Origin of the sequence: Acidovorax sp. 100 (assembly GCF_003688355.1) — a bacterium.
Taxonomy (GTDB): Bacteria; Pseudomonadota; Gammaproteobacteria; order Burkholderiales; family Burkholderiaceae_C; genus Acidovorax; species Acidovorax delafieldii.
Genome location: NZ_REFD01000001.1, coordinates 177,552 through 286,642, shown reverse-complemented (window position 1 = coordinate 286,642; position 109,091 = coordinate 177,552). Strand labels below are relative to the sequence as shown.

Here is a 109,091-nt window from a genome sequence, read left to right as displayed (position 1 = left end):
TGAAAAGTCCAAGAAGCAAAATCGCGTGGTGGAAGCCCTGCAACTGGCAGCTCAAGTGGGCATGCCCGCATGGGTGGAAGTGAATGCCGATAAGGCAGAAGGCATCTTCAAGAAGGTGCCAGACCGCGATGAGTTTGGCGCCGACATCAACGAATCGCTGATCGTTGAGTTGTACTCGCGCTAATCGGTCGAGTACGTAATTCAAGAAAACCGTCCCTGAACCGCGAGGCATCGCGGTTTAGGCGCTTCACCAGCCTTACCGGTGTAACGAGCTGGGGGTATTGAGAGGAAGTCTGAATGCAAACCAATTTGCTGAAACCCAAGGCGATCAATGTCGAGCAGCTTGGCCACAACCGTGCCAAGGTCGCACTGGAGCCGTTCGAGCGTGGGTACGGCCACACGCTGGGCAACGCCATTCGGCGCGTCCTGCTCTCGTCCATGGTGGGTTACGCAGCGACGGAAGTCACCATTGCAGGCGTTCTGCACGAGTATTCGTCTATTGACGGTGTTCAAGAGGATGTCGTCAATATCCTGCTGAACCTCAAGGGTGTGGTGTTCAAGCTCCATAACCGTGATGAAGTGACGTTGAGCCTGCGCAAAGATGGCGAAGGTGTGGTCACTGCCCGTGACATCCAGACCCCTCACGACGTGGAAATCGTCAACCCTGATCACGTGATCGCCAACCTGTCTGCTGGCGGGAAGCTGGACATGCAGATCAAGGTAGAGAAGGGTCGCGGCTATGTGCCCGGCAATCTGCGCCGCTATGCCGACGAATCGACCAAATCGATTGGCCGCATCGTGCTGGACGCGTCGTTCTCCCCTGTGAAGCGTGTGAGCTACACCGTGGAAAGCGCCCGTGTGGAGCAGCGTACCGACTTGGACAAGCTGGTGGTCGAGATCGAGACCAACGGCGCGATCACTGCCGAAGATGCCGTGCGGGCATCTGCCAAGATCCTGGTGGAACAGCTGGCGGTATTCGCGCAGCTGGAAGGCGGCGAGCTGGCTGCGTTCGACGCACCCGCAGGCCCACGTGGCAATGCGACGTTCGATCCGATCCTGCTGCGTCCTGTGGACGAGCTGGAACTGACCGTGCGTTCTGCCAACTGCCTGAAGGCGGAGAACATCTACTACATCGGTGATCTGATTCAGCGCACCGAGAACGAGCTGCTCAAGACGCCTAACCTCGGCCGCAAGTCGCTCAACGAAATCAAGGAAGTGTTGGCATCGCGTGGCCTCACCTTGGGCATGAAGCTTGAGAACTGGCCGCCAGCAGGTCTGGACAAGCGGTAAGCCAAAGCTATAATCAAAGGCTGCTCAAATTTTGGGCGCCCGGTTTGATGTCCCCCGCAAGGGGGACTTTTCGTTCCCTCAAGGGAACAGTGCCTCGGACAGTACCTGATACGGCTGCCTGATTTAATTACATAGACAGTAGAAAGAAAGCACCATGCGCCACGGACACGGCCTTCGCAAACTCAACCGCACCAGCTCGCACCGCCTCGCGATGCTGCAGAACATGATGAACTCGCTCATCGAGCACGAAGTCATCAAGACCACCGTCCCCAAGGCCAAGGAACTGCGCCGCGTGATCGAGCCCATGATCACCCTGGCCAAAGAAGATTCTGTCGCCAACCGCCGCCTGGCATTCAACCGTCTGCGTGACCGTGACAGCGTGACCAAGCTGTTCAATGACCTGGGCCCACGTTTCAAGGTGCGTCCTGGCGGTTACACCCGCATTCTGAAGATGGGCTTCCGCGTGGGCGACAATGCGCCTATGGCCCTGGTCGAATTGGTCGATCGTGCTGCAGAAACCGAAAATAATTCGGCAGCAGCTGAATAATAGGGTATAATTTATTTCTTACCGCGCGATGGAGCAGTCTGGTAGCTCGTTGGGCTCATAACCCAAAGGTCGGAGGTTCAAATCCTTCTCGCGCAACCAAAACATAGCAAGCATTGCTAAAAGAAAACGCCCACTCCACAGTGGGCGTTTTTGTTTGTGCTCTCACTCGTTGCTTGTGCTCCTCTATGAGGGCGCGAGCTGGCGTGTTGATGGCAACTTGTTCCTCCTGCGCAGAGCGCCATCGCGCTCCTGCCGGCTCAGTGAGCGAACAGATCTGCCTTGGCGGCCTTGGTGATGGCCACCACACAGGGGTGCGTAATGCGCCTTTCAATGGAGATGGCAAAGAATTCCTCCACCAAGTCTGAGGAGCGGCCGATAACCTCCACGCCAAACTGAGCAGTGGTCTCCTCTTCCAGCACGGAGGGGGATGTGAAGATGCCTCGGCCTTCCCGCCCAAACGCATTCATCAACGCGCTGTCGTCAAACTCGCCGACGAGACGGGGTTGCAGGTGGTGCTTGTTCAGCCAGTGGTCGAGTTGCTGGCGAACGGACGACATGGGACCTTGGATGAGCATGGGCGCACCGTGCAGGCACTGGGGGAACGGCCCCTCCAACTGCGCCCGCAGGGCGGGAGCGCACAGAAAACTCATGCTGCTGGTGCCCAGTGGGTGGTTGAAGGCTTTGACGCCGATCTTGTTGGAAACAGGCTCGTCTGCCAGCACGAGGTCCAGCCGGTGCAGGCTCAACTGCGCAATCAATTCGGGGAACTTGCCCTCATGGCAGGTCATGTGCACGCGCTGCGGCATGCCCAGTGCGGGCTCCAGCAGGTGGTAGGCCACCGACTTGGCGATCGAGTCGGCCACCCCCACGCGGAATTCCAGCGGCTTCTCTTGTCCACGCGCCAGCCGGATGGATTTTTCCAGCTCGTCGCCCAGCGCGAAGATCTGTTCGGCATACCCCAGGGCCACACGCCCCTCACTGGTCAGCTCCAGTCCCCGTCCCCTTTTCCGGAACAGGTCGTGGCCAAGCCATTCTTCCAGCTGCTTGATCTGGCCGGACAGTGTTTGCGGAGTGGTGTTGAGCTGCTCACCGGCCCGCATCACACCGCCAGCCTTGGCAACCGTCCAGAAATAGCGCAGGTGCTTGAAGTTCATACTGTCAATGCTTCGTATAAATCGAAGAATAAAACTCAATAAAACGAATATACGCGAAGTATGAAATTCTCTACATTGACGTTTGGCAGCTTCCGTGGCGATCTGCGCTGCGGCCTGGAGCTGCCTGTGTTCACAAGGAGTAGCAACGATGCGTATCACGACCCGAGGACAGCTGGCGGTGTCCGCCATGACCGACCTGGCCCTGCGCCAGAAGATGCGGCCCGTGCCCTTGTCCACCATCAGCGCACGGCAGGGGATTTCTCTGTCTTACCTTGAACAGCTGTTCAGCGCACTGCGCCGCGCCGGCTTGGTAGACAGTACCCGAGGGCCCGGTGGCGGCTATACCCTGGCGCGGCAAGCGGAGCAGGTATCGGTGGCTGAAATCATCCTGGCGGTAGAAAACCTCAAGACCGACGAGCTGCAGAACCTGGGGCCCAGTCAGGCCGCCCAGGTCAAATCCATGACGGGAGAACTGTGGACCAGCTTCAACTCCCGGGTGATGGAGTACCTGCAGTCGGTGACGCTTCAGGACCTTGTCACCCAGGCGCTGGAGCAGGGCACGGTCGTGGAAGAGAAGGCTCCTGCTGCGCGGGCCAAGCTGCCGCTGGCACCCAAGCCCCGCCCTTTGATGGCGCGGGTCAACGTGCCCAACTCGGTGTTTGCCCTGGGGACCATGCCGATCCTGCAGCGTCGCTGAAGGAAGCGGCCGCCATATGGTGCTGCGGGGCGCTGTGAACGGCGCCACGCACACACGAGGGCGGTGGCCAGCGGCTCCTGGCGCGGGCTACAGCTGGTGCGCCAGCTGCTTGATTCCCCGGATCAGCATCTCCACCGAGATCGCGACCAGGATCAGGCCCATCAGGCGTTCAAACGCCATCACCACGCGTTCGCCCACCAGGCGCTGGATGCGTTCGGCCAGCAGCAACACCACGGCACATACGGCCATGGTGACGCACAGTGCGCCCACCCATTCCCATCGCCGCTCGGGGGCCTGGGCCACCAGCAGCATCACCGTGGCCAGCGCCGAAGGGCCTGCCAGCGCGGGGATGGCCAGCGGCACGATCAGCGGCTCGCCCGGTAGCTCCGCCTGTGGTCCGTCCGCCGACGGAAAGATCATGCGCAGTGCGATCAGAAACAACACCACGGCACCGGCAATCTGCAGCGACAAGTCGCTCAAATTCATGACCCGCAGGAACTCCGCTCCGAAGAACAGGAACACCAGCAGCAGTGCAAACGCAATCAGCACCTCCCGCAGGATCACCCGCGCCCGGCGCTCGGGCGCCACGCCCCGCAGGGCATTGGCAAAGATGGGGATGTTGCCCAGCGGATCGGTGATCAGCAGGAGCAGGATGGTGGCCGACGCGAAGGTGTAGCTCACGTTGCGTACACCGCGTCCAGCGAGCGAAAGCCCTTGATCTCGATCGGGTTGCCGCTGGGGTCGTGGAAGAACATCGTCCACTGTTCGCCCGGCTGGCCTTCAAAGCGCACCTGCGGCTCCAGCACGAAAGCGGTGTCGGCGGCCTTCAGTCGTGCGGCCAGCGCATGCCAGTCGGGCAACTCCAGGATGGCGCCGAAGTGCGGCATGGGCACCAGATGGTCTCCCACGTGCCCGGTGCGGGCGCTGGCAAAAGGCGTGCCCAGATGCAACGAGATCTGGTGGCCGAAGAAGTCGAAGTCCACCCAGGTGTCGGTGCTTCGGCCCTCCAGGCAGCCCAGCACGCCGCCGTAAAAGCGCCGGGCGGCATCCAGGTCGGTGACGTGAAAGGCGAGGTGAAAGAGGCTGCGCATCCCACAGAGGATAGCAGCCAGTGCCACGCCTTGGCATGGCCTGCAGGTCGGTCAGGCGACCGACGGATCGGCGGCCATGTTGTCAAACTTCTTGAAGTACTGGCGCGCCATGGCCACCAGCTGGGCGTCGGTTGGGTGGTCTGCGGCCACCGAGTCCACCACCACGCCGGCCACGGCCGCATGGTGTTTGGCGGCCCAGTCGCGGAACTGGTTGCGCACCAGGCCCGGGCCGGCCAGCAGCACCTCGCGGGTGTGGGTCAGTGTCTGGGCGATATCGGCGAAAAACGGCGCGAGGTCGTCGGCCTTGCCCTGGTGCTTGTGGTGGCTGCGGGACTTGATGCGCTGGGCTTCCGCGTGTTCGCGATCGAACATCACCACATGGGCTTCGGATTGGTCCATCCAGACAACGGCGTGAAAAGTGCTCATGAATCGGCTTTCTTAAAGGAGTGACAAAAAACGGGAAAGAAGCAGCCTGAGTGCGTGCATTCGCTCATGCCGCCCGCCGGTGTTGCTCGGCCTTTTCCTGGCAATGCACACAGCGTGCGGCCTCGGGCGTGGCGTGCAGGCGGGCGGCGGTGATGTGGGTGCCGCAATCCGTGCACTCGCCGTAGGTGCCGGCTTCGATGCGGGCCAGGGCGGCCTCGACAGCCGCCAGGTGTGCGGTCTCGCGTTCGTCCAGGGCAAATTCCAGCTCGCGTTCGGTGGCAACCTGGGCACGCGGGTCTTCCGGTTGTCCGAAGTGGTCGGCGGCGGCCTCGGCGCGGCCGATGACACCACCGCGCTGCGCGGCCAGCTGGGCCAGCAACTCGGATTGCTGGGCCAGTAACTGCTGGCGGAATGGTGCGGCTTGGGTCTTGTCCATGCGGGGTCTCCTCGAGGTGATCGGATACCTGCATGGTGCGCCCGTGCGCGGCGCGCTGGGTTGACCAAGGTCAAGGGATGGCGCGCGGTGTGTCCCCACCCTGGTGACACCGCTGCGTGGCGGGCTCAGCGCTTGGGCGGACGCGCCAGCATCTCGGCGGTGTTGGTCTTGCGGTCCGCATTCACGCGCTGCACATGAGGGCGTTCGGCCATGCGGGCGAGGTAGTCGCGCACAGGCAGGTCGGCCAGGTAGTCCTTGCCGTAGATGATCTTGGTGGCGGAGCTGACCAGCGGCAGGTGAACGACGGCCGCGCAGTCGGCCATCGTGAAGGTGTCGCCGCCCACGTAGGGGCTGAACTTTGCCAACTGGCCGAAGGCGGCAATGTTCTTCTGCAGCTGTGCGCCCACCTTTTCCTTGGCGGTGTCGCTCACGGTGCCGCCAAAGAACGCCTGCGGATACAGGTTGCGAGCCACCAGCTCCAGGTGCAACTCCAGAAAGGTGATCAGCTCGCGCACCTTGGCGGCCTGGAAGGGGTCGGCCGGGATCAGTGGGTGATCGGGGTGGGCGGCTTCGATGTAGTCGGCGATCACCGCCGATTCACACAGCGCTCCCTGCGGCGTGCGCAGGTAGGGCACCTTGCCCAGCGGGCTGGCGCTGCGATCGGTCTCGCCCACCCAGGCCAGTTCTTCGGTGAACGGCAGGCCCTTTTCGAGCAGCGCAAGCTTGACCTTGTTGTAGTAGTTGCTGGCCGAAAAGCCGCAGAGTGTGAGCATGGTGTGTCTCCGATGTGTTGTAGGGGCAAGCGCACATCCTAGGCCCGCACCTGGTGCGGGGCGGTCACGCAGATGACCCGTACGGTGGCTGGCGCGGACTGCGCACCTACAATGGCGCTTCCATGTCGTTGCCGTCCCTCCAAACCATCCGCAGCCTTCGCTGGCTCGCCCGCTGTGTGCTGGCGTGGTTTGTGTTGTCGATCGGCGTGGCCGTTGCGTCGCCGCTGGTGCACCCGCAGGCCATGGAGCTGATCTGCTCAGGCTCAGGGGCGATCAAGGTGCTGGTCAAGACCGACGAGGGCGCCAAGGAGCTGCCCAGCCACACGCTGGACTGCCCGCTGTGCGCGCATGTGGGCGCTCCCCCTCCCGCATCGCAGGCCCAGCTGCCTGTGGTCCACCCGCTGGCGCATGCCCTGCGCCCCATCCCTGCCGCGCACATTGCAGCGCGCACCGCTGCGCCCCTGCCGCCGCGCGGGCCCCCATCGCTCTCCTGAAATCGCTATTGATTCGATAGCTGCTGGCGCATGATTCACTTGCGCTTGCGGCCTATTTGGTTTGATTTTCAGGAGTTTCCATGCGCAAAAGCCGCATGGCGCTGGCCGTGGCCAGTGCCTTTCCCCTCGCCCTTGGCATCGCGTCCGCTGGGGCTTCATCCGCTTTCGCCCAGACCGCTGACAGCACCAGCACCACCAGCCATGCCCCGGCCAAGGAACTGGGCGTGGTCACCATCACCGGCGGCCAGCCCACCTCGCTGCCCACGCAGATCCCCACCACCATCGAGGTCGTGACGCGCGAGCAGATCGAGCATGCGATCAACGCCACCGACAGCGAAGACGCCCTCAAGTACCTGCCCAGTCTGCTGGTGCGCAAGCGCTATATCGGCGACTACAACCACGCCGTGCTGTCCACCCGCGCCTCGGGCACGGGCAACCCGGCGCGGTCCATGGTGTTTGCCGATGGCATTTTGCTGAGCAACTACCTGGGCAACGGCCCCACCAACGCGCCGCGCTGGATGCTGGTCACGCCAGAAGAGATCGAGCGCGTGGACGTGCTCTACGGCCCGTTTTCGGCCGCCTACGCAGGCAACTCGGTGGGCGCGGTGGTGGACTACGTCACGCGCATGCCGACAAAGTTCGAGGCGCACGGGCAGGTCAGCTATCAACACCAGCCCTTTGACCTGTACAACACCAACGGCACCTACGGCGGCAAGCAGGTCAGCGCCTCGGTGGGCAACAAAAATGGCGACTGGTCGTGGTTCCTGAACTTCAACAAGACCGACAGCGAAGGCCAGCCGCTCACCTTCCCCACACGCCTGGTGTCTGCAGGCACCGTGGGCAGCGCAGGCACACCCGTGACGGGCGCAGTGCTGGGCAACAACCGCAGCAACCAGCCCTGGTACCTGCTGGGCACGGCCACCCAGTACCACACGCAGCAAGACCACATCAAGGCCAAGATCGCCTACGACTTTTCGCCCACCGTGCGCGCCGCCTACACCTTTGGCTGGTGGCACAACGCATCCGAAGGGCGGCCCACCAGCTACCTGCGCGATGCCAACGGCAATGCGGTCTACAGCGGCACGGTCAACATCAACGGCCGCTCGTTTGCGCTCGCGCCCACGGACTTCAACGTGTCCAACGAAGACCTCACACATTTCATGCACGGCCTGTCGGTCAAGAGCCGCACACAGGGCGTGTTTGACTGGGAGGTGGCAGCCAGCCTGTACGACTACCAGACCGATACCCTGCGCGCTGCTACCGTGGCGCTGCCTGCCGCGCTGAACGGCGGGGCAGGGCGCATCGTCAACAGCAAGGGCACGGGCTGGAACACGCTGGCCGCCAAGGGCACCTGGAGGCCCGATGGGCTGCAGGGCACGCACATCGTGGACTTTGGCTTGCAGCGCGACAGCTACCAACTGCGCACTATCGAAAACGCGACGACGAACTGGATCAGCGGTGATGCAGGCGCCCGCAACCAGGCCTTCAACGGCGACACCCAACTGCTGGGCCTGTGGGCGCAAGACACCTGGAAAATCGCGCCACGGTGGAAGGCCGTGCTGGGCGCCCGCGCCGAGCGCTGGAGCGCCAGCAATGGCCAGACCGGCAACGCCACCACCACGCTGAGCCACCCCGAGCGCAACGAGACCTATGTGTCGCCCAAGGCTGCCGTGGCCTACCAGGCCAGCGACCTGTGGGTGCTCAAGGCCTCCACTGGCCGCGCCGTGCGCATGCCCACCGTGGCCGAGCTGTACCAGGGCGGCATCAACGGCAATGGCACGCTCATCAACAACGACCCCAATCTTAAACCCGAGAAGAGCTGGACCACCGAGCTGACCGCCGAGCGGGACATGGGCAATGGCCTGCTGCGCCTGACCGCGTTTTTTGAGCGCACCAAGGACGCGCTGTACTCGCAAACCAATGTGCTCGTCACACCCAACGTGACCAACGTGCAGAACGTGGATGCCATCCGTACCAAGGGCATTGAGCTGTCGTACCAGGCCGCCAACGTCTTTGTGCGCGGGCTGGAGCTGGGCAGCAGCCTGACCTGGACGGATTCCAAGATCACGCGCAACGACAAGTTCCCGGCCAGCGTCGGCCAATGGCAGCCCCGCATCCCCGAGTGGCGCGCCACTGCGGTGGCCACCTACCGGCCCGATGACAAGTGGTCGTACACCCTGGGCGCGCGCTACAGCGGCAAGCAGTACAGCACGCTCGACAACAGTGACCCCAACGGCTTTGCCTACCAGGGCGCGAGCCGCTACTTCACCACCGATGTGCGCGTGCGCTACCAGATCACCAAAGCGGTCAGCGCCGCCGTGGGCATCGACAACCTCAACAACTACCAGTTCTGGAACTTCCACCCCTACCCGCAGCGCAGCTACATGGCCGAGCTGAAGGTAAGCCTCTGAAAGGAAAATATCCCATGTCTCTGAATACTATGAAAAAGATAGCTGCTGCCGCATGTTTGACTAGCGCTACAGCCCTGTTTGGCACTGCATCGGCCCATGTGGTGCTCGAATACCAGGTGGCCCCGGCCGGCGCCAGCTACAAGGCCGCGTTCAAGGTCGGCCACGGCTGCGGCGCGTCGCCCACGCGGCAGGTCGTGGTGGACATCCCTGCAGGCATGCGCGGTGCACGCCCCATGCCCAAGCCGGGCTGGACGCTGGATGTGCAGCGCGACAAGCTGGCCCAGCCCTACACCAGCCACGGCCGCAGCATCACCGAAGACGTGGTGCGCATCACCTGGACGGCCAAGACGCCGGACGACATGTTGCAAAGCGCGCACTACGACGAGTTTGTGCTCGTGGCCCAGGCGCCGGAGCAGGCGGGCACCGTGTACTGGCCGGTGCGCCAGGTCTGCACCGAGGGCCGAAACGATTGGACCGAGGTGCCCAAGGCGGGCCAGCAGCTGTCGGACCTGAAGTCCCCTGCGGCAGCGCTGGAGATTCTGCCCACCGGTGGCGCCGCTGCCCACAATCATTGACAGTCGGGCCCAGAGCCTGTTGCCGCTTCCTTTTCTTCTCTCGCAAACCGAAAGACATTCACCATGAAAAAACTGCTTCACACCGCTGCCGTCTTTGCCGCACTGCTGAGTGCCCCTGCATGGGCCCAGACCGCCGCCGTCAAGGTCGAAGGCGCCTGGGCGCGTGCCAGCGTGCAGGGCCAGAAGGCCACGGGCGCATTCATGCGCCTGACCGCCAAGGACGGTGCTCGCCTGGTGCGTGCCGAGTCGCCCGCTGCCGGCCTTGCCGAGGTGCACGAGATGAAGATGGAAGGCGACATCATGAAGATGCGTGCGGTGCCTACGCTGGACCTGCCCGCAGGCAAGACGGTGGAACTCAAGCCCGGGGGCTACCACATCATGCTGCTGGACCTGAAGGCACCCCTGGCCAAGGACAGCGCGGTGCCCATCACCCTGGTGTTCCAGGACGCCAAGGGCGTGGAAAGCAAGCTCAACCTCACGCTGCCGGTGGGCACCGCTGCACCCGGTGGCGCCACGGCGGGCAGCATGATGGATGGGCATAAACACTGAGGTGACAGCCGCCGCAGCGCCTTCGCGGGCGCAACGCATTGGAGTAAGCTGTGACTCCTCAGAACCTTCAGCAGGTTCTCACGACCCACCTCTTGCGGAGCGGCCATGAGCGACACATCCAACTTCGGTTTCGGCAAATTCGTCCCCGGTTTTGATTTTCTGCAAAGCCTTGCCAAGGGGGCGTCCAGCAGCATTCCGCAGTTGCCCAACCTCAGCAATTGGGTGGCGCCCACCATCAGCGTCGAAGAGCTGGAAAAGCGCATCGACGAGCTCAAGGCCGTGCAGTTCTGGCTGGAGCAGAACTCGCGCGCGCTGGCCGCCACCATCCAGGCGCTGGAGGTGCAGAAGATGACCCTGGCCACGCTCAAGGGCATGAACTTCAGCATGGGCGATGTGGCAAACGCCTTCAAGCTCAAGACCGCCGACACGGTGATGAGCGGCGTGCAAAAAGCCGCTGACACGGTGACCGGCGCCGCCGAGGCCGTGGCGGGTGCTGCCGCCCGCGTGACCGGCCGCGCCAGCGCTGCCGACGAGCCCGAGGAGGAGCCCGCTGACACCGAGCCCGCCCCTCAACCCGCCAAAGGCAAAGCCAAGGGCAAGACAGCGGCGGCCGCCGAGCCTGCCGTGGTGGACCCGATGCAGTGGTGGGGCGCGCTCACGAGCCAGTTCCAGCAGATTGCCACCAATGCCATGAAGGACGCGGCCAAGCAGACTGCCATCGACACCACCAAAAACATGGCCACCGGCCTGGCCAAGGAAGCCCTCAAGACGGCGACCGGCATGGCCAGCCAGTTTGCCGCCAAGGGCATGCAGACCATGCAGGGCGGCGCCAAGCGCGCCGCCGCGTCATCAGCGGGCACTGCCAAAAAGGCCGCTGCCGCCAAGAAGCCCGCAGCCCGCAAAACCACCACGAAACCCGCCGCCACAAAGGCCGGCAGCACCCGCAGCCCTGCGGCACGCAAGCGAGCGGGCTGACGCCAAAGCGGGCCGGTGTGGCAGCCCGCAGATGGCGCAGCACTGCCCCACCCCCGCCCAGGCCTGGAGACCATCACCATGAAACTCTTCCCCACCGGCCATGCCACCCACCCGCAGTGGCGCATGGCCGCTGCGCTGGTACTGGCGCAGTTGCGCGCCCAGATGGCACTGCCTGACTACGCGTCGGCGCCCACCCTGGGCCTGCTGTACATCACCGACCACTATGCCAACGAGGCCCAGGCGCTGCTCGACTACCTGAGCAGCGAACTGCCCGAGGTGACCGACTGGAGCGGTACCGTGGGCGTGGGCGTGTCGGCCAACAATGCCGAATACTTTGACGAGCCCGCGCTGTCGGTCATGCTGCTCGATGTGCCGGCCGACCAGTACCGCGTGTTTTCTGGCGTGGCGCCGCTGCCCGCCCACGCGCCGCATGCCGGCGCAGGTTTTGTGGCCCACACAGCGCTGGTGCATGCCGACGGCCACACGCCGGAATTGGCCGAACTGCTGACCGAGATGGCCGCGCGCACTGACACCGGCTACCTGTTTGGCGGCCTCAGCGCCAGCCGCACCGCCAGCGTGCAGTTTGCCGTGGGCGGCGACGGCAACATGGCCGGGCAAGGCGGTGCCAGCGGCGTGTTTGACGGGGGCCTCTCGGGCGTGGCGTTTAGTGCGGGCGTGTCGCTGGTGTCGCGCGTCACGCAGGGCTGCCAGCCCGTGGGCGCGCTGCACACCATCACGGCCGCGCAGGAGAACGTGGTGCTTGCGCTGGATGGCGAGCCTGCGCTGGATGTGCTGCTCGATACGCTGCAGGTGTCGCTCGACGGTGGCGACCCGCAGCCTGCCCTGCGCAAGGTGCGCGCCACGCTGGCCGGGCTGGTCAGTGCGGGTGAGCAGCCACAGGGCCAGCGCCGCACGGGCCACTTTGGCACCGACACGCGTGTGCGCCATATCCTGGGGTTGGACGGCTCCCGCCGGGGTGTGGCCCTGGCCGACCATGTGGAGCCCGGCATGCACCTGGCGTTCTGCCAGCGCAACGTGGCGGCCGCGCGGGCGGACCTCATGCGCATCTGCGCCGAGATCCGCGAGGAACTATCGCCGGAGGAGCTGGAGCCCGCGCCCATGGTGGCGTCCGGCGCGCCAGGGGAACTGGCCGCTGCGCCGGGCGTTGCTGGACATGCTGGAGCGCAACCCCAGACGGGGCGGCGCATTTGCGGCGCGATCTATGTGAGCTGCTCGGGCCGGGGCGGGCCGCATTTTGGCGGGCCCAGCGCCGAGCTGCAGATCGTGCGCCATGCGCTGGGCGATGTGCCACTGGCCGGCTTTTTTGCGGGCGGCGAGATCGCCCACCACCATCTGTACGGCTACACCGGCGTGTTGACCGTGTTTGTGGACGGCGAGCCCTCGCCGCCCTGAGGTAGACGAGGGGAGGGGGCTGGCTGGCGCAGCAGCCCCTGCCATCGTCAACGCCGGTCAGCCCGCGCCGTTCTCGTCGGACTCGGCTTTTTCTTCGGGCGTCAGCCGCGTGGCCAGGATCTTGTCGATGGTCTTGCCATCCATGTCCACCACTTCCAGCTTCCAGTCTTCCCACTGCACCGTGTCGGTCACCTTGGGCAGACGGCCGGTCAGCAGCATGATCATGCCGCTGAGTGTGTGGTAGCGGCCGCGCTCTTCCTCGGGCACGGCGTCCAGGTTCAGGCGGTCCTTCAGCTCGGGCACGGGAATGTGGCCGTCCAGCAGCCAGCTGCCGTCCTCGCGCTGCAGCGCCCATGAGGTCTCGGGGTCCCGCGGCTGGAACTCGCCGGTGATGGCCTCGATGAGGTCCTGCAGCGTCACGATGCCCTGCACCTCGCCGTATTCGTCGATGACAAAGGCCATGTGCACGTCCGACAGGCGGAAGTTGTCCAGCAGCTCCATACCCGTGATGGTTTCGGGCACATACAGCGCCGTTTGCAGCGGCTGGTCGGCCAGGCCCCCACGCGCCTTGTCGCGCAGGGTGCGGGACAGCCACTGGCGCGCGTTGATCACCCCCAGGATGTTGTCCATGCCGCCGCGCACCACCGGGAAGCGCGCATGGTCGGACTCTTCAATGCACTGGAGGTTGTCTTCAAACGGGGCATCGATGTCCAGACACACCACATCCCCGCGCGGCACCATCAGCGAGCCGATCTGGCGGTCGTCCAGGCGGAACACGTTGCGCACCATGGTGTGCTCGTGCGACTCGATCACGCCGGCGGTGGTGCCTTCGACCAGCATGGCGTGGATCTCTTCTTCGGTCACCGGGCTGCCACTGGTTTCCTTCACACCCAACAGGCGCAGCAGCGTGCGTGTGGATGTGGACAGCAGCAGCACAAACGGCTTGGTGGCCAGCGCCAGAAAGTTGATGGGCCGTGCCACCAGGCGGGCAAAGGTCTCGGGGTACGACTGGCCGATGCGCTTGGGCACCAGTTCGCCCACCACGATGGAGAAGTACGTGATCAGCACCACCACCAGGCCCGTGGCCGCGTAGCCGCCGTAGGGCAGTGGCACCCCCAGACGCTCCAGCCACGAGGCCAGCGGCGCGGCCAGCGCGGCTTCGCCCACGATACCGTTGAGCACGCCGATCGACGTGATGCCGATCTGGATGGTGGAGAGGAAGCGCGTGGGGTCTTCGCCCAGCTTCACGGCCGCGGCGGCACCGCTATCGCCCTCATCAATCAGCTTTTGCAACCGGACTTTGCGGGCCGTGACCAGAGCGATCTCTGACATGGCAAACAGGCCGTTGAGACAGATGAGGGCGAACAGTATTGCTATTTCCATACAAAGGGCGCCTTGCGCGCCCTTGGGAGTTGAGAAGCGACCAATTGTAAGGACAGGGGCCAGAGGCCTTGCGCAGACTCCTAGCCACCTTCGGTTGGCAGGCCGGTTTCGTCCCATTCGGGCAACCCGCCGCGCAGCCAGTACACCGACTGGAAGCCCTTGGCGGAGGCTACCTTGGCGGCCTTGTAGGACTTCCAGCATTCGGCGCCATTGCACGCAAAAATCACCGGCTTGGCTCTGTCCAGCCCTTGGAGCTTGTCCAGCGCCTGAAAGTCATCCTGCGCGGCATTGAAGGCCACGTCCTTGAGGCTCTTTTCCACATATGCAGCGAACACGGCCCCGCGGATGCGCTTGGTCTTGAATTCCTTTTCGGTGCGGGTGTCCACCAGCGTGGCGCCCTGCGCCAGCAGGGTCTGGGCCTCGCGCGCGGTGACACGGTTGACCCCAGGCAGGCTGGTGGGCGTGAACAGCCCCAGCTCGGCCACGCGGCGGTATTCCACCGCCTCCGGGCGCACGGAGACTGGCGGCAGGCCGCTGGCGGAGGACGACGCGTTGAACCACTGGGCCAGCTTGTTGCGCGCATCCGCCGGCAGGTCTTTTTTCACCACGATGGAGAACCCCCCCGGAACGGGCTGCGACGTGGCCAGCACCCGCGCGATGCCGGGGTGCGCCGCAGACCATTCGGCCCAGTCGTCCTCGCGCACCACGGTGGCATCGGCCGTGCCCAGGGTCAGGGCGGTGAGGCCCGCCTGGGGAAATTTTTCGTATTGCACGGCGCGCAGGTCCTGGAACGACAGCCCTGCCTCGTTCAGCATGCCGCGCGCCATGTAGGTATAGACCGAGTCCTGCTGGGGCAGGTAGAGCCTGCGGCCCTTCATCGCAGGCATTGCCGCCAACTGCTGCAGCCCGACCAGCAGGTATCTGTCTGATTTTTGCGTTGCGCCCACCAGTTCGTAGCCGCGTTGCAACGCAGACGCTGCCACCTGGGCAGGGCCAATGAAGATGTCATAGCCCGCGCTGCGGGTGGCGCGCATCACGTCGGCCATATCGTCGCTGGTCGTCAGTGCCACCGACTGGCCCGCGGCTTTCGATAAGCCCGATTCGGCAGCGGTGCGCAGGATGGAATGCGCCGCCTTGCGGGCGGTGGGTTCCACGGCCACGATGGCCGTCAGCTGGGCCTGTGCTGCGCTGCAACCCAGCCATAGGACAAGTAGCAGTCCCAGCGGGCCTCGGGTCGGTTTTCTGGTGGTGTTCATTGCGCTGCTCCTCTCCCCAAAACAAAGCGCGAATATGCCCACGCCCCCCGCACCTGCGTACGAATGTTTCCGATCTTTTGTTCTTGTTACTTCTGCTAACGACGCCGTGCGTGCGGCAGGAGGAGCGGCCGCACAGAATGCGGGCTGACCCGATCCCCCGTCCCCGCCCAATGGCGAGGGGCCACAAGGTTTTGTCCACCCCACTATTTGGAGACGTTTCCATGAAAGACTCGATGACCCTGCCGCGCCGCCACATGTTGGCCGGAAGTGCTGCTGCCCTGAGCGCGCTGGGCCTGGCCGGATGGACGGGCAGTGCGCGGGCCCAGCAGGCCGCAGCCTCTGCGGCCAAGCCGCTGCCCGCTTATGCGGGTTGGAAGTCGCCGGATGCGTTGATCGTGCACAGCAGCAGCACGCTGGAGACGCGCCGCTCCGCGTTCGGCACCAGCGTCATCACGCCGTCCAACCAGCTGTACGTGCGCAACAACCTGCCTGCGCCTGACGCGGCCATCCTGGACAACCGCGACGCGTGGACGGTGTCCGTCGAAGGGGTCAAGAGCCCGCGCAGCCTGACGCTGGCGGAGCTCAAGACGCTGGGCGTGGAGACCGTGGCCACCGTGCTGCAGTGCTCGGGCAATGGCCGGGGCTTTTTCCCCAGCAAGCCCAGCGGCACCCCCTGGTCGGTGGGCGCTGCCGGTTGTGTGGTCTGGAGCGGTGTGCCGCTGCGCAACGTGGTGGCCGCCCTGGGCGGGCTGGCCGATGGTGCCGCCTACCTGACCGGCACGGGGGGCGAGAAGCTGCCCGAAGGTGTGGACCCGCTGTCGGTACTGGTGGAGCGCTCGGTGCCCGTGAAGGCGATGGACGACGCCCTGCTGGCCTGGGAGATGAATGGCGAGCCGCTGTCGCTGGCGCATGGTGGCCCGCTGCGGCTGGTGGTGCCCGGCTACCAGGGCGTGAACAACATCAAGTACGTCAAGCGCGTTGCGTTTACCAGCGCACAGTCGCAGGCGCGCATCATGTCGCACGGCTACCGCATGTCGCCGCCCGGCAGCAAGGCCAGCCCCGACCAGCCTTCGGTGTGGGAGATGGGCGTGAAGTCGTGGATCAACGGCCCCTTGCCCGACAAGGGGGCACTCAAGCCCGGACAGGTGCAGGTGCATGGCGTGGCCTTTGGCGGCACGCGCGGCATCAAGGGCGTGGAGGTGTCGGCCGATGGCGGCAAGACCTGGTTGGCGGCCAAGCTCATCGGCCCCGACCTGGGCCCCTTTGCCTGGCGGCAGTTTGCGCTGCCCCTGCGCCTGGAGGCGGGCACCCATGTGCTGGCCAGCCGCGCCACCGACACGGCAGGCAATGTGCAGGCCGAGCAGCGCGAGGAAAACCTGGGTGGCTACAACAACGCCAGCTGGCGCGACCACGCTGTCACCGTGACCGTGGCCTGACATGGGTGGATTGAACCGAGCGCGCCGCCTTGCCGTGGTGGTGTGGGCCGCTGGCGCCTGTGCGTCAGCCTGGGCTGCCGACCCGGCCGAACTGGCGCGCGGCAAGGAGCTGTTCACCAAGATCCAGCCCGCCTGCGCCGTATGCCACACGCTGCAGGCCGCCGGTGCCGAGGGCCAGGTAGGCCCGGTGCTGGATGAGCTGAAACCCGACGCGGGCCGTGTGCTGCGCGCGCTCAAGGCGGGCATTGGTGTGATGCCGTCCTATGCAGAACGCATGAGCGAGAAGGACATGCAGGCCGTGGCGCAGTTCGTGGCACACGCCACAGGCGCCGCCAAGTAGGCGCAGCCTCTCGCGGCGGTTGCAGCAGCCTTGCCTCGCTGCAACCGCGCGCTGCTTCAGGCTGCCGTGCGCGACGGCACCAGCGCCGCCCCGGCTGCGCGCCCCTTCAAGCCCTGGAACGCAAAGTCCACCTCGGGCACGCGGCCGCTCACGATGTCGGCCAACGCCTTGCCCGAGCCGCAGGCGTGCGTCCAGCCCAGCGTGCCGTGGCCGGTGTTGAGGAACAGGTTGCCCACTTTCGTCTTGCCGATCAGTGGCACATTGCTGGGCGTGGCGGGGCGCAGGCCGCTCCAGAACTGCGCCTGGGTGGTGTCGCCCGCGCCGGGGAAGAGCTGCTCCACACGCCGCACGATGGCCTCGCAGCGCACCTGGTTCAGGTGGCGGTCGTAGCCGTTCAGCTCGGCCGTGCCTGCAATGCGCAGGCGATCACCGCCGCGTTCGCTGGTGTAGCGCGAGAACACGAGCTTGAACTCGTCGTCTGTCAGGCTCACCTGGTGCGCCTTGCTGGCGTCCTTGACCGGCATGGTCACCGAGTAGCCCTTGGCCGGGTAGATGGGCAGCTGGATGCCCAGCGGCTGCGCCATCAGCGGGCTGAACGAGCCCATGGCCAGCACAAACGCATCGCCGCGCACGCGCTCGAAGCGGCCTTCGGCATTGGTCACTTCCACGTGGTCGATGCGGCCGCCTGCCTCGCGCAGCGCGGTGATGTGGTGGCCCATGCGGAACTGCACGCCCGCCGCTTCACACAGCTTGGCCAGCTCGCGTGTGAACTGGTTGGCGTCGCCGGATTCGTCCTCGGCCGTGTAGGTGGCGCCGGCGAGCTGCGGGCGGATGTGGGCCAGGGCGGGCTCGATGCGCACGGCCTCGTCGGCGCTGATGACTTGGCGCTCGCAGCCGAGTTGGCGCATTTGCTCGGCAGGGGCCAGCGCGCCGTCGAATTCTTTTTGGTTGGTATAGAAGTGCAGGATGCCCTGCGTGCGCTGGTCATACTGGATGCCGGTGGCCGCGCGCAGCTGCTGCAGTGTGTCGCGGCTGTAGGTGCCCAGGCGCACGATCTGTTCGATGTTGTGGCGCGTGCGCGCGGGGGTGCAGTTGCGCAGGAACGACAGGCCCCACAGCCATTGCCGCATGTCGGCGCGCAGGCGGAACAGCAGGGGGGCGTCTTCTTTGCCCAGCCACTGCAGCACCTTGAGCGGCGCACTGGGGTTGGCCCAGGGTTCGGCGTGGCTCACCGAGATCTGGCCGCCGTTGGCAAAGCTGGTCTCGGCACCGGGCGCACCCTGGCGGTCGATGACGGTCACCTCGTGGCCGAGTTGCGAAAGGAAATAAGCCGAAGTCACGCCGAGCAAGCCGGCACCCAAAACGATCACGCGCATGATTTTCAAAGCCTTTCTGGGCTCTGGCGCTAGAACAACATGCGCTGGCAGCTATGAATTCAATAGCGTGCAGCTGGCGCATGAATGCCCTAGCTGCCGCTCCCCCTGTCCTTGGTACCTGAGAGATTCACCGCCACCCACCCGGGCTGCGGCTTGCTCCTTCGGTGCGCTTCGCGTTGCGCGAGGCGGCTCTCCAGACGGCTTTGATGAATGGTGCAGTACGGGACCTGAGCGTGTATGGGAGTTTGCGCCTTCGGTGCAGCGGCGGCCTGTGGCTGCCGTGCTCTCCTGCGAGGCCGATTCTAGGGGCCAAGCCTGCGCGCAAGATCGACTCCGGCTGCTAATGGGTCGCAATCGTTGCTGATGCAGCGGGGCGGGGCCGCTGGTGAAGGTGCCGATAATCCGCCGACCCCTTGTCCCACTGAGAGTTTTGCCATGCCCCCCGCCACTTTGGACCCTGTCGCCAGCGCCGCCGTCATCACCCAGGCCCGGGAGGGGCGCACCCCCCGCCCGCTGGACTTTCCCGCAGGGCTTCGCCCACGCGATGCCGCCGAGGCCTACGCGGTGCAGGACGCCGTGGTGCGTGCGCGCGGGGAGATCGCAGGCTGGAAGGTCGGCGCCGCGTCGCCCCAGGCGCAACCCGCGCGGGCCGCTCTCACGCGCGATTCGGTGTGGGCGGCTGCAGCGGGTGAGGCGGTTGCTCTGTCTGCAGCGGGTTTTGCCGTGATGGGCGTGGAGGCGGAGCTGGTGTACGAACTGGGGGCCGACCTGCCCGCCCGCGCCACCCCCTACAGCGCCGCCGAGGTGCTGGCGGCGGTGGTGTCGGTGCGCGCCGCCATTGAGGTGTGCGACACGCGCTTTGCTGCCTGGGCGCAACAGGGCGAGTGGAGCCGTCTGGCCGACCAGGCCTGCCATGGGGCACTGATCGTGGGGGCTGGGGTGACCGATGTCGCTGCCGTGCAGCCCCTGGCGCAAGCGGTGACCTTGTCGGTGAACGGGGCAGTGGCCGTGCAGCATGCCACCTGGGGCAATCCGGCGGGCGACCCGCTGCGGCTGCTGGTGTGGCTGGCCAACGAAGGCGCGCGCAGCCTGGGCGGGCTGCGCGCGGGGCAGTGGGTCACCACGGGGTCGTGCACTGGCACCGTGCTGGTGGCGCCAGGTACTGAAGTGGTGGCGGACTTTCCGGGGCTCGGTCAGGCTGTGTTGTTGCTGCGGTAGCAGTGTTCGCTGCTACCGCGGGGATGGGGCCCGCTCAGCGCCCTGGTCGCGGCGGGAGTTGCTCCCTCAATTGCGGCGCGGGTTGTCCGGCTGGCTGTCACGGCGGTTGGGCACACCGTCGCCATCGCGGTCCCGGTCGTTGCGGTTGGAGATGCCGTCACCGTCGCGGTCCCAGCCACCGCGTTGCATCTCCCACCGGCCTTCGCGTTCGATCCACTGGGGCTGGCGATATTGGTAACCGTTGCGCGCCTGAACCCAGTGGCCGCGCACCCAGTGGTGGCGGTTGCCACGCCATTCCCAGTGGCCTTCTTCCCATACCTGGCCTCGGCGAGGGCGGGGCATCGCTTCATTGCGCGGAGGTGGCGGCGCAGGAATCACCTGGTAGGTGGGCGCAGTCTGGTAGCCGCGCTCGGGCTGGCCGGACTGAATGATGACGGTGCCCTGGGTGGCGGCCTGCGCAGGAGCGAAGGCCAAAAACGCCATAAGCGCGAGGGATGCTGTGGTGAGCGGGTGGCGGGCCATGAGTGTCTCCTGTGGGTGGTTCGATGCGGAACCGGGTGTGTCGATGGTGCACGGGTACCTTGCACCGCGCTGTAGGCGCGAGGCCGCCCCTGGCGTAGGCGCAGGGGGGCGCTCTGGGGCTGGCCTGCGCGCTACCGCAGGCGGCCGCCCCTCGGCTTAACGGCGGTACGGGTTGTCCGGGCGATGGTCGTAGCGGTTGGGCACGCCATCACCATCGCGATCCCTGTCATGGCGGTTGGGCACACCATCGCCATCACGGTCCCAGCCCCCGGGCTGCATGTTCCACCGGCCGCCGTGTTCGACCCAGCGGGGCTCGCGGTAGTGGTAGCCGGGGCGGGCCTTCACCCAGTAGCCCTGCATCCACACATGGCGGTGGCCGCGCCACTCCCAGTGGCCGGGCACCCACACCATGCCGCGGCGCGGGTGGGGTGCCACCTCGTAGCGGGGTGGGGGAGGTGCCTGGTACTGCACGAGTACCGGGGCGGGTTGCCGGTAGACGGGTGTACCAGCCTGGATGACAACGGTGGCGCTGGTCTGCGCCTGCGCCGCGCTCGCGGCGCCCAGCGACAGCAGGGCGATGGACACAGCGGCAAGTGCTTTGCGGGCCATAAGGTTCTCCTCAGATGTGATTCCTTGCGGAACCGGAGACTTCATGGTGCGCACGCTGCGTCAAGCCGGTGTAGGCCAATTGCGAAGCTTTGTGAAGTTGTGTTGCCGACTTCGGAGGCAAACGGTTGCCGTGTGATTTTTGTCACGCCTGCTCAGGCATTCGGCGTCGGCGTCTCCATTCACCCGCCCGCGATGGCTTGCTTCAGCGCCACCACACCAGCGTCGCAATCACCAGCAACGCGCACCACGCCGGGTGTCTGCCATGCGTGGCAAAGAACACCAGCACGCCACTGGCCAGGGTGGCAATGCCCACCGCGTCGGCGGCCCAGGCGCCCAGGGCCGCGTCCCAAGGTGCGGTGCCCAGGCGCCAGAGCAGGGCGCTCAGTGCCCAGCACAGCACCGAGGCCACATGCCAGGTGCCCCACAGGATGCGCAGGTGCGGGGTGTGCAGCAACTGCTGCGCCGTGCCAACCTCCGCGCGCCCCGCCGTCTGGCGGACCTGCGTGCGCAGCCTGCGAAACAGCAGAAGTTCTCCCAGCACCGAATGTGCCACCCCCACCAGGGTCAGCCCGGCGGCTGCCAGGGTCAGCGCGGTGTTCGCGGTGTTTGTCATGGGTGAACGGCCAGTGCCTTGTGGGCGCGGGTGTGCACCCGGGCACCCAGCTGCGTCAGCAGGTGCATCAGCCCCATCCACATGCGCTCGAACGCGGGCATCTCGCCGGGGATCTGGGCGAGGTGCTGCCCCAGCACGCGCTGGTGCTGGCTGGGGGTGATGGGCGGCGGTGTCTTGGTGCCAAAGTCAAACACCGGCTGGGTGAAGGGCTCGATCTGCCAGGCCTGCATCTCGGCCAGCGCGGGGGCGAGTTCGGTGGTGTAGGCCTGCACGGTCAGGTCCTTGCGCAAGAGCCCCAGCGCCTGGTAGGCCTGCAGCACCTGCGCGTTGCGCGCGGGGTCGGCGGGAGCGCGCAGCAGGGCCGACCACGCCTGCACCACCTGCGCCCGGAATGCGCTGGGCAGGGCACGCGTGCAGCCAAAGTCGAGCACGCCGACCGTGCCATCGGGCGCGAACAGAAAGTTGCCCGGGTGCGGGTCGGCATGTACCCGCCCCAGCACAAAAATGCAGTGCATGAACCAGTCCCACAGGTGCTGCCCAGCCTGGTCGCGCAGCGCCTGCGATGGCTGTGTGGTCAGCCAGGCCTGCAGCGGCTGGCCGGGCAGAAATTGCTGAGTGAGCACCTGGGCCCGCGTGTGCGAGAGCAGGGGCTGCGCCATCACCACGCCTGGCCTGGCCGCGTGCTGGGCGAACCACTGCATTTGTTCAGCCTCCTGCAGGTAGTCCACCTCGCGCAGCAGCGTGGCCTCGATCTCGGTCATCACGCTGTCCAGTACGGCATCCGCAGGCAAAGGCATGTCGGTGTGGGCCAGCGCGCGCAGCGCGGCGCGCATCAGTTGCATGTCGCTCGCAATGGTGGCGGCAATGCCGGGGTACTGCACCTTGACAGCCACCGTGCCGTGGCCGGCCAGCTGTGCGCGGTGCACCTGGCCCAGGCTGGCGGCGGCAAACGCAGTGGGTTCAAAGTGGTCGAACAGCGCCTCTGGCTCCTGCCCGAACGCCTGGCGGAACACGCGGCCCACCAGGGCTCGGTTGAGCGGCGGGGCCTGGTGGTGGGCGCGAGCCAGTTCGCTGCGCACGCCGTCGGGCAGCAGGCCCGGGTGCATGCTGAGCAGCTGTGACACCTTGAGCGCCGAGCCGCGCAGCTGCCCCAGCGCACCAAACAGGATGCGGCCCAGTGCTGCCTCGTGCTCGGTCTGCGCCTGGGCCGAGCGCTTGCGCGTGCGGTGCGAGAGCTCGGCCATGCCGATGCGCGCTGCCGCCAGCCCCGTGATGGCACTGCGGGCCAGCTTGCCGGTGCGGGGCGCTTCCGCCTCAGTTTTGGCCATGGTCTGCCAGGCGCTGCGCCGTGCCGCGCGCTATGACACGGTGGATCGGCGTGATCACCGCCATGTAGGCATGGCCGAGTGTGTTGTGGATGTGCACCACCGTGCTCAGCACCACGCGGGGCGTGGCGCCAGGGGCGGCGGGCTGTTTGCAGATGGACACCTGCACGTCCAGGTGTTTGTCGTCCTGGCCCATCACCACCTCGGTGTCGCTCAGATGCCGGATGCGGAAGATGCCGACGCGGTCGCCGACGCGGTAACTGCGCGCGTCGCGCAGAGGCCGGCCACTGGCGGGTGGATGGTCATCGTGCAGCTGGCCCAGGTCCTTCAGCCCCACCAGGCGCACGGCCTTGTTGCGCACGAACATGAGGGCGCGGGTCCATGCCGGGGTGCGGGCCGCCACGTCCAGCCACGACTGCAGGGCAGAGCGTGTGGGGTGCCGGTCGGCCACCTCGTAGGCATCAAAAAAATCTGCGCCCGGCAGTGTGGCGTGGATGGCGGTGCCGGGCGGCACTTGTGTGGCGCGCGCGGTGGTGGGCGCGGCGAGGGCAGGGATCGCATTCATGGAGCGCTCTTTTTCTTGCGGGGCGTGGCTTTGGGCTGGGCGGCCGGTGCCTCGGTGGGGGGCGTGGCAGCGCGGGGCTTGCGCTGCGTGCGAGGGGGCTGCGAAGGCGTGGTGGCCGGGCTTGCGGCGGCGGCTGCCATGGGAGCAGGTGCCCGGGCCGTGGGGGCGCTGGCCATGGCCTGCTGGGCCATGTGCAGCATGCCCATCAAGCCGCTGCCGTGTTGCATCATGCGGGCCATCTGGCTGCGCAGCACAAAGCCGCCCAGTTGCAGCACGCGGTTGACCAGCCCGCCGCGCAGCGCCTGCACCAGCACGCCCAGCGACAGGTCCACCAGCTGCGTGGTGTCGGCAAATTCGTCGGAGGTGTCCGCCAGCCAGTAGCTCACCACACCCGCCAGGTAGTCGGTGTAGAGGCTGCCCGCCAGGCCCTTGAAGTCGCAGGGCTCGATCTCGCCGCTGGCCTCGGCGGCTTCCAGAAAGCTGGCCACCGCATCGCGCAGGCTTTGGCGCGCTGCCAGCGGCTCGGCCAGCATCGACAGCGGCGAGCGCCGGGCCAGGCCGCGCACCTGGGCCACGAACTCGCGGTCGGCCAGCAGGCGCTCCAGCACGGCATCGGTCAGGCGCTGCAGCTTTTCTTGCAGGCCGTAGCCCGCAAAGCCCGGCGTCTGCAGCGTGTCGGCCAGCGCCTGGTGGGCCACGTCGTCCAGGTAGCCCAGCACTATGCGGTCCTTGGTCGGAAAGTATTTGTAGATCGTGGCGTCGCCGATGCCGGCGGCCCGCGCGATGTCTTTCATCGTCGTGCCGTCAAAGCCCTGGCGGGTCATGAGATCCACCGCGCTGGCCACGATCTGGCGGCGCGTGGCGTCTTGCTGCTGGCGTGTGGTTTTCATTTGACTATTATTAAATTGGTTGAATTTGCAATTTAAAGAATAGTTATTTCTGTTTGTGGCGTCAAGCTACCTCTTGCCGGGCGCAAGGAGGGTTTTTGAGGCGTTTTTAACCTCAGGCGCAGGTATTTCATGCGCTGATAGCTATCAAAAGGATAGTGATTGGAGGCTGGTTCATAGCACTGCGGCCAGTCCCCGCACCTGTGAGGCGGCCGCTGCGCTCAACCAGGGGCAGAAGTGGGCTGGCAGCGACGGCTGCCGCTTGCAGGGGCCCGCGAAATCGACGACAGGCTTACCGCCGCATGCTGGCAAACGCCTCGAACTCCCAGCTGCGCATCGCCAGCAGCAGGGTGTAGCCCTCGCGCTCGCGGTCGGGCAGCTTCTGGTCGGCCAGGTGCTGCTGGGCAAAGTCCTGCGCCACGCGCTGCATGCGCTCCATGAAGGCGGGCGCCAGACTGCGGCTGATGTTGCCGTGCACCAGCAGCACGCCTTCGCCCAGTCCGTCAAAGCCGCCCGCAAAGTAGTCCAGCAGCGCATGGTCGCGGAAGTAGTTCATCACCGGGCCATGTGGGCGCCAGCGGAAGGTCTTGGCCAGCTTGAGGCGGTAGCGGTTGAGCGGCCGCAGCTCGATGATGCCGATGCGGTCCAGCTGCGCCAGGTACTTGATGCCTTCGGCCTCGGTCAGGCGGTAGTAGCCGGTCACCTGCTCCAGCGTCCACTGGCTCAGCACACAGATCGCCATCAGCAGCAGCTTCTTGTCCGCCACCACGGCCTTTTCCTGCTCGTGGGTCAGCTCTTTCAGCAAGGGCTGCTCGTCGGCCACGCGCCGCGCCAGGTCGGCAAAGTCCAGCGCCAGCGCGCGGCAGATGGCGTCGATGCGCGACAGCGGCATGTCGCCCTTGGCCAGCATGCGCTTGACGCTGGACTCGGCCATGCCCAGCGCCTGCGCCAGGTCGGCGTAGGTCATCTGCGCGGTCTTGAGTTCTTTTTTGAGGGCGGTGACGAGGTCGGCGGTCGTGCTCATGGTGTGGGGGCTCCTGGGTATCGATTATCAATACCCGAAGGTGCGTGGGTGGCCCCTTGCGCGACTTTTTGGGGCGACCGGTGGCGCCGCTGCCCACACTGCGCGGCATCGTTCACTTTCTACGGTGTGTGTAATGTCTTCTTCCCCTATGACTCCCCCTCGTGCGCGCGGCCTGGCAGCGCTGTCGCGACTGTCGGATGCCGAAACCGGCCTGGTGCTGGGCGCGGCTGCGCTGCCCGCCAGTGCGCACCAGCGTGACTTTGCCGACCTGCGCACGCTGTGGGGCATCCCTTGTGCGCTGGATGTGTTGAGCAACTTGGCCTTTGCCTTGGCAGGTGCATGGGGTTGGTGGGAGCTGCGCCGTGTGCCGCCGGGCGCGCTGGACGCCACCTCCCGTGCGCTGGCAGCGCTGTTCTTTGGTGGGCTGCTATGCACTGCCGCAGGCTCGGCGCTGTACCACTGGCAACCGCAGGACGCAGGCTTGCTGTGGGACCGTCTGGGCATGGTCCTGCCCTTTGCGGGGCTGCTGGGTCTGGCGGCTGCCACCCGGGTGAGCGCGCGGGCGGGCGTGGCCGCCGCTGGCACCGTGCTGCTGGCCGGGCCGATGGCGGTTTGGGTCTGGGTGCACACAGGCAACCTGTTGCCCTGGGCCGTGGTGCAACTGGGCGGTCTGCTGGTGGTGCTGGTGCTGGCATGCCTTCCACGCCGGGTCGATGGCCTGGCGCTGCACCTGGGCGTGGTGGTGCTGTTGTACGCCCTGGCCAAGCTGCTGGAGACGGCAGACCACTCGGTGTTCGAGGCCACGGGCGGATGGGTGTCAGGCCACAGCCTCAAACATGTGCTGGCGGCGGGCGCGGCCTGGCCGGTGCTGGCGGCACTGGGGTCGCTGGTGGCTTTGCGCCACAGTGACGCGGCGGCGATGCCGCTGGTCATGCCGTCCGGGCAGAATGGCGCCCACGCCGTGGGTGTCGCCCGCAGATCCGGCGCATGAAGCGCAGGTCCGGAAAATTCCAACAAGCCAACCCATCGGAAACGAGGAGAAACGCATGAGCCCCGACACCGCCTCCACCAGCGTGGCCCCAGCGCCCACGCACGAGGACCCGAACCAGTTTGCCTTGCTGCGCCAGCGGCGGTTTGCGCCATTCTTCTGGACCCAGTTCTCTGGGGCGGCCAACGACAACCTTTTCAAGTTCGCCTTCACGGTGATGGTGACCTACCAGCTCAGTGTGGACTGGCTGCCGCCGGCCATGGCGGGGCTGGTGATCGGCGCCCTGTTCATCCTGCCGTTCTTGCTGTTCTCGGCCACTTCGGGCCAGCTGACCGACAAGTACGACAAGACGAAGATGATCCGCTTCGTGAAGAACCTGGAGATCGCCATCATGCTGGTGGCGGCCGTGGGTTTCATCGCGGGCAATATCCCCATCCTGCTGCTGTGCACCTTCTTGATGGGCGTGCACTCCACGCTGTTCGGGCCGGTCAAGTTTGCCTACATGCCCCAGGTGCTCAACGAGCGTGAGCTGACGGGCGGCAACGGCATGGTCGAGATGGGCACGTTTGTGGCCATCCTGCTGGGCAATGTGGCGGGTGGACTGCTGGTGGCCATCCCGGGCATCGGCCACACCACGGTGGCCGTGGCCTGTGTGGTGGCTGCACTGGTCGGGCGTGCGGTGGCGCAGTTCATCCCCTCGGTGCCGGCCACCGATCCGGGCCTGACCATCAACTGGAATCCCTTCACCGAAACCTGGCGCAACCTCAAGCTGGCGCACGAGAACATTGTGGTGTTCCGCTCGCTGCTGGGCATCAGCTGGATGTGGTTCTTCGGCGCGGTGTTCCTGAGCCAGTTCCCCAGCCTGGCCAAGAACGTGCTGCATGGCAACGAGCAGGTGGCGTCGCTGCTGCTGGTGGTGTTCTCCATCGGCATTGGTGTGGGCTCGCTGCTGTGCGAGGTGCTCTCGCGCCGACACGTCGAGATCGGCCTGGTGCCGCTTGGCGCCATCGGCATGAGCGTGTTCTCCATCGACCTGTACTTCGCGTCGCGCAGCCTGCCGGCGTCCGAGATCATGGGCCTGGCCGCCTTCATGGCCCAGGGCGCGCACTGGCGCGTGATGCTCGACCTGGCGCTGCTCAGCCTGTTTGCGGGCCTGTACAGCGTGCCCATGTATGCACTGATCCAGATGCGCAGCCAGCCCACGCACCGTGCGCGCATCATCGCGGCCAACAACATCCTGAACGCACTGTTCATGATCGGCAGCTCGCTCATCGCCGGCGCTTTGCTGGGCGCGGGTTTCACGGTGCCGCAGATTTTCCTGTTCACCGGCCTGGCCAACGCCGTGGTGGCGTTCTATATCTTCATGCTGGTGCCCGAGTACCTGCTGCGCTTCGTCGCCTGGGTGTCTTCGCGGTTCGTGTACCGCTTCAAGGTGCAAGGCGACGAGAACCTGCCGTCCACCGGTGCGGCCATCCTGGCGTGCAACCACGTGAGCTTTGTGGATGCGGTGCTGCTCATGGCGGCCAGCCCGCGCCCCATCTACTTTGTCATGGACCACCGCATCTTCCGCGTGCCCGTGCTGGGTTGGCTGTTCCGCCTGGCCAAGGCCATCCCGATTGCGCCTTACAAGGAAGACCCGAAGACCTACGAAGCGGCTTTCGACCGCGCGGCCCAGGTGTTGCGCGAAGGCGACCTGCTGGCCATCTTTCCTGAAGGTGGAATAACCAAGGACGGGCAGTTGCAGGAGTTCAAGGGCGGCATCATGAAGATCATCGAGCGGGCGACGGCCGAGGGCGTCGAGGCCCCGGTGATCCCCATGGCGCTGACCAACCTGTGGGGCTCGTACTTCAGCCGCATTGAAAAGGGTGGCGCCATGGTGCGGCCGTTTCGCCGGGGGTTCTACAGCCGGGTGGGGCTGAATGTGGGCCGTCCTGTAGCATCTCAGGCCGTGCAGCCCGCGCTGCTGCGCAGCCAGGTGGCAGACCTGTTGCAGACATGAGCACGGCAGACGTTGCCATCGCGGCTGTGCCGGCAGCGGACCCCGGCGGATTGACAGATCGCATCCTGGATTTTCTGCGCAGCATCGGCCTTGCGGTCTGCGAGGCCGAGGTGCCAGACGACAGCTTTCTGCCTGGCCTCCGCATCGAGCGGGGCGGGCTGCGCGTGGACCGGGCGCGGTTGCGCTGGCCCGGTGACCTGCTGCACGAGGCTGGCCACCTGGCGGTGGTGCCTGCCGCACAGCGCCCCACCCTGGACGATGCACTGCAGGACCTGCCCGCAGTGCCCCATGGTGGTGAGATCGAGGCCACCGCCTGGGCGTGGGCCGCGCTGTGCCACCTGGGGATGGATTCCGCGGTGCTGTTTCACGACGGCGGATACCACGGACGGTCCGCCGGGCTGCGCACCGCTTTCGAGCTGGGGGTGTACCTGGGGGCTTCGGGGCTGGCTGCTGCGGGGCTCACCCTGCTGCCTGCGCAGCAGGTGCCTGGCGGTCCAGATGCCTATCCCCACATGCTGACCTGGCTGCGGGACTGAGGCGCCGGAAGAGCGCTGCGTTCACTCCGCACGAATTTGCGCCCGTTGCGCAATCGCCCGCATGCGTGGCAGCTCGTCCTCGATCTGCGCCAGCACGGCATCGCCCGTGGCGTAAGACGGCTCCAGCCCTGCGGCGATGAGCTTGCTGCGGATTTCGGCGTCCGCCAGGGTCTCGGCCAGGGCCTTGTGCAATTTGGCCTTCGCCTCGGCGGGCAGTCCGCGCGGCGCGACCACGGCCAGCCAGGAATCGGCCGAGAACCCCGGGAAGCCACTTTCTGCCACCGTGGGCACGTCGGGCAGCTGCGTGGCCCGCGTGGCGCCCGTGACGGCGATGGCCTTGATCTTGCCCGCCTTGAGCTGTGGCAGCGCTGCCGCCACGGTGTCGATGGTGAAGGGGAGCTGCCCGCCCATCAGGTCTGCCATGGCGGGGGCGCTGCCCCGGTAAGGCACGTGCATCAGCTTGATGCCCGCGGCCGACCAGGTCAGCTCGGCTGCGAAATGCCCCGTGGTTCCGTTGCCAAACGAGCCGTAGGAGAACTTGTCGGGCGTGCGCTGAACGGCAGCGATCAGCTGCCGGAGGTTGTTGACCGGCACATCGCGGTGTGCCAGCAGAATCAGGGGCACACGGGCGACGAGGCCGACGGGCTCGTAGCTTTTGACGGGGTCGTAGGGCAGCTTGGCGTTCAGCGCGGGGTTTACGGTGAAGGTGGAGCCGGAGCTGATCAGCAGCGTGTAGCCATCGGCAGGCGCATTGGCCACATACGCCGCGCCCACCACGGTGCCCGCGCCCGCCTTGTTCTCCACCACGATGGGCTGGCCCAGGCGGTCGCCCAGCTTCTTGCTGATGGTGCGGCCCACGATGTCCACGGCGCCCCCCGGCGGAAAGGGCACGACCAACTGCACCGGCTTGGCGGGATAGCCGTCGGCATGGGCGAGCCGCCACGTGCCGAGTCCCAGCCCCGCGGCGGCTGCCGCCACGAGGATCACGCTACGCCGACTGACAAGCTGCAAGCACTTCATGGGGACTCCTTGGGACGGGGAAGCGGGTGGGCCCGGCCTAGCGGCCAGGGCACTTTCGAACAGGCGCTCAGATCAACGACAGCCCGGCCAGCTGCTCCAGCCGTTGCTGCTCCGTGGACGCATCAGCCGTTGCGAAAAAGAAAGCTGTAGGCGTTCAACGCCGGCACCCCTCCCAGGTGCGCATAGAGCACGCGGGAGCCTTCGGGGAATTCGCCCTTGCGCACCATGTCGATCATTCCGTGCATGGACTTGCCTTCGTACACCGGGTCGGTCAGCATGCCCTCCTGGCGCGCACACAGGCGAATCGCTTCGAGCGTGCCCTCGTTGGGCAGGCCGTACTCGGGGCCGCCGTAGCGGGTATCCAGGACCACGTCCTCGGCCGTGATCTCCTGGCCCAGCTCCACCAGCTTGGCGGTGTTCTGCGCGATGCGCAGCACCTGGGCATGGGTCTTTTCGGGCTTGGCCGAGGCGTCGATGCCGATCACCTTGCGCGCCCGGCCGTCGGCCGCAAAGCCCACCACCATGCCCGCCTGCGTGCTGCCCGTGACCGAGCACACGACGATGTAGTCGAACTGAAAGCCCAGCTCCTTCTCTTGCTGGCGCACCTCCTCGGCAAAGCCCACAAAGCCCAGGCCACCGTACGGATGCTCGGAGCAGCCTGCGGGGATGGGGAAGGGCTTGCCACCGGCCTTCTTCACGTCTTCCATGGCCTGCTCCCAGCTGGGGCGGATGCCGATGTCAAAGCCCGCTGCGTCCAGGCGTACGTCGGCGCCCATGATGCGGCTCATCTCGATGTTGCCCACGCGGTCGTACACAGCGTCGGAGTAGTTGACCCAGTTCTCTTGCACCAACACACACTTCATGCCCAGGTGTGCAGCCACGGCGGCCACCTGGCGCGTCTGGTTGGACTGGATGCCGCCGATGGAGACCAGCGTGTCGTAGCCGCCTGCGATGGCCTCGGGGATCAGGTATTCGAGCTTGCGCGTCTTGTTGCCGCCGAAGGCGAGGCCCGAGTTGCAGTCCTCGCGCTTGGCGTACAGGTGCACCTTGCCGCCGAGGTGGGCCGACAGGCGCGGCAGCGCCGTGATGGGAGAGGGGCCGAAGGTGAGCGGGTGGCGGGCAAATTTTTGCAGGTTCATGGCGGTGTTCCGGTCGATGAAGAGGAGGCGCAAGCGGGGGGGCTTGCAGTGCCTTCATCGTAGAAAAACACGCGCGTCAAGTGGTTGCAAAATTTTCCAAAATTTCAGTGTTTAAGGTTAATGGATCAGAATATGAGCGGTAAATATTTCTCTGGGTGACCTATGAGCGCAACAAAAGTTCGTACCAAGAATGCGCCGCTGGCTGATGTCTCGGCCGAGCTGGACCGCACCGACAAAGCCATCCTGCGTCAGCTGCAGCGTGATGCGTCGTTGTCCAACGTCGCGCTGGCCGAGAAGGTGCATCTGAGCCCGCCCGCCTGCCTGCGCAGGGTGGAGCGCCTCAGGCGCCTGGGACTCATCGACAAGGTGGTGGCGCTGCTCAACCCCCAGGCGGTGGGTGCGGGCATGCTGGTGATGATTGGGGTGGTGCTGGACCGCTCCACGCCCGAGTCGTTTGCCGAGTTTGAAAAGGCGGCTGCCAAGGTATCCGGCTGCATGGAATGCCATGTGGTCACCGGCGAGTTCGACTACTTCATGCTGGTGCGCACGCGCGACAACGACAGTTTCAACCGCCTGCATGCCGAGCAGCTGCTTTACCTGCCGGGGGTGCGGCAGGTCCGCTCGTTCATGGTGCTGCGCAACGTGCTCTCGACCACCGAGTTGCCGCTGGCGGTGTAGCGGCCTGCGTCCGACCGACCGTTTACTGGGCGCCGCGCAGCCGTCCCATCATGGCCGCCCAGGCCGGGCCGCCAAACACGTTGACCACCAAGCCCGCCATCAAGAGCCCGGCGCCTGCAAAGTGCACAGGCAGCAACTGCTCGCCAAACGCCACCCAGCCCGTGGTCAGGCCCACCACGGGCACCAGCAGCGTGAAGGGCGCCACGCGGTTCACGGGGTAGCGCGACATGAGGTAGGTCCACAGCCCGAAGCCCAGCAGCGTCGAAATCCACGCGATATAGGCCACGGCGGCCATCGATTGGAAGGACAGGTGCTGCACGGCCGCCCACACCGTGGCGGGCCCGTCCAGCCACAGCGACAGCGCCACAAAAGGCAGCGGCGCCACTACGCTGGACCAGACGATGAAGGCAAACTGGTTCATTGGCCCATACCGCCCCACGGCACGCGTGACGATATTGCCGCAGCCCCACATCGCCGCCGCCGCCACGGTCAGCGCAAAACCTGCCAGGGGCATGGAGGCCCCATGCGCACTCCCGATCAGCACCAGCCCGCAGCCTGCCAGCGCCAGGCCCGCCACCTGGTTGCCATGCCATTTTTCGCGCAGCCACCACGCCGCCAGCAGCAGGGTGAAGAACGACTGTGACTGCAACACCAGCGACGCCAGGCCCGAGGGCATGCCGATGTGGATGGCGGTGAACAGCAGCGCAAACTGCCCCACCGCCATGGTCATGCCGTACAGCAGGTACAGCCGCAGGGGCACCTTGGGAGGCTTGACGAATAGCAGTGCGGGGAAGGCTGCGAGCAGGTAGCGCAGCGCGCCCAGCAGCAGGGGCGGCACACCGGCCACGCCCACCTTGATGACGGCGAAATTGAGGCCCCAGACCACGATGACGAGCAGGGCCAGGGCGAGGTCGCGGGGGCGCAGGGAAGAGGGCATGGTGTTGCGGAAGTGGCCGTGAAAGGGTCCCGATTGTGGCTTGCGCACCTCGGCTATGGCGGCGGTGTTCGGCCAGGTTTCCGATCAAAACGGGACATTTTGCGCACCCCACAGCACCGTACTGCAGCGCAGCGGCATGGGTGGGCTAGATGCGGGCGGCCACGGCCATGGCCCGCTCGCGCAGCCACTCCAGCCCAGGGTCCTTGTCGCGGTGCCGGTGCCACTGCAGCTTCTGGCGCATGGGCGGAATCTCCAGGGGCGGCTCCCAGATGCGCACGGGCAGGCCGAGCTGAACGGCACGCAGGGCGATGCGTTTGTGCACCGTGGCCACACGGTGGGTGCCAATCACCAGGCTGGGCAGGGCGGCCATGGTGGGCGCCGAGATCTCGATGCGGCGCTTCACGCCAAAGCGTTCGAGAAACCAGCCGTCGAACGCCGGGATGTGCCGCGCGCCCGAATAGTCGGCCACCACATGGCCGGCGGCCAGGTAGTCGTCAAAGCTCAGCGCTTCGGAGATGTGGGGGTTCCCCTCCCAGGTGATGCACAGGTAGGTTTCCTCGAACAGCGTGACGCTCGGGTGCCTGGGCGAGGCGTATTGCTCGGGAATGATGAGGACGTCGGCCCCGTATTCCTCCAACTGCTCGACAGGCCGGTTGTTCTGCGCACGCAGGTGCAGTTGCACCCCGGGCGCTTCCTGAAACAGCTGCTCGATCAGCGGTTGCATGAGCACCGTGGTCGTGAAATCGGACACCAGCAGGGTGAAGCTGCGGGTGGAGGTGGCGGGGTCGAACCGGGGCTTTTCTGCGATGGTGCTGTCGATGCGCATCAGGACCTCGCGCACGGGGTCCAGCAGCCCCTCGGCACGCGGCGTCAGCACCATGGTGCGGCCTTGCTGCACCAGCAGCTCATCGTCGAAATAGGTGCGCAGGCGCGCCAGCGCGTTGCTGGTGGCGGGCTGGCTCAGGTGCAGGCGCTCCCCGGCGCGGCTGATGCTGCGTTCGGTGAGCAGGGCGTCCAGTGCCACGAGCAGGTTCAGGTCCAGTTTGTTAAAGCGCATGGTCGGCAGGCATCGATGAAGGCGTCTGGTTTCTTGTTCGGACCCTGCCAGGCGCAACAGGGGACCGCAGAGTCCCTGAGCTATTCATGAAATCAATACTGTGAATGGAATCAATCCATTTGATCTAAGTTAAGGCCGATCTTAATCTCGCTCCCGTCCTGCCACCTGGCAGACCCGATGAGGGGCCCACCCGTGCTACCGAGGCCCTGTCGAGCAAAGCGAAAACACGCCCAGCCTGGCTGGATGCGTAGAAAAAGGAGACAACGATGAAGACGGTACTTTCCCGCGCCGGGCAGGCGGCGGGCTGCATGTTGCTGAGCCTGCTGGGCGCACCCCAGGCCCAGGCTTTCGAAGGGGGCGTGTCGCCCTTCCCGGTCGGATCGACCGGCGAATACGTGGCCGGCCTGCCGCCCATTCCCGGGTTGTTTGTGCTGGAGCAGGTGCACCACACCACCTCCAGCGGTCTGTATGACAACCACGGCGACAAGCGACCCATCCCGTTCAAGCTGAGCGCAACCTCGGCCACCACGCGGCTGCTGGCGTCCTACGACATGACGGTGCTGGGCGCACGGCTGTATTCGCAGCTGGTGATTCCTGCCGTCTCCTTGCGCACTGACGTCGCCGGCCACAGTGAGCGGCACAGCGGGGTGGCCAACATCACCGTCTCGCCCGCCGTGCTGCGCTGGAGCCTGACAGACAAGACCTATGCCGTGGCGGGCCTGGACATCGCGCTGCCCAATGGCTCCTACGACCCGCACCGGCCCAGCGTGTCCACCGGCTACACCTCGGTCCAGCCGGTGCTCGGGATTCGCCACACCGATCCGAGTGGCCTGGATATTGGCCTCATCAACCGCCTGATGGTGAACCGTGAAAACAGCACCACCCATTACCGCTCGGGCAGCGGCTATGTGGGCGAATTCACCGCTGGCTGGAACGTCGGCCCCTGGAAGATGGGCATGGTGGGTTCGTACCTTCACCAGTTCACGGACGACAAGCAAGGCGGCGCCACCATCCAGGACAACCGCGCACGCAGCTTTGCGCTGGGGCCCTCGCTCAACTACAACGCCGGCCCCTTCAGCGTGAGCCTGAGCTACCAGCGGGGCATCTACGCCGCCAATACCACCAAGAACAACGTGCTGGGCATCGGGATCGCCATTCCGCTGCGGATCAAGCACTGACCTCGCACATTCGCATTGCACACCATGACCCACAAATCTCTGATGGCGTTACCCCTGCTTGCTGCCTGCGCGCTGGCCCGTGCCGCCGCGCCCGCTGAGCCGCAGGCGGTTTTCGACCGCTATGTGCAGGCCGTGCACGCGGCAGACATGGGTACGGTGCGTGCGCTGATCGCCCCGGATGTCGAGCGATCGGACTACCCGGCTTGCACTGCGCCGATGGACAACCCGACCTGCCTGGCGCTCTACATCGACCAGACCGTGGTGCAGCCGCGCGCACGGCTCACCGTGCTTTCGGTGGAAGTGCGCGCCAGTGAGTTGACCGCCCGGCTGGAGGTGCGCAGCCCGCTGTACGAGAAGGCGGGCGTGGAGCGCATCGTTGGCAGCGATGTGCTGCGCATCGAGGGCGGCCAGATCCGGGCCTTCCGCTTTGTGCCGGACTTCGCAGACCCCGCCACGGCCCGCTTCTTCGCCAGCATTGGCATCACGCCGCGCCCCCGCAGTTCCCAACCCTGAGTCTGAAATAGATGTTCAAGTATTTCCCCACCAACTACGTCTGGAACCTGTCCGTCGATCTCGCCATTGAAATGGGCGCGCGCATCGGCGAGATCGAGGAGATGTGCGCCCCCCTGCAAGAGGCCGCCAAGGCCCCGGATGCTGCTGGCACGCAGGCCTTTCGCGAGACCTGGGTGCGCATGGCCGACAAGCTCTGCGGACTGGCCGAAGAAGACGAAGCCCGGGGTCGCATGCTTTCGGCCGGTGAGAAGTACCGGCGCGCTGCGAGCTATCTGATCACCGCTGAGCGGCTGCAGGCTCACAACGCACCAGGCCGCCTGGCCATCTACCGCCGCGAACTGGAGCTGTTCCTCAAAGGCTCGGCCCTGATGGGCGATCCGGTGGAGCGCGTCGAAATTCCGTACGAGGGAACCCACCTCTCTGCCCTCTATTACCCCGCCAAGGGGCTCCGGCCGGGCCAGCGGGCGCCGATTCTGGTGCAGCTCAACGGCCTGGACTCGACCAAGGAAATGAAGCACCTGGTCGGACTGCCTGCTTGGCTGGCCCACCGTGGCGTGTCCTCCCTGGTGGTGGATCATCCAGGGACCGGCGAAGCCCTGCGTCTGCACGGACTGACCGCGCGGTACGACACCGAGCACTGGGCCAGCCGCGTGGTGGACTGGCTGGAGCAACACCCCGCCGTGGACCCGAAGCGCATCGGCTGCGAAGGCGTGTCCCTGGGGGGCTACTACTGCCCGCGCAGCGTGGCGATGGAGCCGCGCTTTGCCTGCGGCGTGGCCTGGGGCGCGAACCACGACTGGCGGGACGTGCAAGCACGCCGCTTGCAGAAAGAAGGCGACTTCCCGGTGCCGCACTACTGGGCCCACGTGTGCTGGGTATGGGGTGCCAAGGACATCGACGACTTCATGCGGATCGCGCAGAACGTGCACCTGGACGGCGTGGTCGAGAAGATCCGCGTGCCTTTCCTGGTCACGCACGGCGAGCGTGATTCGCAAATCCCGCTGAAGTGGGCGCACCGCACCTACGAGCAGCTGGTCAACAGCCCCCGGCGAGAACTCAAGGTGTTTACCGACCGTGAAGGCGGCTCGCAGCACGCGAGCTTTGACAACAGTATCAATGCGGGCCATTACATCGCGGATTGGGTGGCAGAAGTCCTGGGTGGACACACCGCCTGCAGGGCTTGAAGCCCCACCGCACCACCGACACCACAAAGGATCAAGAGATGAACATCATTGGACCCGACGCGCTGGTTTTTGGCGTGGACGATATCGCCGCCTGCGCGCAGTACCTGATGGACTACGGGCTGACCCCGGTCGGGGTGACGGCACAGGGCGGGCGCTTCGAGGCACTGGACGGGACAGCGGTGGAGATACGCGCTCAGGACGACCCGGCGTTGCCGCCTTCGCTGGGCACAGCCAGCCTGCTGCGCGAAACCATCTACGGCGTAGCCGACGCGGCCACGCTCGATGCCATCGAGGCCGAACTGACCCGCGACCGCGTGGTGGTGCGCCAGGGCGGCGTGCTGCGCACCACGGACGACCTGGGCTTTGCCCTCGCGTTCCAGGTCACCGTGCGCAAGCCGCTGTCGTTGCCTGCCGAATCCGTCAACGCCCCCGGGGCCGCGCCGCAGCGGGCTCCCAACGCGCTGGGTCTGCCGCCAGACCTGGTGGCGCGACCCCGCTCGCTGTCGCATGTCGTGTACTTCGTTCCGGACGCGGCCAAGGCCGAGGCGTTTTATGCCCGCCTGGGTTTTGTCTGCACAGACCGGTTCACAGGGGTCGGCCCCTTCCTGCGCCCTGCGGGCACGCAAGACCACCACACGCTGTTCATGATCCAGACGCCCCCGTTCATGAAAGGTTGCGAGCACTTCACCTTCCACATGGGCGGCCCCACCGAGTTGCTGCTGGCCGGCACCCGCTTTGTGGAGAAGGGCTACCAGAGCTTCTGGGGCCCCGGGCGCCACCGGTTCGGCAGCAACTGGTTCTGGTACTTCAACTCGCCCCTGGGCTGCCATGTCGAATACGACGCAGACATGGACCAGCACGACAACACCTGGGCGCCGCGGGAGGTGCCGATGAGCGCCGATGCCTCGCAGCTGTTCCTGTTTCAGCACCGCGAGAAGTGGGCGCCCTCGGGCCCGCCGCCAGCGCAGGCGCACCATTGAGCTGGCACCATGAAGCTGTGCCACTGGAGCGACCTGCCCGACGGCGCATCGCGGGGCTTTGACCCCGCAGGCCACGGCCAGGACACGGTCATCGTCGTGCGGCAGGGCCTGCGTTTGCATGCCTATGCCAACGTCTGCCCCCACGATGGCGTCCCGATGGCATGGCGCAAGGACCGGTATCTGAACGCGGCCGGTGACCGCATCGTCTGTGCGGCCCATGGCGCACTGTTTGACATCGCCACCGGGGTGTGCACTCTGGGGCCGTGCCTGGGCGATGCGCTCACCCCCGTACCCCTGGTCCTGCAAGCTAATGGCGACGTCCATCTGGCGAACCCAAAAAAATGAACAAGGAGACAAACCCATGAGCCTATCTTCCCAACGCATCCTGGTTATTGGCGGCGGATTTTCCGGCATGGCAGCGGCCATTGAGCTGCGCAAGCAGGGCGCCCAGGTGGATCTGGTCGAGATCGACCCCGGCTGGCGCAGCTATGGCGCCGGCATCAGCCTGGGTGGCGCCACGCTGCGCGCGCTGCGGCGCCTGGGTGTTCTGGAGGCCTTTCTGGCCCAGGGCAACGCCTCGGACGGCGTGAACCTGCACCTCCCCCATGGCCCCCTGGTGGCCACGCTGCCCACGCCCCGCATTGCGGGCGACGATGTGCCGGGTGGCGGCGCCATCCTGCGCCCGGTGCTGGCCCGCATCCTGGCCGAGGCCACCCGCGCAGCGGGCGCCAATGTCCGTCTGGGCTGCACCTTCGCTGCCATCGACCAAGAGGCCGATGGCGTGCTGGTGACTTTCACCGACGGCCAGCGCCAGCGTTATGACCTGGTGATCGGCGCGGACGGGCTCTACTCCAAGGTGCGCGAAGCCGTGTTTGAGAACGCCCCCCGGCCGCGCTACAGCGGCCAGGCGGTGTGGCGCGCCGTGCTGCCCCGGCCGCCAGAGATCGAGACGGCCACAATGTGGATGGGGCCCCAGATCAAGCCCGGCGTGAACCCTGTCTCCAAGACCGAGATGTACCTCTTCGTCACCGAGCCGCGACCCACCAATGAGCATGTCGATCCAGCGACGTTTGTGGACACCCTGCGCGCGCTGCTGGAGGGCTTTACTGCCCCCACGCTGCAGGCTATCTGCAGCCAGATCGGCCCGGACTCGCAGATCGTGTACCGCCCGCTGGAAGGACTGCTCATGCCCCGACCCTGGTCCCGTGGGCGCGTGGTGCTGATCGGCGACACGGTGCACGCCACCACGCCGCACCTGGCATCGGGCGCCTGCATTGGCATCGAGGACGCGCTGGTGCTGGCCGATGAGCTGGCGCAGGCGGCGGGCGACGTGTCGGCCGCGTTGGCGGCCTTTGAAAGCCGCCGCTGGGAGCGCTGCCGCATGGTGGTGGAGAACTCGGCACGCCTGGGCGAGATCGAGATCGACGGCGGCGACAAGGAAGAGCACTTGCGCATCATGCGGGAGTCCCTCATGGCGTTGGCTGAGCCCATCTGAAGCGAGGTCGCCATGATCACAACCAATTCGCTGCGGGGCCGCGTGGCCCTGATGGTGGGCCATTGCGCGGGCATGGTCGATCTGGTCGCGTTGCCGGTGTGGGTGGGCACGCTGATCTCGGTGTACCGCTTTGACCCGCAGCAGGCGGGCCTGCTGGCTACCTTGTTTCTGGCCGGGGCGGTCGCGGCCAGCCTGCTGCTGGCGCCGTTCTTCCAGCTGCTGCGTGGGCGCAGCGTGGCTACCGCAGGGTTTGCTGGCGCCGCCGTGGCATTTGCCGCAGCCTCCACCACGCAACAGTTTGCCTTGCTGGCCCTGTTGCACGGCGTTGCCGGGGTGGCTGCGGGCGCGGCCCTGAGCGTGACGCATGGCACCATCGCCCGCAGCCAGAACCCCCACCGCCTGTTCGCTCTGGTGGGCATGGCGCTGGGGGTGTTTGCCATCGTGTTCCTTGGCGGCACGCCGGTGCTGGTGGCGCAGCAGGGCGGGCCGGCGCTGTTCCAGGTGTTTGCCGGTGTCATGGCGGTGGGGGCGGTGACTGCGGCAGTGGCGTTTCCCGCACCTGACACCGCTGGTGCAGAGCTTTCCCGGGCCCGTGCAGCGCCGCTGCCCGCAGCCGTCTGGTGGGGCGTGGCAGGCATCGCGGCCCTGGGATTGGTGCAGTCCATGACCTTCAGCTTTCTGGAGCGCGTGGGCAGCGACCGTGGCTATGGCCTGCAGGCGGTCACCGGGGTGCTCATTGCCCTGGGGGTGGTCAACCTCTTCCCTGCGGCCCTGGCTGCGGTGCTGGAAAAGCACTGGGCAGCTCGCAACGTGCTGCTGGCGGGACCTGCGCTGCAGGCTTTTCTGGTGGTGGTGATCATGAACTCGCCCGTGTTTGCACCCTATGCGGCGGCGGCCGCCGTGTTTGCGGCCGTAATGATCTTCACGCACACCTTTGCCTTTGGGGTGCTGGCGCGGCTGGACCCCAGTGGCCGTGCGCTGGCCGCGACTCCTGCCATGCTGATGTTTGGTGCGGCCATTGGGCCCATCCTCGGTGGCACGCTGGTCAAGGCCTGGGGCTATGGCAGCTTGGGGGTGGCTGCCTTGGTGATCGATGCAGTGGCGGTCTATGCGTTTGCACGCATTCATCGTGCTCCGGGTACTGCAGTCGCAGTGAAAGGCATGGCATGAGCACGCCTTTTTCCTCAGTGCAGACCCAGCAGACTCGGCTCAGCCGCCGCGCCTGTCTGGTGGCGGCGGCAGCAGGCATGGCTGCGCCGTGGGTCCGCGCGCAGTCGGGGCGGCACATCACCTTCATCGTTCCCCAGCCTGCGGGCAACCCCAGCGACGTGTTCGCCCGAAAGCTCCAGACAGTGATGCAGCGCGAACTGGGCCAGACCATCGTCATCGAGAACCTGCCGGGCGCTGGGGGCTCCATCGGTGTGCAGCGCATGCTGAACGCGCCAGCCGATGGTGCAACGCTGGTCGTTGCGTCGCAGACCGAGCCCATCCTCACCCCCTTGTCACTGGCCAGCGCGCGCTACAAGCCCGAGCAGATGCGCACCATTGGCACACTGGGGCGGACCAGCTACGTGCTGGCAGGCCGGGCCGACATGCCCGCCACCACCCATGCGCAGTTGCTGGATATGGCGCGGCAAGCGGCGGCCGCAGGCAAGCCGCTGACCTTTGGGCACATCGGTCAAGGTTCGATGATCCACCTGATGGGGACGCAGTGGGCGCGCCTGTGTGGCGTGCCGCTGGTGCATGTGCCGTACCGGGGTGTGCCACCGGTCGTGCAAGACCTCATGGGCAATCAGATCGATCTGTCCTTTGTGCCGCTGGGCGGCGCAGCGCTGAACATGCTGGAGACGGGCAAGCTGCGCGCCTTCGGCAGCACCGCCGCCAAAGCGCCTGCGCTGCTGCCGCACGTCGCGCCCTTGAGCCAGCAGTCTGCAGCACTCAAAGGCTTTGAATACACCGCCTGGGGCGCGCTGCTGGTGGCGCGTCATACCCCCGATGCGGCGGTGCATCGCCTGCACCAGGCCTTTGGTGTGGCCCTGCGCGACACCGAGGTCCAGAGCTTTCTGCGCGCCAATGGGACCGAGCCCCAGGAACCGCTGTCGCTGGCCGCCCTGGACCACTTTTACCAATCCGAAATCCAGATCCACCAGGCCCTCGCCCGCACCGTGGGCGTGGTGCCTGAGTGAGCTTTGTACCCCCTGCCATGACCAAACCCCAACGCCGCTTTGTGGACCTTTCCATCTATCTGGAAAACGATGTCCTCTCCGACCCGCCTCCCCTGGCGCCCAAGATCACGTACCAGAAGCACGCCGACACGCTGCCCGAGTTCATGGCCATGATCCCGGGCACCCAGCCTGAGGACTACCCCGATGGCGAAGCAGCAGCGGCCGAGTGGGTGACGCTCACCACGCACAATGGAACGCACCTGGATGCGCCGTGGCACTTCCACTCCACGCAGGACGCGAAGAACGGCGGAGCCCGTCCCTCCATCACCATTGACGAGGTGCCGCTGGAATGGTGCTTTCAGCCGGGTGTGAAGCTGGACTTTCGCCACCTGCCCGATGGCTACGTCGCCACCGCCGCCGATGTGCAGGCCGAGCTGGCCCGCATCGGCCACACGCTGCAGCCGCTCGACATCGTGGTGGTCAACACCCGCGCTGGGTCGCGCTACGGGCACAAGGACTACCTGGGCGCGGGGTGTGGCATGGGCTACGAAGCGACGATGTACCTGCTGGAGCGCGGTGTGCGCCTCACGGGCACCGACGCCTGGAGCTGGGATGCGCCGTTTTTGTACACCGCCCAGCGCGTGGCCGAAACCGGCAACAAGGCCCTGATCTGGGAGGGCCACAAGGCGGGCCGCGACATCGGCTACTGCCACCTGGAAAAGCTGCACAACCTGGAGGCGCTGCCGCCGACGGGTTTCACCATCAGCTGCTTCCCCCACAAGATCCGCGGTGCCTCGGCAGGCTGGACGCGCGCGGTCGCCATTTTTGAAGACTGAGGAGTCCGTTCATGGGTTTTCCATCCATCCACCGCGTGGTCACGGGCCACAACATTCAAGGCCGGGCCGTGGTCGCCAGCCAGGGGCCGCTGCCCACCGTGGTCGAGATTGCGGCCATTCCCGGTACGGTGTTCCATGAGGTCTGGAGCACATTGCAATCGCCCGCCGTCGTGGACAACGGCCCGGACCCTACGCTCGGTCCGCTGGTGCTGCCGCCCCCGCAGGGTGGCACGCGCATCCGGTTCGTGGACATTCCGCCCGATACGCCCGAGTTCCTCGCACGGGGTGCCGAGCGCATGCATGACGCCTTCAGCCAGATTGGCGATGCGGCCGCCTCCACGGTGAAAACCGACTCTCCCCACCCGCTGATGCACCGTACCGAATCGGTGGACTACGGCGTGGTGATTGAAGGCGAACTGACGCTGGTGCTGGACGAAGGCGAAGTGCCATTGCGCCCCGGCAGCGTGGTGGTGCAGCGGGGTACCAACCACGCATGGGCCAACCGTTCGGGCGCGCCGTGCCGCATGCTGTTTGTGCTGGTGGACGGGCGCTTTGATGCGTCAGTGGCCGCACCTGCCAAGGAGCAGCCATGAGCACGCGCCGTCAATGGCTGGGCGCTGCAGCGTCCGCAGCGGTGGTCCCCCGGGCGTGGGCGCAGGCCCCGTATCCCGCGCGCCCTTTGAGCTGGGTGGTACCTTACCCGGCCGGGGGCTTTGGCGACGCGATGTCGCGCCTGCTGGTGCAGAAGCTGGGAGAGCGCATGCAGCAAGCCGTGGTGGTGGAAAACAAGCCCGGAGGTGCCGCGCAACTGGCGGCTCAGTACGTCAAGCAGCAGCCCGCCGATGGCCACACCTTGCTGTACGCAGACATCGGCCCGCTGGCCATGTACCCAGCGCTGTACGCCAAGCTGAGCTTCAGCCCTCTCAAGGACTTTGCCCCCCTGACGCGCTTGTTCAAGTCGCCGCTGGTCGTGGTCGTGCCTGCGGGCAGTCCGTTCCAGACTCTGGCCGACCTGCTGCGCGCGGCGGCTGCGGGTGATGGGCTCAACTATGGCTCGTACGGGCAGGGCAGCCAGCCCCATGTGTGGACCGAGCAGCTGCGCATCAAGACGCGTTCGCGCATGACCCATGTGCCCTATCAGGGCGCAGCGCCCGCGCTGCAGGATCTGATGGCCGGGCGCCTGGATTTCATGTGCGATGTGGTGGCATCCAGCTTGCCGCTGGTGCGCGAAGGCAAGCTGCGCGCGCTGGTCAGCGTGGGCAGCGAGCTGCGCCTGCAGGTGCTGCCCCAGGTGCCCACGCTGACCGAAGCCGGGCATGCGGACCTCGACACTCCGGGCTGGAACGGTGTGATGGTGCGCGCGGGCACGCCTGCGCCGGTGGTCGAAGTGCTGCACAAGGCGGTGGTGGCGGCGCTGGAGTCGCCTGAGGTGCTGGGCCGCTACCGGCCGCTGGGCCTGGAGCCTGCACCGCTGGCGCCCGCTGCATTTGGCGAGTTCATCCAGAGCGAATCGCAGCGATGGGGCTTGGCCATTCGCCAAGCCGGGATCAAGGTCGAATGAGTCTCTTTGATCTGCAGGGTCGCACCGCCCTGGTTACGGGGGCCACCCAGGGCCTGGGTCTGGCGATTGCGCGCACCCTGGCCGAGCAGGGCGCCCGGGTGGTGGTCTCTGACCGCGATGCGCTGGCCTGTGAGCAGGTCGCTGCGTCGTTGCCCAACGCCATCGGTATCGCTGCCGACATGGCGGTGCCTGCGGCCATCGCTGCGCTGGTGGAGCGCGCCGGGCCGCTGGACATCCTTGTCTGCAATGCCGGTATCCAGGGGCCTGCGGGGCCTTTGGCCAATGCCAGCGATGCAGACTGGCAGCAGGTGTTTGACATCAACCTGTGCGCCGCAGCGCGGCTGTGTGCCTTGGTGCTGCCTGGCATGGCAGCGCGGGGCGGCGGCAGCGCGGTGCTCATCTCCAGCATCGCGGGCCTGCGCGGCAACCGGTCGATGGGCCTGTACGGGCTGACCAAGGCGGCGCTGGCCCAGTTGGCGCGCAACCTGGCTGTGGAATGGGGGCCCATGGGCGTACGGGTCAACGCCGTATCGCCCGGCCTCATCCGCACGCCGCTGGCTGAGCGGCTCATGGCCGACGACGCCTTCATGGCGCGGCGCATCCAGGCCACGCCGCTGCGGCGCGCCGGAGAACCCGAGGAAGTGGCTGGCGTGGTCGCCATGCTGGCCAGCCCCGCCGGGGCCTTTGTGACCGGACACAACCTGGTGGTCGACGGCGGCACCACCATCAGCGATGGGAGTTGAAACCATGCACGGCATGCTGAACCGAAGAACCCTGCTGGCCAGTGCCTTGGCGCTGCCCATGAGCACCTGGGCAGCCACCTGGCCCTCACGGCCGTTGCGCATCGTCCTGCCGTTCGCGGCCGGAGGCAGTTCGGACCTGGTGGCCCGCCTGCTGGCCGACAAGCTGGGCCTGGCCCTGGGCAGCCCGGTGGTGGTGGAGTCGCGCGCGGGTGCCAACGGCATCATTGCCTCGGAGTCCGTAGCCCGCAGCTCCGACGGGCATTCGCTGCTGTGGGTCAGCGCCGCTCACGCCATCAACGGCAGCCTTTACCCCCGGCTGCCGTATGACACGCAGCGCGACTTTGCCCCCGTAGCCCTGGTGGCCAGCCCCGGGCCCATGGTAATTGCCGTGCCTGCAGCCCTGCCGGTGCGCAGTCTTTCCGACCTGATGGACCTTGCCCGGCGAAAGCCTGGGCAGGTCAGCTACGCATCGGCCGGGGTCGGCAATGTGCTGCACCTGGCGGGCGAGATGCTGGCGCAGCAGGCCGGAGTGCAGTTGCTGCACGTGCCCTACAAAGGCGCTGCGCCCGCCCTCAATGATCTGGCGGCCGGGCAGGTGAACCTCATGTTCAACAGCGCCCTGGCCGTGGCCCCCATGGTCAAGGACGGGCGCATTCGCCTGCTGGCGCAGACCGGCGCGCAGCGCTCGCCTGCCTTGCCCTCCGATCTGCCCACCGTGGCCGAAACGCCGGGCCTGGCGGGCTTTCAGGTCACGGGCTGGTTTGGCTTGTTGGCGCCTGCAGCCCTTCCCACCGAGGCCATCGCGCGGCTCAATGCCGAATGCGTTCGCATCCTGGCCCAGCCCGAGCTGCGCGAAAAGCTGGCCCTGCTGGGCAGTGCCGATGCCCCCACCCAGAGTGCACGCGAGTTCGGCGCATTTCTGACGGCAGAGACCGACCGCTATGCCCGCGTGATCCGGGCGGCAGGGCTGCGATTGGAAACCCCTTCTTCTTGATTCTTCCTGATGGGACTGGCGATGCGATTTGCAACTCTGAAAGACGGCAGCCTGGACGGCCGCCTGGTACTGGTTTCTTCCACTGGCTTGCAGGCCGTCGAAACCGCCCCGATAGCGACCAGCTTGCTGGCAGCCTTGCAGAACTGGGATGCTGTAGAGCCCGCCCTGCGCGAGCGCGCTTCTGCGCTGGAGGCGGGCACGGCAACCGGCAGCTTTGCGTTCGATCCCGCCGCATGCAGCGCCCCTTTGCCGCGCAGCCCGCAGTGGCTGGATGCGTCGGCGTTCCTCAACCATGGACGCTTGATGGAGCGCGCCTTCAACACGCCGCCCATCCCGCATTTCGACACGATCCCGGTCATGTACCAGGGCGCGAGTGACGACTTTCTGGGCCCGCACGATGACGTACCGATGCCCAGCGAGGCCGACGGCATCGATTTCGAAGGCGAGTTCGGCGTCGTCTGTGGCCCGGTACCCATGGGCGTGACGCCTGAAGCGGCATTGAGCTGCGTGCGTCTGGTCGTGCAGATCAACGACTGGAGCCTGCGCGCGCTGGGCCCGCACGAAATGAAGACGGGCTTTGGTTTCTTGCAAGCCAAGCCTTCCACCAGCTTTGCACCTCTGGCAGTCACCCCCGACGAGCTGGGCGATGCCTGGCAGGACGGGCGGGTGCATCTGCGGCTGCATGTAGATTCCAACGGCCAATGGTTTGGTCACCCCCATGGCGGCGAAATGAATTTCAGCTTTGGCCAGCTCATTGCCCACTCCGTCCGCACACGGCGGCTCACGGCAGGCACCATCATCGGTTCGGGCACGGTGTCCAACCAGTCGCGCGATGCGGGCTCTGCCTGCTTGGCCGAGCGGCGTGTGATCGAAATCCTGGACGAGGGCGCCGCCAAGACGCCTTTCATGCGCTACGGCGACACCGTGCGCATGCAGGCGCGCTGGCCCGATGGCCGTGAGGGGCCTTTTGGGGTGGTGCACCAGCGCGTGGTGGCTGCAGGTACGGGGGCACGCTGATGCATGTGGTCGTCACCGGTGCCGGCGGGTTCATTGGTTCCGCCCTGGCCGAGCGGTTGCAGTCCGCCCCGCTCGTGCCCGGCACGCCCTTGCGCCTGACGCTGGTGGACCGCGTTGGGCCTGTTGCATCTCGCGCACCGGGCGTGCACTGGTATATCGGTGGTTTTGCCGACCGCGCACTGTTCGAAGCCTTGGAGGACCATCCGCCCGACTGCGTGTTCCACCTTGCCAGTGTCCCGGGATCCCTGGCCGAGCGTGAACCTGGGCTGGGTGTGCAGGCCAATTTGCTGGACACCGTGGCCTTGTGCGAAGGGCTTGCGCGCCCAGTGCGCGCAGGGCGGGCACCCGTCCCGCGGCTGGTGTTTGCCAGCTCGGTGGCGGTGTATGGCGCGCTGGGCGCCCAGGCGGTCGATGAACGCCAGTGGCCGCAGCCCACGCTCAGCTACGGGGTGCACAAGTGGATGGCGGAATTGCTGGTGGCGGACTACAGCCGGCGTGGCGAAATCGACGGCCGCAGCCTGCGGCTGCCCGGCATCGTGGCGCGGCCCCCGGCGGAGACGGGCCACGGCTCCGCATTCATGAGCCAGATCTTCCATGCCCTGCGGGCGCGGCAGGCATACACCTGCCCCGTGTCGGAGCGGGCCACCGCCTGGTGGATGTCGCTGGCGTGCTGTCTGGACAACCTGGTGCATGCCGCGCGCCTGCCCCCGCAGGGCATGCCGGCCGAACGGTGCTGGCAACCCCCGGTGCTGCGCGCGTCGGTGGAGGAGGTCGTGCAGGCCATTGGCCATGCGGTGGGTGCCGATCCCGCCGAGTGGATTCGCTACGCGCCCGACACCCCCATCGAAACGCTGTTCGGCCGCCTGCCCGCCTTGCACACGCCCCGCGCGGAGGCTGCGGGTTTTCAGAACGACGGCTCACTGCAGTCCCTGGTCACACGCGTGCTGGGCGAGCTGCAGGGCGGTGGGGGCGTGAAGTAGGGGGCGACAAAAAGGGCGTGCCACGGGACGCGCTGCGGGGCAGGCGCCGGACTGGTGGGCGGCGCCGCGTGCTGCAGCGCTCCCGTGACGCGCCGAGCCCTCAGCCGATGCGGGCTTCGGCCTGGGGTGCGTTCAAGGCGTCTCCACCGCGAAGTCCAGCCCTGCATTCGCTTGCAGCCGCGCGATGAGCCGGTCGCCCATCGCCGGAGCGGTGGTCCAGATGCCGCCAGGCGTTTCCGTGGCTTCCTGCAGCAGGCACACCGCCGCTTCGGTGATCATCTTGGAGGTGGAGCCGTAGCCCGGGTCGCGGTCGCCCTTCACGCCCACGCGCAGGGTGTGGCCTGCGTCGTCGGTGCCCAAAAACAGCACGTCGTAGAAGCCGTTCTCGCGCTCCTCGCGCGAAGGGCCTTCGCCGGGCTTGGGGCCTTTGTCGGAGCCCAGCGACTTGTCGCCCGCCACCGCATTGGCGATGGCCTCGCCTTTTTCGCCGGGGCCGGTGATGAGCATTTCGTCGTAGACAAAGTCGGTGCCGTAGGCGTGCTGCAGCAGGAAGTTGGAGCGGTGTACGTTGCGCGTGTTGATGGCGGCCATCACGAAAGGTGCCACCCACACGCCTTCGCCCAATGCTTCGTCCACCATGGGCTTGTTGCCCGAGGGCTGGCGTGGGCCTTCAAAACCGGGGGTCAGCGAGAAGGGGTTTTTCAGCAGGTCCAGCACGCCGGGCTGGCTGGCGGCTGCGGCCATGGTGGCCTTGAGGCTCGCGGCCGTGCCGCCCGAGAAGGTGCCCTTCATCTTGCGCACCCGGCCGCGCACGCGCGGGGCGGGGTGGCCGAAGCGGTGGCGGAACTCCTTTTGCAGCAGGAACACGCCCAGGTCGAACGGAATGGAGTCAAACCCGCACGAGAACACGATGCGCGCGCCGCTGGCTTTGGCGGCGGCTTCGTGCGCGTCGATCATCTGGCGCATCCAGGCAGGCTCGCCGCACAGGTCCACATAGTCCACGCCGGCCTTGGCGCAGGCGGCCACCAGTTCGTTGCCATACAACTGGTAGGGGCCCACGGTGGTCAGCACCAGGCGCGTGGTGTCCATCAGCGCCTGCAGGCTGGTGGGGTCGCTGGTGTCGGTCACGACCAGCGGGGTGTCGGCCGGGGCGCCCACTTCGTCGCGCACGGCGGCGAGTTTGTCGGCATTGCGGCCTCCCATGGCCCAGCGCAGGCCGCTGCCTGCGGGGTAGCGTTGCAGCAGGTACTCGACCACCAGGCGGCCAGTGAAGCCGGTGGCGCCGTGGACGACGAGGTCAAAAGGTTTGGTCATGGTGGGGGTTCCGTCCGTCAAAAGTGCAAGGTCCGGGGGCAGGCGGAAGCTGCCTTGCCCGAAGAGGCCGCCATTCTCTGTGGCCCTGCCTGCTGCCTCTGTCGCGCAGGTGCATGGCGAGGGCCGCGTAGGGCCTGAACAACGGCTTACACCCCGTTTACTGAGAAAAAGTATCGCAAAACGATACCAGATGGCCTGCGGGTGGCCACTGTTACGGTTCAATGCAGACACGCAAGTTACGTCTGGGCACCATTCGTTCCGTGTTCAACCAACGCCCTCCGGGCACCACAGCAATGTCTTCTTCTCCCATCGTTGTTCAGCGTGACACCAAGGCCTGGCAGCTGCAGGTGTGGGTCTCGTTCGGCATCGCGGTTTTTCTGTGCGCCGTGGGCCTGGCATGGCTGCCGGGCGAGCAACTGGAGCAGGCGTTCATGGTGATGGGCTATGTGTTCTGCCTCTCGGCCGCGTTTGTGCTGGCCAAGTTTGTGCGGGACAACGAAAGCGCCTCGCGCCGTGGCGGTGGTGACACCCCCATGTGGAAACTGGTGGTGTGGGGTGGCTTTGCGGTGGCCATGGGCCTGACGGGCTGGGGCCTGCTGAGCATGGACATCAACGTGACCTACAAGGCGTTTCTGGGCGTGAGCTGGCTGTACCTGATCACCACCGCCTTCACGCTGGCCAAGATGCTGCGCGACCGCCACGAGGCCGACCTGCTCGAAGCCCGCCTGCAAGGACGCCGCGAAGCGGCCCAGGCCGCTGCCCAGAACAGCAGCGTGAACTGATCGCACCCGGTGTGCGCAGGCGGTAACCCGCTGCCCTTCTGGACGAGTTTCTTTCTGGTTCTTTCTGGTCTTTCGACCCGGTCTGTCCCGCACCTGAGGTGTGTGGGCGGGCCGTACCCTGAGGAGTGAATGATGATGAATGCCGTGTTTTCTTCGTGGGGCTCTGCGGCGCGCCTGCCCCGCGCCCTGCTGGCGGCCGGTGTGGTGTGTGTGGCCCTGGTGGCCGCTGCACCGGCCCGTGCGCAGAGCGAGGCTTCTGCCGCGCTGTCGATGTTGCCGGTGGCCTCGGTGGTGGGCACGGCGTCGGTGGCCTCGGCGGCCGCCGGTGCGGTGGTGACAGTGCCGGCGGCGCTGTCGGTGGGCGGCGCGGTGCTGACGGTGCGGGCGGTGGAGGCCTCGGCCGTGGGTACGGTGTATTTGCTGGAGCGCGCCTCGGACGGCGCCCAGGTCAGTGTGGAGGTGGTCGGCCGTGGTGTGGCGGGCTCGGCCTATGCCGTGGGCACGGTGGTCACCTGCAGCGTGATCGGCACGGGCGTGATCTTGTCGGCGGCGGGCGAGGCCATTGCCTTCGTGCCCAATGCCATCGGCCGTGCGCTGCTGCACAACGAGCGCCTGTGAATATGAAGTACAACCCCCTGAGCCGCTACGCGGCTTCCCCCTTCTCTCTTCGCGCTGCGCGCTACGGGAAGGGGGACGATGCCCTCGCTGCGGGGCGGCCCTTGCTTGGCATCCCTCGCTTAGGTCGCGCCAGTTTCATGGGCCATGGGCTCGCGGTACTGACAGCTGTTGTCGCGATTACGGCAACCTTTCCTGCCCACGCTGGCCGCTCCTGCGAATCGCGCAAGCCCGTTCCGCCGCAGGTGATCGAGCGCGGCATGAAGCTGGCCGAGCAGACGTTGGCCGCGCTCGATGCCGAGCACGCCAAGTCGGGCGTGCAGGTGGTGGCCCTGGCCCGTGCGGGGCAGGACCTCTCCAAATACGGCCTGCGCTATTCGCACTTTGGCTGGGCCTACAAGACGGCCGAAGGCCCCTGGCGCGTGGCGCACAAGCTCAACGAATGTGGCACAGCCGTGGGCCACCTGTATCGCCAGGGCCTGGGCGAGTTCTTTCTGGACGACCTGTGGCGCTACGAGGCCGTGTACGCAGTGCCCACGCCCGAGGTGCAGCAGCGCCTGCTGGCGGTGCTGCAGGACAAGGGCCGCACCAAGACGCTGCAGCACCTGCCCTACAGCATGGTCAGCTACGCGTGGGGGCGCAAATACCAGCAGTCCAACCAGTGGGCGCTGGAGACCCTGGCGATGGCCATGGAGCCCGCCACCGTGCGCTCGCGCGACCAGGCGCAGGCTTGGCTGCAGTTCAAGGGCTACGAGCCCACGACTCTCAGGCTGGGGCCGCTCACGCGCATGGGCGGGCGGGTCGGGTCGGCCAACATTGCGTTTGACGACCATCCGAACGAAAAGCGGTTCTCGGACCGCATCGAGACCGTGACCGTTGACTCGGTGCTGGCCTGGATGCAGCGCACCCAGCTGGCAGCCGCACCGGTGGTGCTGGCGATCAAAAATTGAATCAAAATGCCAGCAGGCGCAATCAATATATGCGCTAGCAGCTATAAAAAGAAGAGCATTTGCCGGTGCGCTACCGCGCGCACCCAACCCGGCGCACAGCGCCACCGAGGAGAAGAACATGAGCAAGTCCCTGAGACTGTCCGAAAAATGGTTCCGTCGTGGCCTGTGGCTGGTAGCGCTGGTGTTTGCCAGCTTCCTCATCGGGCTGGGCGGCACCATCGTGGGCGATCTGCCCAAGGTCGAGACCCCGCTGCGGGTGGACGACTTTCTGGACAAGGCCGCTGCCGACAAGCTGCGCGCCGAGGTCAAAACGGCGCGCCAGGCCGAGCAGGACGCGCAGACCGCGCTGGAGCAGGCCCAGCTGCAGCGCAGCAAGGTGCGCAGCGAGGTGCAGGCTGAGCGGGAGAGCTTCAACAACTGGCTGTCCACGCGCAGCGCCACGCAGCGCGCCGACCAGGACCCCGAGGTGATCGCGCGCACCCAGGCGCTCGATGCCCTCAAGCTGGTGGAGCGCAAGGCCCAGCAGGCGGTGGAGACGCAGCAGCAGGCCGCACTCGATGCCCGGCAGGCGGCAGCCGCCCGGCAGGAGCAGCTCAACCAGATGGAGTCTGACGGCTATGTGAAGCTCGCGGCCGAGCGCCGCAAGGTCGAGCTGCGCGTGTTCCTGTACCGCCTGGCCCTCACGCTGCCGCTGCTGGCCGCCGCCGGCTGGCTGTTCGTCAAGAAGCGCAAGAGCACCTACTGGCCGTTTGTGTGGGGCTTCATCTTCTTTGCGCTGTTTGCCTTCTTTGTGGAGCTGGTGCCCTACCTGCCCAGCTACGGCGGCTACGTGCGCTACGTGGTGGGCATTGCCGTGACGGCCGTGGTGGGGCGCTACGCCATCCAGGCGCTCAACCGCTACCTGGAGCGCCAGAAGCTGGCCGAGGCCCTGCCCGACCAGGAGCGCCGCAAGGAGCTGAGCTATGACGTGGCCCTGGCCCGCCTGGCCAAGAGCGTGTGCCCCGGCTGCGAGCGGCCCGTGGACCTGAAGAACGAGAAGATCGACTTTTGCCCGCACTGCGGCATCGGCCTGTTCGACCACTGCGGCCACTGCAACACCCGCAAGAGCGCGTTTGCACGGTTTTGCCACGCCTGCGGCACCGGGGCGGGTGTGAAGCTGGCGCAGGAGTGAGGCAGGCCGCGGTGCGGCCAATGCGGGGCTTGGCCTAGCCCACCATCACCCGGTTGCGCCCCTCGGCCTTCGCGCGGTACAGCGCCGTGTCGGCGGCCAGCAGCAGGGTGTCCATATCGGCCTCTGCGCCCAGTGTGGCGCTGTGCACCAGGCCGATGCTGACGGTGGCCCGCTGGGGGCCGCCCAGCGTCGCGTCCAGCGCCTGCCGTTCCACGGCGCTGCGCACCCGTTCGGCAATGGCCTGGGCCTCGGTGGGGGACACGCCGGGCAGCACGGCGGCAAACTCTTCGCCCCCCATGCGGCCCAGCACGTCGTCGGCGCGCAGTGCGCGCGCCATGGTCTGCGCAATGCTGACCAGCAGCCGGTCGCCTGCGCCGTGTCCATGCTGGTCGTTCACCTGTTTGAAGTGGTCCACGTCCACCATCATCACCGCCAGCCCGGTGGATTCGCGCTGGTAGCGCTCCAGCAGGCGATCGCCTTGTTTGAGCAGTGCGCGGCGTGCCAGCACGCCTGTCAGGTCGTCATGGCGCACGGCATGGTGCAGGCGGCGCAGGGCCTCGGCGCGTGCCGCGCTGGCGCAGGCCACGGCCAGGGGCCCCAGGGCCAGCAGCGTGACGCCCACACGCAGCGAGAACACATCGCCCGCATGGGCCGGCGTGAAATTGAGCACACCCGTGGCCACGCCCGCCATGGTCCACAGGCACACCACCAGCGACAGCAGGCTGGAGGTGAAGGCGCTGTAGCTCAGCGCACACCACAGCAGCCCGGGCACGACAAAAGCCAGCATGCCGGGCCCGCCGATGAGCGTGCGGATGCCCTCGGCCAGCACCAGCGAACTGACGGGTGCGACGCGCCAGAACAGGGGGGTGTCCTGGGTGTGCGAGGGGGGATCTGCCGCGCGCGGCGCAGCCAGCACAACGGGCACGATGAGCATGTAGTTCATCAGCTCGGTGCTGAACCACAGCGACAGCAGGTCCGTCCACGGAGAGTCGAAATACACCGGTGCCGCGCCGCAGCCTGCCAGCGCACCCACCGCGCTGGCCGCCAGGGCTGCCAGCAGCAGGTACAGCGCCGCCACGGTGCGCTGCAGCCGCAGGATACGCTCGTCCAGCCCCCGCAGCACCAGCCAACCGGCGGTGGCGCCCAGCAGGTTGGCGGCATTGAGCCACAGGGCCATGCCCCAGGCACTGCCGGTGACCAGGTCGGCTGCCACATAGCCCACTGCGGCCGCCACCCAGGCGGGCGGCCGCGCCAGATGCGGGTAGCGCACCAGCAGCCCCAGCAGCAGTGCATTGGCCGGCCAGAACGCCGACAAAAAGCCGATGGGCCTCGCAAAGATGCCCACCAGGCAGGCGGCAAAGATCAGCAGCGCCAGGCCTGCCCAGGCCACGGGCGGTGGGACGGTCCGGGCAGGGGCAAAAAGGCGGGGCAGGGTGGGCGGCATGTCGGCAGCGAAGGCGTGCGGGCCCCGATTGTCCCCGGTGTCAGGGCATGCCCAACAGCAGGGCCACCAATTCGCCCGTGCTGGTGGCGCCCAGCTTGCGCATGATCCGCCCCCGGTGGGCCTCCACCGTGCGGTGGCTGATGTTCAGGTGGCGGGCAATCTGCTTGCTGGTGGCACCGGTGACGATGTGCTGCGCCACCTCGCGCTCGCGCACCGTGAGCGGGGTGCTGACCACGCGGCGGTGCGAGATGTCTTCAAACATCCACACCGCTCGCGCAAACGGTTGGGCGCGGTCCAGCGCCCGGCCCACCACATGGCACCAGAACAGCGTGCCGTCCCGGCGGCGCATCACTCGCTCGTCGCTGTAGCTGCCGGTGTCCATCATGGCGGGCAGGCCCAGGTTGCCGGTGTGGGTGAATTCGTCCAGCGACGGATACAGCGGCGCCAGCGGCTGGTCCAGCAGCTCGGCCTGTTCATAGCCAAACATGCGGGCAAAGGCTTCGTTGCAGATCTCGATGTGGCGCTCGCGCGTGACGCACATGCCCACGGGGGCGAGGTTGAACGCCAGTTCCAGCGCTTCATTCAACGGGGCTTGGTGGGCGGCAGGCATGGGGCGGGATTGTGCGGCAGGTGGGGCTCAGGTCTTGCGCCCAGCGGCCACCACCACGCGGTTGCGGCCTGCATGTTTGGCGTCGTACAGCGCCTGGTCGGCCGCGGCCAGCCATTCGGCCCAGCTCCCGCCGCCCGAGGTCACGCAGACCATGCCGATGCTCATGGTCACAGAGATGCCTTCCCCGGCTTAGGTGAGGCGGATGTTCTGCACCGCGCGGCACAGGCGCTGGGCCACGGCGGCTGCGTGCTCGGCCGTGGCGTCGGGCAAGTACACCAGAAACTCTTCACCGCCCCAGCGGGCCAGCAGGTCCGATCCTCTCAACTCGCCGCCCAGGGCCTCGGCCGCCGCGCGCAGCACGCGGTCGCCCGCTGCATGGCCAAAGCGGTCGTTGATGTGCTTGAAATGGTCCAGGTCCAGCTGCGCAATGGCGCTGCCCACCGGCAGCTGCGCCGGCAGCATGGACATGAGCCAGCGGCGGTTGCCGATGCCGGTGAGCGTGTCGGTCTGGGCCACCTTGTGCAGCCGCACCTCGGCCCGCTCATTGGACAGGGACGACACCATGAGTGCAACGCCGAAGTGGCAGAACATCTGTGCGTAGAACGCCCGGGCAAAACCGACCGGGCTGGTGGCGTGCGTGGCGATGAGAAACAGCTGCAGTGCAAACAGACAGGCGCTGGTCAGCAGCAGCCCGGCCAGCAAGCCGCGCGAGGGCAGGGGCTCGGTGTGGCGGTCGCGCCAGACCTCGTGGGCGGCCGCCGCCAGCGCCAGCGCGGCCGTCAGGTGGAAGGCGCCCGCACGCAGCAGGTTGTCGAGCGGAAACTGCGTGGCAATGCCCAGCGCCAGCCAGCCGCCCGGTACTGCCACCAGCAGCGGCAGGGGCACCCGCCGGCGCCCGCTCAGGGTCCTCACACTGGCCCAGAACAGCGCATAGCCCAGCGTGCCCAGCAGCAGGCTGGTGTGTGTCCACAGCCACTGGGGCAGCACTTTGTATTCGCCCTGGCCCGCCAGCTCGGCGCCCACGGCCAGAAGCAGGTAGGCCGCCGCCAGCGGCCGGAGCCCTTGCGGACGGCAGGAATGCGGGCTGACATGGAAGATGCTCAGCGCGCCGGCGACCAGAGCGGTCTTGTAGAGCAGGAGGACGGTGGGGAGGTCAAGCTGTAAACCCATGGCGCTGCGTGGCGGTCGTGTGATGGCAGTTGTTGGAGCGGATCAGATCGGGTGGTCTCCGTCCCCCCGTATGGTGGCCGAAAGAAGTGACAGGTGACAGATGCCAGCGCGGCGCAGGGTGGATTCCGGGGGGGGGGCTCCTCAGCGCTGGCGCCACCGCTTCTTCCACTGCCGCTGGATCACCCGCGCCACGCGCCAGGCCCACGACGCGCGGGCACGCTCCAGCACGGCGTGCTTAAGCTGCATCCAGTGCGCGTGGGTCCAGGCAAACCAGCGCAGTTGCATCAGCGCAGGTTGCGTGAGGGTGAACAGCCGCGCCACCACCGCCGTGCCCACCACCTTGGCCAGCACGATGACGAGCATGCCCAGCACCACATGCCCGCGCCCGATGGCCCAGAGCGCCAGCAGCTTGATCGGCAGCAGCAGCGCGGTGGGCAGCGCAAACAGGGCCACCGCCGCCCAGGGCGGGAGGGAGCGCACCCAGCCCTCGATCCAGCGCAGGCCCGGCCAGCGGCCGATGCGCGCCAGCAGGCGCTGCAATGGCTCCCACCCCCATTCCTCGAACAGGATCAGCAGGGCGAGCAGGCCGCTGCCCAGGCCCGTGAGGGCCCGCAGGGGCCAGTGCAGCAGATGGCGCAGGATTTTTGGAATGATTTGGCCCGATGCGCTAGTGGATCATGCCTGGTGTGCTATTTAAAACATAGCAAGCTGGTGGGGAGCGAATCTGCCGCTCATACGCCGCGCGCCCGGTCGGCCTTGAACTGCGCGCGGAACTGGGCAAAGGTGCCGGCCTCCAGCGACTCGCGCACCTCGCGCATCAGGTTCAGGTAGTAGTGAAGGTTGTGCACGGTGGTGAGCATGGGGCCCAGCATCTCGCCGCAGCGGTCCAGGTGGTGCAGGTAGGCACGACTGAAGCCTTCGCGCCCGCCGTCGTCCCACGACACACCCGAGCTGCCTGCGCAGGCGTAGCAGGTGCAGCTGGTGTCCATGGGCTTGTGGTCGGCCTTGTGGCGGGCGTTGCGGATCTTCAGGTCGCCAAAGCGCGTGAACATCGTGCCGTTGCGTGCGTTGCGGGTGGGCATCACGCAGTCGAACATGTCCACACCGTCGGCCACGCCCTGCACCAGGTCTTCGGGCGTGCCCACGCCCATCAGGTAGCGGGGCTTGTGCGCGGGCAGGCGGTGGGGCGTGTGGGCCATGATGTCCAGCATCTCGTCCTTGGGCTCGCCCACGCTCACACCACCCACGGCGTAGCCGGGGAAGTCCATCTCGACCAGGCGCTCCAGAGACTCCTGGCGCAGGTTCTTGAACATGCCACCCTGCACGATGCCAAAGAGCGCGTTCGGGTTGTTCAGGCGGTGGAATTCGTCCTGGCTGCGTTTTGCCCAGCGCAGGCTCATTTCCATGCTCTTGCGGGCCTCGGCCTCGGTGGTCTTGTGGCCCTTGGTTTCGTACGGCGTGCACTCGTCGAGCTGCATCACGATGTCGGAGTTGAGCGTGGTCTGGATCTGCATGCTCACCTCGGGCGACATGAAGAGCTTGTCGCCATTCACGGGGCTGGCAAAGGTCACGCCCTCTTCGGTGATCTTGCGCATGGCGCCCAGGCTCCAGACCTGGAAACCGCCGGAGTCGGTGAGGATGGGCTTGTCCCACTTTTCAAAGCCGTGCAGGCCGCCAAAGCTCTGCATCACGTCCAGGCCCGGGCGCATCCACAGGTGGAAGGTGTTGCCCAGGATGATTTGCGCGCCCATGTCGTGCAGGCTGCGCGGCATGACGCCCTTGACGGTGCCATAGGTGCCCACGGGCATGAAGATGGGGGTCTGCACCACGCCGTGGTTGAGCGTGAGCTGGCCACGGCGTGCGTGGCTAGAGGGGTCGGTTTTGAGGAGGTCGAACTGCAGCATGATGGGGCGCATTGTCCCAGACGGGCCGGGCTGACCTGCCGCAAGGGATTGGACTGGCGCTGGTCGATGGCGTCGCTACACTGGTCTGTACTCACTCAAGGAGAACCCCATGCTCAAGATCCTCATCGCCGTGGACGGCTCCGAACTCTCCCTGGATGGCGTGCACCACGCGCTGGCGCTGGTGCGCCAGGGGCTCCAGGCCACGATGGTGCTGGCCAACGTGCAGGAGCCCGCCACGCTGTACGAACTGGTGACCACCCGTGACCCCGACCTGATCGCCGCCGCCAGCCTGGAGGCGGGCCAGCATTTGATGGCGCCAGCGCGCGCGCTGCTCGATGCCGCCGGGGTGGCCTACGAAACCGATGTGGGGGTGGGTGATGTGGCGCACACGCTGGTGGACATGATCGAGCGCTCGGGCTGCGACATGGTCATCATCGGCGCCAAGGGGCAGGGCGCCATCACCAGCGCGCTGCTCGGGTCGGTGTCGCAGGAGGTGGCGCATGCCAGCCCCGTGCCGGTGACCATCGTCAAACACGCCGAGGTGCTGGAGGGCGCAGACAGCGACGTGGCCGAGGACGCCGAGGTCTGAGGCCCTGAAGCGTTTCGGCCCCCCAAAACGACCGGGGCCGCTGTGCGCGGCCCTGAGGGGGAACGGGATGAAGAGGCGTCGGGCTCAGGCCGCCTTGCGGAACGGCTCGGCCGCCGGGCGCTGCAGCTTGCCATGGGGCAGGGTGGCCAGGCGCGAGAACATGCGGCGCACATAGCCGCGCACCCACAGGCACTTGTTGAGTTCATCCACGGGCAGTGGGCCCGACACCACCACGATGTCGTTGGCCACGTCCTGCGCCCCGGCGGCGCGCAGGCGGCGGCGGGTGTTGTTGGCCCACGACTGGATGCGCGTGGGGCTGCCATGCTGGTGCACCTCGCCCGTGTGCTTGTCGAACGCGATGGCCACGGTGTCGGTCTTGAGCTTGAAGCGGCGTTCACCCGTGACGGCGCTGGGCGCCTCGCGCATGTCATACAGGTAATAGCTGCCTGCCTTGAGCTGGTATTGCATGTCCATGGGTGTGTTCCTCTTTGTCGGCATTGTCGAGGGGCACGCTGCAGGCAATGGCAGGTAAAACGGTGGGAAAGGGGCTCTTTTTGAACGCCTCTCACTGGGGGCCACGCCGGTTTCTGTGCGCGTGACATTGTGGCCGCACGTCGGTGCCATCCAGGGAAACTTGAGGAGGATGTCGTAACGAGTTGTGAGCGCGGCATTTGGCCCGTCTGGCTCCAGGCTGCGCTCGGCATTTCTACCGGAGGAGGTGTACGCAACTGGCGCTGCCTAAGCCAGTGCAGCCAAGCAAGGGCCGCCCCGCCGCGAGGGCTGCGTCCCCCTTCCCGAACGGCGCAGCCGTTCGAGTGAAGAGGTGAAGGCGCTCAGCGCCTCAGGGGGATGGCCTCTAGAAATCCACCAGACTCAACCCCACGCTGAACACCGTGCGCTTGCGGTTGTAATCGATCATGCTGTCGCCATAGCCGCTGAACAGCGAGGTGTGCAGGCGCAGGTTGCTCTTGCTGCCAAACAGGCCGGAACCCAGGGCCTGCAGCCACTCCACGCGCACCGAGCCCCGGTCGCTGCTGGCCAGCGTGTGGCGCACGGTGGCGCCCAGGGTGTTGTCCTTGTTCACGTTCCACAGCAGCGACAGTTCGCCCCGGCCGATGTAGTCGCTGATGCCCGGGTTGTCGTCGCTGCCCGCGCTTTCGGGGATGCGCTTCCAGATGCGAGCGTTCACGCTGAAGCGGTTGTCCAGCTCGATGCCGGTCATCAGGTACGCGCGGTTCCAGCTGCGCGACAGGGGTTTGCTCTGGCCGTTGGACTGGTGCACCAGGCCGATGCCGCTGTAGCGCCACTTCCAGCCAAACGGCAGTTGCGCCGTGGTGGGGTACACGTACATCAGCTCGGGCTCGTGGTCGGTGGCGCGGAAGGGGCGCGAGATCTCGGGCGTGAACAGCTGCCAGTACGACTGCTGCGTGTAGCCAAACCACAGCGAGTCCTTGAGCGTGGGGTGGCCCTGGGTCAGCATGCCCTGGGCGATCTTGGTACGCACGGACAGCTGGATGCGGTTTTCAGTGCGGCGGTACGGCGTGGAGTCGGTGGCCGAGTTGCCGTCGGCATCCGACGTGGGCTGGCGGTTCACGCTGCTCGATGCCACCACCGACACCGTGATCGGGCGGTAGCCGCGGAAGCTGAACGTGCCGCAGTCCGTGCCCGTCTCCAGCTCCCAGAAGCGGGAGAGGTCGCTGTACTGCGGGTCGCGGCAGCCTTCGGTGCGGGCCACGTCGATGATGCGCGTGGCGGGCAGCGTGGCGTCCACCGGTGGTGGCACGGCCGACGAGGACGTTGCACCGCTGGCGTTGGCTGATGCCGCCGGGGCTTGCCAGGCCTGCCCACCCGCAGGAGCTGCCTGCGCCTGGTCGGCCGCCCAGGCATCAAAGCAGGCCAGGCGCGCCTGGTTGTCGCTGGACAGGGCGGTGCAGCGGCGCAGGGCGGCGTCGGTCCCTGTTGCGGCGCCAGTGGCTGTGGCTGGGGCTGATTGCGCCAGCGCCGCGCCGGCCGGGGCCAGGGCGGCCAGCAGCAGCAGGGCCAGCGAGCGGTGCCGATGGGGCGCAGCGGGCACGCGCGTTGCAGCGCTCATTGCCAGACCGCCTGTTTGCGCAGCACAAACGGTGCCGACGGCGTGGTGGGGGTGGGGTGGGCGTTGTTCCATGTTCCGCGTATTTCCTTGCCGCAACTTCCATCGACCACCTGGCCTGTCCAGGTGGCGCTGATGTTGGTGCCGTTGATCGATTCTTCCAGGGTCAGGTCGCCGCCATCGACGTCACCACTGACCTGGGCCGTGGTGCCGCCGCGCACCACGGTGCCACGCACGCTCTGTGCCAGCTCGGGGTGCGGGCCCAGTTGCAGCGTGGCTGAGGTGGGCTGGTCCCCCGGCGCAGGGGCCTGCAGCTCGGCGCGCCATTGGCCCTGCAGGTGTTGGTGGTCCATGTCTGCCGCCGTTGGGCATGCCGCGGTGGATTGTGGACCTTTTTGGCCGATGGCGCTTGTAGGACAAGCGCTGATAGCTATCAAAAGCGCAGCAATGCCCCAGGCGCTGCGGCCACGGGGCAGGGCGGGGCGTAGGGTGGTATCGGTGGCGGGGTGTTGTGCCATGTGCGTACGCCCTCTCAAGCAGTGGGCGCCGGGTTGGCGGCCGCAGCCGCGTTGGCCGCAGTGGTGGCCTGGGCCTTGGCAGCAAATTCGGCGCGCAGGGCCTTGAGCTTTTCGCGCGGGTCTTCGCGGGCGGTGGTCTTGTCCAGGCCCATTTCGGCGATGAAGCGGCTGGGCTGTGCGGCCACCATTTCGCGGCCCTTCTTGCGGCGCTTGGTCCAGCTCACGGCCAAGGTGCGCTGGGCGCGGGTGATGCCCACGTACATCAGGCGGCGCTCTTCCTGCAGGCGCTGCAGCACGTCGTCGGTCACCTTCTGCTGGCGGCCTTCGTCGTCGTCCAGCTTGAAGGGCAGCATGCCCTCGGTCACACCTACCAGCACCACATGCGGCCACTCCAGCCCCTTGCTGGCGTGCAGAGTCGAGAGCGTGACCATGTCCTGCTCCTGCTCGCGCTCGCTGATGGTGGAGAGCAGTGCAATGGTCTGCGACACCTCCAGCAGGCTCTTGGTCTCCTTGGCCACCACGGCACCGGCCGTATCGTCGATCTGCCCGCCCGCGCGCTGGGCCATCCAGTCGCAGAACTCCATCACGTTGCTCCAGCGGGCGGCCGCCACTTTTTCGCTGTCTTCGTTGTCGTACAGGTGCTGCTCGTAGCCGATTTCCTTGAGCCATTCGTTCAAAAAGGCGCGGGCCTCTTCGGCGCCATGGGTGCGGCGGGCGCTGTACTCCAGGTAATTGATGTAGCGGCCAAACTCGTGCAGGCCGTCCATGGCGCGCTTGGGCACAGCGGCAGGCAGCATGCCGTTGAACAGCGCGCCGAACATGCTTTGCTTGTGCTGGGTGGCAAAGGCCCCCAGCGATGCCAGTGTGGTGTGGCCGATGCCACGCTTGGGCGTGGTGATGGCGCGCAAAAACGCCGGGTCATCGTCGTTGTTGATCCAGAGGCGAAACCAGGCGCACAGATCCTTGATTTCGGCGCGGTCAAAAAAGCTCGTGCCGCCCGAGACCTTGTAGGGAATGTTGGCCTTGCGCAGTGCCTTCTCGAACGGCTTGGCCTGGTGGTTGGCGCGGTACAGGATGGCGAAGCTCTTCCAGTCCGGCGGCGGGTTGCTGGCCGCGCGCAGGCTCTGGATGCGGGCCACGGCGCGCTCGGCTTCGTGCTCCTCGTTGTCGGCATCGACCACACGCACCGGCTCGCCCTCGCCCAGTTCGCTGAACAGGGTTTTGGGGAACAGCTTGGGGTTGGGCCCGATCACGTTGTTGGCCGCACGCAGGATGGCGCTGGTGGAGCGGTAGTTTTGCTCCAGCTTGATGACCTTGAGGTGGGGGTAGTCCACCGGCAACTTCTTGAGGTTGTCCAGCGTGGCGCCGCGCCAGCCGTAGATGGACTGGTCGTCGTCGCCCACAGCGGTGAAATGTCCCTTTTCGCCCACCAGCAGCTTGAGCAGCTCGTACTGCGTGGCGTTGGTGTCCTGGTACTCGTCCACCAGCACATGGCCCAGGGCCGCCTGCCACTTGGCACGCACCTCCGGGAAGTCGCGCAGCAGCCGCAGCGGCATGCCGATCAGGTCGTCAAAGTCCACGCTCTGGTAGGCCGCCAGGCGCTCTTCATAACGGGCCATCAGCGTGGCGATGATGCGTTCGTTGTCGTCCGCCGCCTGGGCCAGGGCCTGTTCGGAGGTCAGACCCATGTTCTTCCACTTGCTGATCACCCACTGCCACTGGCGCGCCGTGGCCATGTCGGTGGTGCCGCCCGAGGCTTCTTTCAGGATACCCGTCACGTCATCGGCATCGAGGATGCTGAATTGGGGCTTCAGGCCCAGCACATGGCCGTCCTCGCGCACCATACGCACCCCCAGCGCGTGGAAGGTGCACACCAGCACATCCTTGGCGCGCCGGCCGATGAGGCCCTTGGCGCGCTCGCGCATCTCGGCGGCGGCTTTGTTGGTGAAGGTGATGGCCGCGATGCGTTTGGGGTCCATGCCCTTTTCGATCATGTGGGCGATCTTCATCGTGATCACCCGTGTCTTGCCCGAGCCCGCGCCTGCCAGCACGAGGCAGGCCCCGTCGGTGTAGTGGACAGCCTGGAGCTGGGCGAGATTGAGACCGGCAGACATGGAGAGGGTGAGGGCAGGAAGGGGCGGAGGGCGGAAACCGGGCAGGGCGCGGGGCGGTGGGCGCCACGGGCGCGGGGTGCAAACCGAGGGGTGTGCCGCGCAAGGGCGCAATGATACCGGCGCGCCCCTGGCAGCTGCGGTGCGAGGGTATCGGCCGCCGCCCCATGCGCGACGAGCGCCTGACAGGCTGCTGACGGGGCCGCTGCCGGACCCGTGCGCGGGCCCTGTGCTCCGGGAAACCCCGCTAGGGGCTTTGTTTTCACAATTTGATACTGGTTGGCGAGTCCTTCCCTTTGCCGGGAGGGGAGTGTTGTGAACCGAGCACCGCCATGAACCCTGCCACCCCGCCTTCCATCGCTCTGACTGCCGCCGCGCCCCGGGCGGGCCGCCGTCGGTTGCCACTGCCTGCATGGACCGCCTGGTCCGCCCTGGCGGCTGCCGGTGTGCTGGCGGGTGCGGCGTTGCTGCCACGGGTGGCGCATGCGCAGGTGGGGGGCAACGCCCCCGCGCGCATCGGCGTGGTGGGGCCGTTCACGGGGCCGTCGGCCGACTTTGGCGTGCCCATGCTCAATGGCATCAAGCTGGCGGTGGACGAGATCAATGCCGTGGGTGGCTACCTGGGCCGCCCGCTGGAGCTGGTCATCAAGGACGACAGGGCCGACCCCGATCAAGGCCGCAAGGTGTCGCAGGAACTGCTCAATGAGAAAGTGGTCGCCACCATTGGCTTTTGCAACACCGGCGTGGCGCTCAAGGCCATCGACCTGTTCCAGGACGCCAAAAGCCCGCTCATCGTGCCCTGCGCCACAGGCACGGCCGTGACGGCCAAATATCCCGCGCCCGACAGCTACATCTTCCGCGTGCAGGCGCGCGACGCGATCCAGGCGCCCTTCCTGGTGGACGACATCGTCAAACGCGGCTGGGACAAGGTCGCCATCTTTGCCGACAAGACCGGCTATGGCGAAGGCGGCTACAACGATGTGGTGGCCGCACTGGCCGCCAAGAACCTCAAGCCCGTGCATGTGGCGCGCTTTGACCTGGGGGTGAAGGACCTGACGGCCGAGCTGACTGCGGCGCGCAACGCGGGTGCCAACGTGGTCTACAGCTACACCGTGGGGCCGGAGAACGCCACCATTGCCAACGGCAAGAAGGCGCTGGGCTGGAAGGTGCCGCAGGTGGGGCCGTGGCCGCTGTCCTTCCCCTTCTTCCTCGAAGGCGCCAAGGACGCGGCCGAGGGCGCGCTGATGGTGCAGACCTTCATCGCCGAGCCCAGCAATGAGCGCCGTGCATCGTTCCTGTCGAGCTACACCCGCAAGTACCAAGGCAAGGTGGCTGTGCCCATGGCGGCAGCCAACGCCTACGACGCCACCTATCTTTTGATGTACTCGTTCCTCGGCATCCGCGACGGCAACCTGAACGGCAAGGCCATCAAGGAATCGCTGGAGGGCAAGATGAAGACCTACTACGGCGTGGTCACCACCTACGACAAGCCCTTCAGCGCGCAGGACAAGGACGCGATCACGCGCAACATGCTGGTCATGGGCATGGTCAAGAACGGCGCCATCACCTTTGCCTACCCGGAAGATGCCAAGCGCAACCTGATCATCCAGCGCAAGCAATAACAAAAAGCGGATGCCTGCGCTCGCCACCCGCGAGCCCACCCACCTGACTTTGCGCTGACCACCCCGGGCGCCGCAGACCCTGGCTGCTGGCGCAACAAGGACAATCGGGCTGTGCTGTCCGTCCTGCTCGTCACCTTCCCCTTCTTTGCGCTCGTGCTTTGTGGCTACCTCGCCGCACGGCGCGGCGTGCTGCCGCAACCTGCCATCCCGGGCCTTAACGCCTTCGTGCTGTACTTTGCGCTACCGTGCATGTTGTACCGCTTTGGCGCCAGCACACCCATCCACCAACTGCTGGACCCGGCCGTGGCCGGCGTGTATGTGCTGTGTGCGCTGGTCATGGTGGGCGCCACGGTGGCGCTTACGCGCAACGCGCGCATCGGCTGGAACGACGCGGCCTTTGGTGCGCTGGTGGCGGCTTTCCCGAACACGGGCTTCATGGGTGTGCCGCTGCTGGTGGCCCTCTTGGGTGCCCAGAGCGCGGGCCCTGCCATCGTCACCATCGTGGTGGACATGGTCATCACCAGTTCACTGTGTATTGCGCTGTCGCGCCTCGATGGGGCGGGCACCCACGGCGTGGGCGTGGCGCTGAAAAGTGCTTTCAGGGGCATGGCCACCAACCCCATGCCCTGGTCGATTGCGCTGGGCGCGCTCGCATCGGCGCTGCAGTTCAAGTTGCCGGGTCCGGTGGACAAGACCATCGCCATGCTGGCCGACGCGGCCTCGCCCGTCGCGCTGTTCACCATTGGGGCCGTGCTGGCCCGCTCGCAGATGAACCAGCACGAGCAGGTCCCTGCACGGGACTACGTGCCGGTGGCGCTGGCCAAGCTGCTGGTGCACCCGCTGCTGGTGTGGGGCGCAGGCACGGCGGCCATGGCGCTGGGGGTGCCGCTCACGCCCTTTGCGCTCACGGTGATGGTGCTGCTGGCGGCGCTGCCCAGCGCCAGCAACGTGTCGCTGCTGGCCGAGAAATTCGGCGCCAACAACGGGCGGGTGGCGCGCATCATCTTGGTGTCCACCGCGCTGGCGTTCCTGAGCTTCTCCGCCGCAGTAGCGCTGCTCACCTGACAGCATAAGGGGAGTGGCTCGTAACGTATGGGGCTGGCTTGTGGAGTCTCCAGCAGGGGCTTTGCCTCAAATCAGTAGGGAGTCTACTTGCGGGCCATGTGGCTGCGGTACCGCCACATGGCGGTAGCGAACAAAGCGAGTGCGAGAGTCATCAAAGCCCAGGAGGCGTTGACAGGGACTGCCGTCACCTCCTCAAGCACAAGGTCATCGTGGTAGCCAGCTGCATCGAGGGTGAAAAAGCTGCCAGTCTTCAGTGCAATGGTTACTTGGTTAGACGAGGCTGTGAAAGTGCCGCTAAAAGGTTCCCACTGAAACTGAAAGACGCCATTGAGCGCAAGATTTGATACCTCGCGACGGGCTATCAACACATCCATGGGACCGGGAGCTGCGTCGATGGTCGCCGCCCCCACAGCGCCGTTGTAAGCCACAACTTCCCACCAGCTGGCGTTGCCAGCCGCGTTACCGGTCACGCCCCCCGACCACATCCCCCGAAGTCTGTACACACGACCCGGGGTAACAGCGAGAGTTTGGAAAAGGCCCCCGTGTGCATTGCCAGCACCGCTACCCTTCTTCTGGGAATGGGACGTACCGCCACTACCGAAAGGACACACGGTTGGGACCCAGATATCGCAGTCGTTGCTGTGTATCCAGGCCCCGTCCCAGAAGCCGGGCGGCGCCGTCCATGTATTCCAGCCTGCCAGCCCCGATTCAAAATTGCCATTGGCAAGGAGGTTCTGGGCGCTTGCAGAGACGCCCACCGCCATAAGAGACAACACAATGAGTGCACGAACAATTGTTGCTGTCATGACTTGGGCTTTCTCAATAAGGAGCGACGCAAGGCGAGAAGCAACCTCCTTGCTACAACGGAAGGCCCTCGGGTTTGCACTCGGGCGCCAACGAGTGCCGTTTGAAGGCCGCAGTATTGAGGCTAGGCCCGTTGAACGCAAGTTTTTAGCGGTAGCGCGCTCGGTGCAGGCGTCTGAGGGGCCAGCCCCACTGTGGCAAAGCGCTCAGATGCCGACCTTACGGCCCGCCAGATAGCACACGCCGGTCGGTCCGTAGAACTCCGAGTGAGGTTCATGGGCCTTCAGATGAAACACGTCGCCCTTGCGGAAGGTGTGCTCTGACCCGTTCGCGGTGCAGATGCGGATTTCCCCCGAAAGAATGAGTGCCTTGGCCTCGAGAGGATGGGAGTGCTCGTCCCAGGATCCATTGGCTTCACGCTCGACAAGGACGGGCTCAGCGAAACCTTCCTGGGCGAGAAGTTCGGTGAAGTGATCAGGGGTCATCGTTGTCTCCTGTGGACGAAAGCAATGCGCAAATGATGGCGTGCGCGAATGGCAATAACTTGCTTGCTGAGCCAATAAACCCTTGTAACAATTGTGGATTTACATTGAGGGAATTCAGAATGACGCGAGTTTTGTTGGGTGCAAGGTCTGTTGCTGCGATGGTCCTGGGATTGCTGGTGGCGCAGAGGGCAGCAGCCCAATCCATGGGGAGTGTCTCCTATGCACCCTTTGCGGCCTCGAATGTGCCAACGATGTCCGAGTGGGCCCTGATCGGCATGGCGGTTGTATTGGCTGCCGTGGCCCTTTACGCGATCCGCGCGCAGAACCGGCGGGTGCTGAAGATGTGGGCTTTGGGTCTTGTAGCTTGTGGAGCCTTGTCTGCGGCCTTCTGGAATCGTCCTGCGGTTGCAGAGCCGGCGCCCGTAGAGATCGCACTGGATCAGCCGCCAGGCGGTGTTGCCAACATTCCTCACAGCACGGAGCTGTTCTTCGGGGATTATTTCCACATCTACACCGCTCAGAATCTGACAGATCGCCCGCAGCGGGTGACGGGAGTCAGTGTGATCACCGGGTTGACATTGCTTCCACCTACAGGCTTTACGCCGGAATGTACCGTGGGTCTCGTGCTTCAGCCCAACGGTATCTGCTATATCAAGGTGTACAACGACGGTTTGCCAGGCTGACGTAGGTCAGATCGCCAGCGGGTCCACATCCACCAGCCAGCGGATCAGCCCCTTGTGCTCCGGCTGGCTGCGTGTGGCTTGCAATATCGGCTGCCATGCGGCCAGAAAGCGCTGCAAGGTGGCGCGGCTGCTGCTTTCCATCAGCATTTGGGCGCGCTCGACATTGGCGACGCGCTGGATCGTGAGCGGCACAGGCGGGAACAGGATCACCGTGCCATCGGGCAAACCCGGCAACTGCGCGGCGTGGGCGGCGGCGGTGGCCGCAGTCAGAAAGCCCTGCGCCACCTCCTGCGTGCGCGCATCGGCCCGCACCAGCGCCTGGTACGAGAACGGGGGCATGGCGGCCTCTTCGCGCTCCTTGAGCTGCTGGGCGGCAAAAGCTTCGTAGTCGTGCTTGCGCAGCGCCTCGAACACGGCGTGCTGGGGGTGAAAGCTCTGCACCCACATCTCGGGCTGCGTGCCATGCACCGCTTGTGCGGCCATGTAGGCGGCGTCGCGCCCGGCGCGGCCCGCTGCCTGCATCAGCAGTGCAAACAGCCGCTCGGCGGCGCGGAAGTCGCTGCTGAACAGTGCGCCGTCGGGCTGCACCGCAGCCACCAGCGTGATGCGCCGAAAGTCGTGCCCCTTGGCAATCATCTGCGTGCCCACCAGCACATCCACCTCGCCAGAATGCACCTGTGCCAACTGCGCCTCCAGCGCGCCCTTGGCCTTGGTGGTGTCGGCGTCGATGCGGGCGATGCGGGCGGGCGTGCGGTCGGGTCGCAGCACCTCCCGCAGCAGCGTGCCGAGCTGTTCTTCGAGCTGCTCGGTGCCCTTGCCCATGGGGTGGATGTCGGGGCTGCCGCAGGTCGGGCAGTGAAACGGCACGCGCACCGTGTGGCCGCAGTGGTGGCAGCGCAGGGTACGGTCAGTCTTGTGGAACACCTGGTGCGCGCTGCAGTGCGGGCAGTCGCTCTTCCAGCCGCAGTCCACACAGTGCAGCACGGGCGCGTAGCCCCGGCGGTTCAGCAAGATCATGCTCTGCTCGCCACGCGCCACGCGTTCGGTAATGGCCTGCAGCAGCGGCGCGCTGAACACGGTGCGGCGGGGCTGCTGGTTCATGTCCACCCGGCGCACACGGGCCAGGGCACCGGCGCCAATGCGGCTGGGCATGTGTAGCCGCACGTAGCGGCCACCTTCTGGGTCTTCGGCCGTGGCCGGGCGGCTGGCGTACCAGCTCTCCAGCGACGGCGTGGCGGAGCCCAGGATCACCTTCGCGCCCTGCTCGCGTCCGCGCCAGATGGCCAGGTCGCGCGCGGAGTAGCGCGCGCCCTCCTGCTGCTTGTAGCTGGGGTCGTGCTCTTCATCCACCACGATGAGCTTCAGGCCGGGCAGGCTGGCGAACACCGCCATGCGCGTGCCCAGCACGATGCGTGCGCTGCCGCTGTGCGCGGCCAGCCAGCTGGCCAGGCGTTGCGGGTTGGTCATGCCGCTGTGCAGCGAAGCCACGGCACCGGGTCCGAAGCGCGGAGCGAAGCGGCCTGCAAAGCGCTCTTCCAGCTGGGGGGTGAGGTTGATCTCGGGCACCATGACCAGCGCCTGGGCGGTGGGGTCGGTCTCCAGCATCTCTTGCACGCAACGCAGATACACCTCGGTCTTGCCACTGCCGGTGCTGCCAAACAGCAGGAAAGGCCCTTTTTCTGAGGAAATTCGGGCCCTGGCGCTTTCTTGTTCTGCGCTGAGTGCTATGTTTTCAATAGTGCGTGAGGTGTCTCCTGCGCCCTTGGCCGGGCGCCGCAGCCGCCGTGCCAACTGCTCGGGGCGCAGGTCGCGCAGTTGAGGGGGCAGGGCCGCCAGGGCCACCTCGCCCAAGGCGCGCTGGTAGTAGCGTGCTGCAAACCCCACCAGACGGCGCCAGGACGCATCCAGGGGCGCCACGCCCTCCAGCACACCTGCAATGGGGCGCAGCGTGGCGCCATCGGGCAGCTCACCGGGGGCTTCGTCGGCGTCCCACACCACGCCCAGCACTTCGCGCGTGCCCAAGGGCACCCGCACCAGCGTACCCGGTGAGAGCGGGCGCTCACTGGCGTAGCTCAGCAGGTCGCCGACTCCGCTGTGCGATGGCGTCTGCAGGGCAACGTGGACGAGGGAGGAGGGCATAGACACGAGCTATGGAGGAGAAATAGGCTTAGTGCGCGTTGTGGATGTGATCTGGAGCTTTGGCGGCTAAGTGCTTGATTTGCTGTGGGTGTGTGAGTAATCCCGGATTTCTGTGGATAACTTTGTTGACATCCTGTCCCGACCCCCGCCCAAGCCGCATGAATGCTGGCTGCGAACAGATTGCCCGGAAATACAGCACTCCAAAAAAATCGTTATGAATCAATCATCTGAAGAAATTTGCCCCAGATTTTTGTGCTAGGCCGATTCAGCGTCTTCATGTTGCGCTGCATCACGTTTTGTGTGCATAAGTCGGACAGCAGGACTTCGTCAAGAGGACAGGTTGCCCCCTTTTTGTGCTAGCGGCGTGAGTCCATGTTCATGCGTTTCTTCGATATGGCCTGCAAGTGCTTGATTTGACAAGGAATTTGTAAGAAATTCAGAATTTCTGTGGATAACTTTGTTGATATCCCTTGGGTTTGCTCCGCAAGTCCTTGTCAATTCGTGCTTTGGCTGGATTGCCTGTCAAAAAAGCAGGGGATTTAACGCCATATAAATCAAGCACTTAGCGTCGTGGCGAGGTTTGTTTGCAAGTTGCCGTACGAAGTCGCGCCTAGTACGAGGATGCTCCAATTTTGTGCATAAGTGCGCTGGCGGGGACGCCGGATCTGCTGCGAAATGCCCGGGGATTGTCGCAGGGCCCGGAGTGTCTGGCGTTCTTGGTGTCACAGCGGTCCATGTCGCTTTGCTTCAAGACGGCGCGGCGACTTGTGGCGACGATGCCGCCATGGCTACTTACTCTTCTTCCCCCATGGCAGATGCGCCCACCATGGAGCGCGACGGTTTTGTGCTGGCCCGGCTGGACGAGGTGGTGCAGGCGGCACGCACCGACAGCCTGTGGTTCATGACCTTCGGGCTGGCCTGCTGCGCGGTCGAGATGATGCACGCCGCCATGGCGCGTTACGACCTGGACCGCTTCGGCATCATCCCGCGCTCCAGCCCGCGCCACAGCGATCTGATGATCGTGGCCGGCACCCTGACCAACAAGATGGCGCCCGCCATCCGCAAGGTCTACGACCAGATGCCCGAGCCGCGCTACGTGATCTCCATGGGCTCATGCGCCAACGGCGGCGGCTATTACCACTACAGCTATTCGGTGGTGCGGGGTTGTGACCGCATCGTGCCCGTGGATGTGTATGTGCCCGGCTGCCCGCCCACAGCCGAGGCGCTGCTCTACGGCATCCTGCAGCTGCAGGCCAAGATCAAGCGGCCCCAGGTGATCCAGCGGTAATCGGCAGTCTCCAGCGGGCGGCGGCTTCAACTGCGCCGCAGCAGCCAGTCCGCATCGTCGCCCGGCTGCTGGGTGTGGGCCTTCAGCGCTGCGGGGGGCTTTTCGAACAGGGCGCGCGCCTCGCGGCTGAAATGCGCCTGGTCGGCGTAGCCATGGCGCAGCGCGGCATCGAGGGCACCGGCGTTGCCGTCGCGCATGGCCAGCAGGGCATGTTCGGCGCGCAGCATGCGTTCGATCTCGCCAGGCCGCAGGCCCGCCAGCTGCCGGGTGCGGCGCTGCAGGTGCCGGGGCGTCCAGTCCAGCGCAGAGGCCAGGGCCTGGCGTGCGCCGCGCTGCCAAGCCTGGTGCAACACCTGCAACCAGGCAGCATGCCGGTCGGCCACGACCGCCCAGCGTGGGGTGAGGAAGTCCACGCACAGCGCCTGACGCACCCCGTGGTCAGGCGCCGCGTGGACGGCCGCGAGGAAAGGGTGCCAGGCCGCGGGCAGCCAGGTCGTTGCGTCCGTGACCCGGTCGGTCAGCGGCGCAAGGTCCTGCCCGGTAAGCAGCCCGAGCGCGCCGGGCTGGAACGCCAGGCAGAACGAATCACCATCACGGGAGGAGACCGAGTGGTAGGGATGCCGGTGGGCGCCCGACAGCGTGATGGCCGGCATGGCCGCTGCGGCGGTCGCGCCCGCACATTCCACGAGCTGGGCCGTGCCCCGCGTGAGCCAGATGATGCCGGGGTAGGGGCTGGGCGGCACGCGCGTGTCCGCTGGCGTGTGGGGCGGCTGGCGGCCCAGGTCGCGCCAGAAAAAGGCGCGCACGCAGTCTGCGAGCGCGCGGGGTGGGGATTGCAGGGCCGAGGCGGGCAGTGCCTGCGGGCCAGTGGGGGACTCCGCTGGCGGCGGTACGGGGTGTTCCGTTGCCATCACCTGGTCCCTGCGCGGTGTGCCGGGCGGTCTGGATGCCTCGCCCGGGGTGTCAGCCCTGGCGCTGCGCGCGCGAGTGGCTGTGCACAGCCTCCACCAATGCCGCCACATGCTCGGGCGGGGTGAACTGGCTGATGCCGTGGCCCAGGTTGAAGATGTGCGTGGGGCCGGTGGTGTTGCGGTCGGTGTGGGGCTTGCCAAAGCTGTCGAGCACGGCATGCACCTGGGTGACGATCTGCGCAGGCGGCGCAAACAGCACGTTGGGGTCGATGTTCCCCTGCAGCGCCTTGCCGGGGCCGCCCACCTGGCCGCCGACGATGGCGCGCGCCTTGCCCAGGTTGGCCGTCCAGTCCAGGCCCAGCACCTCGCAGTCGATGTCTTTCATGTCCTCCAGCCAGATGCCGCCGCCTTTGGTGAAGACAATGCGCGGCACATCGGTGCCATCCACGCCGGTGCGCTTGAGCTGTGCCAGCACGCGCTTGGTGTAAGCCAGGCTGAACTCCTGGAAGGCACCGTCGGCCAGCACGCCGCCCCAGCTGTCAAAAATCATTACGGCCTGTGCGCCCGCGTCGATCTGGGCGTTGAGGTATGCGGCCACGCTGTCGGCATTGATGGCCAGGATGCGGTGCATCAGGTCGGGGCGGGCGTACATCAGGCTCTTGACCAGGCGGTAGTCGTCCGATCCCTTGCCCTCGACCATGTAGCAGGCCAGTGTCCAGGGGCTGCCCGAGAAGCCAATCAAAGGAACACGCCCATTGATGGCCTTGCGGATGCTGGTGACGGCGTCGAACACGTAGCGCAGCTTGTCCATATCGGGCACGGCCAGTTCGGCCACGGCCGCTTCGTCGCGCACCACTTTGGCAAAGCGCGGGCCTTCGCCCTCGGCAAAGGACAGGCCCAGGCCCATGGCGTCTGGCACGGTCAGGATGTCACTGAACAGGATGGCGGCGTCGAGTGGGAAACGCTCCAGCGGCTGCAAGGTCACTTCGGTGGCGTACTGGACATTGGTAGCCAGGCCCATGAAGCTGCCCGCCTGGGCGCGCGTGGCCTTGTACTCCGGCAGATAGCGCCCCGCCTGGCGCATGAGCCACAGGGGCGTGTAGTCGGTGGCCTGGCGGCGGCAGGCACGCAGGAAGGTGTCGTTGGCAAGGGGGGCGAAGGTCATGGTGCGATTGTCGCAGGCAGACCGCCGGCCTCGGCACCCGATCCGGCTGCGGAAATTGACGCGCATCAAGCCGAAACCACGACGGGTCGGCTCAAGGGCGTCTATCGCTCTGCAATGTAGTGCGACATCCGCACGACTTCGCCCGGCGCCAAAAACGCACGCACTTCGGTCTCCAGGGCCTGGTCGGCCATGGTGGCGCGGGCGCGCTGGTGCAGGTAGTCGGCCCAGGACTCGACGATGAAGCGCTCCACATAGCGCGATGGCTCGCCCAGGTCCTTGTAGATGCGCCAGAAGGTGGCGCCGTCGCGGCGGCGCGGGGCTTTCATGCGGCTGATGGTGTCGAGGAAGGCGGCATCGGTGCCGGGGGCAATGCGGTAGCCTACTTCCACGGCCACGGGCCCCGCTTCGGGCAGGGGCTCGGCCTCGATGAAGAGTTCGTCCCAGGGCGTGGCCTGGGTCACCTCGTGCAGCGCGCCCATGCGCAGCGGCATGGGGCGGGCCAGCAGCAGGCCCGCGCCCATCAGCGCTGCGGCCACACACAGGGTAGGCATGAGTCCGATCAGGTCCGAGGAGGCGCCCCAGAAAGCCGAGCCCATCGCAAACGCGCCCAGCGCCGCCACCATGTGCATGGCCACGGCGCGCGAGCGCACCCACTGCGGGGCGCTGGCCTGGGTGGCGGTGTTGAAGGTGGACATGGCCGACATCCAGGCAGCGCCCGCGAACAGCATGGCGATGTAGACCACCCAGGCAATGTGGGTCAGCGCCGCCACCAGCATGGCCAACGCAAACACCACACCACCGGCGCCGACGATGGCCTCCAGCCCAAAACGCGCGCGCAGCCGCCCCAGCACCAGGCCGACCGCCACGGCGCCCGTGCCCAGGCAGCCCATGAGCAGACCAAAACCCTGTGCACCTGTGCCGAGCTGGCGCTGCGCAATCACCGGCAGCAGCGCCCACAGGGCCGAGCCCGCTGCGCTGAAGGCCATCACGCGCACCAGTTGCGCGAGGATCATGCGCGAGTGCCAGGCAAAGCGCAGGCCGCTCAGGGTGCCGCCCCACAGGCGTTCGGCGGGCAGCTTGGAGGGCGGGTGCGCCTTGGGCGGCCAGCGGCGGATGGACTCCCACATCACCAGCGTGGTGGTCACCGTGACGGCAAAGACCCAGCCCGCGCCCAGCTGCGCAAACACCAGGCCCGCCATCGTGGGCCCCACAGCGCGCGCGGCGTTGTAGGCAATGCTCACGGCGGTGATGGCCTGGGGCCATTCGTCACGCGGCACGGGGTCGATGACCGACGAGTTCCACGCGGGTGTGAGCACTGCCGTGCAGCAGCCGCAGATGAACACCAGAAACAGCACCGACGCCGGGCCACTCCAGCCCCCCAGCGTCAGCAGCGTGAGCAAGGCGCACGCCCCGGCCTGCGCCAGCAGTGCGCCCGATATCAACCGGCGCCGGTCGGTCGTGTCTGCCAGCACGCCGGCAGGGAGGGCCAGCAAAAACATGGGCATGAACACCGCCGTCTGCACCAGAGCAGCCAGGAACGACGAACCCGTGAGTTCCACCATGAGCCAGGCCGCCGCCATGCTCTGCATGCCGCTGCCCACAAAAAATATGCCGCCGCAAATCCACAGGCCCCGGAACGCGGGTTGGCGCAAGGGGCTCCACAACGATGTCGAGGGAGATGGCATGGGCTTTGGAGGTATTGACGTACTTCAAGGAGGCGCAATCAGGAGTGCCTCAATCCGGAGCATTGTGAAGGACGTCGCGCAGACTGGCTCAATGTGCTTTTCGCAGGCTAAGGCGCTGATGAGGCGCTGGACAACCCCACACAAGGCCGCAGGGCGTAAGGCGAATTACACAGATTTGGGTAGACATTTGTATCTGTTCTGTTATTTTTCGATGCATACGTAACGCCATGTACGGCTTCGTCCTCGAGTGGATGTGAAGAACGGTACGCACAATGGCACACCAGTTTTTTAAAGGAGAGGAGAGGGTATGTTGAAAAAATGCTTGATTGTTGGCAGTTTTTTGCTGGCTGCTGGCGTCGCACAAGCTGATTTGAAGAACATCAGCTCTGGTGGCGTGCACTCCGCAACCAACTTGGATGCTGTTGCTTGCACCATCGTTGGCACTGACGGTGTGCTGTATCGGGGGACAAAGATTCTTTACGTATTTGCGGAGTCGATTGGCAATGGTCGCGATCCGATGTTGAAAGTCAGCTCGCTCAAATACAACCTCGTGGTGCAAAACGATGACTGGGAGGAGTCTTATTACGTCAATGGCTCAGAAAAAGCCCCGGTGCCGGCTTCGTTGTACGCCAGCTACCTGCGTACGCCCAAGCGTGCCACAGATGCAGCAGTGATTTATTTCGCAGACCCTGGTGAACCCGTTTGTGCGTCCACCAAGGAATACGCGAATAACAGCAACCTTTACCAAGTCCAGATATCCATCACCGATGTGACCTCGGGTGTGATTGCCTCGGGCGTGCGGTCTTCGCCCAAGGACGCCGCAATTGACCCCAATGGAATGCTACGGTCCGATTTGGATCGTCTACTTGAGGTGTACTCGACTACCGAAAAGTGAGGGGTGGCCATGAGGCACGAGCCTGGTGTTGGGCGGCGAGTTCACGTGGAGTCTTGACCGCCACGCGAAAGTTGCTGTCGGCCGCCTCTGAGCCGGTAAGTTCTCGGGAGATCGGTGCGCGTTGCGACCAGAGCCTCCGCTTGCTGTTGCATGGCGGCCAGCGCCTGATCCAGCGCTCGTACCGCTCCCGGTGTCAGCTGAGACAGTAGATCCTGGTTCAGTGCCCTGATTTGCGGGAAAAGTTCGTCGTGGAGCGACAGTCCTGCAGGTGTCAGAAACAACATGGCGTGGCGCCGGTCCCCTGGCATGGTGCTGCGAGTGATAAGTTGTTTGTTCAGCAATGAGGTGATGGCGCGCGATGTTCGAGCGCGGTCCAGTCCCAAGTGTTCAGCGAGTGCTGCGGGCGGCAGACCTGGCTGTTGCGCGAGCACCATGAGCAACCCCCATTCCCGACGGGTGATGCCGTAACCCCCCTCGCACAGCCTTACTACCAGGCTGCCCGCCACGGCGAGCAGGCGGTGGAGGCGATACATCAGCAGGTCATGGGCTGTCGTTGGATGGATCAGGCCGTCGCCGGTGAGGGTTGAGCGAACGGGGACCGGATCTATATCGGGCATCAGGGTATTTCCGGGCGAGAATTGTTTAGATCAATTGATTGTGTGCCTCCTACAGTGGATCCACTCATCTGATCGTGCCCATCGAGGCATTTTTTGAATCTCGCACCGGAGCCGTTCCATGTGGAAACTCGTTGAATCCTTAGTCGCCACCACGCTGGCACTTGCTGCCTCTTTGTGTCAGGCCCAGGACACCCCGCTGCGCATCGTGGTGGGCTACGCCCCCGGCGGCGCCACCGACCGCGTGGCCCGCATCGTGGCCGACAAGCTGGGCAGCAAGCTCGGTACGCCCGTGATCGTGGAGAACAAGACCGGCGCGGGCGGCCGCCTGTCGGCCCAGGCTGTCAAAGCCGCGCCCGCCAACCAGCCCACGCTGCTGCTGGCCAACCCCGCCGTGATGCTGGTAGCACCCCTGGTGTTCGCCGATGCGGGCTACGACCCGGAGCGCGACTTCCGCCCCGTGAGCCATGTCAACAGCTACGAATTTGGCGTGGCCGTGGGCAGTGCCGTGCCGGTCAAGGAACTGCCTCACCTCATGGCGTGGCTACGCGCCAACCCCGACAAGGCCAACTTCGGCGTGCCTGCCACGGGCAGCCTGCCGCACTTTTTTGGCCTAATGGTGGGCGACGCCGCCAAGGTGCGCGCCGAGGTGGTGGGCTATCGGGGCTCCGCGCCGCTGCTCAACGACCTGCTGGGCGGCCAGGTGCCCGTGGCGTTCGACACGTTTGACAGCCTGCTGCCCCAGCACGAGGCCGGCAAGATCCGCATCCTGGCCGTGTCGAGCGCCAAGCGCAGCCCGCTCGATGCAAAGATTCCCACCTTCAAGGAAAGCGGCATGGACCTGGCCGCCACCGGCTGGAACACCTTCTTTGCCCCGATGAGCATGCCCAAGGCCCAGGCCGAACGTTTGTCCGGTTTGATCGTGGAGGTGATGAAAGACCCGGACACGCAGCGCAAGTTCGAGACCGCCAAGATGGAGCCCGTGGTGGCGACCATGGCGCAGACCGAAGCCATGCTCAAGGCCTACCGCGCGCAGTGGGCGCCGGTGGTGCAGCGCTCGGGCTTCAAACCATAGCAAGGAAGCCCCCCTGAGCGGCTGCGCCGCTTCCCCCGGAGGGGGACGGCGGCCTCGCTGCGGGGCGGCCCTTGCTTGCCGCCCCCGCCTCGGCCGCGCCTGTCGCGAAGACTGCGCGCCATGTTGAGTGAAACTGGATTTCGAGATGACCCTACCACCCCGCCCCAACATCATCTTCATCGTCGCTGACGACCTCGGCTATGCCGACCTGGGCTGCTACGGCGGGCGCGATGCGGCGTTTGGCCCCGTGTCGCCGGTGCTTGACCAGCTGGCGGCCAATGGCCTCAAGCTCACGCAGGGCTACTCCAACTCCCCCGTCTGCTCGCCCACGCGCTTTGCGCTGATGACGGCGCGCTACCAGTACCGTCTGCGCGGCGCTGCCGAGGAACCCATCAACAGCAAGAGCCGGGGCAGCACCACCCTGGGCCTGCCGCCCGAGCACCCCACGCTGCCCTCGCTGCTGCGCGCAGCAGGCTACCGCACGGCGCTGATGGGCAAGTGGCACCTGGGCTACCCGCCCGCGTTCGGGCCGCTGCGCTCGGGCTATGACGAGTTCTTCGGTCCCATGTCGGGCGGGGTGGACTACTTCACCCACTGCAGCTCCAACGGCACGCACGACCTGTACCTGGGCGAAGAAGAAAAGCAGCAGGACGGCTACCTCACCGACCTCATCACCGACCACGCGCTCGACTACGTGCAGCGCATGGCGCCGGGCGCGCAGGCGGGCACGCCGTTCTTCCTGAGCCTGCACTACACCGCGCCCCACTGGCCCTGGGAGACCAGGGGCGACGAAGCGCTGGCGCAGGAGGTGAAGACGAACCTGTTCCACCTGCACGGCGGCAACATCGAGACCTACCGCCGCATGATCCACCACATGGACGAGGGCATCGGCCGCATCATGGCGCTGCTGCAGTCCTTGGGCCTGGCGCGCGACACGCTGGTGGTGTTCACCAGCGACAACGGTGGCGAGCGCTTCTCGGACAACTGGCCGCTGGTGGGCGGCAAGATGGACCTGACCGAAGGCGGCATCCGCGTGCCCTGGATTGCCCACTGGCCTGCGGTGATCGGCCCCGGCGGAGTGAGCGCGCAGACCTGTATGACCATGGACTGGTCGGCCACCATGCTCGACGCCGCAGGGGCCGCCGCGCATGCGGACTACCCGCTGGACGGCCGCTCGCTGATGCCGCTGCTGCGCGATGCCAATGTGATCGACGAGCCCCCGCTGTTCTGGCGCATGAACCACCGGGGCCAGCGCGCCATGCGCCAGGGCGTGTGGAAGTACCTGCGCGTGGATGGCAACGACTACCTGTTCAACCTGGCCGACGACGAACGCGAGCGCGCCAACCGCGCGCCTGTGGAGCCCGAACGCCTGCAGGCCATGCGCGCCGCGTGGGAGGCGTGGAATGTGTCAATGCCCGCCATTCCTGACGATGCCACGGTGAGCCTGGGGTACTCTTTGAAGGACATGCCGCAGCGCTGAGCCTGGCGGGCAGGCCGTCAGGGGATTGGTTGGGCGGGCTTGCCCTGTTGCCTGCCCGGCCCGCTTGCCGGTAGATTGGGCGCCATGCCCGCCGCTCCCGCGCCTTCGTCCCCCGCTGCTCTGCGCCAGTGGACCACCGACGTGGTGGCGCCGCCCGCGCGCCTGGACTACTGGGTGGGCGCGATCTGCGAGGCGTTTCTGGAGATGGACTGCAGCTCCCGTGAGGCGCCGCTGTTTGGCGGGGAACTGCAAAGCCTGCCGGTGGAGACGCTGTCCATCAACCGCGTGCGTGCCTCCACCCAGGATGTGTTTCGCACACCCGCCGGCATTGCGCGCAGCCGCCAGCTGCCCTTCTACCTGATCGGCCAGGCCGAGACCGCATGGCATGTGCGCCAGGATGGCCATGTGGCCCACCTGCGCCCGGGCGATGTGGTGCTGCTGGATTCGGCCCGGCCTTACGAACTGCACTTCCCAGAAGGCGTGCACTGCGTATCGCTGCAGCTGCCGCGTGCCTGGGTGGGCCAGTGGCTGCAGCAGGCCGAGGCGCCCGGCCCGCGGGTGGCCTGGCGCGACCAGGGCTGGGGCCAGAGCCTGGGGGCGCTGGCCGTGCAGCTGGCGCGTGACCCGTCCTCGGCGCAGGCCTTGCCGCCTGCGTTGCTGTCCGACCACCTGGGCGCGTTGTTGTGCGCTGCGCTGGAGCCGCCCCGGCCACCGGCACCCACGGCGGCGCGCAGCCTGCACGCCCATCTGTGTGCGCTGCTGCGGGCGCGCGTTGACCTGCCGGGCCTCTCGGCCCCGGCGCTGGCGCAGGAGGCGGGTGTGTCGCTGCGCACCCTGCACCGGGCGTTTGCGGCACAGGGCCACACCTTTGCGGGCACGTTGCGCCAACTGCGCCTGGCGCGTGCAGGCGAGCTGCTGCGCCGCCCCCAGCTGGCCCATGTGGCCGTGGGCGAGATCGGGCGGCGCTGCGGCTTTGCCGACCCGTCGCATTTCGCACGCGCCTTTCAGCGCGCCATGGGCGTGTCGCCCGCGCAGTGGCGGCGCGGCGGCTGATTCCGTTTCCCAATCATCCGTGTCGTTGTTGCTTCGCCCTGCCGCGCTACACGGCGGTGAAGCTTTTGGCACATCCAGCACAGCCGGCTGGCACGCGCAGGCCATTCCGTGCCACCGGGTGTTTCTAAGGTAGCGGCAGGGCGGATTGCCCGGTCCTGCAACACCAACCCGAAGGAGACACACATGCCGGATACCTATGTCCTGGTCCATGGCGCCTGGCACACTGGTGCCGAGATGGAAGCCACCGCCACCCACCTGCGCGCGCGCGGCCACACGGTGCATTGCCCCACGCTCGCGGGCAACCGCCCCGGCGACGACCGCGCTGCCACGGGTCTCGCCGACGCGGTGGATTCGCTGGCGGCCTTCATCGACAGCCAGGGCCTGACCGACGTGCGGCTGGTGGGCCACAGCTACGGCGGCATGGTCATCAGCCACGTGCCCGCGCGCTTGCCCGGGCGCATCCGCCGCCTGGTGTACTGGAACGCCTTCGTGCCGCAGCCAGGCGAGTGCCTGAACGACCTGGTACCACCCCACTACCGCGCGCTGTTCGACCAGGTGGCGGCCAGCAACGGCAATGCCGTGATGCTGCCGTACCCCATTTGGCGCGAGGCCTTCATCAACGATGCCGACGAGGCCCTGGCGCGAAGTACCTATGCGCTGCTCAATCCCCACCCCTATCGCACCTTCACCGAACCGGCGCAACTGCCCGTGCCGTTGGCCGCGCTGGAGGTAGGCAAGAGCTACCTCAACGCGCAGCAGGACACCGCGCTGCCCCACAGCCTGCCGTGGCACCCACGCCTGTCGGAGCGGCTGGGCTTGTTTCGCCTGGTGGAGTGCCCGGGCAGCCACGAACTGTGCTTTTCCGACCCGGCATCGGCGGCGCAGCACATCGAGCGGGCAGGGCGCGACTGACGGGGCCTGCGAGGGCATTGCGCCAGATTTTTGCGTCTTTTGGGCCCCAAGCGCTAGATCGGTATGTGCTGGTAGCTATTAATTCAATAGCATTCCGCCCTGGCCTGCCTCCAGCAGCCGCGTGAGCAGCGGGTGCATCACCTTGCGGGCGCTGTAGATCAGGTGGAACTGCTCCTGCACGTCGGGTGCGGTACCCACCTGCACCAGCCCGTGGGTCTGGGCCAGGTGCTCGCCCAGCGAGACCGGCGCGGGCATCACGCCCATGCCGGTGGCGGCAAAGGTGCTCAAGAGGGCGCTGTCTTCAAACTCCCCGGCAATGCGCGGGCGGATGCGCTCGCGCTCCAGCCAGTGGTCGATGCGTGCGCGCATCGCGGCGTGGTCGGTGGGCAGCAGCACGGGCACTACAGCCAGGCTGTGCGGGAAGTTGTTGGCCGCCGCCTCCGCCCACAGCGGGGGCGCATACCAGGCAATGGCGCTCGTGCCCAGCAGCTGGCTGGTGGTGCGCAGGGCCGGGTTGGGCGGCGCGGCGCGGTCGGCCAGCACGGCATCGAGCTTGTGCAGCGCCAGCTCGCCCAAGAGGGGCTGGAACTCCCCCTCGTGGCACAGCAGGCGCAGGTGCGGCTCGTCCAGCACGGGCGTCAGCAGCCGGTGCACGGCCAGCTTGGCAATGCCGTCGGAGATGCCCAGGTTCAGCCGCAACGTCTGGCCGCTGGCTGCCTCGCGCACGCGCACGGGCAGCAATTCGCCCAGCGCAAAAATGTGGTCGGCCTCATGCAGCGCGGCCACGCCTGCGTCGGTCAGCACCAGGTTGCGGCCCTCGGTGCGCAGCAGGCTCACGCCCAGCGATTTTTCCAGTTCGCGCACCTGGGCGCTGATGGTCTGCACGGCCATGTCCAGCCGCTCGGCGGCGCGGGCGATGCCGCCCTCCTTGGCCACCACCCAGAAGTAGAAAAGATGGCGGTAGTTGAAGCTCTGGCTCATGATCTCTTTGCGGTGGGGCCGTAAAAAAAGTGTTTGGTTCGTAAAAACCGAACCAATACTACTGTGATCACAGGTTTTAAAGAAGTACCCCTGCCCCTACAGTCCGGGGCTTGGGCGTCCGGCGTGCCTGGGCGTGTGAGGGCATCTTTGGAGAAACTCGATGGAAACAATCGGAACGTGGTGGATGTGGGCGGGATTTGCCGTCTTCGTGGTCATCGCCATAGGCGTGGACCTGCTGGTCATGGAGCGCCAGGGCGCGCACAAGGTCACCATGGGTGAGGCCGCGCGCTGGAGCCTGTTGTGGTTCTCGCTCGCCTTTGTGTTTGTGGCCATCCTGTGGTGGTACCTGGACAGCAGCCAGGGGCGCGAGATCGCCAACACGGTGTCCATGCAGTTCATCACCGGCTACCTGGTGGAGAAGAGCCTGTCGGTGGACAACATCTTCGTCTTCCTGATGCTGTTCAGTTACTTTGCCGTGCCGCCGCAATACCAAAAGCGCGCGCTCATCATCGGCATCATCGGCGCCATCGTGCTGCGCACGCTGCTCATCCTGGCAGGCGCCTGGCTGCTGGCCACCTTCCACTGGCTGCTGTATGTGTTCGGTGCGTTCCTGGTCGTCACGGGCGTGAAGATGTGGTTTGCCGCCGGGCAGGAGCCTGACATCGCCACCAACCCGGTGCTCAGGTTCCTGAAAAAGCGCATCCGCATCACCGACCAGTTCGACGGCGAAAAGCTCTCGACCCTGATCAACGGCGTCAAGCACTACACCCCGCTGTTCGTGGTGCTGATCCTGATCGGCACGACCGACATCATCTTTGCGGTGGACAGCATCCCGGCGATCTTCGCGATCACCAGCGACCCGTTCATCGTGCTCACGGCCAACATCTTTGCCATCCTGGGTCTGCGTGCGCTGTACTTCCTGCTGGCAGACCTGGCCGACCGTTTCCACCTGCTGGCCTACGGCCTGGCACTGGTCCTGGTCTTCATCGGCGGCAAGATGTTGCTCATCGACTTCGTGAAGATCCCGATTGGCTATGCGTTGCTGGTCACGGCCACGCTGATCGCCGGGTCGATCTTCCTGTCGCTGCGCAATTCGGGCGAGGCCGCCAAGGGTGCCCCACCCGCACTGCCCCCCAAGGCCTGATCGCTGCCAAACCCGGAGACTTGAGCCATGGATCTGATCGAATCGGTGATGCTGTGCATGTTGTTGGGCCTGGTAGGGGCCACAGCCATGGCCTACCACGCTGAGAACGAGCCGCGCGACGTGAACCTGCTGGTGGGCCTCACCGCCTTGTGGGGCGCCGGCACTGCGGTAGCCTTCGTCGCATGATGCAGCCGCTGTGTCGCTTGCGCCGCTGGTTGCGCGCGCTGGAGCCCCGGGCCCGCCAGCTGCTGGACCGCAGCTGGCTCGCGCAGTTCCAGCCCTGGCTGGAGCGGCGCGCGCTGTTCCGCTTCCAGCGCCAGCCGCTGGCGCGCGGGGTGGCGGCGGGCATGTTCTGCGGCCTGATCCCCGGGCCGTTGCAGATCCCGGGCACGCTGCTGGTGTGCGCCTGGCTGCGCGGCAACGTGGTGGCTGGGGGCGTGGCCACCTTCTATACCAACCCGCTCACCACGGTGCCGCTGTATGTCTTGGCCTTCTACCTCGGGGCGCTGGTGATGCCCGGCGCGCAGACGCTGCCCGCCTGGAGCAGCGTGGCGCCTGGGGGTGAGTTCACGGTGCAGGCCTTGGGCACCTGGATGCAGGCGCTGGGCACGCCACTGCTGATCGGCCTGCCCACCCTGGGGCTGCTGCTCGCAGCACTGGGCTACGCCACCGTGCAACTGCTGTGGCTGGCCCCCGCCCTGCACCGCAAACGGCGGCTGGCACGCTGCCGCTGAGCGCCGTATTCGGCCCGCAACGTGGGCTCCCCCGCAGGGGGATGGGGCGCAGCCGCTTGGGGGGTTAGTCGAGTTTTACGCCCACCTTGGTGATGACTCGCCCCCACTTCTCCCGCTCGGTGCGCGCAAAGCTGCCCATCTGGGCAGCGGTGCCGGGCATGGGCTCCACACCCAGGGCCTGCAGCCGGGCCTTGGTGCGCGTGTCGGCCAGGGCGGTCTGCAGTGCCTTGCTGAAGTTCGCCACCACATCGGCCGGCGCGCCGGTGGGCACCACCAGGCCTTGCCACGCAAAACCTTCAAACCCTTGCAGGCCCTGCTCGGAAATCGTGGGCACATCGGGCATGGTGGTCACGCGCTGCGGGCTGGCCACGCCAATGGCGCGCACCTTGTTGCCCGCGAGGAACGGGTACACCGTGGCGCTGTCGATCCACATCGCAGGCACCTGGCCGCCGATCACGTCCTGGATGGCCGGGGCTGCGCCGCGATAGGGCACATGCGTGAGCTTGAGACCGCTCTGCTCGCGGAACAGCTCGCCCACCAGGTGGTGCGGGCTGCCCGGCCCGGCCGAGGCCCAGTTCACGCCATCGGCCTGGCCCTTGGCCCAGGCCATGAACTCCTTGAGGTTCTTGGCCGGCACGCTGTTGGACACCACCAGGAACATCGGAAAGCGCACCAGCAGGCCCACGGGCTGGAAGTCCTTTTCGGCGTTGTAGGCCAGCTTGCTGAACAGGAACGGGTTGGCCGCCAGCGTGGCGAAGTCGGCCGAGAACATCAGGTTGCCGTAGTCCTTGTTGCGCGCTGCGTACTCTGCGGCGATGTTGGTGCCCGCGCCGGGCTTGTTGTTGATGATGATGGGGCGGCCCAGCGTGGCCGACATCGATTCGGCAATGGTGCGTGCCACGATGTCCGAGCCGCCGCCCGCCGCGTAGCCCACCACCCATTCGAGTGGCTTGGAATCCTGGGCGTGGGCCAGGGGCAGTGTGGTGGCCAGGGCCAGGCCCGCAAGGGTGGCGAGGAAATGTTTGCGCTGCATGGTGGTGTTGTCTCCGTAGTAGTCAAAGTTCAAGGCGGGTCGGACCCCGCACCGTCTGCGCGGTGCTGAAGTGCCAGGTGAAAAGGTGCGGGCTAGGCCGCCACCGCGTGGGTGGGCACCACGGGCGTGATGGCCGGGGTGGTGTGCCGGTCGGCCGTGGGCACGGCGCTGCCGCGTGCCAGTTGCAGCGCGTGCTGCAGCGTGGCCTGCTCGCCGATGTGGTTGGCCAGCAGCAGCACCAGGCGTGCGTTCATGGCGTGGCTCTCGGGCGTGGACAGGCCCTGGTGCGCGGCAATCAGCGCTTCATAGAAGTCGTCGCAGGCCTGCAGGTTCGGTTGGGTGTTCAGCATGGACATGTTCCTTGTCGTCTTCCTGGTCAGACGGCTGCGGCCGTGGCACGGGCCAGTGCGCTGCGCACGGCCGCTTCGGTGGGCGTGCGCCAGCGGGCGCACACATGCTGGTCGGGCCGCACCAGGTACACGGTGCGCGGCAACGCATCCAGCCGCTGGGCGGCCAGCGCCTGGTGGTCGATCACGTCGATGCCGATCTGCAGCACTTTCACACCGGGCAGGTCATGGGCCCATGCCGGAGCCGAGCCAAACACCAGCAGCGTGAAGTCCGGCCCCAGCTCGCGCAGCAGCCAGGTGGGCTGGCCCTGCTTCGTTAAGGGCGCGTCCAGCAGCACGGCACCGGGCACCTGGGTGCCTGCGAAGTGATCGGTATCCGGCGTGTTCAGCGGCGACTGGTGCAGCGTGGCGGGCACCGACAGGCGGCCGCTGTTGACGATGCGCCTTGCAAACGCATGTTCGCGCGCCAGATGCAGTGCCGCGTCGCGGAACAGGCGGCTCACCTCGCTCTTGGGCGTGATGAAGTCGGTGGCGCGGGTGGAGTTGCACAGGTTCTCATCGGCCGCGTATTCACGCTCGGGGCCATAGGTGCTCACCAGCGCGGGGCTGGCGCGGCCCTGGAGCACCCAATCGAGCTTCCAGGCCAGGTTCTCCGCGTCCTGCACTCCGCTGTTGGCGCCCCGTGCGCCAAAGGGCGAGACGCCGTGGGCGCTGTCGCCCGCGAAGACGACGCGGCCGTGCACGAACTGGTCCATGCGCAGGCAGGCAAAGGTGTAGACGCTGGCCCAGTCCAGCTCAAACTGTGCATCTGCGCCCAGCAGCGCCTTCACGCGCGGGATGATGTTCTCGGGCTTCTTTTCTTCTTCGGGGTCGGCGTCCCAGCCCAGCTGGAAGTCGATGCGCCAGACGTTGTCGGGCTGGCGGTGCAGCAGCACGCTCTGGTTGGGATGAAAGGGTGGGTCGAACCAGAACCAGCGCTCGGTCGGGAAGTTCGCCTCATCCGCCAGCTTCACGTCGGCGATCAGGAAGCGGTCCTGAAAGATGCGCCCCTTGCTCTCCAGCCCCAGCATCTGCCGCGTGGGCGAGCGTGCGCCGTCGCAAGCCACCAGCCATTGCGCATCCATCTGGTAGTCGCCCTCCGGCGTGTCGATGCTCAGCAGCGCGCCGTCGGAGCGGCTTTGTACGGCCGTCACCTTGTTGTGCCAGCGGATGTCGATGCCCGGCAGCTGCAGCGCGCGCTCCACCAGGTAGGCCTCGGCGTAGTACTGCTGCAGGTTGATGAAGGCGGGGCGCTCGTGGCCTTCTTCGGGCAGCAGATTGAATTCATACAGCTGCTCGTCTTTGAGGAACACCTTGCCCAGGTTCCACGACACGCCCTTGTCCACCATGCGCTGGCCCACGCCCAGGCGGTCCCAGATCTCCAGCGTGCGCTTGGCAAAGCAGATGGCGCGCGAGCCGATGGAGAGCTTGTGGTCGTTGTCCAGCACCACCACGCGCTGCCCGCGCTGGGCCAGGTCGATGGCCAGCGACAGGCCCACGGGGCCCGCGCCGATGACCACGATGGGGTGCTGTGCGGGCGTGGCGCGGTCTTGGTCGTGCGAGCGCACGTAGCCGAAGTCGATGGCCTGCACTTCGGCGCCACTGGCGTGGAAGGCTTCGGTGGGAATGTCTCTGGGGTTCATATCTTTTGTCGCTTCCAGCCTCGGCGGATCAGCCTTCCAGGGCTTTCCACATCTGGACATCACGCTCGGCGGTCCAGATGCGTGGGTCGGGGTATTGCGTGGCCTCGTCGTACGCACGGGTCACGTCAAACGGCATGCAGTGGTTGAAGATGACCCAGTGGCCGTACTTGGGCTGCAGCTTTGCGAACGTGGCTTCGTAGACCTTGCGCAGGTCTTCGCCCTGGGCGGCGCTGGCCTTCACGCTCTCGTACAGGTCGCTGATGAAGGCGCGCGTGCCCGCCAGGCCCGCCTGCACCTGCTCGGGCGTCTGCAGCGCGGCGCCACGGCCGGGCACCAGCTTTTCGGGCTTGAGGGCTGCGATGTTGTCCAGGGTCTGCGGCCAGTCCTGGAAATACGCGTCGCCCGCATACGGCGTGGCGTCGAACTCCACCAGGTCGCCGCTGAACAGGATCTTTTCCTGCGGCAGCCAGGCGACCGTGTCGCCCTTGGTGTGGCCCCGGCCCAGTTGCAGGATCTGCACCTCCAGCTTGCCCAGCCACAGGGTCATCTTTTGGTTGAAGGTCATGGTCGGCCAGGTCAGGCCGTCCGGCACGCTCTCTACGTTCTGGAACAGGCGCGGAAAGCGGCCGATCTCGCTGTCCTTGTCGAACTGGCCGCGCTCCACGATCAGGTCGCGGGTGTCCTCGCTGGCAATGATGTGCTCGGCGCCGTACGCACTGGCCCCCAGCACGCGCACGGCATGGTAGTGGGAGAGCAGCACGTACTTGATGGGCTTGTCCGTCACCTCGCGGATGCGGCGGATCACGTCCTGCGCCATCACGGGCGTGGCCTGGGTGTCGATGACCATCACTGCGTCGTCGCCAATGATGATGCCGGTGTTGGGGTCGCCCTCGGCCGTGTAGGCATAGGCGTGGTCGGAGAGCTTGTCGAAGCTCACCTTCTTCACTTCGAGGTCGGCGGCGGAGGCAAAGGTTTTGACGGTGCTCATGGTGATGATTTGTTAATGGTGAATGCATTTATCTAAACGGAATGCGTTGATGTTAGGCAAGAAATTCGTTCATGTCTAACGCATTTGTTTAGGTGTAAACCCGGAGGGCGGATGGGTGCTGCGCTGCGTGGACAATCGCCCCATGCCCACCACGACCCCCGACCTGCCCCCCGCCGACGACGAAGACACGCCCCGCAGCCCGCGCGGCATTCAGAGCGTGGAGGTGGGGGGCCAGCTGCTGAAGGTGCTGGCGCGCACCGGCCGGCGCATGGCGCTCAAGGACCTGGCCCGCGCGGCGGACATGACGGCCGCCAAGGCCCACCCCTACCTGGTGAGCTTTGGCAAGCTGGGCCTGATCGAGCAAGACGCCGTGAGCGGCCACTACGGCCTGGGGCCCTTGGCCATGCAGCTGGGCCTGATCAGCCTGCAGCAGGTGGACCCGGTGCGCCTGGCCATTGCCGAGCTGCCCGCGCTGGCCCAGCGCATCGGCTACACCGTGTCGGCCTCGGTCTGGGGCGACAACGGCCCCACCATCATTCGTGTGGAAGAGGGCCCCACCGCCGTGTATGTGGCCATGCGCCACGGCACCACGGCCTCGGTGCGACACACGGCCACGGGCAAGGTGTTTGCGGCCTTTGGGTCGCGCGAACGCGCTGCGGCTGCGCTGGCGGCCGAAGGGTTTGCGGGCGCACTGGACGAGCCTGCCTTTGCGGCCGAGCTGGAGGCGGTGCGCCAGCACCAGATCAGCGAGGTGACGGACCAGCTCCTGCCCGGCATCAGCGCGCTGGCCACGCCGGTGTTTGATGGGTTCGGGCAGCTGGTGCTGTGCATCGCCGTGATCGGTCCCAGCGCCACGCTGCAGACCGGGCCGGCCAGCCCAGCGGCGCAGCACCTGCGCGAGGCGGCGCGGAGCTTGTCGCAGCGCCTGGGGGCGCCGGTCAGCCCCGCGTAGCCCGTGGGGCGATCAGCCCGCTGCGCGCCCCAGCGCCTGGTCGATGTCCCTCAGGATGTCGTCCAGGTCTTCAATCCCCACGGACAGCCGCACCATGTCCGCGCTCACACCCGCGCGGGCCAGCTCTTCTTCGCTCAGCTGGCGGTGGGTGGTCGATGCGGGGTGGATCACCAGCGTCTTGGCGTCGCCGATGTTGGCCAGATGGCTCAGGAACTCGCAGGCGTCGATGAACTTCTCGCCGGCGGCTGCGCCGCCCTTCACGCCAAAAGTGAGGATGCCCGAGGCGCCCGGCGCGCCATCCACCGCGCGGAACTGCTTTTGCGCCAGGTCGTAGTACGGCGAATCCGCCAGACCTGGGTAGTTGACCCACGCCACCTGCGGGTGGCTCTGCAGAAACTTCGCCACGGCCAGCGCATTGCGGCAGTGCTCGCGCATCCGCAGGTGCAGCGTTTCGGCGCCCTGCAGCAGCTGCCACGCGTTCATGGGCGAGAGCACGCCGCCAAAGGTGCGGTTGACCTCCATGCGCGCCTTCATGGTGTAGCCAAAGTCGCCAAAGGTCTCGTAGAACTTCACGCCGTGGTACGCACGGCTGGGCTCCACCATTTCGGGGAACTTGCCGTTGTCCCACGGGAACTTGCCGCCTTCCACCACCACACCACCCATGGTCGTGCCGTGGCCGCCGATGTACTTGGTGGCGCTGTGCACCACGATGTCGGCGCCCAGCTGCAAGGGGTTGCACAGGTAGGGGCTGGCCACCGTGTTGTCGATGACGAGCGGCACGCCATGCGCATGCGCCACCCCGGCCACGGCGGCGATGTCGAGCACGTTGACCAGCGGGTTGCCGATGGTCTCGCCATAGAACGCACGGGTGTTGGGCCGCACCGCACGCGCAAAGTTCTCGGGGTCGGCCGGGTCCACGAATGTGGTCTCAATACCCAGACGCGAAAAGCCCACGCCCAGCTGCCCCACGGTGCCGCCGTAGAGCGTGCTGGCTGCCACGATGTGGTCCCCGGTTTTGAGGATGGCCAGCAGCGCCGCCATCTGCGCGGCCATGCCGCTGGCGCAGGCCAGGGCCGCACGGCCGTTTTCGAGGCTGGCGATGCGCTCCTCCAACACCGCCACCGTGGGGTTGCTGATGCGGCTGTAGACGTTGCCAAAGGTCTGCAGGTTGAACAGGCTGCTGGCGTGTTCGGCGTTGTCGAACACAAAGCTGGTCGTCTGGTGGATGGGTGTGGCGCGTGCGCCGGTCACCGGGTCGGGTTGGGCCCCGGCGTGGATGGCGCGGGTGCCAAAGCCGAAGTGGCGGTCGGCACCGTGGGATGTGGGCTCGGTCATGGCGGTGGCGCAGCCTGCAGTGCTGCGCAGGGGGTTGGGTGAAAGAATTTGAATGAAATTGGCCGCAAGCGCTAGTGCAATATGCGCTGGCAGCTATCCATTTGCTAGTAAGGCAGCTGCCGCAAGCGCTTGGCGCTGATCACGCGCGTGTTCACGCCCATCCAGCCCAGGCCGCCAAACAGACGCGCGTGTTCGATCTTCACGCAGCGGTTTTGAATGACTTGCAGGCCCGCCGCTTCAGCGCGCAGGCCTGCGGCCTCGTTGAACACGCCCAGCTGCAGCCACAGGCACTGTGCGCCGATGGCGACGGCTTCGTCGGCCAGCGGCGGGATGTCCTCGCTCTTGCGAAAGCAGTCCACCATGTCGATCTTCTGGCCTTGCGCTGCCAGCGCTGCGGCCGCATCGGTCACGCTGGCGTAGGCCGCCTCGCCCAGAATCTGCCCGCCCTCACGCGCCACCAGCGGGTTGACCGGCACGATGCGGTACCCATGCGCCTGCATGTACTTGGCGGCAAAGTAGCTGGGGCGGTGCCACTGCGGCGAAAGGCCCACCACCGCAATGGTGCGGCAGGCGGTGAGCAGGTGGCGCAGCGTGCTGATGGTGTCGGGGGTGTGGAGCATACAAACAGTGTACGCATGCCCCGGGACCGTGGACCAGCGTCACCGCAGCCGGTCAGGCCGGCGACTTGTACTTGATGCTGCACCCATACGGCGCCGTCGTCGCCGCCGAGATCGGCTTGCCCGCCAGCGCTTCGCCCAGCCCCACCTTCACGTAGTTGGTGGCCTTCTCGATGTCGGCCGGGCGGGCCGAGGGAATGCTGTCGATGCCGCCCGCGTAGATGAGCTGGCCCTGCGGGTTGACGATGTAAAGGTGCGGCGTGGTGCGCGCCCCGTAGCTCTTGCCAACGGTGCCTTCCTCGTCCATCAGCACGGCGGTGGGGGTGGCCTTGCGCTCCTGCTTCCAGGCCATCAGCTTGGCGGGCTCCAGGTAGTCGCTGCTGGCTTTTTCGGTGGAGTTGATGGACAGCCAGACCACGCCTTGGCCGGTGGCGTCTTTTTGCGTAGCGGGCATGTTGCCGCTGTCGTAGTGCTTGCGCACGAAGGGGCAGCCGGGGTTGGTCCACTCCAGCACCACGTGTTTGCCCTTGAAGTCGGACAGGCGCACGGTCTTGCCGTTGGTGTCCTTGAGCGTGAAGTCGGGCGCGGGCTGGCCCACGGTGGCGGCGGCCTGGGCGCCCAGTGCGACGAGGGCGGCGGTGGCGATCAACGTTCGGCGAAGCAACTTCATGGCGGGGTCTCCTGAAGGGTTGGCGGGTGGTCGAAAGCAGGGAGGGCTACAGCTGGGCAATGGTGGCGCGCACCTCGTCCACGCTGAGCACCTCGGTCAGCACCACCGGCGGCTTGCCGGGGCGGTAGAACACGTACACCGGCACGCCGCTGCGGCCCAGCGACGCCAGGGCGGCGGTGATGGCAGGGTCGCGTCGCGTCCAGTCGGCGCGCAGCAGGGCCACGTTCTTGGTTTGCAGGTCGGCGACCACGTTGGCATCCGCCAACGTGGTCTTCTTGTTGTATTGGCAGGTCACGCACCAGGCGGCGGTGAAGTCCACAAACACGGGGCGGCCACCGGCCACGATCTGCTCGGCCGCGCCGGGTGCCCAGGGCTGCCAGCCGGTGGTGGAGACCTGTGGTGACGACGTGGCCGCCTGCGCGGCAGGCATGTTGGTGACGTGCGGCGCAAAGGCCCAGACCAGCAAGGCCATGGCCGCGATGGACACCGTGGCCATCCACACCCGCGCCCGCCCGGCCAGCGACAGGGCCCACACCACCAGCGATAGGCCCACCAGCAGGATCAGTAGCGCACCCGCGCCGTCGATGCCGCTTTGCTGGCCCAGCACCCACACCAGCCAGACCACGGTGGCCAGCATGGGGAAGGCCATCAGCTTGCGGAAGGTGTCCATCCACGCGCCGGGGCGCGGCAGGGCGCGCGCCACGGCGGGCACAAAGCTGGCCGCCAGGTACGGCAGCGCCAGCCCCAGGCCCAGTGCTGCAAACACGGCCAGCGCCTGGGGCGCAGGCAGCGTGGCGGTGAGGCCCAGGGATGCGCCCATGAACGGCGCCGTGCAGGGCGATGCCACGGCCACGGCGAGCACACCGGTGAGGAAGCTGTCGGCCACAGGGTGGCGGGCCTGCAGGCTGGCCACCGAGGAGGGCAGGAAATGACCGAACTCGAACACGCCCGCCAGGTTGAGCGCGATCAGCGTGAACAGCGCCGCCAGTGATGCCACCACGGCGGGCGACTGCAGCTGAAAGCCCCAGCCCACCGCCTCGCCCGCTGCGCGCAGGCCCAGCATGAGCGCGCCCAGGGCGATGAACGACAGCACCACGCCCGCTGTGTAGACGATGCCGCTGATGCGGTGCGCGCGCCGGTCTTGCGCATGCTGTGTGAAGCCCACCACCTTGATCGCCAGCACCGGAAACACGCAGGGCATGAGGTTGAGGATGAGCCCGCCAAGCAAGGCGCCCAGCAGCGCGGCCGTGAGGGTGAGGGACGAGGCGCCGGAGGCTGCGGCAGGCGTTGCCGAGCCGCCAGCCTGCGCCGCATTGGCTTTGAGCGCGGCCTCCAGCGTGGGCGACACGCTGGCCACCGATGCGCCCTGCGGCCAGGTGCCCAGCACCTTCAGTTCGGCGCGGTAGCCGGTGCGGGTGTCGGGGCCGGTGCCGTGGCCCGGGGCCGCCTGCTCGGCCAGCACCACGGGCATCAGGCTGGGGCTGGCGCTGCGCTGGGCCGACAGGGGAATTTGCGCGGTCCACACGCTGCCGTTCCAGCTCTGCTTCCAGCTCGCCGCGTTGTCGATGACCTCGGCGGTTTCGGGGAACAGGTCCAGCGTCTTGCCGCGCAGCGCCACGGGCAGGCCCTGCACGCTGACGTTCAGCAGGTTGCCGTCCGCAATCTGCGCCTGGCTGTCGGGCACGATGCCATTGGTGCCTGCCACCACGGCGCGGGGATGGGCCTTGGCGGCCGCCTCAAAGGCAGCACTGCTCAGTGCCGTGGTGCTCTGGATGGGCAGCTGCAGCGTGAATTCACCTTCTTCGGGAATGCACTCCTTGCGGCACACCAGCCACGAGGCGCGCAGCTTGATGGTCGCGTCCTTGGCCAGCGGGCCGGGGGCATAGGTGCTGGCCACGGTGACGGGCACGGGCAGCAGCACCGTGCCTTCATAGCCATAGTTGGCCAGCGTGCCGATGGGGATCTTCTTGGGCAGGGGCCAGGCAATCTCGCCCGCATCCAGGCCGGCGGGCAGCGTCCAGGCCAGGTCGGTGGGCAGGCCGGAGTCGCCAGGGTTCTTCCAGTAGGTGTGCCACTCGGGCTGGTGGGTGATCGAGAGGCCCAGCCACAGCGGCTGCCCGGGCGCCACGCCCTGGGGCGCATGGGCCAGCAGCTCGGCACGCACATAGGGCGTGGTGACCACGCTGGTGCCCTGTCCGCTGGTTTTGGTGCCCAATTGGGCGCTAGCGCTAGTCCATAAAGCGCTGGCAGCTATAAAAAAGAGAGTGGCTGCAAGGCGGTGGAACAGGCGTGAAGGCATGGTGCAGTGTGGGAGCGGGCGGGGCGGGATTGGTTCCGGCGCCCTGCGCTCAGCCTGCGGGGCGATGGGACTGGCTGGCGGGAGATTCGCCCAGAACCGCTCGCCAGCCAGCAGCTTATTGTGTCGCCAGGCTCAATTCCGCACGCGGTGTCCACTTTTCTGCCTGTTTGCCCGCTTTGGGTGCCGCGACAAACAGCCGCTCCACCGGCAGCTTTTGCGACACCAGGTACGCGCGGATCGCCTGGCCGCGCTGCGTGGCCAGGTCGGCGGCCATGGCCTCGGTGGCGGGCTGGTTGGCCAGCAGCAGGGCTTCCATCTCGGGCACGCTGAGGTCCTTGGCCAGGCCGACCAGGTTGCGCGGCTTGGGCATGTCGGCGCGGCGGTACACCTCCTTGAGCAGGGCGGGGTATTCGGCGGCCGACACGGGGGCGGTGTCCGCCGGGTTGGCGCGGCGTTTTTCGGCCAGCACCCGTTGTTGCAGGCTTTCGCGCTGCAGGCCTTCGCGCTCGTCCTGCAGGCTGGCCATGCCGGTCACGGTGATCTTGAGCGCGGGGCGGTCGGTCAGGGCCTTGACCACCTTGCCCAGGTTTTGCTCGGCCTCGGGCGTGAGCGTGGCGCTACCCGGGGCAAAGGGCACGTTGCTCATCTCGTCGCCACCGCCAAACGCGCTGGCCAGCAGGCTGAAGGGCGAGGTCAGCGCCTTGCCGATGAGGTTGACGATGATCTTGAAGATCACGGGGCCGATGCGGAACTGCGGGTCGTTGAGCGAGCCGCTGATGGGCAGGTCCAGGTCGATCACGCCCTGGCGGTCGGCCAGCAGGGCCACGGCCAGCTTCACGGGCAGGCTGTTGGGCGCGCCCTCCACGGGCTCGCCAAAGGTCAGCTGGTTGAGCACCAGCCGGTTGCTGGCGGTGAGCTGGCCGTTGGGCAGCACCTTGTAGTTCACGTCCACGCTGAGCTTGCCGCGCTCGATGCCGTGGCCCGCGTATTTGACGGAATAGGGCGTGAGCGGGGGAAGCTCCAGGTCGCGCACCTTACCTACGATGTCGAGGGCCAGCGGTTTGGCCAGCGGGTTGAGCTTGCCGGTGACTTCGAGCGATGCCGAGCCCTCGGCGCGGCCGCGCAGCTCGAGGTCGGCCAGCACGGGCTCGCCGCCCGAGGCTTCGGACGAGAACGCGCTGAGCTTGCCAGTAAGCTCCGACAGGTCGGCCGAGTAGTTGGGCTTGATGAAAAAGTCCGAAAACAGCACCTTGCCGTTGACCAGGCTCACGGGGCCAAAGACCACCACTGGGGCCAGCGGGTCGGCCTGGGCCACCGCCGCAGGGGCAGGAGCGGTGGGCGTTGCCGAGGCGGCTGAGGCGGGGGCTGATGCCGTGGGGGCGGCCGTGCTGGCCGCAGCGCTGGCCGCATTGGCCGCTCGTGCCTCGGCCGGGGTCTTGGCAATGTCGCTCAGGTTGATGCGGCCGGCCTCGTTGATGGTGACCCGGGCAAAAAAGTCCACCAGGCTGGTCTCCTTGACATCCACGCGCGGCGCGGTGCCGGGGGCGGTGGCCACGGCCAGGCCGCGCAGGTTCAGGCTCTTCCAGGCCAGCAGTTCCTCACCCACCTGGGCCTCGGTCTTGGGGGTGAAGGCGGCCGTGCTGTTGGCCTGCAGGTCTTCCACCACGGCATCACCGCTCAGACGCAGGCTGACTCCTTTGTCGGTCTGCGCCAGGGCCACCTGGCCCCGGTAGCCCACATCGGCGCGCAGCAGTTCTACCGACAGCTGGCTGGCCAGGTAGCCGTCCAGTGCGTGCAGCGGCAGGCGGGTGGCGTCGAGCTTGCCCTGGGTGGTCAGCGGCTGCAGGGCCAGCGTGCCCTGGTAGTCGAGCTTGCCCGGCGCGGCCTTGCTGCCCTTGCCCGGTGCGGCGGCGCGGGCGGTGAGCGTGAAGGCTTCGGGCTTGCTGCCGTCGCTGGCCAGGTTGCGGGCGGTGATGCCCAGGGCCGTCACGTCCAGCGCCACGGGGCGCGGCTGGGCGTTGTCGGCCAGGGTGACCGTGCCGCCCTGCAGCGAGAAGTCGGCCACGCGCAGCTTCCAGGGTGTGCTGGTGCTGGCGGGTGCTGCGTCGGCCGTTGCCGCCGGGGCCGTGGTGCTGCCGGGCGCTGCCTTCAGCCAGCGTTCGAACATCCAGCGCCCGTCCGCGCCCCGTTCCACCGCCAGTTGCGGCTGGCTGATGGCCAGGCGCTCCAGCGTGGCGGTGCGCGCATCCAGGGGCACCTCGGCGCCCGCAATGTCGAGCTTGCCCAGGCTGGCCAAGGTGGTCTTGCCCTGCTTGACGGCCAGTTGCTCCAGCGCCAGGGGGCCTGCCTTGAGGGTGACGCCGGTGGCGCCCGCCTGTGCGGCCTGTGGCGTGGGCGCTTGCCACGCCACACCCACATCGCCGCTGAGCTGGCCGGTCACCGTGGGCTCCAGCGTCTGGGCCAGGTAGGGCGCGGCCAGTTGCAGGGCCAGGGCGTTCAGGGTGGCGTTGACCTGGGCCTTCTGGTCCGTGGCTTCGCCCGTGAAGCTGAGTGTGCTGCCTTGCAGGTTGAGCCCGCCTTTGAAGCTGAAGGGCTTGGCGTTTTCCTTGGCAAAGGGCAGGGCGACATCGGCCGCATCCAGCGTGATGTCGGTGGCCTGCAGGGCGGCGGCGGGGCGCGTGGTGGCGTCGGCCCAGCGCAGGGTGCCACCACGCACGGCGGCGGTGGCGACTTCCACCGCCCAAGCGGGGGCGGTTGTCTTGGCCTTGGCTTTGCCTGTGGAGGCGGGGGACGCTGGGGCGGATGCCGCGCTGGCCGGTGGCGAAGCGGCTGTGTCAACTGAGGCGGATGCCGCAGGTGTGGCGGGCTTGCCCTTGGCGGGCGTGGAAGGCTGCGCTGGCGGGGCGGGCGTTGCCAGTTGTGCCAGGTTGATCTGGCCGCTGGCATCGCGCGTGGCCGTGACCACCGGCGCCGTCAGCTCCACATGCTGCAGGTGCACCACCTGGTCCAGCGGGCGCACGTCGGCCATGTCGATCTTCAGGCGCTCGTAGCTCAGCAGGTCGGCGCCCTGGCGGTCGGCCATGCGCACACCGCTGGCCTGTACGGTGCCGGTCAGCTTCACGGCCATGCGCGGGTGCTGTTCAAAGGCCACCTTCACATCCGCATCCAGCGTGGCACCCAACACCTTGACGGGCAGGTTGGCCGGCAGGTAGCCCAGGTAGGGCGCCAGGTTTAGCCCATCCAGCCGGATCTGCGCGTCGGCTTTGCCCGTCTGCGCAAACGGTGTGCCCTCGGCGGACGAGTCAAACCGGCTGCCGTCCAGCGTGAATGCCAGGTGGGGCTCCACCTTCACCTCGCGCTGCGAGGGCAGGGTGCTGATGAACGGCACTTTCAGCGCCAGCGCGCGCACCTCGTGGGTCTCGTTGACCGTGTTGTCGATGAAGTCGATGCTGCCGCCCGTGAGCGCCAGGTTGTACAGCGCCAGGCGCGCGGGGCCGGTGTCGGGCTCGGGGTCGTTCTTGGGCGCGGTGACCTTGGCAATGATGTCGTCCACGTCGTAGCGGCCGTCGCCCAGGTGGGTGAGGCGCAGGACCGGGTTTTCGATGGTGAAGGCGTCCACCACGGGCGCCAGGCGCAGCAGGGATTGCAGCTCGCCATCGGCATAGATGCGACCAATGGTCAGCTGTGGGGGCGCGCCGTTGGCCCCCGCCACCGCCACGTCGCGCAGGGCAAATTCCAGGCTCCAGGGCTGAAAGTCAATGCCGCCAATGGTCACGGTACGGCCCAGTTGCTCGGACGCGATGCGCTCCAGCGGGCCCTTGACCAGCGGTGGAATGGCGAGCCAGGTGACCAGCCACAGGGCGATCAAACCTGCCAGCACGCGGACGGCGGGGCGGAACCAGCGGTGCTGGCGCAAAGAGGCGAAAGAGACGGAGCGCAGGGAGATCGGCATGGCGGCAGGCAAGGGTAGGCGCCGCAGCCCCGGAACGTTGAGCCGGTCACTGCCGCCCGAGGACCGGGCGGGTGCTGCGCGCGGGCGCTATTGTCCCCGTTGTCCGCCTGCCTGCGTAAGCCAATGCAACGGGCGGCTGCGGTGGCTCAAGATTGTTGACAGTGGGGCCGGGCGCTTGTCACTGGGCAAAGCCTAGTACCACCCGCCGGGTCGTTGCGCTCTTTTTCTCGATTTTGGTCACCACGATCCCGCCGATCTCCGACGTATTGGCCACATGCGTGCCCCCACAGGGCTGCAGGTCGATCAGCGGCGCGCCGCCTTCGCCCCCGATGCGGATGGTGCGGATGCGCCCCGTGCCCCGGGGCGGCTGCACGCTCATGCTCTTGACCAGAGCGGGGTTGGCGTCCAGTTCTTCGTCGCTGATCGAAGCCACGGTGAGCGGGTGCGCAGCGGCCACCAGGGTGGCGATGGCGGCCGTCAGTTGCTCCTTGTCCAGCGGGTCGGTCATCGCAAAGTCCAGCCGCGCGTAGTCGGGTGTGATGGAGCAGCCGTTGACCAGCTGCGGCACCACATGGCACAGCAGGTGGCTGGTGGTGTGCAGGCGCATCATGCGGTGGCGGCGCTCCCAGTCGATGCGGGCCGTGACGGTGGTGCCGGGTGTGAGCTGCGCCACGCGGTCTTCCTGCCCGGGGGCGGGGATGTGAACGATGTCGCTGGTGGGGTTGCCGTCGGCGTCCTTGCCCTTGCGGGTGTCGGCAATGGTGATCTGTGTGCCGTCTGCCAGCACCAGCACGCCGCTGTCACCGGCCTGGCCGCCGCCCAGGGGGTAGAACACGGTCTGGTCCAGCACGATGCCGGCATCGGTGACGGCGGTGATGTGGGCGCTGCATTCGCGCAGGTAGGCGTCTTGGCGGAAGAGGTCTTGGGTCATGGTGGCATGTTAGCGGTGCCAGTGGCCGTTTCCCAGAGGCCGGCAGCGCCGCTACCATGCACGCATGACTTCTGCCGCCTTGACTCCCTTGCCCTCCCGCTTCTGGGCCGACTTGTCCACCCGTGATTTCGCGGCGCTAAAGGCCAGCGGGCAGGCTGAACAGGTAGTGGCCGTGCTGCCCGTGGCGGCTGTCGAGCAGCATGGGCCGCACCTGCCCCTGTCGGTCGATGCGACGCTGCTGCAGGGCGTGATCGATGCCGCGCTGCCGCAGCTGCCCGCCGAGTTGCCGGTGCTGTTCCTGCCGCCACAGAACGTGGGCCTGAGCCCGGAGCACATCCGCTTTCCTGGCACGCTCACGCTGTCGCCCGCCACGGTGATCGCGCTGTGGACCGAGATCGGCGAGTGCGTGGCCCGCGCGGGCATCAGGAAGCTGCTGCTGTTCAACGGCCACGGCGGACAGGTGAGCGTGATGGACATCGTGGCGCGCGAGCTGCGCACGCGCTGCGACCTCATCGTCTACAGCGCCAGCTGGTTCAGCCTGCCGCTGCCCGATGCGGTGGCGGGCCAGTTCAGCGCCCAGGAGCACCGCTTTGGCATCCACGCGGGCGACATCGAGACATCGATGATGCTGCACCTCGCGCCCGCCACCGTGCAGATGGCGCACGCGCAAAACTTCCGCTCCACCTCGCAGGACCGGTCGGAGCGCTATGCCATCCTGGGCAACGGCAAAAGCGCCAAGCTGGGCTGGCAGATGCAGGACTACCACCCGGCGGGTGCCGTGGGTAACGCGGCCGCAGCCACGGCCGACAAGGGACAAGCGGTGGTGGACGCTGCAGCGCAACAACTGGTGGCGCTGCTGCAGGAGCTGCAGGCGCTGCCGCTGTCTACCCTGGCGGATGGTCCCCACTTGCGCTGAACCGGCTTGCTATATTTTTAATAGCTTTCGGCGCATGATCCACTAGCGCAAGCGGCCTGAAAGGCTCAGAAAACCGAAATATCGGTGCTCAGGCGTGCGTCACCCACTGCGCATGCTCCAGCTCGTTCAGGTGCGGCAACGTGTTGAAGGTCTGCAACATCAACCGCTTGGGCGAGACGGAGAACTCCGTCACCGCGCTGTTGCGGATGCGCATGTTCAGCGCAATGGTCACCTCGGGCGCGGTGCCCAGCACCTCGCCCACGGCGGTCGAGATGGGGCCGCCGCTGCTCACCAGCAGCACGTTCTGGCCCGCATGGTGGTGGCGCACATGGTCCAGCGCGCTGCGCACACCGGCCGAAAAATCGTTCCAGCTGGGCATGCCCTGGGGGCTGATGACGCCTGCCATCCACTGCGCCAGCGCGTCGCACAGGATGCGAAAGTGCGCGCGGTAGCGCTCTGGCGTGTCGGCCGGGCCCAGGGGCTGGGGGTGGATGGCGGCGATCAGCGCATGGCTGTCGTATTCATTGAGGCCTGGCAACTGCAGCACCTCGGGGGTGGTCTGCAGGCCCTCGGCGATGCCTTCCAGCGTTTGCGTGTGGCGGCGCAGCGTGCCGGTGATGACGGCATCAAACCCCAAGCCGCGTGCGCGCCAGTGTTCGCCCAGGCGCACTGCCTGCTGGCGGCCCAGAGCGCTGAGCTGGTCGTAATCTTCCGCGCCAAACGAGGCCTGGCCGTGGCGCACGAGGTAGAGGGTTCCCATGCGACGGATTGTGATCAGAACCCGCCGCAGGCGTTTGTCGCAAAAGCGACCGATGCTATTAAATGTGTAGCTTTTTCGGTTGAAGCTGCAAGGGCTTCAGCCCGCCAGAACGCTGCCGAACATGGGCGCATCCACGTTGCCGCCCGTCAACGCCAGGCCCACGTGCAAACCCTGTAGCTGGTCGCGTTCCTGCAGCGCCGCCGCCAGCGCTGCCGCACCTGCGCCTTCGGCCACGTTGTGGGTGTCGGTGAACAGGGCACGCATGGCGGCGGCCACCTCGGCGTCGCTCACCTGCACGATGTGGTCGATGTGTGGCGCCATCACGGCCAGGGCCTCGGCATCGGCCACGCGGCAGGCCATGCCGTCGGCCAGCTGGGTGGTCACCGGTGCCTCCACCACGCGGCCTGCGGTCAGCGAATCGGCATAGGTGGTGGCGTGGCTGCTGACCACGCCGACTACGCGCACCGGGTGCTGCAGCGCCAGCTTGGCGGCGATGGCCGAGCACGCGCCCGAGCCCTGGCCGATGGGCACGTACACCACATCGAGCTGCGGCACGGCGCGCAAAAATTCCCACCAATAGGTGCTCACGCCGCGCAGCAGGTCGGGGTGGAAGCTGGGCACCATGTGGGCCCCGCGCTGGGCGGCCAACTGGATGGCGTGTTCACGCGCTTCCTGAAAGTCGTCGCCGTGTTCGATGAGTGTGACGCCCAGAGCGCGCATGGCGGCGTTCTTCTCCACCGAGTTGCCACGCGGCACGACGATGGTGCAGGCCACGCCGTGGCGGCGCGCGGCCCAGCCCATGCTCTGGCCGTGGTTGCCGCGTGTGGCGCTGATGACTTCAGAGGGCAGCGTGCCGCGCTGGGCGAGCTGGTCAAAGTAGGTCAGGCCGCCCCGGATCTTGAAGGCGCCCACGGGCGTGTGGTTCTCGTGCTTGAGCCAGCAGTCGGTGCCCAGGCGCTGGCTGAGCAGGCCCCAGCGGTACTGGGGCGTGGCGGCGAAGTCGCGGTACACCACCTCGGCAGCGGCTTCGATGTCGGCCAGGGTGGGCAGCAGGGCGGTGGGGTCGAGGCGGGTGTTCATGCGGCGGCTTTCTTTTCAGTCAACAGTTTGAGGGCCAGCAGACCCAGGACGGTGCCCATGAAATAGCGCTGGGCGCGCATCCATGCAGCATTGCGGTTGAGGAACAGCGCCACGCGGGCGGCGCCCAGCACCAGCAGAGCGTTGACGGCGGCGCTGGTGCTGATCTGCACCGCGCCCAGCGTCAGACTTTGGAGCAGCAGCTGGCCGCGCTCGGGGTGCAAAAACTGAGGGAAGAACGACAGGTAGAACATGGCCACCTTGGGGTTCAACAGGTTGGTCATGAAGCCCATGAGGAACAGCGTGCGGGGGCGGTCGTGCGGCAGGTTTCGCGCTTCAAAAGGCGCAGTGCCACCGGGCTTGACGGCCTGCCAGGCCATCCACAGCAGGTAGGCGGCGCCGGCGTAGCGGATGGCGTCAAACGCCAGCGGCACGGCCGCCAGCAGCGCGGTGAGGCCCAGCGCCGCCGCCAGCAGGTGCACGACAAAACCCAGCACCACACCGGTCAGCGAGATGAGCCCGGCGCGTGGCCCCTGGGTAAGGCTGCGCGAGACGCAGTACACCATGTTGGGTCCCGGCGTGAGCACCAGCACGAGCGCGGCGAGCGCGAAGAGCAGCAATTCCTGCAACGAAAACAGCATGGCGGTTTACTCCTGAGAGGTGACTGAGGTGAGGGTGACGGGGCCCCGTGGCGTGCCGAGCAGGGCGGAGAGGCGCGGCGCGGTGCCCGGCGTGACGAGGACGGAGGCGGCGACACCCACGGCGGTGCACGCGGCCTGCAATGTGGCGGCTTGCGGGTGCTGCAGTGCAAGCTGCTCCAGTTGCACGCCGCTGGCGGGCAGGCTGTCGCAGGGGTGCGCAGCGCCCCACTGGATGAGGGTGGGCAGGCATCCGTCCATCAGGCGCAGGCCGTCGTCCCGCACGGTGATCTGCCATTGCAGCAGGCCATGGGGCGTGGGGCGGCTGGCGGTGATGACGGCGCCGCGTTCGATGTCCAGCGCCGACAACGCGGTGCACGCGGCCGCCACGTCGGGCACGCTGGCCACCCAGTGGATGAGCTGGGGGCCGTGTTGTGCCACCTGGGTCTGCAAATTGGCGTCATCCATGTCAAACCAGCGTCTTGCGATAGTGGATATTGCCTTGGGTGCTCCTGGTTTGATAGCAATGATCTCCAGGTAGGCGCGCGGATGCGCCGGGCTTGAGACGTTGAAGATACGGTTGTGCGTGCCCATCAGGGGGTGTTCGCCGCCCGCCGTGGGGGTGATGCCCAGCGTGCGCGCGCACCAGTCCACACCACTGGCCAGGTCGGCCGCCAGCACGACCAGGTGGTCCACGCAGGGGGCGTGTTGGGTGGTGCTGTCGGTCACAGCAGCACCTCACCGGCCATGCAGGTGACCGAGCTGCCGCCCACCCAGATCGTGTCGCCGTCCTGCTCCACAAACACCCGCCCGGCGCGGCCCAGGCAGGTGCCCTGGGCGGCCACATACTGCTTGGGGGCCAGCCCGGCGCCTATGAGCCACTGGGCCAGCGCGGCGTTCAGGCTGCCGGTCACAGGGTCTTCGGCCAGGCCGTTGTTGCCAGGGAAGAAGGCGCGCACTTCAAAGGCGATGCCTTCGGCGTCGGTGCTGCCGATGACGCCGACTTTTCCACGCGGGCCCACGACGCCCACGTCCAGCTGGCCCAGGATGCTGGCGTCGGGCTTCAGCGCCAGCACCTGCTCGCTGCTGCGCAGCATCACGCCGCGCCAGTTGGGGCCGTTGTCGCACCAGGCGTGGTGCAGGATGTCGCTGCGCGCCACGCCCAGGCCCCGGGCAATGAGCGCCACGTCGTCTTCGGCCAGCGGGCCGCTCTTGATGAGGGGTGGCGCGGCAAAGGCCAGGCGCTCCCCATCCTGCCGCAGCGTGACCAGGCCCACGCCACATTCCTGCACCACCTGGCCTGCCACCTGAGGCTGTCCACCGGCCTTCAGCCACGCATGGCAGCTGCCCAGTGTGGGGTGCCCCGCAAAAGGCAGTTCGCGCCCGGGGCAGAAGATGCGCACGCGGTAGTCGGCGCCGGCGGCGCGGCCTTCCGGGGTGGGGGGCAGCAGGAAGGTGGCTTCGGACAGATTGGTCCAGTTGGTGAAGTCCTGCATGGCTTCAGTGCTGAGGCCGGAGCCGTCCAGCACCACGGCCAGGGGGTTGCCACGGTAGGGCGCGGCGGTGAATACATCGACTTGCTGGAAGGGGCGTTGGTGCATGGTGGTCAGGTCCTTGGTCAATCAAGCGGGCAGTAAAGCGGGGTGGGCCGGGCACGCCGGGGGCTCACCGGGGTGTGGCCCGGTGTGCAAACAGGTGGTTGTGGCTCCGCGCCCTGGCGAGGCCGAGGGGGAAATCAGCCGCTGGGGCGTGGTGCAGGGCGGCGCGGGTTCATAGCAGCACCGTGCCTTCGATGCAGGTGACGGCTCGGCCGCCCACCCACAGCTGGTGGTCATCGTCCTGGCGGATGTGCACGCGGCCCGCGCGGCCCAGGCATTCGCCCTGGGCCACCAGGTAGCTGCGGGGGGCCAGGCCATCGGCAATCAGCCATTCGGCCAGGCTCGCGTTGAGAGTGCCCGTCACCGGGTCTTCAGGGTTGCCCATGGGGGCGGCAAAGGCGCGCACCACCACGCCGGGCTGGGCGGTGTTGCTGGCGGCAGGGCCCACATGGATCACGCCCACGTCCTGGCCCAGGTCTTTCAGGCGGGCGTGGTCGGGGTGCAAGCCCAGCACCGTGTCGGCGCTGTCGAGCAGCAGGCCCAGCCACACGGGGCCGTTGTCCAGCATCTGCGCGCCCAGAATCTGCTGCGGGCGCAGGCCCAGGGCGCTCGCGATCAGCGGCACCAGCGCAGGGCTGGGGGCGCTGCGCTTGAGCGGAGGGGCGGCAAACGCCAGGGTGTCGCCGCTCAGTGCGATGCGGACCAGGCCCAGCGCACATTCCTGGATCACCATGCCGTCCTGCTGCGGGCGGTGGCCTGCCTGCAGCCAGGCGTGGCAGGTGCCCAGCGTGGGGTGGCCCGCAAAAGGCAGCTCGCCATTGGGGCTGAAGATGCGCAGGCGGTAGTCGGCACCGGCCGCGCGCCCAGCGTCGGTGGGCGGCATCAGAAAGGTGGTTTCCGACAGGTTGGTCCAGGCCGCAAAGCGGCGCATGTCGCTGTCGCTCAGGCCGTCGGCATCCAGCACCACGGCCACAGGGTTGCCGTAGCCGGGGCGGTCGCTGAAGACGTCGATCTGCTTGAAGGGGCGCTGGTGCATGGTGAGGCGCGGTCAGGAAAGGGGTTGGTCCAGTACCCCGCGGGCGCCGGGGCGGGTGCTGACCGTGTTGTACCACCGCTCCAGGTGGGGACGTGCGGCGCGTTCTTGCGGCAAGCCCCACCAGCGGTGGATCTCACAACCCACCGGGATGTCGGCCATCGTGAACCGCTCACCCGCCATGAAGGGCTGGCGGGCCAGGTGGGCGTCCAGCAGGGCCAGCAGGGGCTCCGTGGCCGCCACCGACGCGGCGATCAGCGCATCGTTGCGCTGGGCCGCAGGCGTGCGGATCCACTGGATGAAGGCGTCGCGCCCGGCCGGGTTCAGCGTGGTCTGCTGCCAGTCCATCCACTGCTCGGCCACAAAACGCGAGGGAAGGTCTTCGGGGTACAGGTTGCCCAGCGAATGCCTTGCGCACAGGTAGCGCACGATGGCGTTGGACTCCCACAGCACCACGCCCGTGTCCTCGTCCTCAATCAGCGGCACCAGGCCATTGGGGTTGAGGCCCAGGTAGCGCGCCTCGCGCACGATGCCGTACTGGCCGCCCGCGTCGGTGCGCTGCACTGAGGGCAGGCCCAGCTCCTGCACGGCCCACACGACCTTGCGCACGTTGATGGACGACATCCGTCCCCAGACTCTTAGCATGCTTGATGGACTTTCATGGTGCGTCGTGCGACCCCGGGTGCATGAAGTAGGCGTGATTGGGCGAGGTAGCCGCGGAGCTGGCTTTGCCAGGCCGCTGGCTGCGTCCCCCTCCCGCGCAGCGAGAGAGGGGGAAGCGGCGCAGCCGCTCAGGGGGTGACATCCTTGATGGCTGCCGCCAGCGCCGCGATGCCGGTGGCGATCTGCTCGACGGTGGAGGTCACGAATGACAGCCGCAGGGTGCGGTGGTCGGCGTTGTCGGCATAGAAGGCCGCCCCGGGCACAAAGGCCACATTGCGCTCCACGGCCTTGGGCAGCAGCTCGATGGCGCTCATGCCTTCGGGCAGGCGCACCCACAGGAACATGCCGCCGTCGGGGCGGTTCCAGTGCACGCCCAGGCCCTGCATTTCCTTGTCGAGTGCGGCCAGCATGGCCTCGCACTGCTGCTTGTAGAGCGCGCGGATGGTGGGCACGTGGCGGTCCAGGAAGTCGTCCTTCATCACTTCGGCCACCAGTCGCTGGTTGTAGCCGGGCGTGTGCAGGTCGGCCGCCTGCTTGGCCTGCAGCAGCTTTGGGTACACGGCCTTGGGCGCCACGATGTAGCCCAGGCGCAGGCCGGGGGCCAGCACCTTGGAGAATGAGCCCATGTAGATGCAGCCGTCGGGGTTGCGGGCCGTGAGCGGGGCGGGCGGCGGTGCGTCGAACCACAGGTCGCCGTAGGGGTTGTCTTCCACCAGGGGCAGGTTCAGCTCGGCGGCGGCGGCCACCAGCTCGGCGCGGCGCGCGTCGCTCATGGTGCGGCCCGTGGGGTTCTGGAAGTTGGGCAGCACGTACAGGAAACGTGCCTTGTTCGCGCCCGTGCCCACCTTGGCGCGCAGGTCGTCGATCAGCACGCCTTCATCATCGCTGGCCACGGACACCACGTTGGGCTCCATGGGCGTGAAGGCCTGGAGCGCGCCCAGGTAGGTGGGCGTTTCCACCAGCACGCGGCTATCGGTGTCGATGAGGATTTTGGCGATCAGGTCCAGCGCCTGTTGCGAGCCGGTGGTGATGAGGATCTGGTCAGCGTCCACGTCCCAGGGCAGGAAGTCGGCAATCGCCTGGCGCAGCGGGCCATAGCCTTCGCTGGCGGCGTACTGCAGGGCGCCGGGGCCGTCGTTGGCCAGCACGGCGGCAGAAGCGGCGGCAAACGCGGAGACCGGGAAGGTCTTGGGCGATGGCAGGCCGCCTGCCAGGCTGATGATGCCGGGCTTTTCAGTGACCTTCAGGATTTCGCGGATGACCGAGGGGTTCATGCGCTCGGCACGGCGTGCCAGGGTCCACGTGCTGTTGGTGGGAAGGTCGTTCAGTTTCACTCTCGTCTCCTGCGGGTGGCCGCCTGGGCCACTACGGTTGCAAAGTTGTCGTCAAAAAATGGGTGTGCGGCAGCCCTGGCGGGTGCGTTCACACCTTCTCAGTCCACGATGAACAGGGTGGCGCCCTGTGGGGAGGTGGACCGATGGGGTTCTGCATTGTCCGCCACCTGGTAACTCATGCCGGGTGTCAAGGTGTACTGGCGGCCGTCGGCCAGCTCGGTGTGCAGCTCGCCGCTCAGGCACAAGAGCACATGGCCCTTGGTGCACCAGTGGTCGGACACGTAGCCTAGCGTGTACTCCACCATGCGCACGCGCGCCTCGCCAAATGTCTGGGTGCGCCAGAAGGCCTGGCCCGCTGCGGCGCTTTTTTCTTCGCGCGGAATGCTGGCCCAGTCGGTGGTGGCAAAGGGAATGTTCTGCAAATGCATGGTTTTCAGTCCTTGATCGACACCACGGCCTCGATCTCCACCGCAAAGCCACGCGGCAAGGAGCCGACACCGACGGCCGAGCGTGCGTGCCGTCCTGCATCACCAAACACTTCCACCAGCAGGTCGGAGCAGCCGTTGATGACCTCGGTGTGCTGCATGAAGTCGGGTACCGCATTCACCATGCCCAGCAGCTTGACCACACGGCGCACGCGCGAGAGATCTCCGAGTGCTGCCTGCATGGTGGCGATCAGCTGCAGGCCCACTTCGCGGGCGTGCTGACGTGCGTCGTCGGCACTGATCTCGCGGCCCACCTTGGGGACCACCCCCATGTCGTTGCGCAGTGGCGAGCCCTTGCCCGACAGGTACAGCGTGTTGCCGTCCAGCACATAGGCGTCAAAGTTGCCGCGCGGGGCGGACACGGTGGGCAGCACCAGGCCCAGCCGTTGCAGTCGCTGTTCTGGGGTCATGGCACTCATGCGGGGGCTCCTTGTTGTTGAACGGGCATCCGTTTGCCCACGAAGACGGTGGCGATCACGGCCACTGCAAACACCAGGGTGACGGCATCCAGGTGTTCGCCCAGCAGGGGCACTGCAAACAGCAGGCTCAAAAAGGGCTGGATGAGCTGGATCTGGCTGACCCGCACGGCACCCAGCGCCAGGGCGCGGTACCACGCAAAGAAGCCGATCCACATCGAGAACAGGGCCACATACAGGAAGCCTGCCCAGCTCATCGCGCCAATGCTGGAGGGCACGGCGGGAGCGAACCACCAGGCCACGGGCAGGGTGAGTGGCAGGCAACACACCAGCACCCAGCAGATGACCTGCTCGGCCCCCAGGCGGGGCGTGAGGCGGGCGCCGCCGATGTAGCCCAGGGCGCCTGTGGTCATGGCGATCAGCAGATAGATGTTGGCTGCGCCCAGGTACAGGCCGCCCGCACGCCACACCATGAAGCCCAGCACCAGCCCGCTGCCCAGCACTGCACAGGCCCAGAAGCCTGCCGAGGGCCGCTGCCGGTACCACAGTGCACCCAGCAGGGCGGTGGACAGCGGCAGCAGGGCCGTGACCACGGCGCCATGGGTGCTGGGCACATGGCGCAGTGCCAGCGCCAGGAACAGCGGGAAGCCGACAATCACGCCAAACGCCGTGATGCCCAGCAGCGGCCACTCGGCCCGCACCGGCAGGTTCAGGCGCCCTTGCGTGCGCTGCCACAGCAGGTAGCCAATCGACAGCAAGCCCGCCACGGCGGCACGCCCGAACGTGACGAACCAGGGAGACAGCTGGGGTGCATCGGTAGAGCCCACTGCCAGCCGCGTCATGGGCAGCGTGGCCGCAAACAGCGTGACGCCGACCAGGCCCCAGAGCAGGGCTTCTTTTTCCTGTGCGCGGTTCATAGGGTGAGCATCCAGTACGCAGTGAGCACCAGCACGAGTGCCAGCGCGCGGTTGAACCACAGCAGCCGCGCGCCCTGCGCCAGCCACTGGCGCAGCAGCGAGCCCACCAGTGCGTAGACGAAGTTGCTGGTGAAGGCGAACACCATCATCACGCCGCAAATGATGGCCAGGCGCTCACCCGGGTTGGCGGCGGGCTGCCCTGCGGCATTGACCACCCAGCCTGCGCTGAGCGTGAGGGCCAGCATCCAGGCCTTGATGTTGACAAACTGCAGGCCTACGCCTTGCCAGAACGTCACGTTCAGGCGCGATGTGTCGATGGCGGTCATCTGGCCTGCGCGGCTGAGCTTGAAAGCCAGCCAGAGCATGTAGGCCACGCCCAGCAGCGTCACCGCCCAGCGCAGGGCGGGCACACCAGTGATGAGGGCACCCAGGCCCAGCCCGCTGCCCAGCATGAGCAGCGTCCAGCCCGCAGGCACCGCAAAGCAAAAGCGCAGCGCGCGCTTGAGCCCGAGGTTGGCGGCCAGCGCGGTGGACAAGGTGGTGTTGGGCCCCGGCGAAAAGCTCATGGCGGTGCAAAACAGCAGCAGGGCGGTGAGTTCAGCGACGCTCATGGTGGGTGCGGGAATGGGTGGGGGACTTGTCGGGGATCTGCCTTCAATGTAATCTTGCTACCAATACACAACCAGTACAGACAGTCGGCGCAGTTGCAAATCTGTATTGCCCGGCAAAACAATACACACCGGCGCCTGGCGGCGCAGCGAGCGGAATGCCACCATGCTGATGAAATCGTCGACCCAGTCGCTGACCGAACAACTGTCCGCCCGGTTTGCCGAGCGCATCCGCAACCGCCTGATGGCGCCGGGTGCACGCCTGCCGTCGGTGCGCCAGTGCGCGCAGCAGCACGGGGTGAGCCCGTCCACCGTGGTGGCGGCCTATGACCAGCTGCTGGCGCAGGGCCTGGTGGAGGCTCGCAAGAACCGGGGGTTTTTTGTCCGCGAAAGTGGCCGAGCGGTGGATGCAGCCGACGGCGACCTTGACGCGCGCGCGCGCCCCGACGACCT

112 protein-coding genes, 1 tRNA gene, 1 pseudogene and 1 riboswitch (2 of these 115 cut by a window edge) are annotated in these 109,091 nt (G+C 66.8%); of the genes and pseudogenes, 53 read left to right on the top strand and 61 right to left on the bottom strand.

The genetic code is table 11. The annotated features are described in order from the left end of the window. The 4 genes from rpsD to C8C96_RS01365 all read left to right on the top strand — a co-directional run. A protein-coding gene (rpsD, locus tag C8C96_RS01380; RefSeq protein WP_055395681.1) for a 30S ribosomal protein S4 crosses the window boundary here: on the top strand, window positions 1-184 show its final stretch. Its footprint begins 440 nt before the window's first position; 184 of the gene's 624 nt are visible here — the last part of the coding sequence; the start codon falls outside the window, past its left edge; the stop codon is at window positions 182-184. Between the two features lie 113 nt (window positions 185-297). Then, a complete protein-coding gene (gene rpoA, locus C8C96_RS01375; protein WP_005793666.1) occupies window positions 298-1,290 on the top strand; it encodes a DNA-directed RNA polymerase subunit alpha in 993 nt (330 codons plus the stop codon). A gap of 154 nt (window positions 1,291-1,444) precedes the next feature. Continuing rightward, window positions 1,445-1,837: a 50S ribosomal protein L17 gene (rplQ, locus tag C8C96_RS01370; protein ID WP_008906513.1), complete on the top strand. Its 393-nt coding sequence runs from the start codon at window positions 1,445-1,447 to the stop codon at window positions 1,835-1,837. A 22-nt stretch (window positions 1,838-1,859) separates the two neighbouring features. Further along, window positions 1,860-1,936 (top strand) — tRNA-Met (locus C8C96_RS01365). Between the two features lie 158 nt (window positions 1,937-2,094). Here C8C96_RS01365 and nhaR read toward each other — a convergent pair. Further along, window positions 2,095-2,991 (bottom strand): transcriptional activator NhaR, encoded by an 897-nt coding sequence (gene nhaR / locus C8C96_RS01360; protein ID WP_099729096.1) that lies wholly within the window; start codon window positions 2,989-2,991, stop codon window positions 2,095-2,097. Between the two features lie 148 nt (window positions 2,992-3,139). Between nhaR and C8C96_RS01355 the strand changes: the two genes are divergently transcribed. Further along, window positions 3,140-3,688 (top strand): Rrf2 family transcriptional regulator, encoded by a 549-nt coding sequence (locus tag C8C96_RS01355; RefSeq protein ID WP_056065396.1) that lies wholly within the window; start codon window positions 3,140-3,142, stop codon window positions 3,686-3,688. 87 nt (window positions 3,689-3,775) lie between these two features. Here the strand turns inward: C8C96_RS01355 and C8C96_RS01350 are convergent, their stop codons facing one another. From C8C96_RS01350 to C8C96_RS01330, 5 genes are all read right to left on the bottom strand, one after another. Continuing rightward, entirely contained in the window at window positions 3,776-4,369 is a 594-nt protein-coding gene (locus C8C96_RS01350) for a MarC family protein (RefSeq protein ID WP_015016008.1), read from the bottom strand. Beyond that, complete coding sequence (locus tag C8C96_RS01345; protein WP_056065399.1) at window positions 4,366-4,779, bottom strand: VOC family protein; 414 nt, start codon at window positions 4,777-4,779, stop codon at window positions 4,366-4,368. The genes C8C96_RS01350 and C8C96_RS01345 overlap by 4 nt, the downstream gene beginning before the upstream one ends. A 51-nt stretch (window positions 4,780-4,830) precedes the next feature. Then, window positions 4,831-5,205 carry a hypothetical protein gene (locus C8C96_RS01340; protein WP_099729098.1) on the bottom strand — a complete coding sequence of 125 codons (375 nt, stop codon included), beginning with the start codon at window positions 5,203-5,205 and terminating at the stop codon, window positions 4,831-4,833. Window positions 5,206-5,269: 64 nt separating this feature from the next. After that, the gene (locus C8C96_RS01335; RefSeq protein WP_056747886.1) at window positions 5,270-5,641 is read right to left on the bottom strand and encodes a TraR/DksA family transcriptional regulator; all 372 of its coding nucleotides are present in this window, start codon (window positions 5,639-5,641) and stop codon (window positions 5,270-5,272) included. Window positions 5,642-5,766: 125 nt separating this feature from the next. Further along, window positions 5,767-6,414, bottom strand: a complete 648-nt coding sequence (locus C8C96_RS01330; RefSeq protein WP_108498674.1) for a glutathione S-transferase — start codon at window positions 6,412-6,414, stop codon at window positions 5,767-5,769. A 122-nt stretch (window positions 6,415-6,536) separates the two neighbouring features. Here C8C96_RS01330 and C8C96_RS01325 point away from each other — a divergent pair, with 122 nt between their 5' ends. From C8C96_RS01325 to C8C96_RS01300, 6 genes are all read left to right on the top strand, one after another. Next, window positions 6,537-6,908, top strand: a complete 372-nt coding sequence (locus C8C96_RS01325) for a DUF2946 family protein (protein ID WP_199737423.1) — start codon at window positions 6,537-6,539, stop codon at window positions 6,906-6,908. Between the two features lie 80 nt (window positions 6,909-6,988). Continuing rightward, a complete protein-coding gene (locus C8C96_RS01320; protein WP_121941177.1) occupies window positions 6,989-9,319 on the top strand; it encodes a TonB-dependent receptor in 2,331 nt (776 codons plus the stop codon). Between the two features lie 14 nt (window positions 9,320-9,333). Continuing rightward, window positions 9,334-9,894: a YcnI family protein gene (locus C8C96_RS01315; RefSeq protein ID WP_060987455.1), complete on the top strand. Its 561-nt coding sequence runs from the start codon at window positions 9,334-9,336 to the stop codon at window positions 9,892-9,894. Between the two features lie 63 nt (window positions 9,895-9,957). Beyond that, a complete protein-coding gene (locus tag C8C96_RS01310; protein ID WP_056065416.1) occupies window positions 9,958-10,443 on the top strand; it encodes a copper chaperone PCu(A)C in 486 nt (161 codons plus the stop codon). A 105-nt stretch (window positions 10,444-10,548) separates the two neighbouring features. Continuing rightward, entirely contained in the window at window positions 10,549-11,418 is an 870-nt protein-coding gene (locus tag C8C96_RS01305; RefSeq protein WP_056065419.1) for a PhaM family polyhydroxyalkanoate granule multifunctional regulatory protein, read from the top strand. 78 nt (window positions 11,419-11,496) lie between these two features. Then, entirely contained in the window at window positions 11,497-12,831 is a 1,335-nt protein-coding gene (locus tag C8C96_RS01300) for an FIST N-terminal domain-containing protein (protein ID WP_121943821.1), read from the top strand. Between the two features lie 57 nt (window positions 12,832-12,888). Here C8C96_RS01300 and C8C96_RS01295 read toward each other — a convergent pair whose 3' ends face one another. Together C8C96_RS01295 and C8C96_RS01290 are read right to left on the bottom strand one after the other, a co-directional pair. Then, window positions 12,889-14,214, bottom strand: a complete 1,326-nt coding sequence (locus tag C8C96_RS01295) for a hemolysin family protein (RefSeq protein WP_056065422.1) — start codon at window positions 14,212-14,214, stop codon at window positions 12,889-12,891. An 80-nt stretch (window positions 14,215-14,294) separates the two neighbouring features. Beyond that, window positions 14,295-15,470 carry a rhodanese-like domain-containing protein gene (locus tag C8C96_RS01290; RefSeq protein ID WP_121941176.1) on the bottom strand — a complete coding sequence of 392 codons (1,176 nt, stop codon included), beginning with the start codon at window positions 15,468-15,470 and terminating at the stop codon, window positions 14,295-14,297. 221 nt (window positions 15,471-15,691) lie between these two features. Between C8C96_RS01290 and C8C96_RS01285 the strand changes: the two genes are divergently transcribed. Both C8C96_RS01285 and C8C96_RS01280 read left to right on the top strand, forming a co-directional pair. Continuing rightward, on the top strand, window positions 15,692-16,906 hold the full coding sequence (locus C8C96_RS01285; protein WP_121941175.1) for a sulfite oxidase: 1,215 nt from the start codon (window positions 15,692-15,694) through the stop codon (window positions 16,904-16,906). 1 nt (window position 16,907) lies between these two features. After that, window positions 16,908-17,246, top strand: coding sequence for a cytochrome c (locus C8C96_RS01280; RefSeq protein WP_121941174.1), 339 nt, complete (start codon window positions 16,908-16,910; stop codon window positions 17,244-17,246). A gap of 56 nt (window positions 17,247-17,302) precedes the next feature. On the opposite strand, the gene C8C96_RS01275 is transcribed toward C8C96_RS01280, so the two are convergent. After that, complete coding sequence (locus C8C96_RS01275; protein ID WP_121941173.1) at window positions 17,303-18,622, bottom strand: D-amino acid dehydrogenase; 1,320 nt, start codon at window positions 18,620-18,622, stop codon at window positions 17,303-17,305. A 95-nt stretch (window positions 18,623-18,717) separates the two neighbouring features. Then, window positions 18,718-18,829: riboswitch (glycine riboswitch) on the bottom strand. A 228-nt stretch (window positions 18,830-19,057) separates the two neighbouring features. Here C8C96_RS01275 and C8C96_RS01270 point away from each other — a divergent pair. Next, complete coding sequence (locus tag C8C96_RS01270) at window positions 19,058-19,840, top strand: 2-keto-4-pentenoate hydratase (RefSeq protein ID WP_121941172.1); 783 nt, start codon at window positions 19,058-19,060, stop codon at window positions 19,838-19,840. Between the two features lie 66 nt (window positions 19,841-19,906). On the opposite strand, the gene C8C96_RS01265 is transcribed toward C8C96_RS01270, so the two are convergent. From C8C96_RS01265 to C8C96_RS01235, 7 genes are all read right to left on the bottom strand, one after another. Beyond that, entirely contained in the window at window positions 19,907-20,362 is a 456-nt protein-coding gene (locus tag C8C96_RS01265) for a YXWGXW repeat-containing protein (protein WP_121941171.1), read from the bottom strand. Between the two features lie 156 nt (window positions 20,363-20,518). Further along, window positions 20,519-20,971: a YXWGXW repeat-containing protein gene (locus tag C8C96_RS01260; protein ID WP_056065441.1), complete on the bottom strand. Its 453-nt coding sequence runs from the start codon at window positions 20,969-20,971 to the stop codon at window positions 20,519-20,521. A gap of 202 nt (window positions 20,972-21,173) precedes the next feature. Next, window positions 21,174-21,584, bottom strand: a complete 411-nt coding sequence (locus C8C96_RS01255) for a hypothetical protein (protein WP_121941170.1) — start codon at window positions 21,582-21,584, stop codon at window positions 21,174-21,176. Continuing rightward, window positions 21,581-22,912, bottom strand: coding sequence for an AarF/ABC1/UbiB kinase family protein (locus C8C96_RS01250; RefSeq protein ID WP_121941169.1), 1,332 nt, complete (start codon window positions 22,910-22,912; stop codon window positions 21,581-21,583). Before C8C96_RS01250 ends, C8C96_RS01255 begins: the two co-directional genes overlap by 4 nt. After that, window positions 22,899-23,474, bottom strand: a complete 576-nt coding sequence (locus C8C96_RS01245) for a DUF2867 domain-containing protein (RefSeq protein ID WP_121941168.1) — start codon at window positions 23,472-23,474, stop codon at window positions 22,899-22,901. The genes C8C96_RS01250 and C8C96_RS01245 overlap by 14 nt, the downstream gene beginning before the upstream one ends. Beyond that, window positions 23,471-24,364: a TetR/AcrR family transcriptional regulator gene (locus C8C96_RS01240; RefSeq protein WP_121941167.1), complete on the bottom strand. Its 894-nt coding sequence runs from the start codon at window positions 24,362-24,364 to the stop codon at window positions 23,471-23,473. Before C8C96_RS01240 ends, C8C96_RS01245 begins: the two co-directional genes overlap by 4 nt. Window positions 24,365-24,653: 289 nt before the next feature. Beyond that, window positions 24,654-25,385: a helix-turn-helix transcriptional regulator gene (locus tag C8C96_RS01235; protein WP_099729114.1), complete on the bottom strand. Its 732-nt coding sequence runs from the start codon at window positions 25,383-25,385 to the stop codon at window positions 24,654-24,656. Window positions 25,386-25,518: 133 nt separating this feature from the next. On the opposite strand from C8C96_RS01235, the gene C8C96_RS01230 reads away from it, so the two are divergent. The 3 genes from C8C96_RS01230 to C8C96_RS01220 are packed head-to-tail and all read left to right on the top strand — an operon-like array spanning window position 25,519 to window position 28,908. Then, window positions 25,519-26,376, top strand: coding sequence for a hypothetical protein (locus C8C96_RS01230; RefSeq protein WP_233584128.1), 858 nt, complete (start codon window positions 25,519-25,521; stop codon window positions 26,374-26,376). Between the two features lie 55 nt (window positions 26,377-26,431). Further along, window positions 26,432-28,372 (top strand): MFS transporter, encoded by a 1,941-nt coding sequence (locus C8C96_RS01225; protein ID WP_056747917.1) that lies wholly within the window; start codon window positions 26,432-26,434, stop codon window positions 28,370-28,372. After that, window positions 28,369-28,908: a hypothetical protein gene (locus C8C96_RS01220; protein ID WP_056747920.1), complete on the top strand. Its 540-nt coding sequence runs from the start codon at window positions 28,369-28,371 to the stop codon at window positions 28,906-28,908. Before C8C96_RS01225 ends, C8C96_RS01220 begins: the two co-directional genes overlap by 4 nt. 21 nt (window positions 28,909-28,929) lie before the next feature. Here the strand turns inward: C8C96_RS01220 and C8C96_RS01215 are convergent, their stop codons facing one another. Then, entirely contained in the window at window positions 28,930-29,928 is a 999-nt protein-coding gene (locus C8C96_RS01215; protein WP_121941165.1) for a tripartite tricarboxylate transporter substrate binding protein, read from the bottom strand. Between the two features lie 122 nt (window positions 29,929-30,050). After that, window positions 30,051-31,067: a 1-aminocyclopropane-1-carboxylate deaminase gene (locus tag C8C96_RS01210; RefSeq protein WP_056172646.1), complete on the bottom strand. Its 1,017-nt coding sequence runs from the start codon at window positions 31,065-31,067 to the stop codon at window positions 30,051-30,053. A 162-nt stretch (window positions 31,068-31,229) separates the two neighbouring features. Here C8C96_RS01210 and C8C96_RS01205 point away from each other — a divergent pair, with 162 nt between their 5' ends. Further along, the gene (locus tag C8C96_RS01205; protein ID WP_121941164.1) at window positions 31,230-31,745 is read left to right on the top strand and encodes an Lrp/AsnC family transcriptional regulator; all 516 of its coding nucleotides are present in this window, start codon (window positions 31,230-31,232) and stop codon (window positions 31,743-31,745) included. Window positions 31,746-31,767: 22 nt separating this feature from the next. Here C8C96_RS01205 and C8C96_RS01200 read toward each other — a convergent pair whose 3' ends face one another. Together C8C96_RS01200 and C8C96_RS01195 are read right to left on the bottom strand one after the other, a co-directional pair. Next, window positions 31,768-32,682, bottom strand: a complete 915-nt coding sequence (locus C8C96_RS01200) for an EamA family transporter (RefSeq protein ID WP_056065464.1) — start codon at window positions 32,680-32,682, stop codon at window positions 31,768-31,770. A gap of 145 nt (window positions 32,683-32,827) precedes the next feature. Beyond that, entirely contained in the window at window positions 32,828-33,739 is a 912-nt protein-coding gene (locus C8C96_RS01195) for a LysR family transcriptional regulator (protein WP_056065468.1), read from the bottom strand. A 266-nt stretch (window positions 33,740-34,005) separates the two neighbouring features. Between C8C96_RS01195 and C8C96_RS01190 the strand changes: the two genes are divergently transcribed. From C8C96_RS01190 to C8C96_RS01120, 15 genes are read left to right on the top strand one after another with little or no spacing between them, the layout of a single operon-like run. Beyond that, entirely contained in the window at window positions 34,006-34,917 is a 912-nt protein-coding gene (locus C8C96_RS01190; RefSeq protein ID WP_233584127.1) for a transporter, read from the top strand. Between the two features lie 24 nt (window positions 34,918-34,941). Continuing rightward, on the top strand, window positions 34,942-35,430 hold the full coding sequence (locus C8C96_RS01185; protein ID WP_121941163.1) for a hypothetical protein: 489 nt from the start codon (window positions 34,942-34,944) through the stop codon (window positions 35,428-35,430). A gap of 11 nt (window positions 35,431-35,441) precedes the next feature. Then, a complete protein-coding gene (locus tag C8C96_RS01180) occupies window positions 35,442-36,614 on the top strand; it encodes a S9 family peptidase (protein WP_121941162.1) in 1,173 nt (390 codons plus the stop codon). Window positions 36,615-36,652: 38 nt separating this feature from the next. After that, window positions 36,653-37,594, top strand: a complete 942-nt coding sequence (locus C8C96_RS01175; protein WP_121943818.1) for a VOC family protein — start codon at window positions 36,653-36,655, stop codon at window positions 37,592-37,594. A gap of 9 nt (window positions 37,595-37,603) precedes the next feature. Further along, window positions 37,604-37,939, top strand: coding sequence for a Rieske (2Fe-2S) protein (locus tag C8C96_RS01170; protein ID WP_056065480.1), 336 nt, complete (start codon window positions 37,604-37,606; stop codon window positions 37,937-37,939). Window positions 37,940-37,955: 16 nt separating this feature from the next. Next, the gene (locus C8C96_RS01165; RefSeq protein ID WP_121941161.1) at window positions 37,956-39,089 is read left to right on the top strand and encodes an FAD-dependent oxidoreductase; all 1,134 of its coding nucleotides are present in this window, start codon (window positions 37,956-37,958) and stop codon (window positions 39,087-39,089) included. 12 nt (window positions 39,090-39,101) lie between these two features. Beyond that, the gene (locus tag C8C96_RS01160; protein WP_121941160.1) at window positions 39,102-40,259 is read left to right on the top strand and encodes an MFS transporter; all 1,158 of its coding nucleotides are present in this window, start codon (window positions 39,102-39,104) and stop codon (window positions 40,257-40,259) included. After that, window positions 40,256-41,275 carry a tripartite tricarboxylate transporter substrate binding protein gene (locus C8C96_RS01155; RefSeq protein WP_121941159.1) on the top strand — a complete coding sequence of 340 codons (1,020 nt, stop codon included), beginning with the start codon at window positions 40,256-40,258 and terminating at the stop codon, window positions 41,273-41,275. The genes C8C96_RS01160 and C8C96_RS01155 overlap by 4 nt, the downstream gene beginning before the upstream one ends. 17 nt (window positions 41,276-41,292) lie before the next feature. Then, a complete protein-coding gene (locus C8C96_RS01150; RefSeq protein WP_121941158.1) occupies window positions 41,293-42,090 on the top strand; it encodes a cyclase family protein in 798 nt (265 codons plus the stop codon). A gap of 11 nt (window positions 42,091-42,101) precedes the next feature. Next, a complete protein-coding gene (locus C8C96_RS01145) occupies window positions 42,102-42,683 on the top strand; it encodes a cupin domain-containing protein (protein ID WP_121941157.1) in 582 nt (193 codons plus the stop codon). Then, a complete protein-coding gene (locus tag C8C96_RS01140) occupies window positions 42,680-43,651 on the top strand; it encodes a tripartite tricarboxylate transporter substrate binding protein (RefSeq protein ID WP_121941156.1) in 972 nt (323 codons plus the stop codon). The genes C8C96_RS01145 and C8C96_RS01140 overlap by 4 nt, the downstream gene beginning before the upstream one ends. Then, on the top strand, window positions 43,648-44,394 hold the full coding sequence (locus C8C96_RS01135; protein ID WP_099729127.1) for an SDR family NAD(P)-dependent oxidoreductase: 747 nt from the start codon (window positions 43,648-43,650) through the stop codon (window positions 44,392-44,394). Before C8C96_RS01140 ends, C8C96_RS01135 begins: the two co-directional genes overlap by 4 nt. A gap of 13 nt (window positions 44,395-44,407) precedes the next feature. Then, complete coding sequence (locus tag C8C96_RS01130) at window positions 44,408-45,388, top strand: tripartite tricarboxylate transporter substrate binding protein (RefSeq protein ID WP_158605738.1); 981 nt, start codon at window positions 44,408-44,410, stop codon at window positions 45,386-45,388. Between the two features lie 21 nt (window positions 45,389-45,409). Then, window positions 45,410-46,405, top strand: a complete 996-nt coding sequence (locus C8C96_RS01125; protein WP_121943817.1) for a fumarylacetoacetate hydrolase family protein — start codon at window positions 45,410-45,412, stop codon at window positions 46,403-46,405. After that, window positions 46,405-47,385, top strand: a complete 981-nt coding sequence (locus tag C8C96_RS01120; RefSeq protein ID WP_121941154.1) for an NAD-dependent epimerase/dehydratase family protein — start codon at window positions 46,405-46,407, stop codon at window positions 47,383-47,385. The genes C8C96_RS01125 and C8C96_RS01120 overlap by 1 nt, the downstream gene beginning before the upstream one ends. Before the next feature lie 132 nt (window positions 47,386-47,517). Here C8C96_RS01120 and C8C96_RS01115 read toward each other — a convergent pair whose 3' ends face one another. Then, entirely contained in the window at window positions 47,518-48,699 is a 1,182-nt protein-coding gene (locus tag C8C96_RS01115; protein WP_121941153.1) for a trans-acting enoyl reductase family protein, read from the bottom strand. Between the two features lie 293 nt (window positions 48,700-48,992). Between C8C96_RS01115 and C8C96_RS01110 the strand changes: the two genes are divergently transcribed. From C8C96_RS01110 to C8C96_RS01095, 4 genes are all read left to right on the top strand, one after another. After that, the gene (locus C8C96_RS01110) at window positions 48,993-49,481 is read left to right on the top strand and encodes a YiaA/YiaB family inner membrane protein (protein WP_043565745.1); all 489 of its coding nucleotides are present in this window, start codon (window positions 48,993-48,995) and stop codon (window positions 49,479-49,481) included. A 132-nt stretch (window positions 49,482-49,613) separates the two neighbouring features. After that, window positions 49,614-50,099, top strand: a complete 486-nt coding sequence (locus tag C8C96_RS01105; RefSeq protein ID WP_015015976.1) for a hypothetical protein — start codon at window positions 49,614-49,616, stop codon at window positions 50,097-50,099. A 137-nt stretch (window positions 50,100-50,236) separates the two neighbouring features. After that, the gene (locus C8C96_RS01100) at window positions 50,237-51,046 is read left to right on the top strand and encodes a DUF2145 domain-containing protein (RefSeq protein WP_121941152.1); all 810 of its coding nucleotides are present in this window, start codon (window positions 50,237-50,239) and stop codon (window positions 51,044-51,046) included. A gap of 118 nt (window positions 51,047-51,164) precedes the next feature. Then, window positions 51,165-52,217 carry a zinc ribbon domain-containing protein gene (locus C8C96_RS01095; RefSeq protein WP_056065517.1) on the top strand — a complete coding sequence of 351 codons (1,053 nt, stop codon included), beginning with the start codon at window positions 51,165-51,167 and terminating at the stop codon, window positions 52,215-52,217. A gap of 34 nt (window positions 52,218-52,251) precedes the next feature. Here the strand turns inward: C8C96_RS01095 and C8C96_RS01090 are convergent, their stop codons facing one another. The 5 genes and pseudogenes from C8C96_RS01090 to tgt all read right to left on the bottom strand — a co-directional run bounded on the left by C8C96_RS01090 (window position 52,252) and on the right by tgt (window position 57,345). Continuing rightward, the gene (locus C8C96_RS01090; RefSeq protein WP_121941151.1) at window positions 52,252-53,661 is read right to left on the bottom strand and encodes a diguanylate cyclase; all 1,410 of its coding nucleotides are present in this window, start codon (window positions 53,659-53,661) and stop codon (window positions 52,252-52,254) included. Window positions 53,662-53,701: 40 nt separating this feature from the next. Beyond that, window positions 53,702-54,271: a PAS and helix-turn-helix domain-containing protein gene (locus C8C96_RS01085; RefSeq protein ID WP_121941150.1), complete on the bottom strand. Its 570-nt coding sequence runs from the start codon at window positions 54,269-54,271 to the stop codon at window positions 53,702-53,704. Between the two features lie 27 nt (window positions 54,272-54,298). Continuing rightward, window positions 54,299-55,441: pseudogene (locus C8C96_RS25375) on the bottom strand (diguanylate cyclase). 141 nt (window positions 55,442-55,582) lie between these two features. Further along, window positions 55,583-55,981 (bottom strand): hypothetical protein, encoded by a 399-nt coding sequence (locus C8C96_RS01075; protein WP_108499368.1) that lies wholly within the window; start codon window positions 55,979-55,981, stop codon window positions 55,583-55,585. A gap of 191 nt (window positions 55,982-56,172) precedes the next feature. After that, window positions 56,173-57,345: a tRNA guanosine(34) transglycosylase Tgt gene (tgt, locus tag C8C96_RS01070; protein WP_121943816.1), complete on the bottom strand. Its 1,173-nt coding sequence runs from the start codon at window positions 57,343-57,345 to the stop codon at window positions 56,173-56,175. Between the two features lie 109 nt (window positions 57,346-57,454). Here tgt and C8C96_RS01065 point away from each other — a divergent pair, with 109 nt between their 5' ends. Then, window positions 57,455-57,934: a universal stress protein gene (locus tag C8C96_RS01065; protein ID WP_121941149.1), complete on the top strand. Its 480-nt coding sequence runs from the start codon at window positions 57,455-57,457 to the stop codon at window positions 57,932-57,934. An 84-nt stretch (window positions 57,935-58,018) separates the two neighbouring features. Here C8C96_RS01065 and C8C96_RS01060 read toward each other — a convergent pair whose 3' ends face one another. From C8C96_RS01060 to C8C96_RS01045, 4 genes are all read right to left on the bottom strand, one after another. After that, window positions 58,019-58,408 (bottom strand): hypothetical protein, encoded by a 390-nt coding sequence (locus C8C96_RS01060; protein WP_008903515.1) that lies wholly within the window; start codon window positions 58,406-58,408, stop codon window positions 58,019-58,021. A 382-nt stretch (window positions 58,409-58,790) separates the two neighbouring features. After that, on the bottom strand, window positions 58,791-60,026 hold the full coding sequence (locus tag C8C96_RS01055; RefSeq protein WP_121941148.1) for a phospholipase A: 1,236 nt from the start codon (window positions 60,024-60,026) through the stop codon (window positions 58,791-58,793). Further along, window positions 60,023-60,376: a hypothetical protein gene (locus C8C96_RS01050; RefSeq protein WP_233584126.1), complete on the bottom strand. Its 354-nt coding sequence runs from the start codon at window positions 60,374-60,376 to the stop codon at window positions 60,023-60,025. Before C8C96_RS01050 ends, C8C96_RS01055 begins: the two co-directional genes overlap by 4 nt. 179 nt (window positions 60,377-60,555) lie before the next feature. Next, window positions 60,556-62,655: an ATP-dependent helicase gene (locus tag C8C96_RS01045; protein ID WP_056747936.1), complete on the bottom strand. Its 2,100-nt coding sequence runs from the start codon at window positions 62,653-62,655 to the stop codon at window positions 60,556-60,558. A 329-nt stretch (window positions 62,656-62,984) separates the two neighbouring features. On the opposite strand from C8C96_RS01045, the gene C8C96_RS01040 reads away from it, so the two are divergent. Both C8C96_RS01040 and C8C96_RS01035 read left to right on the top strand, forming a co-directional pair. Then, the gene (locus C8C96_RS01040; RefSeq protein ID WP_121941147.1) at window positions 62,985-64,274 is read left to right on the top strand and encodes an ABC transporter substrate-binding protein; all 1,290 of its coding nucleotides are present in this window, start codon (window positions 62,985-62,987) and stop codon (window positions 64,272-64,274) included. A 111-nt stretch (window positions 64,275-64,385) separates the two neighbouring features. After that, on the top strand, window positions 64,386-65,339 hold the full coding sequence (locus C8C96_RS01035; protein ID WP_056065542.1) for an AEC family transporter: 954 nt from the start codon (window positions 64,386-64,388) through the stop codon (window positions 65,337-65,339). Between the two features lie 83 nt (window positions 65,340-65,422). Here C8C96_RS01035 and C8C96_RS01030 read toward each other — a convergent pair whose 3' ends face one another. The 3 genes from C8C96_RS01030 to C8C96_RS24965 form a co-directional block, all read right to left on the bottom strand. Next, a complete protein-coding gene (locus C8C96_RS01030) occupies window positions 65,423-66,145 on the bottom strand; it encodes a hypothetical protein (protein ID WP_121941146.1) in 723 nt (240 codons plus the stop codon). Between the two features lie 204 nt (window positions 66,146-66,349). Further along, entirely contained in the window at window positions 66,350-66,628 is a 279-nt protein-coding gene (locus C8C96_RS01025; protein ID WP_121941145.1) for a cupin domain-containing protein, read from the bottom strand. Continuing rightward, window positions 66,618-66,833, bottom strand: a complete 216-nt coding sequence (locus C8C96_RS24965; protein WP_199737565.1) for a hypothetical protein — start codon at window positions 66,831-66,833, stop codon at window positions 66,618-66,620. The genes C8C96_RS01025 and C8C96_RS24965 overlap by 11 nt, the downstream gene beginning before the upstream one ends. Here C8C96_RS24965 and C8C96_RS01020 point away from each other — a divergent pair. Next, the gene (locus C8C96_RS01020; protein ID WP_158605737.1) at window positions 66,748-67,311 is read left to right on the top strand and encodes a midcut-by-XrtH protein; all 564 of its coding nucleotides are present in this window, start codon (window positions 66,748-66,750) and stop codon (window positions 67,309-67,311) included. The genes C8C96_RS24965 and C8C96_RS01020 overlap by 86 nt on opposite strands. Before the next feature lie 6 nt (window positions 67,312-67,317). On the opposite strand, the gene priA is transcribed toward C8C96_RS01020, so the two are convergent. Next, window positions 67,318-69,450 (bottom strand): primosomal protein N', encoded by a 2,133-nt coding sequence (gene priA / locus C8C96_RS01015; RefSeq protein ID WP_121941143.1) that lies wholly within the window; start codon window positions 69,448-69,450, stop codon window positions 67,318-67,320. An 826-nt stretch (window positions 69,451-70,276) separates the two neighbouring features. On the opposite strand from priA, the gene C8C96_RS01010 reads away from it, so the two are divergent. Next, complete coding sequence (locus C8C96_RS01010; protein WP_369817519.1) at window positions 70,277-70,738, top strand: NADH-quinone oxidoreductase subunit B family protein; 462 nt, start codon at window positions 70,277-70,279, stop codon at window positions 70,736-70,738. Between the two features lie 26 nt (window positions 70,739-70,764). On the opposite strand, the gene C8C96_RS01005 is transcribed toward C8C96_RS01010, so the two are convergent. The 3 genes from C8C96_RS01005 to C8C96_RS00995 form a co-directional block, all read right to left on the bottom strand. Continuing rightward, window positions 70,765-71,649 carry a helix-turn-helix transcriptional regulator gene (locus tag C8C96_RS01005; RefSeq protein ID WP_121941142.1) on the bottom strand — a complete coding sequence of 295 codons (885 nt, stop codon included), beginning with the start codon at window positions 71,647-71,649 and terminating at the stop codon, window positions 70,765-70,767. A 52-nt stretch (window positions 71,650-71,701) separates the two neighbouring features. Further along, window positions 71,702-72,814 (bottom strand): uroporphyrinogen decarboxylase, encoded by a 1,113-nt coding sequence (hemE, locus tag C8C96_RS01000; protein ID WP_121941141.1) that lies wholly within the window; start codon window positions 72,812-72,814, stop codon window positions 71,702-71,704. A 101-nt stretch (window positions 72,815-72,915) separates the two neighbouring features. Beyond that, window positions 72,916-74,499, bottom strand: coding sequence for an MFS transporter (locus tag C8C96_RS00995; protein ID WP_121941140.1), 1,584 nt, complete (start codon window positions 74,497-74,499; stop codon window positions 72,916-72,918). A gap of 307 nt (window positions 74,500-74,806) precedes the next feature. On the opposite strand from C8C96_RS00995, the gene C8C96_RS00990 reads away from it, so the two are divergent. Continuing rightward, complete coding sequence (locus tag C8C96_RS00990) at window positions 74,807-75,394, top strand: hypothetical protein (RefSeq protein ID WP_056747955.1); 588 nt, start codon at window positions 74,807-74,809, stop codon at window positions 75,392-75,394. Window positions 75,395-75,435: 41 nt separating this feature from the next. Here C8C96_RS00990 and C8C96_RS00985 read toward each other — a convergent pair whose 3' ends face one another. Next, window positions 75,436-76,011, bottom strand: coding sequence for a MarR family winged helix-turn-helix transcriptional regulator (locus C8C96_RS00985; protein WP_121941139.1), 576 nt, complete (start codon window positions 76,009-76,011; stop codon window positions 75,436-75,438). 118 nt (window positions 76,012-76,129) lie between these two features. Here C8C96_RS00985 and C8C96_RS00980 point away from each other — a divergent pair, with 118 nt between their 5' ends. The 4 genes from C8C96_RS00980 to C8C96_RS00965 all read left to right on the top strand — a co-directional run bounded on the left by C8C96_RS00980 (window position 76,130) and on the right by C8C96_RS00965 (window position 80,528). Further along, window positions 76,130-77,083, top strand: coding sequence for a Bug family tripartite tricarboxylate transporter substrate binding protein (locus tag C8C96_RS00980; protein ID WP_121941138.1), 954 nt, complete (start codon window positions 76,130-76,132; stop codon window positions 77,081-77,083). A gap of 145 nt (window positions 77,084-77,228) precedes the next feature. After that, entirely contained in the window at window positions 77,229-78,563 is a 1,335-nt protein-coding gene (locus C8C96_RS00975; RefSeq protein WP_121941137.1) for a sulfatase, read from the top strand. 84 nt (window positions 78,564-78,647) lie between these two features. Next, the gene (locus C8C96_RS00970; RefSeq protein WP_121943814.1) at window positions 78,648-79,616 is read left to right on the top strand and encodes a helix-turn-helix domain-containing protein; all 969 of its coding nucleotides are present in this window, start codon (window positions 78,648-78,650) and stop codon (window positions 79,614-79,616) included. A gap of 183 nt (window positions 79,617-79,799) precedes the next feature. Continuing rightward, window positions 79,800-80,528 (top strand): alpha/beta fold hydrolase, encoded by a 729-nt coding sequence (locus C8C96_RS00965; protein WP_121941136.1) that lies wholly within the window; start codon window positions 79,800-79,802, stop codon window positions 80,526-80,528. A gap of 78 nt (window positions 80,529-80,606) precedes the next feature. Here the strand turns inward: C8C96_RS00965 and C8C96_RS00960 are convergent, their stop codons facing one another. Next, window positions 80,607-81,509, bottom strand: coding sequence for a LysR family transcriptional regulator (locus tag C8C96_RS00960; protein WP_056065575.1), 903 nt, complete (start codon window positions 81,507-81,509; stop codon window positions 80,607-80,609). Between the two features lie 160 nt (window positions 81,510-81,669). Between C8C96_RS00960 and C8C96_RS00955 the strand changes: the two genes are divergently transcribed. From C8C96_RS00955 to C8C96_RS00950, 3 genes are read left to right on the top strand one after another with little or no spacing between them, the layout of a single operon-like run. Beyond that, window positions 81,670-82,653 (top strand): TerC family protein, encoded by a 984-nt coding sequence (locus tag C8C96_RS00955; RefSeq protein WP_056065578.1) that lies wholly within the window; start codon window positions 81,670-81,672, stop codon window positions 82,651-82,653. Between the two features lie 27 nt (window positions 82,654-82,680). Beyond that, entirely contained in the window at window positions 82,681-82,839 is a 159-nt protein-coding gene (locus C8C96_RS24960; protein ID WP_165836520.1) for a hypothetical protein, read from the top strand. After that, window positions 82,836-83,387, top strand: a complete 552-nt coding sequence (locus C8C96_RS00950; RefSeq protein ID WP_121941135.1) for a DUF2062 domain-containing protein — start codon at window positions 82,836-82,838, stop codon at window positions 83,385-83,387. Before C8C96_RS24960 ends, C8C96_RS00950 begins: the two co-directional genes overlap by 4 nt. Before the next feature lie 64 nt (window positions 83,388-83,451). Here C8C96_RS00950 and C8C96_RS00945 read toward each other — a convergent pair whose 3' ends face one another. From C8C96_RS00945 to C8C96_RS00930, 4 genes are all read right to left on the bottom strand, one after another. Next, a complete protein-coding gene (locus tag C8C96_RS00945; RefSeq protein ID WP_121943813.1) occupies window positions 83,452-84,420 on the bottom strand; it encodes a tripartite tricarboxylate transporter substrate binding protein in 969 nt (322 codons plus the stop codon). A 92-nt stretch (window positions 84,421-84,512) separates the two neighbouring features. After that, entirely contained in the window at window positions 84,513-84,770 is a 258-nt protein-coding gene (locus C8C96_RS00940; RefSeq protein WP_121941134.1) for a DUF2783 domain-containing protein, read from the bottom strand. A gap of 26 nt (window positions 84,771-84,796) precedes the next feature. Continuing rightward, window positions 84,797-86,449, bottom strand: coding sequence for an FAD-dependent oxidoreductase (locus C8C96_RS00935; RefSeq protein ID WP_121941133.1), 1,653 nt, complete (start codon window positions 86,447-86,449; stop codon window positions 84,797-84,799). A 28-nt stretch (window positions 86,450-86,477) separates the two neighbouring features. Next, window positions 86,478-87,437, bottom strand: a complete 960-nt coding sequence (locus C8C96_RS00930; RefSeq protein ID WP_121941132.1) for an MBL fold metallo-hydrolase — start codon at window positions 87,435-87,437, stop codon at window positions 86,478-86,480. A 142-nt stretch (window positions 87,438-87,579) separates the two neighbouring features. Here C8C96_RS00930 and C8C96_RS00925 point away from each other — a divergent pair, with 142 nt between their 5' ends. Beyond that, a complete protein-coding gene (locus C8C96_RS00925) occupies window positions 87,580-88,389 on the top strand; it encodes an IclR family transcriptional regulator (protein ID WP_121941131.1) in 810 nt (269 codons plus the stop codon). A gap of 12 nt (window positions 88,390-88,401) precedes the next feature. Here the strand turns inward: C8C96_RS00925 and C8C96_RS00920 are convergent, their stop codons facing one another. The 6 genes from C8C96_RS00920 to C8C96_RS00895 all read right to left on the bottom strand — a co-directional run bounded on the left by C8C96_RS00920 (window position 88,402) and on the right by C8C96_RS00895 (window position 98,193). Next, window positions 88,402-89,724, bottom strand: a complete 1,323-nt coding sequence (locus tag C8C96_RS00920) for an O-acetylhomoserine aminocarboxypropyltransferase/cysteine synthase family protein (protein WP_121941130.1) — start codon at window positions 89,722-89,724, stop codon at window positions 88,402-88,404. A gap of 104 nt (window positions 89,725-89,828) precedes the next feature. Beyond that, window positions 89,829-90,344 carry a CoA-binding protein gene (locus C8C96_RS00915; RefSeq protein WP_121941129.1) on the bottom strand — a complete coding sequence of 172 codons (516 nt, stop codon included), beginning with the start codon at window positions 90,342-90,344 and terminating at the stop codon, window positions 89,829-89,831. A gap of 52 nt (window positions 90,345-90,396) precedes the next feature. Next, a complete protein-coding gene (locus C8C96_RS00910) occupies window positions 90,397-91,011 on the bottom strand; it encodes a thioredoxin family protein (RefSeq protein ID WP_121941128.1) in 615 nt (204 codons plus the stop codon). A 46-nt stretch (window positions 91,012-91,057) separates the two neighbouring features. Further along, on the bottom strand, window positions 91,058-93,310 hold the full coding sequence (locus C8C96_RS00905) for a protein-disulfide reductase DsbD (RefSeq protein ID WP_199737422.1): 2,253 nt from the start codon (window positions 93,308-93,310) through the stop codon (window positions 91,058-91,060). A gap of 115 nt (window positions 93,311-93,425) precedes the next feature. Then, window positions 93,426-97,262, bottom strand: a complete 3,837-nt coding sequence (locus C8C96_RS00900; RefSeq protein WP_121941127.1) for a DUF748 domain-containing protein — start codon at window positions 97,260-97,262, stop codon at window positions 93,426-93,428. 178 nt (window positions 97,263-97,440) lie between these two features. Beyond that, the gene (locus C8C96_RS00895; RefSeq protein WP_121941126.1) at window positions 97,441-98,193 is read right to left on the bottom strand and encodes an alanyl-tRNA editing protein; all 753 of its coding nucleotides are present in this window, start codon (window positions 98,191-98,193) and stop codon (window positions 97,441-97,443) included. A gap of 64 nt (window positions 98,194-98,257) precedes the next feature. Here C8C96_RS00895 and C8C96_RS00890 point away from each other — a divergent pair, with 64 nt between their 5' ends. Next, window positions 98,258-99,109, top strand: coding sequence for a creatininase family protein (locus C8C96_RS00890; protein WP_121941125.1), 852 nt, complete (start codon window positions 98,258-98,260; stop codon window positions 99,107-99,109). Window positions 99,110-99,197: 88 nt separating this feature from the next. Here C8C96_RS00890 and C8C96_RS00885 read toward each other — a convergent pair whose 3' ends face one another. The 12 genes from C8C96_RS00885 to C8C96_RS00830 form a co-directional block, all read right to left on the bottom strand. Further along, window positions 99,198-99,869 (bottom strand): histidine phosphatase family protein, encoded by a 672-nt coding sequence (locus C8C96_RS00885; RefSeq protein ID WP_121941124.1) that lies wholly within the window; start codon window positions 99,867-99,869, stop codon window positions 99,198-99,200. 96 nt (window positions 99,870-99,965) lie between these two features. Further along, on the bottom strand, window positions 99,966-100,949 hold the full coding sequence (locus C8C96_RS00880) for a threonine dehydratase (RefSeq protein WP_121941123.1): 984 nt from the start codon (window positions 100,947-100,949) through the stop codon (window positions 99,966-99,968). After that, complete coding sequence (locus tag C8C96_RS00875) at window positions 100,946-101,587, bottom strand: LysE family translocator (RefSeq protein ID WP_121941122.1); 642 nt, start codon at window positions 101,585-101,587, stop codon at window positions 100,946-100,948. Before C8C96_RS00875 ends, C8C96_RS00880 begins: the two co-directional genes overlap by 4 nt. A 6-nt stretch (window positions 101,588-101,593) precedes the next feature. Then, entirely contained in the window at window positions 101,594-102,313 is a 720-nt protein-coding gene (locus C8C96_RS00870; RefSeq protein WP_121941121.1) for a VOC family protein, read from the bottom strand. Further along, window positions 102,310-103,185, bottom strand: coding sequence for a PhzF family phenazine biosynthesis protein (locus C8C96_RS00865; RefSeq protein ID WP_121943811.1), 876 nt, complete (start codon window positions 103,183-103,185; stop codon window positions 102,310-102,312). The genes C8C96_RS00870 and C8C96_RS00865 overlap by 4 nt, the downstream gene beginning before the upstream one ends. Before the next feature lie 169 nt (window positions 103,186-103,354). Next, on the bottom strand, window positions 103,355-104,218 hold the full coding sequence (locus C8C96_RS00860) for a PhzF family phenazine biosynthesis protein (RefSeq protein ID WP_056065622.1): 864 nt from the start codon (window positions 104,216-104,218) through the stop codon (window positions 103,355-103,357). A gap of 12 nt (window positions 104,219-104,230) precedes the next feature. After that, window positions 104,231-104,860 (bottom strand): glutathione S-transferase, encoded by a 630-nt coding sequence (locus tag C8C96_RS00855; RefSeq protein ID WP_121941120.1) that lies wholly within the window; start codon window positions 104,858-104,860, stop codon window positions 104,231-104,233. A 146-nt stretch (window positions 104,861-105,006) separates the two neighbouring features. Then, window positions 105,007-106,212 (bottom strand): PLP-dependent aminotransferase family protein, encoded by a 1,206-nt coding sequence (locus tag C8C96_RS00850; RefSeq protein ID WP_199737421.1) that lies wholly within the window; start codon window positions 106,210-106,212, stop codon window positions 105,007-105,009. 98 nt (window positions 106,213-106,310) lie between these two features. Then, complete coding sequence (locus C8C96_RS00845) at window positions 106,311-106,640, bottom strand: DHCW motif cupin fold protein (protein WP_121941119.1); 330 nt, start codon at window positions 106,638-106,640, stop codon at window positions 106,311-106,313. 5 nt (window positions 106,641-106,645) lie between these two features. Next, window positions 106,646-107,116 carry a RidA family protein gene (locus C8C96_RS00840; RefSeq protein ID WP_121941118.1) on the bottom strand — a complete coding sequence of 157 codons (471 nt, stop codon included), beginning with the start codon at window positions 107,114-107,116 and terminating at the stop codon, window positions 106,646-106,648. After that, window positions 107,113-108,030, bottom strand: coding sequence for a DMT family transporter (locus C8C96_RS00835; RefSeq protein WP_056065632.1), 918 nt, complete (start codon window positions 108,028-108,030; stop codon window positions 107,113-107,115). Before C8C96_RS00835 ends, C8C96_RS00840 begins: the two co-directional genes overlap by 4 nt. Beyond that, complete coding sequence (locus tag C8C96_RS00830) at window positions 108,027-108,641, bottom strand: LysE family translocator (protein ID WP_056747996.1); 615 nt, start codon at window positions 108,639-108,641, stop codon at window positions 108,027-108,029. The genes C8C96_RS00835 and C8C96_RS00830 overlap by 4 nt, the downstream gene beginning before the upstream one ends. 163 nt (window positions 108,642-108,804) lie before the next feature. Between C8C96_RS00830 and C8C96_RS00825 the strand changes: the two genes are divergently transcribed. Beyond that, window positions 108,805-109,091, top strand: the 5' end (the start) of a protein-coding gene (locus C8C96_RS00825) for a PLP-dependent aminotransferase family protein (protein ID WP_121941117.1). 1,210 nt of this gene lie beyond the right edge of the window; the window shows 287 of its 1,497 coding nt (coding positions 1-287); its start codon is at window positions 108,805-108,807; its stop codon lies off the right edge, out of view.

Excerpts from the sequence above, each read along its gene's own strand:
- rpoA (WP_005793666.1), top strand. The coding sequence starts at position 298 with ATGCAAACCAATTTGCTGAAACCCAAGGCGATCAATGTCGAGCAGCTT.
- rplQ (WP_008906513.1), top strand. The coding sequence starts at position 1,445 with ATGCGCCACGGACACGGCCTTCGCAAACTCAACCGCACCAGCTCGCAC.
- nhaR (WP_099729096.1), bottom strand. The coding sequence starts at position 2,991 with ATGAACTTCAAGCACCTGCGCTATTTCTGGACGGTTGCCAAGGCTGGC.
- C8C96_RS01355 (WP_056065396.1), top strand. The coding sequence starts at position 3,140 with ATGCGTATCACGACCCGAGGACAGCTGGCGGTGTCCGCCATGACCGAC.
- C8C96_RS01345 (WP_056065399.1), bottom strand. The coding sequence starts at position 4,779 with ATGCGCAGCCTCTTTCACCTCGCCTTTCACGTCACCGACCTGGATGCC.
- C8C96_RS01340 (WP_099729098.1), bottom strand. The coding sequence starts at position 5,205 with ATGAGCACTTTTCACGCCGTTGTCTGGATGGACCAATCCGAAGCCCAT.
- C8C96_RS01335 (WP_056747886.1), bottom strand. The coding sequence starts at position 5,641 with ATGGACAAGACCCAAGCCGCACCATTCCGCCAGCAGTTACTGGCCCAG.
- C8C96_RS01330 (WP_108498674.1), bottom strand. The coding sequence starts at position 6,414 with ATGCTCACACTCTGCGGCTTTTCGGCCAGCAACTACTACAACAAGGTC.
- C8C96_RS01325 (WP_199737423.1), top strand. The coding sequence starts at position 6,537 with ATGTCGTTGCCGTCCCTCCAAACCATCCGCAGCCTTCGCTGGCTCGCC.
- C8C96_RS01320 (WP_121941177.1), top strand. The coding sequence starts at position 6,989 with ATGCGCAAAAGCCGCATGGCGCTGGCCGTGGCCAGTGCCTTTCCCCTC.
- C8C96_RS01315 (WP_060987455.1), top strand. The coding sequence starts at position 9,334 with ATGTCTCTGAATACTATGAAAAAGATAGCTGCTGCCGCATGTTTGACT.
- C8C96_RS01310 (WP_056065416.1), top strand. The coding sequence starts at position 9,958 with ATGAAAAAACTGCTTCACACCGCTGCCGTCTTTGCCGCACTGCTGAGT.
- C8C96_RS01305 (WP_056065419.1), top strand. The coding sequence starts at position 10,549 with ATGAGCGACACATCCAACTTCGGTTTCGGCAAATTCGTCCCCGGTTTT.
- C8C96_RS01300 (WP_121943821.1), top strand. The coding sequence starts at position 11,497 with ATGAAACTCTTCCCCACCGGCCATGCCACCCACCCGCAGTGGCGCATG.
- C8C96_RS01295 (WP_056065422.1), bottom strand. The coding sequence starts at position 14,214 with ATGGAAATAGCAATACTGTTCGCCCTCATCTGTCTCAACGGCCTGTTT.
- C8C96_RS01290 (WP_121941176.1), bottom strand. The coding sequence starts at position 15,470 with ATGAACACCACCAGAAAACCGACCCGAGGCCCGCTGGGACTGCTACTT.
- C8C96_RS01285 (WP_121941175.1), top strand. The coding sequence starts at position 15,692 with ATGAAAGACTCGATGACCCTGCCGCGCCGCCACATGTTGGCCGGAAGT.
- C8C96_RS01280 (WP_121941174.1), top strand. The coding sequence starts at position 16,908 with ATGGGTGGATTGAACCGAGCGCGCCGCCTTGCCGTGGTGGTGTGGGCC.
- C8C96_RS01275 (WP_121941173.1), bottom strand. The coding sequence starts at position 18,622 with ATGCGCGTGATCGTTTTGGGTGCCGGCTTGCTCGGCGTGACTTCGGCT.
- C8C96_RS01270 (WP_121941172.1), top strand. The coding sequence starts at position 19,058 with ATGCCCCCCGCCACTTTGGACCCTGTCGCCAGCGCCGCCGTCATCACC.
- C8C96_RS01265 (WP_121941171.1), bottom strand. The coding sequence starts at position 20,362 with ATGGCCCGCCACCCGCTCACCACAGCATCCCTCGCGCTTATGGCGTTT.
- C8C96_RS01260 (WP_056065441.1), bottom strand. The coding sequence starts at position 20,971 with ATGGCCCGCAAAGCACTTGCCGCTGTGTCCATCGCCCTGCTGTCGCTG.
- C8C96_RS01255 (WP_121941170.1), bottom strand. The coding sequence starts at position 21,584 with ATGACAAACACCGCGAACACCGCGCTGACCCTGGCAGCCGCCGGGCTG.
- C8C96_RS01250 (WP_121941169.1), bottom strand. The coding sequence starts at position 22,912 with ATGGCCAAAACTGAGGCGGAAGCGCCCCGCACCGGCAAGCTGGCCCGC.
- C8C96_RS01245 (WP_121941168.1), bottom strand. The coding sequence starts at position 23,474 with ATGAATGCGATCCCTGCCCTCGCCGCGCCCACCACCGCGCGCGCCACA.
- C8C96_RS01240 (WP_121941167.1), bottom strand. The coding sequence starts at position 24,364 with ATGAAAACCACACGCCAGCAGCAAGACGCCACGCGCCGCCAGATCGTG.
- C8C96_RS01235 (WP_099729114.1), bottom strand. The coding sequence starts at position 25,385 with ATGAGCACGACCGCCGACCTCGTCACCGCCCTCAAAAAAGAACTCAAG.
- C8C96_RS01230 (WP_233584128.1), top strand. The coding sequence starts at position 25,519 with ATGTCTTCTTCCCCTATGACTCCCCCTCGTGCGCGCGGCCTGGCAGCG.
- C8C96_RS01225 (WP_056747917.1), top strand. The coding sequence starts at position 26,432 with ATGAGCCCCGACACCGCCTCCACCAGCGTGGCCCCAGCGCCCACGCAC.
- C8C96_RS01220 (WP_056747920.1), top strand. The coding sequence starts at position 28,369 with ATGAGCACGGCAGACGTTGCCATCGCGGCTGTGCCGGCAGCGGACCCC.
- C8C96_RS01215 (WP_121941165.1), bottom strand. The coding sequence starts at position 29,928 with ATGAAGTGCTTGCAGCTTGTCAGTCGGCGTAGCGTGATCCTCGTGGCG.
- C8C96_RS01210 (WP_056172646.1), bottom strand. The coding sequence starts at position 31,067 with ATGAACCTGCAAAAATTTGCCCGCCACCCGCTCACCTTCGGCCCCTCT.
- C8C96_RS01205 (WP_121941164.1), top strand. The coding sequence starts at position 31,230 with ATGAGCGCAACAAAAGTTCGTACCAAGAATGCGCCGCTGGCTGATGTC.
- C8C96_RS01200 (WP_056065464.1), bottom strand. The coding sequence starts at position 32,682 with ATGCCCTCTTCCCTGCGCCCCCGCGACCTCGCCCTGGCCCTGCTCGTC.
- C8C96_RS01195 (WP_056065468.1), bottom strand. The coding sequence starts at position 33,739 with ATGCGCTTTAACAAACTGGACCTGAACCTGCTCGTGGCACTGGACGCC.
- C8C96_RS01190 (WP_233584127.1), top strand. The coding sequence starts at position 34,006 with ATGAAGACGGTACTTTCCCGCGCCGGGCAGGCGGCGGGCTGCATGTTG.
- C8C96_RS01185 (WP_121941163.1), top strand. The coding sequence starts at position 34,942 with ATGACCCACAAATCTCTGATGGCGTTACCCCTGCTTGCTGCCTGCGCG.
- C8C96_RS01180 (WP_121941162.1), top strand. The coding sequence starts at position 35,442 with ATGTTCAAGTATTTCCCCACCAACTACGTCTGGAACCTGTCCGTCGAT.
- C8C96_RS01175 (WP_121943818.1), top strand. The coding sequence starts at position 36,653 with ATGAACATCATTGGACCCGACGCGCTGGTTTTTGGCGTGGACGATATC.
- C8C96_RS01170 (WP_056065480.1), top strand. The coding sequence starts at position 37,604 with ATGAAGCTGTGCCACTGGAGCGACCTGCCCGACGGCGCATCGCGGGGC.
- C8C96_RS01165 (WP_121941161.1), top strand. The coding sequence starts at position 37,956 with ATGAGCCTATCTTCCCAACGCATCCTGGTTATTGGCGGCGGATTTTCC.
- C8C96_RS01160 (WP_121941160.1), top strand. The coding sequence starts at position 39,102 with ATGATCACAACCAATTCGCTGCGGGGCCGCGTGGCCCTGATGGTGGGC.
- C8C96_RS01155 (WP_121941159.1), top strand. The coding sequence starts at position 40,256 with ATGAGCACGCCTTTTTCCTCAGTGCAGACCCAGCAGACTCGGCTCAGC.
- C8C96_RS01150 (WP_121941158.1), top strand. The coding sequence starts at position 41,293 with ATGACCAAACCCCAACGCCGCTTTGTGGACCTTTCCATCTATCTGGAA.
- C8C96_RS01145 (WP_121941157.1), top strand. The coding sequence starts at position 42,102 with ATGGGTTTTCCATCCATCCACCGCGTGGTCACGGGCCACAACATTCAA.
- C8C96_RS01140 (WP_121941156.1), top strand. The coding sequence starts at position 42,680 with ATGAGCACGCGCCGTCAATGGCTGGGCGCTGCAGCGTCCGCAGCGGTG.
- C8C96_RS01135 (WP_099729127.1), top strand. The coding sequence starts at position 43,648 with ATGAGTCTCTTTGATCTGCAGGGTCGCACCGCCCTGGTTACGGGGGCC.
- C8C96_RS01130 (WP_158605738.1), top strand. The coding sequence starts at position 44,408 with ATGCTGAACCGAAGAACCCTGCTGGCCAGTGCCTTGGCGCTGCCCATG.
- C8C96_RS01125 (WP_121943817.1), top strand. The coding sequence starts at position 45,410 with ATGCGATTTGCAACTCTGAAAGACGGCAGCCTGGACGGCCGCCTGGTA.
- C8C96_RS01120 (WP_121941154.1), top strand. The coding sequence starts at position 46,405 with ATGCATGTGGTCGTCACCGGTGCCGGCGGGTTCATTGGTTCCGCCCTG.
- C8C96_RS01115 (WP_121941153.1), bottom strand. The coding sequence starts at position 48,699 with ATGACCAAACCTTTTGACCTCGTCGTCCACGGCGCCACCGGCTTCACT.
- C8C96_RS01110 (WP_043565745.1), top strand. The coding sequence starts at position 48,993 with ATGTCTTCTTCTCCCATCGTTGTTCAGCGTGACACCAAGGCCTGGCAG.
- C8C96_RS01105 (WP_015015976.1), top strand. The coding sequence starts at position 49,614 with ATGATGAATGCCGTGTTTTCTTCGTGGGGCTCTGCGGCGCGCCTGCCC.
- C8C96_RS01100 (WP_121941152.1), top strand. The coding sequence starts at position 50,237 with ATGGGCCATGGGCTCGCGGTACTGACAGCTGTTGTCGCGATTACGGCA.
- C8C96_RS01095 (WP_056065517.1), top strand. The coding sequence starts at position 51,165 with ATGAGCAAGTCCCTGAGACTGTCCGAAAAATGGTTCCGTCGTGGCCTG.
- C8C96_RS01090 (WP_121941151.1), bottom strand. The coding sequence starts at position 53,661 with ATGCCGCCCACCCTGCCCCGCCTTTTTGCCCCTGCCCGGACCGTCCCA.
- C8C96_RS01085 (WP_121941150.1), bottom strand. The coding sequence starts at position 54,271 with ATGCCTGCCGCCCACCAAGCCCCGTTGAATGAAGCGCTGGAACTGGCG.
- tgt (WP_121943816.1), bottom strand. The coding sequence starts at position 57,345 with ATGCTGCAGTTCGACCTCCTCAAAACCGACCCCTCTAGCCACGCACGC.
- C8C96_RS01065 (WP_121941149.1), top strand. The coding sequence starts at position 57,455 with ATGCTCAAGATCCTCATCGCCGTGGACGGCTCCGAACTCTCCCTGGAT.
- C8C96_RS01060 (WP_008903515.1), bottom strand. The coding sequence starts at position 58,408 with ATGGACATGCAATACCAGCTCAAGGCAGGCAGCTATTACCTGTATGAC.
- C8C96_RS01055 (WP_121941148.1), bottom strand. The coding sequence starts at position 60,026 with ATGAGCGCTGCAACGCGCGTGCCCGCTGCGCCCCATCGGCACCGCTCG.
- C8C96_RS01050 (WP_233584126.1), bottom strand. The coding sequence starts at position 60,376 with ATGGACCACCAACACCTGCAGGGCCAATGGCGCGCCGAGCTGCAGGCC.
- C8C96_RS01045 (WP_056747936.1), bottom strand. The coding sequence starts at position 62,655 with ATGTCTGCCGGTCTCAATCTCGCCCAGCTCCAGGCTGTCCACTACACC.
- C8C96_RS01040 (WP_121941147.1), top strand. The coding sequence starts at position 62,985 with ATGAACCCTGCCACCCCGCCTTCCATCGCTCTGACTGCCGCCGCGCCC.
- C8C96_RS01030 (WP_121941146.1), bottom strand. The coding sequence starts at position 66,145 with ATGACAGCAACAATTGTTCGTGCACTCATTGTGTTGTCTCTTATGGCG.
- C8C96_RS01025 (WP_121941145.1), bottom strand. The coding sequence starts at position 66,628 with ATGACCCCTGATCACTTCACCGAACTTCTCGCCCAGGAAGGTTTCGCT.
- C8C96_RS01020 (WP_158605737.1), top strand. The coding sequence starts at position 66,748 with ATGACGCGAGTTTTGTTGGGTGCAAGGTCTGTTGCTGCGATGGTCCTG.
- C8C96_RS24965 (WP_199737565.1), bottom strand. The coding sequence starts at position 66,833 with ATGGATTGGGCTGCTGCCCTCTGCGCCACCAGCAATCCCAGGACCATC.
- priA (WP_121941143.1), bottom strand. The coding sequence starts at position 69,450 with ATGCCCTCCTCCCTCGTCCACGTTGCCCTGCAGACGCCATCGCACAGC.
- C8C96_RS01010 (WP_369817519.1), top strand. The coding sequence starts at position 70,277 with ATGGAGCGCGACGGTTTTGTGCTGGCCCGGCTGGACGAGGTGGTGCAG.
- C8C96_RS01005 (WP_121941142.1), bottom strand. The coding sequence starts at position 71,649 with ATGGCAACGGAACACCCCGTACCGCCGCCAGCGGAGTCCCCCACTGGC.
- hemE (WP_121941141.1), bottom strand. The coding sequence starts at position 72,814 with ATGACCTTCGCCCCCCTTGCCAACGACACCTTCCTGCGTGCCTGCCGC.
- C8C96_RS00995 (WP_121941140.1), bottom strand. The coding sequence starts at position 74,499 with ATGCCATCTCCCTCGACATCGTTGTGGAGCCCCTTGCGCCAACCCGCG.
- C8C96_RS00990 (WP_056747955.1), top strand. The coding sequence starts at position 74,807 with ATGTTGAAAAAATGCTTGATTGTTGGCAGTTTTTTGCTGGCTGCTGGC.
- C8C96_RS00985 (WP_121941139.1), bottom strand. The coding sequence starts at position 76,011 with ATGCCCGATATAGATCCGGTCCCCGTTCGCTCAACCCTCACCGGCGAC.
- C8C96_RS00980 (WP_121941138.1), top strand. The coding sequence starts at position 76,130 with ATGTGGAAACTCGTTGAATCCTTAGTCGCCACCACGCTGGCACTTGCT.
- C8C96_RS00975 (WP_121941137.1), top strand. The coding sequence starts at position 77,229 with ATGACCCTACCACCCCGCCCCAACATCATCTTCATCGTCGCTGACGAC.
- C8C96_RS00970 (WP_121943814.1), top strand. The coding sequence starts at position 78,648 with ATGCCCGCCGCTCCCGCGCCTTCGTCCCCCGCTGCTCTGCGCCAGTGG.
- C8C96_RS00965 (WP_121941136.1), top strand. The coding sequence starts at position 79,800 with ATGCCGGATACCTATGTCCTGGTCCATGGCGCCTGGCACACTGGTGCC.
- C8C96_RS00960 (WP_056065575.1), bottom strand. The coding sequence starts at position 81,509 with ATGAGCCAGAGCTTCAACTACCGCCATCTTTTCTACTTCTGGGTGGTG.
- C8C96_RS00955 (WP_056065578.1), top strand. The coding sequence starts at position 81,670 with ATGGAAACAATCGGAACGTGGTGGATGTGGGCGGGATTTGCCGTCTTC.
- C8C96_RS24960 (WP_165836520.1), top strand. The coding sequence starts at position 82,681 with ATGGATCTGATCGAATCGGTGATGCTGTGCATGTTGTTGGGCCTGGTA.
- C8C96_RS00950 (WP_121941135.1), top strand. The coding sequence starts at position 82,836 with ATGATGCAGCCGCTGTGTCGCTTGCGCCGCTGGTTGCGCGCGCTGGAG.
- C8C96_RS00945 (WP_121943813.1), bottom strand. The coding sequence starts at position 84,420 with ATGCAGCGCAAACATTTCCTCGCCACCCTTGCGGGCCTGGCCCTGGCC.
- C8C96_RS00940 (WP_121941134.1), bottom strand. The coding sequence starts at position 84,770 with ATGCTGAACACCCAACCGAACCTGCAGGCCTGCGACGACTTCTATGAA.
- C8C96_RS00935 (WP_121941133.1), bottom strand. The coding sequence starts at position 86,449 with ATGAACCCCAGAGACATTCCCACCGAAGCCTTCCACGCCAGTGGCGCC.
- C8C96_RS00930 (WP_121941132.1), bottom strand. The coding sequence starts at position 87,437 with ATGAGCACCGTCAAAACCTTTGCCTCCGCCGCCGACCTCGAAGTGAAG.
- C8C96_RS00925 (WP_121941131.1), top strand. The coding sequence starts at position 87,580 with ATGCCCACCACGACCCCCGACCTGCCCCCCGCCGACGACGAAGACACG.
- C8C96_RS00920 (WP_121941130.1), bottom strand. The coding sequence starts at position 89,724 with ATGACCGAGCCCACATCCCACGGTGCCGACCGCCACTTCGGCTTTGGC.
- C8C96_RS00915 (WP_121941129.1), bottom strand. The coding sequence starts at position 90,344 with ATGCTCCACACCCCCGACACCATCAGCACGCTGCGCCACCTGCTCACC.
- C8C96_RS00910 (WP_121941128.1), bottom strand. The coding sequence starts at position 91,011 with ATGAAGTTGCTTCGCCGAACGTTGATCGCCACCGCCGCCCTCGTCGCA.
- C8C96_RS00905 (WP_199737422.1), bottom strand. The coding sequence starts at position 93,310 with ATGCCTTCACGCCTGTTCCACCGCCTTGCAGCCACTCTCTTTTTTATA.
- C8C96_RS00900 (WP_121941127.1), bottom strand. The coding sequence starts at position 97,262 with ATGCCGATCTCCCTGCGCTCCGTCTCTTTCGCCTCTTTGCGCCAGCAC.
- C8C96_RS00895 (WP_121941126.1), bottom strand. The coding sequence starts at position 98,193 with ATGACCCAAGACCTCTTCCGCCAAGACGCCTACCTGCGCGAATGCAGC.
- C8C96_RS00890 (WP_121941125.1), top strand. The coding sequence starts at position 98,258 with ATGACTTCTGCCGCCTTGACTCCCTTGCCCTCCCGCTTCTGGGCCGAC.
- C8C96_RS00885 (WP_121941124.1), bottom strand. The coding sequence starts at position 99,869 with ATGGGAACCCTCTACCTCGTGCGCCACGGCCAGGCCTCGTTTGGCGCG.
- C8C96_RS00880 (WP_121941123.1), bottom strand. The coding sequence starts at position 100,949 with ATGAACACCCGCCTCGACCCCACCGCCCTGCTGCCCACCCTGGCCGAC.
- C8C96_RS00875 (WP_121941122.1), bottom strand. The coding sequence starts at position 101,587 with ATGCTGTTTTCGTTGCAGGAATTGCTGCTCTTCGCGCTCGCCGCGCTC.
- C8C96_RS00865 (WP_121943811.1), bottom strand. The coding sequence starts at position 103,185 with ATGCACCAACGCCCCTTCCAGCAAGTCGATGTATTCACCGCCGCGCCC.
- C8C96_RS00860 (WP_056065622.1), bottom strand. The coding sequence starts at position 104,218 with ATGCACCAGCGCCCCTTCAAGCAGATCGACGTCTTCAGCGACCGCCCC.
- C8C96_RS00855 (WP_121941120.1), bottom strand. The coding sequence starts at position 104,860 with ATGCTAAGAGTCTGGGGACGGATGTCGTCCATCAACGTGCGCAAGGTC.
- C8C96_RS00845 (WP_121941119.1), bottom strand. The coding sequence starts at position 106,640 with ATGCATTTGCAGAACATTCCCTTTGCCACCACCGACTGGGCCAGCATT.
- C8C96_RS00840 (WP_121941118.1), bottom strand. The coding sequence starts at position 107,116 with ATGAGTGCCATGACCCCAGAACAGCGACTGCAACGGCTGGGCCTGGTG.
- C8C96_RS00835 (WP_056065632.1), bottom strand. The coding sequence starts at position 108,030 with ATGAACCGCGCACAGGAAAAAGAAGCCCTGCTCTGGGGCCTGGTCGGC.
- C8C96_RS00830 (WP_056747996.1), bottom strand. The coding sequence starts at position 108,641 with ATGAGCGTCGCTGAACTCACCGCCCTGCTGCTGTTTTGCACCGCCATG.